Annotated in this window: 56 protein-coding genes and 3 pseudogenes (1 of these 59 cut by a window edge); 46 read left to right on the plus strand and 13 right to left on the minus strand. The window is 36.1% G+C overall.

Annotated features, from left to right (window positions below; genetic code table 11):
- The 39 genes and pseudogenes from ACHRWY_RS21785 to ACHRWY_RS21975 form a co-directional block, all read left to right on the plus strand.
- Positions 1–1,972 carry the 3' portion of a glycoside hydrolase family 2 TIM barrel-domain containing protein gene (locus tag ACHRWY_RS21785; protein ID WP_395357506.1) on the plus strand. Its footprint begins 1,163 nt before the window's first position, so the window shows 1,972 of its 3,135 coding nt (coding positions 1,164–3,135); its start codon lies off the left edge, out of view; the stop codon is at positions 1,970–1,972.
- A gap of 257 nt (positions 1,973–2,229) precedes the next feature.
- Positions 2,230–3,375 carry an acyltransferase family protein gene (locus tag ACHRWY_RS21790; RefSeq protein WP_395357507.1) on the plus strand — a complete coding sequence of 382 codons (1,146 nt, stop codon included), beginning with the start codon at positions 2,230–2,232 and terminating at the stop codon, positions 3,373–3,375.
- Between the two features lie 403 nt (positions 3,376–3,778).
- Positions 3,779–5,416, plus strand: coding sequence for a sodium/sugar symporter (locus ACHRWY_RS21795; RefSeq protein ID WP_395357508.1), 1,638 nt, complete (start codon positions 3,779–3,781; stop codon positions 5,414–5,416).
- A gap of 93 nt (positions 5,417–5,509) precedes the next feature.
- Positions 5,510–7,069, plus strand: coding sequence for a glycoside hydrolase family 28 protein (locus tag ACHRWY_RS21800; RefSeq protein WP_395357509.1), 1,560 nt, complete (start codon positions 5,510–5,512; stop codon positions 7,067–7,069).
- A 114-nt stretch (positions 7,070–7,183) separates the two neighbouring features.
- Positions 7,184–8,626 (plus strand): glycoside hydrolase family 28 protein, encoded by a 1,443-nt coding sequence (locus ACHRWY_RS21805; protein WP_395357510.1) that lies wholly within the window; start codon positions 7,184–7,186, stop codon positions 8,624–8,626.
- A gap of 196 nt (positions 8,627–8,822) precedes the next feature.
- The gene (locus ACHRWY_RS21810; protein WP_395357511.1) at positions 8,823–10,808 is read left to right on the plus strand and encodes an alpha-L-arabinofuranosidase C-terminal domain-containing protein; all 1,986 of its coding nucleotides are present in this window, start codon (positions 8,823–8,825) and stop codon (positions 10,806–10,808) included.
- Between the two features lie 220 nt (positions 10,809–11,028).
- Positions 11,029–12,969, plus strand: a complete 1,941-nt coding sequence (locus ACHRWY_RS21815; protein WP_395357512.1) for an oleate hydratase — start codon at positions 11,029–11,031, stop codon at positions 12,967–12,969.
- Between the two features lie 193 nt (positions 12,970–13,162).
- A complete protein-coding gene (locus ACHRWY_RS21820) occupies positions 13,163–14,038 on the plus strand; it encodes a helix-turn-helix domain-containing protein (protein WP_395357513.1) in 876 nt (291 codons plus the stop codon).
- Positions 14,039–14,196: 158 nt separating this feature from the next.
- Positions 14,197–16,299 (plus strand): glycoside hydrolase family 97 protein, encoded by a 2,103-nt coding sequence (locus ACHRWY_RS21825; protein WP_395357514.1) that lies wholly within the window; start codon positions 14,197–14,199, stop codon positions 16,297–16,299.
- A gap of 114 nt (positions 16,300–16,413) precedes the next feature.
- The gene (locus tag ACHRWY_RS21830; protein ID WP_395357515.1) at positions 16,414–17,382 is read left to right on the plus strand and encodes a type I phosphomannose isomerase catalytic subunit; all 969 of its coding nucleotides are present in this window, start codon (positions 16,414–16,416) and stop codon (positions 17,380–17,382) included.
- Positions 17,383–17,567: 185 nt separating this feature from the next.
- The gene (locus ACHRWY_RS21835) at positions 17,568–18,578 is read left to right on the plus strand and encodes a LacI family DNA-binding transcriptional regulator (RefSeq protein WP_395357516.1); all 1,011 of its coding nucleotides are present in this window, start codon (positions 17,568–17,570) and stop codon (positions 18,576–18,578) included.
- A gap of 306 nt (positions 18,579–18,884) precedes the next feature.
- Entirely contained in the window at positions 18,885–21,974 is a 3,090-nt protein-coding gene (locus tag ACHRWY_RS21840; protein WP_395357517.1) for a SusC/RagA family TonB-linked outer membrane protein, read from the plus strand.
- A 12-nt stretch (positions 21,975–21,986) separates the two neighbouring features.
- A complete protein-coding gene (locus tag ACHRWY_RS21845; RefSeq protein WP_395357518.1) occupies positions 21,987–23,504 on the plus strand; it encodes a SusD/RagB family nutrient-binding outer membrane lipoprotein in 1,518 nt (505 codons plus the stop codon).
- 413 nt (positions 23,505–23,917) lie between these two features.
- A complete protein-coding gene (locus ACHRWY_RS21850; protein ID WP_395357519.1) occupies positions 23,918–25,906 on the plus strand; it encodes a glycosyl hydrolase 2 galactose-binding domain-containing protein in 1,989 nt (662 codons plus the stop codon).
- A 218-nt stretch (positions 25,907–26,124) separates the two neighbouring features.
- The gene (locus tag ACHRWY_RS21855) at positions 26,125–28,386 is read left to right on the plus strand and encodes a GH92 family glycosyl hydrolase (RefSeq protein ID WP_395357520.1); all 2,262 of its coding nucleotides are present in this window, start codon (positions 26,125–26,127) and stop codon (positions 28,384–28,386) included.
- A 267-nt stretch (positions 28,387–28,653) separates the two neighbouring features.
- Complete coding sequence (locus ACHRWY_RS21860) at positions 28,654–30,939, plus strand: GH92 family glycosyl hydrolase (RefSeq protein ID WP_395357521.1); 2,286 nt, start codon at positions 28,654–28,656, stop codon at positions 30,937–30,939.
- A gap of 4 nt (positions 30,940–30,943) precedes the next feature.
- Entirely contained in the window at positions 30,944–32,404 is a 1,461-nt protein-coding gene (locus tag ACHRWY_RS21865; protein WP_395357522.1) for a glycoside hydrolase family 125 protein, read from the plus strand.
- 186 nt (positions 32,405–32,590) lie between these two features.
- Positions 32,591–33,493: an ROK family protein gene (locus ACHRWY_RS21870; RefSeq protein WP_395357523.1), complete on the plus strand. Its 903-nt coding sequence runs from the start codon at positions 32,591–32,593 to the stop codon at positions 33,491–33,493.
- 67 nt (positions 33,494–33,560) lie between these two features.
- The gene (locus tag ACHRWY_RS21875; RefSeq protein WP_395357524.1) at positions 33,561–34,565 is read left to right on the plus strand and encodes an isoaspartyl peptidase/L-asparaginase family protein; all 1,005 of its coding nucleotides are present in this window, start codon (positions 33,561–33,563) and stop codon (positions 34,563–34,565) included.
- Between the two features lie 617 nt (positions 34,566–35,182).
- Complete coding sequence (locus ACHRWY_RS21880) at positions 35,183–36,844, plus strand: T9SS type A sorting domain-containing protein (RefSeq protein ID WP_395357525.1); 1,662 nt, start codon at positions 35,183–35,185, stop codon at positions 36,842–36,844.
- A gap of 8 nt (positions 36,845–36,852) precedes the next feature.
- The gene (locus ACHRWY_RS21885) at positions 36,853–41,448 is read left to right on the plus strand and encodes a DUF5977 domain-containing protein (RefSeq protein WP_395357526.1); all 4,596 of its coding nucleotides are present in this window, start codon (positions 36,853–36,855) and stop codon (positions 41,446–41,448) included.
- A gap of 23 nt (positions 41,449–41,471) precedes the next feature.
- Positions 41,472–44,951 carry a DUF6443 domain-containing protein gene (locus ACHRWY_RS21890; protein WP_395357527.1) on the plus strand — a complete coding sequence of 1,160 codons (3,480 nt, stop codon included), beginning with the start codon at positions 41,472–41,474 and terminating at the stop codon, positions 44,949–44,951.
- 7 nt (positions 44,952–44,958) lie between these two features.
- Complete coding sequence (locus tag ACHRWY_RS21895; RefSeq protein ID WP_395357528.1) at positions 44,959–45,405, plus strand: hypothetical protein; 447 nt, start codon at positions 44,959–44,961, stop codon at positions 45,403–45,405.
- Positions 45,406–45,459: 54 nt separating this feature from the next.
- Positions 45,460–45,654 (plus strand): annotated as a pseudogene (locus tag ACHRWY_RS21900) (RHS repeat domain-containing protein); the annotation flags it as partial.
- A 602-nt stretch (positions 45,655–46,256) separates the two neighbouring features.
- Positions 46,257–47,042 (plus strand): hypothetical protein, encoded by a 786-nt coding sequence (locus tag ACHRWY_RS21905; protein ID WP_395357529.1) that lies wholly within the window; start codon positions 46,257–46,259, stop codon positions 47,040–47,042.
- 279 nt (positions 47,043–47,321) lie between these two features.
- Positions 47,322–47,570, plus strand: coding sequence for a hypothetical protein (locus ACHRWY_RS21910; protein ID WP_395357530.1), 249 nt, complete (start codon positions 47,322–47,324; stop codon positions 47,568–47,570).
- Position 47,571: 1 nt separating this feature from the next.
- Positions 47,572–48,282: a hypothetical protein gene (locus ACHRWY_RS21915; RefSeq protein ID WP_395357531.1), complete on the plus strand. Its 711-nt coding sequence runs from the start codon at positions 47,572–47,574 to the stop codon at positions 48,280–48,282.
- A gap of 164 nt (positions 48,283–48,446) precedes the next feature.
- On the plus strand, positions 48,447–49,301 hold the full coding sequence (locus tag ACHRWY_RS21920) for a hypothetical protein (protein WP_395357532.1): 855 nt from the start codon (positions 48,447–48,449) through the stop codon (positions 49,299–49,301).
- A 118-nt stretch (positions 49,302–49,419) separates the two neighbouring features.
- Positions 49,420–50,028, plus strand: a complete 609-nt coding sequence (locus ACHRWY_RS21925) for a DUF416 family protein (RefSeq protein WP_395357533.1) — start codon at positions 49,420–49,422, stop codon at positions 50,026–50,028.
- A 93-nt stretch (positions 50,029–50,121) separates the two neighbouring features.
- On the plus strand, positions 50,122–50,448 hold the full coding sequence (locus ACHRWY_RS21930; RefSeq protein WP_395357534.1) for a DUF6572 domain-containing protein: 327 nt from the start codon (positions 50,122–50,124) through the stop codon (positions 50,446–50,448).
- 36 nt (positions 50,449–50,484) lie between these two features.
- Positions 50,485–51,192: a DUF4262 domain-containing protein gene (locus ACHRWY_RS21935; protein ID WP_395357535.1), complete on the plus strand. Its 708-nt coding sequence runs from the start codon at positions 50,485–50,487 to the stop codon at positions 51,190–51,192.
- Positions 51,193–51,258: 66 nt separating this feature from the next.
- Entirely contained in the window at positions 51,259–51,696 is a 438-nt protein-coding gene (locus ACHRWY_RS21940) for a DUF4265 domain-containing protein (protein ID WP_395357536.1), read from the plus strand.
- A gap of 25 nt (positions 51,697–51,721) precedes the next feature.
- A complete protein-coding gene (locus tag ACHRWY_RS21945; protein WP_395357537.1) occupies positions 51,722–52,276 on the plus strand; it encodes a tetratricopeptide repeat protein in 555 nt (184 codons plus the stop codon).
- Between the two features lie 74 nt (positions 52,277–52,350).
- Positions 52,351–52,986: a hypothetical protein gene (locus tag ACHRWY_RS21950; protein ID WP_395357538.1), complete on the plus strand. Its 636-nt coding sequence runs from the start codon at positions 52,351–52,353 to the stop codon at positions 52,984–52,986.
- 267 nt (positions 52,987–53,253) lie between these two features.
- Positions 53,254–53,738: pseudogene (locus ACHRWY_RS21955) on the plus strand (IS1 family transposase).
- Between the two features lie 96 nt (positions 53,739–53,834).
- Positions 53,835–54,113: a DUF2380 domain-containing protein gene (locus tag ACHRWY_RS21960; RefSeq protein WP_395357539.1), complete on the plus strand. Its 279-nt coding sequence runs from the start codon at positions 53,835–53,837 to the stop codon at positions 54,111–54,113.
- Between the two features lie 13 nt (positions 54,114–54,126).
- Entirely contained in the window at positions 54,127–54,612 is a 486-nt protein-coding gene (locus ACHRWY_RS21965) for a hypothetical protein (protein WP_395357540.1), read from the plus strand.
- A gap of 183 nt (positions 54,613–54,795) precedes the next feature.
- Positions 54,796–55,119: a hypothetical protein gene (locus ACHRWY_RS21970; protein WP_395357541.1), complete on the plus strand. Its 324-nt coding sequence runs from the start codon at positions 54,796–54,798 to the stop codon at positions 55,117–55,119.
- A gap of 135 nt (positions 55,120–55,254) precedes the next feature.
- Positions 55,255–55,842 carry a suppressor of fused domain protein gene (locus tag ACHRWY_RS21975; protein WP_395357542.1) on the plus strand — a complete coding sequence of 196 codons (588 nt, stop codon included), beginning with the start codon at positions 55,255–55,257 and terminating at the stop codon, positions 55,840–55,842.
- A 45-nt stretch (positions 55,843–55,887) separates the two neighbouring features.
- Here ACHRWY_RS21975 and ACHRWY_RS21980 read toward each other — a convergent pair whose 3' ends face one another.
- From ACHRWY_RS21980 to ACHRWY_RS22035, 12 genes and pseudogenes are all read right to left on the minus strand, one after another.
- A complete protein-coding gene (locus tag ACHRWY_RS21980) occupies positions 55,888–56,115 on the minus strand; it encodes a hypothetical protein (protein ID WP_395357543.1) in 228 nt (75 codons plus the stop codon).
- 161 nt (positions 56,116–56,276) lie between these two features.
- A complete protein-coding gene (locus ACHRWY_RS21985) occupies positions 56,277–56,939 on the minus strand; it encodes a hypothetical protein (RefSeq protein ID WP_395357544.1) in 663 nt (220 codons plus the stop codon).
- A 300-nt stretch (positions 56,940–57,239) separates the two neighbouring features.
- Positions 57,240–57,686 (minus strand): annotated as a pseudogene (locus ACHRWY_RS21990) (transposase); the annotation flags it as partial.
- 127 nt (positions 57,687–57,813) lie between these two features.
- Positions 57,814–58,191 (minus strand): hypothetical protein, encoded by a 378-nt coding sequence (locus ACHRWY_RS21995; RefSeq protein WP_395357545.1) that lies wholly within the window; start codon positions 58,189–58,191, stop codon positions 57,814–57,816.
- Positions 58,192–58,460: 269 nt separating this feature from the next.
- Positions 58,461–59,732, minus strand: a complete 1,272-nt coding sequence (locus ACHRWY_RS22000; protein WP_395357546.1) for an acyltransferase family protein — start codon at positions 59,730–59,732, stop codon at positions 58,461–58,463.
- 51 nt (positions 59,733–59,783) lie between these two features.
- Positions 59,784–60,992 carry an anhydro-N-acetylmuramic acid kinase gene (locus ACHRWY_RS22005; protein ID WP_395357547.1) on the minus strand — a complete coding sequence of 403 codons (1,209 nt, stop codon included), beginning with the start codon at positions 60,990–60,992 and terminating at the stop codon, positions 59,784–59,786.
- A gap of 172 nt (positions 60,993–61,164) precedes the next feature.
- Positions 61,165–64,161 (minus strand): glycoside hydrolase family 3 N-terminal domain-containing protein, encoded by a 2,997-nt coding sequence (locus ACHRWY_RS22010; RefSeq protein WP_395357548.1) that lies wholly within the window; start codon positions 64,159–64,161, stop codon positions 61,165–61,167.
- A gap of 263 nt (positions 64,162–64,424) precedes the next feature.
- Positions 64,425–65,930, minus strand: coding sequence for a sodium:solute symporter (locus tag ACHRWY_RS22015; RefSeq protein ID WP_395357549.1), 1,506 nt, complete (start codon positions 65,928–65,930; stop codon positions 64,425–64,427).
- A 261-nt stretch (positions 65,931–66,191) separates the two neighbouring features.
- Positions 66,192–67,019, minus strand: a complete 828-nt coding sequence (gene murQ / locus ACHRWY_RS22020; protein ID WP_395357550.1) for an N-acetylmuramic acid 6-phosphate etherase — start codon at positions 67,017–67,019, stop codon at positions 66,192–66,194.
- A gap of 49 nt (positions 67,020–67,068) precedes the next feature.
- Positions 67,069–68,268 carry an exo-beta-N-acetylmuramidase NamZ domain-containing protein gene (locus ACHRWY_RS22025; protein WP_395357551.1) on the minus strand — a complete coding sequence of 400 codons (1,200 nt, stop codon included), beginning with the start codon at positions 68,266–68,268 and terminating at the stop codon, positions 67,069–67,071.
- Between the two features lie 260 nt (positions 68,269–68,528).
- On the minus strand, positions 68,529–70,262 hold the full coding sequence (locus ACHRWY_RS22030; protein WP_395357552.1) for a RagB/SusD family nutrient uptake outer membrane protein: 1,734 nt from the start codon (positions 70,260–70,262) through the stop codon (positions 68,529–68,531).
- A gap of 24 nt (positions 70,263–70,286) precedes the next feature.
- Complete coding sequence (locus tag ACHRWY_RS22035; RefSeq protein ID WP_395357553.1) at positions 70,287–73,574, minus strand: SusC/RagA family TonB-linked outer membrane protein; 3,288 nt, start codon at positions 73,572–73,574, stop codon at positions 70,287–70,289.
- A 244-nt stretch (positions 73,575–73,818) separates the two neighbouring features.
- On the opposite strand from ACHRWY_RS22035, the gene ACHRWY_RS22040 reads away from it, so the two are divergent.
- The 7 genes from ACHRWY_RS22040 (at position 73,819) to ACHRWY_RS22070 (ending at position 86,754) form a co-directional block, all read left to right on the plus strand.
- Complete coding sequence (locus ACHRWY_RS22040; RefSeq protein WP_395357554.1) at positions 73,819–74,568, plus strand: DeoR/GlpR family DNA-binding transcription regulator; 750 nt, start codon at positions 73,819–73,821, stop codon at positions 74,566–74,568.
- A gap of 138 nt (positions 74,569–74,706) precedes the next feature.
- Positions 74,707–76,635 carry a glucosamine-6-phosphate deaminase gene (gene nagB / locus ACHRWY_RS22045; RefSeq protein ID WP_395357555.1) on the plus strand — a complete coding sequence of 643 codons (1,929 nt, stop codon included), beginning with the start codon at positions 74,707–74,709 and terminating at the stop codon, positions 76,633–76,635.
- A gap of 65 nt (positions 76,636–76,700) precedes the next feature.
- Positions 76,701–79,616, plus strand: coding sequence for an FAD-binding and (Fe-S)-binding domain-containing protein (locus tag ACHRWY_RS22050; protein ID WP_395357556.1), 2,916 nt, complete (start codon positions 76,701–76,703; stop codon positions 79,614–79,616).
- Positions 79,617–79,749: 133 nt separating this feature from the next.
- Positions 79,750–80,571 (plus strand): alpha/beta hydrolase, encoded by an 822-nt coding sequence (locus ACHRWY_RS22055; RefSeq protein ID WP_395357557.1) that lies wholly within the window; start codon positions 79,750–79,752, stop codon positions 80,569–80,571.
- An 875-nt stretch (positions 80,572–81,446) separates the two neighbouring features.
- Positions 81,447–82,928 (plus strand): glycoside hydrolase family 10 protein, encoded by a 1,482-nt coding sequence (locus tag ACHRWY_RS22060; protein WP_395357558.1) that lies wholly within the window; start codon positions 81,447–81,449, stop codon positions 82,926–82,928.
- Between the two features lie 12 nt (positions 82,929–82,940).
- Positions 82,941–85,445: a beta-N-acetylhexosaminidase gene (locus tag ACHRWY_RS22065; RefSeq protein ID WP_395357559.1), complete on the plus strand. Its 2,505-nt coding sequence runs from the start codon at positions 82,941–82,943 to the stop codon at positions 85,443–85,445.
- A 4-nt stretch (positions 85,446–85,449) separates the two neighbouring features.
- Positions 85,450–86,754: a serine hydrolase domain-containing protein gene (locus ACHRWY_RS22070; RefSeq protein WP_395357560.1), complete on the plus strand. Its 1,305-nt coding sequence runs from the start codon at positions 85,450–85,452 to the stop codon at positions 86,752–86,754.
- A 341-nt stretch (positions 86,755–87,095) separates the two neighbouring features.
- On the opposite strand, the gene ACHRWY_RS22075 is transcribed toward ACHRWY_RS22070, so the two are convergent.
- A partial coding sequence (locus ACHRWY_RS22075; protein ID WP_395357561.1) for a type II secretion system F family protein occupies positions 87,096–87,303 on the minus strand: 208 nt, incomplete at its 5' end.

The raw sequence follows: 87,303 nt of genomic DNA on the forward strand, positions 1-87,303 counted from the left end.
AGCGACCATGCTGAAAGATATAAAACTGATGAAACAGCTGAACATCAATTCAGTACGATGCAGTCATTATCCGAACAATATCCGATGGGTAAAATTGTGTAATAAATACGGTTTGTTTCTTGTGGATGAAGCCAATATAGAAAGTCACGGAATGGGAGTAGAGGGACAGAGTTTTATGAATCCAAAAACGCATCCGGCTTATCTTCCGGAATGGAGAGAGGCACATCTGGACCGAATTTATAGTTTGGTAGAACGCGATAAAAACCAGCCCTCCGTAATACTTTGGTCATTGGGAAATGAATGTGCAAATGGTCCCGTTTTTCACGAAGCGTACAAATGGATTAAAAAAAGAGATACCACCCGACTGGTTCAATTTGAGCAGGCAAAAGAAAACGAAAATACAGATATTGTATGTCCGATGTATCCAACGATTGCTTACATGAAAGAATATGCGGCACGCAAAGAAGTCACGCGTCCGTATATTATGTGTGAGTACTCCCATGCAATGGGAAACAGCAGCGGTAATTTTCAGGAATATTGGGATATTATCCGCGGCAGTAAAAACATGCAGGGCGGTTTTATCTGGGATTGGGTAGATCAGGGCTTTGAAAGGACAGATGAAGCAGGACGAAAATATTGGGCTTATGGAGGTGATATGGGAAGTCAGAATTATTTAAACGATGAAAACTTTTGCCATAACGGATTAGTTTATGCAGACAGAACACCACATCCCGGAGCATTTGAAGTAAAAAAAGTCTATCAGGATATTTTGTTTTCAGAAGTTGACCTTAAAAACGGAATCTTCGAAATCACAAATGATTTTGGATTTACCAATCTGAACCAATACCATTTTAAATACCAGGTTTTAGAAAACGGAAAAGCGATCAAAGAAGGAACAATTGAGGTGGCTTTGAATCCGAAATCAACAAAACAATTCAAACTTGATTTACCAAAATTGCAATCAAAACCGGGCATAGAATATTTACTGAATGTTTCGGCACATACTAAAACAGGTTCAGCAATATTGCCGCAAAATTTTGAAATTGCCAAAGAACAATTTGTTCTGGAAAGCGATAACTATTTTGCAAAAACAACTGCTTCTTCTTCAAAAGTTCAGGATGAAAAAGAGGAATTTATTCTTAGCGCCGCAAATGTTGTAGTTAAAATCAGGAAATCCACGGGATTAATTTCCTATTACACTGTAAACGGAGCAGAATATTTTAAAGAATATCCGGAACCTAATTTTTGGAGAGCCCCAACCGACAATGATTTTGGAAATAAAATGCAGCTAAAATCGAATGTATGGCGAACAGCAGGTAAAAATACCACTTTAGAAAATATTCAGCTTACAGAAGAAAACGGCAAGCAATATGTAACAGCCCAATTGAAACTTAACGATGTTTCGTGTGATTACACCATAAAATACGCATTGAGTGAGGACGGGGCTTTGGAGATCCTTCCTTCTTTTAAAAAAGGAAATAATCCCGTACCGGAAATGCCTCGATTTGGAATGCTTTTCGTGCTAAAAAACAACTTTGAAAATCTGGATTACTACGGAAGAGGGCCTTTGGAAAACTATCCGGATCGAAATACATCTTCTTTCAAAGGAATTTATCAAAGCAAAGTTTCAGACCAGTATGTACCGTATACGCGCCCACAGGAAAATGGATACAAAACAGATGTTCGCTGGTTTACACTTTCAGACAATAGCGGAAACGGACTCAGTATAAAAGGGCTACAGCCTTTAGGAATAAGCACTTTAAATAATTATCCAGCCGATTTTGACGGAGGAATAGCAAAGAAAAACATACACTCAAGCGATGTCACGCCAAGAAAGGAAGTCGTCGTGTGTGTGGACTTGACCCAACGCGGATTAGGAGGTGACAATAGTTGGGGGGCCTTTCCGCATGATCAGTACAGGCTGACCCAAAATGAATACCACTACGGATTTGTGATAAAACCAATAGAATAATTATAGCCTTAAAAATTGAACCCATAGAAATATAGTTTTAGTAAGCTTAAAAAAGGACGTTTCACGCATTAAAATTTACATAGCGGCCAGCTGTTAAGAAACGTTTTACTTTTTTATTCTCTTTTATAAAAAAATGAAAACCGGGTTTTTATGTGTTAGGTAATTATGAACTCTAAAAATTTCGAATAAAAAATATTAATTATTGATACTCTTCCGGAGAAATCAATAGGGGGAATATGCTTTTAAATAAGTAAAATATGAGTAAAACAAGTACAAAGGATAGATTAATTTCTTTAGATGTTCTAAGAGGGTTTGTGATGTTCTGGATTATGAGCGGAGAACATATTATACATGCTTTGGCCAAGGCTGCACCCATTCCTGTTTTGATATGGATGTCGTCGCAACTGCATCATGCAGACTGGAATGGCATTACATTTTATGATATGATTTTTCCAGTATTTTTGTTTGTGGCCGGAGTTTCAATGCCGTATTCTTTTGAAAAAAAAATGAGTTTGGCGGGTGTAAAAACACCAAGGGAATTACCATCAAAAGAAAAACAAAAAATATACACCTCCATGCTCAGGAGAACCTGTATTTTATTGTTTTTAGGATTTGTGGTAAATGGATTATTGCGATTTGACGGTTTCGAACAAACCCGTTTTGCAAGTGTATTGGGCAGGATTGGGCTTGCCTGGTTTTTTGCCGGACTGATTTATTTAAATTTCGATTTAAAAAAACAATTGTTCTGGTTTTTGGGCATTTTAATTGGGTATTATTTGGCCATGAAATTTATACCGGTTCCTGAATTTGGAGCAGGGGTTTTAACCCGGGAAGGCTCCCTGGAAGCCTATATTGATCGTTTGTTTTTACCCGGAAGACTGCACAGTAAAGTCTATGATCCCGAAGGCTTGTTTTCGACCATTCCGGCTGTTGCTACCGCTTTGTTGGGCGTGTTTTTAGGAACATTTTTAAAAACAAAAAACAGCTTACCGGCAAATAAACAGCTTGTGATCCTAATCGTTTCAGGACTTGTTTTGATCGGGACAGGATTACTTTGGAATTATGATTTTCCTGTCAATAAACATTTATGGACAAGCTCTTTTGTATGTTTGGTAGGGGGTTTTAGCATTTTGTTTTTTACTTTTTTCTATTTCATCACTGATATTTTGGGATTCCGCAAATGGGCATTCCCTTTAATATTGATTGGTTCAAATTCGATTTTAATTTATATCGCTTCAGAAGGTTTGGTCAATTTTAAATCTACTGCCGATTTTGTATTTGGCGGCGCTATAAAATTTTTTCCGCTTATCTGGCAACCTGTTTTTACAGCTTTATCCGTAACGCTCGTACAGCTGCTTTTGCTTTATTTTCTCTATAAAAGAAAATGGTTTTTGAAAGTGTAAGAAGAGAATAGGGAAGTAGGAACGAAAGAGTTAAGAAGAAAGAGGAGAGAGCATAGAATAGAGAAGAGAGAACAAAGAGGAAAGAGGAAAGAGGAAAGAAGAGAGAACAAAGAAGAAAGAGGAAAGAATATAGAATATAGAGGAAAGAATAGAGAGGAAAGAAGAATATTCCTTTAGGTGCAATCATTTTAAACACAAGGAAACATGATTTATAATTCATTGGGAAGAATAGCATAAAGGACAGATTATTTACACATCGCTATGTGTTTTTAAAGTAAGTGAAACGCCTCTTTAAGCTATGATTCTATGTGTTAAATAAGATTTTTACAGATTACGATATAACGAGTAAAAAAATAAAATTTTAAAAATACTTTACTGACTAACCAAAAATAACCACACCATTATGAATGTTTTACAAACGGCAGATTACATTGTTTTTCTTTTCTACTTTGTTATTGTTATCACCTACGGGATGTACATTTATCGGACTAAGAAAAATGCAACAACGAGTTCTAACGATTATTTTTTAGCCGAAGGTTCGTTGACCTGGTGGGCGATTGGTGCGTCGTTGATCGCGTCTAATATTTCAGCAGAACACTTTATTGGCATGAGTGGTTCGGGTTTTGCCATTGGCCTGGCCATTGCTTCTTACGAATGGATGTCTGCGGCAACCTTAATTGTAGTGGCGATGTTTATTTTACCGGTCTATCTTAAAAACAAAATCTTTACCATGCCGCAATTTTTGGCAAAAAGATACAACAGCACCGTAAGTACCATAATGGCGATAATCTGGTTGTTGATTTATGTATTTGTCAATCTTACCTCTATTATTTATTTGGGGGCTCTGGCTATTTCGTCAATCGCACCTGTCAGTTTTCAGTTTTGTGTTATTGCGTTGAGTTTATTCTCTGTTATAGTGACTTTAGGAGGAATGAAGGTAATAGGATATACCGATATGTTTCAGGTTATTGTATTGATTCTGGGCGGTTTGGTGACCACTTATTTGTCACTGACTTTGTTATCAGAGCAGTTTGGATTTGGGAAAGACATCCTTAAAGGACTTTCCGTTTTAGCAAAACAGGCACCGGATCATTTACACATGATACTGGATAAGTCGAATCCGCATTATGCCGAACTACCGGGAATGTCAGTGCTTGTGGGGGGTATGCTTATTAATAACCTGGCGTATTGGGGCTGTAATCAATACATTGTGCAGAGAGCCCTGGGAGCCGATTTAAAAACAGCCCGCAAAGGGATTTTGTTCGCTGCTTTTTTAAAATTATTAGTGCCTATTATTGCCGTTTTACCGGGTATTGCGATGTATGTAATGCACCAAAACGGAATGTTTCAGCAGGAAATGGTCGATGCGTCAGGAGTCCTAAAACCAGATCATGCTTATCCAACTTTAATGAATTTATTGCCTGCGGGATTAAAAGGAGTGGCCTTGGCTGCTTTAACTGCGGCAATTGTAGCTTCTTTGGCCGGAAAAGCCAATAGTATTTCGACCATTTTTTCTTTAGACATCTATAAAAAATATTTTAACAGAGAAGCAACGGAACGTAAACTAGTCCGTACCGGAAGATGGGTCGTTGTCATCGCCATGTTTATTGCCGCACTGGTTGCTCCGGCATTAAAATCATTAGATCAGGCGTATCAGTTTATACAGGAATATGTTGGTTTCTTTTCGCCCGGAGTTTTGGCGATTTTCTTATTGGGAATGTTTTGGAAGAAAACAACAGCCTCGGCAGGACTTGCAGGGGCATTGCTGACAGTTCCAATTGCGGCAGTATTAAAATTTCTTCCTGTGTGGACAAATGGTGCTTTCCCCGATTATCCTTTTTTAGACAGAATGACCATTTCTTTCTTTATCATCGTATTTTTAATGGTAGCCATTAGTCTCTTACATCCGGAATCTAAAGAAGAACATGACGTTCATACCATAGAAGTCGATACATCAATGTTCAGGGTTTCTTCGGAGTTTATTATCGGTTCCTTTATAATCAGTGGGATTTTAGTGGCATTATATACCGTTTTTTGGTAGTTTTAAAATGAAGGAAGGATAAGTATCGTGGGCTCGCAAGAAGAATAAAATTTTATTTAGAGCCTGAATGCCCATTACTAAAAACAAATTATTATGATTAAAAACAAAAATATTTTCAGCAACGGTATCGTTTTACTTTTTCTTTTACAGCTTAGTTTTAATGTGCAAATATATGCCCAGAAAAATAAAGAGTATCTGGTTACCACTTATGGAGCTGTAGCTGATGGAAAAACGTTAAATACAAAAGCGATTCAAAAAGCGATTGATCTGGCTGATAAAAATAAAGGAGGAAGGGTAGTTTTTTCTAAAGGCAAATTTTTATCAGGGAGTATCATATTAAAAAGTGGCGTGGACTTATTTTTTGAAGATGGCGCTGTTTTATTGGGAAGTACCGACCCAAACGATTATCCAAAGTACGAAGAAATAAGAGCTTTGGTTATCGCTCACGGCTCAAAAAATATTTCGATATCCGGAAAAGGTATTATTGACGGACAAGGCAGAGCACTGGCACTCGCGGTTGATAGCTTACACCATACCGGAGTAAAAATTGATCCCAATTATAATTATCGAAGATTACGTCCGTCAGACGGAAGAGGAAAACTGGTTTCATTTGTGAAATGCGATGCAGTTAAAATGACAAATGTGACATTAAAAAACAGTCCGGGCTGGGTACAGTGTTTTGAGCAATGCACCAATATTGTACTTGATGCCATAAAAGTAGACAGCAGAGCGTATTGGAACAATGACGGAATTGACATTGACGGATGTGAAAACGTGAGAATAACAAATTGCGATGTCAACTCTGCTGATGATGGTATTTGTCTAAAATCAGATTCTCCGGGCCTGCAGAATAATAACATTTATATCGCAAATTGCAGTATCAGATCAAGTGCCAATGCCGTTAAGTTTGGAACAGGGTCCTACGGAAGTTTCAAAAATGTTACCATAGAAAATATTCAGGTTTTTGATACTTTCAGATCGGCAATTGCCATTGAATCTGTGGATGGCGCCGAAATTGAAAATATTAAAGTTTCGAATATTACGGCCGTAAATACAGGAAATGCAATACTTATTCGGTTAGGGCATAGAAATGGAGACAAGCCGGGATACATTAAAAACGTTTCCATTAAAAATGTAAAAGTCCGGGTTCCTTTTGGTCGTCCGGATATTGATTATGATTTGCGCGGCCCCGAAGTAGATTATTTCCATAACCCTTTTCCGGCTTCGATTGCCGGAATACCGGGATATTCGATTGAAAATGTAACCTTGGAAAATATCGAAATAACCTATCCGGGAAGAGCCTCAAAAGGAATGGCATACCTGCCTTTAAGCAGATTAAAAGACGTGCTCGAAAATATAAAAGGATATCCTGAATTTACCATGTTTGGAGAATTGCCTTCCTGGGGATTTTATGTGCGCCACGTAAACGGAATTGATCTGAAGAATATAAAACTGATTCTGGAAAAAGAAGATTTTCGTCCCGCTTTTGTTTTTGATGATGTGACAGGATTGGTTATGAAAGATATTAACCTTCCGTCTGATAAAACCAATCAAATCATTTTTAAGGATGTCATATCAGTCAATCTCGATACAGAAGCGTTAAAACAAAAAGACGAGCCCAGACAAAATACCTTCGTATTGCCTGTTAAGTAAAGTATATTTAAAGATCGGAATGCGAATTACCTGAGAGGTTTCTAAAACCTGTCAGGTCTCATAAGAAAACGAATAGCATACAATTTAAATGCAAAGATTAAAAAAGATAAACAAATGATACCAAAAGCTATAATTACCATAATCGTTTTTTGTTTTGCGCTGACGATTACAGCACAAAAAGTATACGACGTAAAAAATTACGGAGCCAAAGGAGATGGTAAAACCAATGATGCCGCTGCGATTCAAAAAGCAATAGACGCTTGTAGTAAAACTGGCGGACGGGTATTATTTTCAGCGCCTTTTACCTTCCTGTCCGGACCATTTAACGTAAAATCAGGAATTGATCTGCATGTCGAGGCCGGAGCAAAATTATTGGCAAGTCCGGATGAAAAACGCTACACCAAAAGTGCTTTCCGTACGAACCCCGGCGAAGGAACCATCTGGATTGGTGGCGAAAATATAGAGAACTTCAGCATTAGCGGCAGCGGAAAAATAGACGGAAATGGTATTTCTTTTATGGGAGAAGAATTAGAAGATTCTTATGTTTTGAAACCTTTTACAGGTCTGGACCCAAGGCCTCATGTATTAACAATTATTGGCGGAAAAAACATCAGAATACGCGATATTCATATCGGAAATTCGGCCTATTGGACCATTCATCTTGTAGGTTGCAATGATGTGGTCATTAGCGGAATTACATTACTGAATAGTTTAAAAGTACGCAACAGTGATGGTATCGATCTTGATCATTCAAAAAATGTACGCATTAGTGATTGTTATATCGAAAGTGGCGACGATTGCATCTGCCTGAAAAACCGAAGAGAATTTGAAGAATTTGGCGCCTGCGAAAACATAACAGTTACCAATTGCACCATGACCAGCAGCAGCTGTGCCATTAAAATTGGTTCAGAAAATATGGATGCCATCCGACAGGTTGTTTTTAATAATTGTATCATAAAAAACAGTAATCGCGCACTGGGAATTCAAAACAGGGACGAAGGAACAGTCAGCGATGTTTTATTTTCTAACATTATTATCGAAGGCAGATTGACTACAGATACCTGGTGGGGGAAAGCAGAACCTATATACATTACAGCTTACCGCAGGGCGAAGGGCAATCATAAAGATGCCAATTGGCGTTTTCCAAAAGGGGCTACAGAAGGAAAAGTAGGCGAAATCAAAAACATCTCTTTTACTAATATTCAGTGTACAGGTGAAAATGGAGTCTATGTAAGTGCCGAATCAAAAGACAAAATAAGCCATATCGTTTTTGATCATGTAAGTGTTTTTATAGACAAAACTACCAGCCATCAGGGAGGGATTTATGATCGTCGCCCTTCAGAACTCGAAGGTTTTGTAAAAGGAAGTACAGCCGGTTTTTACTTTGATACAGCAGAAAAAATAAAAATGCAAAACTGCTCTGTAGAATGGGGAAAAAACAAACCGGATTATTTTACTTATGCAGTTGAAAGTAAAAATGTAGATGCATTGATTATCAATAATCTGGAAGGGCAATCGGCATTTCCGGAGAAATTAGAAGCGGTGAAAAAACAATAGTGTGTCAAAAAAAACAATTGAGCACAGAAAAATAGACTTGAGGATAAAAAAACAATTTAAAAGAAGCAATAGATTTCTTTCACATAAGGCTTGTGCTTTAAAAAAAAGTGAAATGCCTGCTGGTCAGTTTGCAAAATCTAATGTTTCTATGTGTTAAAATTAAATATCCCTAACGGGTTAAATTCATTATATAAAAATGAAAAACAGTACCATTACCAGATTTGCCCTTTGCAGTTTACTGCTGTCAAGCATTTGTGCAAATGCCCAAAAGACCACTTTAGAAGTTGATATTGCTAAAACCGTTACCAAAATACAGCCCACAATGTTCGGTTTGTTTTTTGAAGATATCAATTTTGCTGCTGATGGAGGATTGTATGCCGAAATGATTAAAAACCGGTCGTTTGAGTTTGATAAACCCCTAATGGGATGGGAACAGCCTAATACAAAAAGAAGTTCTTTAAACATGCAGTCCGGTGCTGCCACTCCCATTAATGTTTCAGAAAATAAAACCAATCCTAATTTTTGCAGAATTCTCATTAATGATGACAAAGGTTATGCGATTGTCAATGAAGGGTTTAGAGGGATGGGCGTTAAAAAAGGGGCAAAATACAATCTTTCCTTAAAAGCAGCGAATCCCGATGGAAGCATCAAAAAAATAATCTTTCAATTGATAGACAAAGATCAAAAGGTTATGGGGGAGACTAGTATTATACCATCATCAAAAGAATGGAAAAATTATACTTCGCAATTTACTGCCGCGCAAACCGAGGCCAAAGCAAAACTAAAAATAACCTTTGAAGGAACCGGAACAATTGATTTGGATATGATTTCCCTTTTTCCGGAAGAGACCTGGAAAAACAGAAAAAATGGTTTACGCAAAGATCTGGTACAACTTTTATACGATATGAAACCCGGATTTTTGCGCTTTCCCGGAGGGTGTATTGTCGAAGGCAGAACTTTGTCAGACCGTTATCAATGGAAAAAATCAGTTGGGAATGTTGAAGACCGAAAAACGATGATCAACCGCTGGAATATGGAATTCAGCCACAAACAGACCCCGGATTATTTTCAAAGTTTTGGACTGGGATTTTATGAATACTTTCAGCTTTCAGAAGATATTGGCGCAACACCTTTACCCATTTTAAGTTGCGGAATGGCTTGCCAGTACAATACAGGAGAATTAGCGCCAATGGAGGAACTCGATCCTTACATACAGGATGCTTTGGACTTAATTGAATTTGCAAATGGCGATTTAAATACAAATTGGGGAAAATTACGTTCCGATATGGGACATCCAAAATCCTTTAATCTAAAATACATTGGCGTAGGAAACGAGCAATGGGGACCCGATTATATCGAAAGATATAAGGTTTTTGAAAAAGCCATAAAAGCAAAATATCCCAAAATAATTATCGTTTCAGGAAGCGGACCTTCGCCGGACGGAGAACATTTTGACTATGCGATGAAAGAACTTAAAAAGTTAGGTGCAGAACTTATTGACGAACATTATTATAAAAGCCCGCAGTGGTTTAGAGAAAATGCCGCGCGATATGATCTGTACGATCGAAAAGGCCCAAAAATATTTGCCGGAGAATATGCTGCCCAAAGCGTTTCAGGTGCAAATCCGAACAACAGAAACAACTGGGAATGTGCGTTTTCTGAAGCCGCTTTCATGACCGGATTAGAACGAAATGCCGAAGTGGTAAATCTAACGTCTTATGCCCCCTTAATGGCGCATGAAGACGCGTGGCAATGGACACCGGATATGATTTGGTTCAACAATTTAGAAGCGTACGGTTCTGCCAATTACCAAGTGCAAAAGTTGTTTTCGACCCATAAAGGAACTGATTTATTAAACATAACCAGAGACGGAAAACCGTTAACAGGGCAAAACAATTTATACGCATCTGCCGTGAAAGATGTAAATACCAAAAAAGTGATGATCAAACTAGTCAATACCGCCTCAACAAGCCGGGAAATCACAATAGGTTTAAAAGGCAGTAAAATAGAAACGAAAGGGAGCCTGACGACGCTTGCAAGTGCCGGTTTGCAAGACGAGAATACTTTTTCTGAACCTGAAAAAATAACACCAAAAGAAAGCGAATATCAATTGAAAGACGGGAAAGCGCAAATCAGTTTGCCTCCTTATTCCGTAAGTGTTTTAAAGCTAAAAATAAAATAGTGTTGTGGTAACTATTTCTTTTATTCTGAATTTGATGATGGATATGCAGAGCAGTGTGAAGCCCTTTTTCAATTTACAAAAAAATGCTTTGGAGTATTAAAAAAATAAAGGCATACAATGTTTAAGAAGTAAGAATTTGAGTATAGTAATACTGAATTTCGGGACGTACATTATGATACAGGTACTCTTAACTTTGAGTAAAATCAAAAATAGATTAGTTATGAGTTCTACCACTTCAAAATTCGATAAAATACTAAATGGTTCTCAGGAATATGGAAATGTGAACCACAAACCGGACTCAAGTAAAGAGGTCCAGATTAACACACCTGAAAAAACAATGCCTTTTTCAGACCAAATTGGAAACTACCAGCGAAACAGGGCAATTCCCGTAAAATCCTATAAAGACAGTAAAATTTATATCGTAGGAAGTGGTATTGCGGGTATGGCAGCAGCTTATTATTTTATTCGTGACGGCCATGTTCCGGGTGAGAATATTATTTTTCTGGATCAATTGCATGTAGATGGCGGATCGCTGGATGGTGCCGGAAATACCACAGACGGCTACATTATTCGCGGTGGACGTGAGATGGATATGACCTATGAAAACCTTTGGGACATCTTTCAGGATATTCCGGCTTTAGAGTTACCCGATCCTTATAGTGTATTAGACGAATACCGTCTGGTAAACGACAATGACCCTAATTACTCCAAAGCAAGACTGATTCACAACAAGGGACAAATTAAGGATTTCAGCAAATTTGGACTGGATAAAAAAGATCAGCTTGCGATTATAAAGCTGCTATTAAAAAAGAAAGAAGACCTGGACGATATCACCATTGAGGACTATTTCAGCAAATCTTTTTTAAAAAGTAATTTTTGGTTTTTCTGGCGTACCATGTTTGCTTTTGAAAACTGGCATAGTCTGTTAGAATGCAAATTATACATGCACCGTTTCCTGCATGCGATAGATGGCATGAAAGATCTTTCGTGTCTCGTCTTCCCTAAGTACAACCAATATGATACTTTTATTACACCGCTTCGAAAATTTCTTCAGGGCAAAGGCGTGCAAATAGACCTTAATACACTCGTTAAAGATTTAGATATTCAAAGCAACACAGAAGGCAAAGTAGTCGAAGCGATTATTATCGAAAGAAAGGGCAAAGAAGAAAGAATTCCTGTAGGCAAAGAGAATTATGTAATTGCCACAACAGGCTCAATGACAGAAGATACCTATTACGGCGACAACAAAACAGCACCGGTTATCACTGTAGACAGCAGCAGCAGCGGACAAAGTGCCGGATGGAAATTGTGGAAAAACCTGGCAGCCAAATCACCTGTTTTTGGGAAACCTGAAAAATTCTGCGGTAATATCGAAAAATCTTCGTGGGAATCGGCTACACTTACCTGCAGACCATCTGCTTTTACAGAAAAAGTAAAAGAATTATGTGTAAACGACCCCTATTCCGGTAAAACAGCAACAGGAGGAATTGTTACTATTAGTGATTCAAACTGGTTAATGAGTTTTACCTGTAACAGGCAACCCCACTTTCCGGACCAGCCGGATGATATTTTAGTAATTTGGGTGTACGCCCTTTTTATGGACAAAGAAGGCGATTATGTCAAAAAAACAATGCCACAATGTACAGGTGATGAAATTCTCGCAGAATTAGCCTATCACTTAGGAATCATTGATCAATTAGGCAATATCGTAGAAAACACGATTGTCAGAAGTTCTTTTATGCCTTACATCACCTCTATGTTTATGCCAAGAGCAAAAGGCGACCGTCCGCAGGTTGTGCCGGAAGGTTGTACCAATTTAGGATTAGTGGGACAATTTGTAGAAACCAATAATGATATTGTATTTACCATGGAAAGCTCAGTACGAACTGCCAGAATAGCTGTTTACGAATTATTGAACCTGAACAAACAAGTACCGGACATTAATCCGTTGCAATACGATATTCGTCATTTGCTAAAAGCAGCACAATCTTTAAACGATTATGAGCCAATAGTAGGCGAGGGGCTTTTAAGAAAATTTCTTAAAGGAACTTACTATGAACATCTTCTCGTTGAAAATGCCGACGACGGACAAGATCATGAATCGTTTTTTACGGAACAGTTAAATAAAGTAAAACACTGGATAGGAGGAATCAGGGATTAAAAGTATAAAAAAGCAATACAGTTTATAATTCAGAAAATGGCGTTAAGGCTTTGGCTTTAGCGCCATTTTTATAATATTTAAGTTTTATTTATTCTTAAATCAGCAAATGTTATAGGCATTTGTAGCCTAAAATTGCGTATTTTTATGTTTACTTGCTTTTTAAAAACAATCGTTTAACCCCTATTGATGCAGAATGGACCAGCCTTACAATAAAATAAGAGATACATTGGCCTATTTTGAGGTTGAGAACAGTTTACCTTATTATGTTTCTTCCGGAAAAAAACAAATAGATTATCCTCAGCAACCTTTTAGGATGGATTATTATTCGTTGTGTATTTGTACCGCGGGCACTATTGTTATGGCAATAGACGGTCAGCAGCATTATATCAAACCATTTACCTTATTAGTAGCAAGGCCTGCCACCATTATTGCGTTCCATACTATTAGTGACGAATTTAGAGTGAAACTGCTTTTTTTTGAAAAAGAGTTTCTGCTCAAAAACATATCAGATCCTTTTATTATTGAGAAATTAGCATTTTTCAAAGACCGCTCGTTTGAATTACTACAACTCAGGGAACAGGAAGCTAAAAAACTAATTAAGCTCATGAAATACCTTGAAAGTAAAATTGAAGCAGACCTGAAATTTAAAGACGAAATTGTCAGGACTATAATATTTAATTTGCTTCTGGAAACAGCTGAGCTTTTACCACAGGAAACACCGGAAACCGTTTTGATACTAAACAATCCCAAAGACATTTATTTTCAGTTTCTTAATCTGGTTATGGATAATATCACGCAGCATAAAGGAGTACATTATTACGCTGAGAAACTACATATTTCAAACAAATACCTGATTCAGATTGTCAAAAAAGCTGCAGATAAAACACCTCATGAAATTATCGATGCCCATTTACTAAAAGAAGCCGTAGTACTGTTAGGAAATCCGGCGATCAATATAAGCGACATTGCTTATCGGTTGCGATTTAATTCCGTTTCAGCTTTTGGGCGTTTTTTTAAAAAGCATTCTTCTGTTTCTCCCAGTGATTATCGCCGGTTGCAGCATCTTTAATTTAGGGTATGGGCAACCCATTCACATCAGGGTTTCAAACTAAAAAAATCCCGGAATTTCATTATTACACATTTTTTTTAATTACCAATATTTCTGTTTCATTTATTTTATTATGTTTGCTAAATCGATTTAGCAACTTTACTGCCTCAAACCATTTTATGAAAAATATACTTTTTAGCTGCTTTTTTATCCTGCTTTCAACAGGATTTACAAATGCTCAGGAACTCAGATCTCCCAATGGAAATTTAGTCATGACTTTTCATTTGGATAAAACCGGAACTCCCGTTTATAACTTAAATTTTAAACAAAAAACCGTAATTCAGGAAAGCAAAATGGGCTTTATTATAAAGTCGGATATACTGTTGAATAAAGGTTTTAAGATGACGGATACAAAGACTAAATCTGAAAATTCGACATGGAAACCCGTTTTAGGAGAACAAAAAGAAATCCAAAATCAATACAATGAATTGAAAGTAGCCTTGGTACAGGAAAAAAGCCAGCGAAAGGTCGACATCTGTTTTCGTTTGTTTAATGACGGACTGGGTTTTCGATATGAATTTCCTGTACAGGAAAATTTACGTCATTTTATAATTCAGGAAGAAACGACTGAATTTAATCTGACAGGAGATCATAAATTGTTCTGGATTCCGGGGGATTATGATACCAACGAATACAGTTATACGACTTCGAAAATATCAGAAATGCAGGGATTGGTTTATAACGCTACACATGTGCCGCTTGCTGCACAGGCAACCATTAAAAATCTGGCAACACAAACGCCTTTGATGATAAAGACAACGGATAATTTATACATCAACATTCACGAAGCCGCTTTAAAGAATTATCCCGCCATGTGCCTGAATGTGAATGATAAAACTTTTTCGTTGAGCTCGCATCTTGTGCCTGATGCAGTGGGAAACAAAGGATATATTCAAACCGGAAGTGTTACACCGTGGCGCACTATCGTAGTAAGTGATGATGCCAGAAATATTCTGGCTTCAAAAATGATTTTAAACCTGAATGAACCCTGCACATTTGAAGATGTTTCCTGGATTAAACCCGTAAAATATATAGGGGTCTGGTGGGAGTACTTTACCGGCGGAGGTTCAACCTGGGCATATTCAGACAATCAGGATGTTGTCATTGGCAAAACCGATTTTTCACAATTAAAACCCAATACGACACACGGAGCCAACACAAAACATGTCAAAGAATATATCGATTTTGCTTCATCAAATGGTTTTGATGCCGTTTTGGTAGAAGGATGGAATGAAGGCTGGGAAGACAATACGGCTTTCAAAAAAGAACACATCTATAGTTTTACAAAAGCCTATCCTGATTTTAACGTCAAAGAACTAAGCGACTACGCTGCAAAGAAAAACGTAAAAATCATCATGCACCATGAAACTACATCCTCAACAGCTGAATACGAAAGACAGCTAAAAGAGGCCTTGAATTTTATGGACGATAATAAGTACAACGCTGTAAAAACAGGATATGTAGGCCCAATTATCCCGAGAGGAGAACATCATGACGGGCAGCAAATGGTCAATCATTACACCTATGTGGCCACAGAAGCGGCGAAACATAAAATCATGGTAGACTCTCACGAAGCCGTTCGCCCAACAGGTTTACACCGTACTTATCCCAACTGGTTTGCACAGGAATCGGCTAGAGGAACAGAGTTTGAATCCATGGAAGGAATTCATCCCGATCATACCACAATATTACCATTTACCCGTTTAATGGGTGGTCCTATGGACTATACACCCGGAATTTTTCAGGGCGATTTATCGGTTTACGGATCTAAAAAGAATACGTTAAGCACCACGCTGGTAAAACAATTGGCATTGTATGTTACAATGTACAGTCCGCTACAAATGGCAGCTGATTTACCGGAGAATTATATAAAATTCAATGACGCTTTTCAGTTTATAAAAGACGTTGCTTTAGATTGGGACGAAACTTATATCCTTGAAGCAGAACCCGGTGATTATATTACCATCGCCAGAAAAACCAAAGGCAAAGAAGAATGGTTTGTAGGCGGAATCACCGATGAAAATCAACGTACAGCAACGATTGATTTTAGCTTTCTGCCTGCCGGAAAATCTTTTACAGCCACAATTTACGAAGATGGAAAAACAGCAGATTACAAAACCAATCCCCAGTCGTATAACATCCGAAAAATGAAGGTAAACAGCAAAACAAAAATAAAACAAAAACTGGCTTCTAGCGGGGGTGTGGCAATCTCAGTAAAATAAATAGGGTCTGAAAATAACATCTGCTCAATCTGCGGGAGAAAAAGCTGGACCACTCCCGACAGCTATCGGGAGCGGCAAAAAACAGAAAGTTGATAATAAAGTAAAAATATAAACATGAGCACAAAAATTTACCCTTTACAATTTGAACCCATTTTAAAAGAAAGAATCTGGGGAGGAGAGAAACTCAAAACAGTTCTGAACAAACCCATCACTTCTAAAATTACAGGCGAAAGCTGGGAATTATCTACCGTAGAAGGAGATGTAAGTGTGGTGGCGAATGGCGAATTAAAAGGAAAATCATTAACGGAACTGATCAATGATTTGCCGGACGAAATTTTAGGAACAGCAGTTTATAAACGCTTCGGGAAACAGTTTCCTTTGTTATTTAAATATTTAGATGCCAGAGAAGACCTTTCGATTCAGGTACATCCAAATGATGAACTGGCAAAAGAAAGACACAACTCTTTTGGTAAAACCGAAATGTGGTACATCATGCAGGCCGATCAGGATGCAAGGATTATTGTAGGTTTTAAAGAAGATTCCGGTAAAGAAGAATATCTGCAAAACCTGAATAACAAATCACTGACTTCTATTTTAGATGATATAAAAGCCCAAGCCGGAGACGTATTCTTTTTAGAAACAGGAACCGTTCACGCGATAGGGGCAGGGCTGGTTGTGGCAGAAATTCAGCAAACTTCGGACATTACCTATCGTTTGTATGATTTTGACCGAAAAGATGCTCAGGGAAACACACGCGAATTGCATGTTGATTTAGCATTAGATGCTATAAATTATAATAAGGTTGATACGTATAAAAAGTATGATAAGGCTGAAAATGAATCAAATGTAATAGTAGACTGCCCTTATTTTACCACAAATTTTATTCCGTTAAACGGAGAAAAAAAAGTCGGTAAAAACGGAGAATCCTTTACCGTTTTGATGTGTATCGAAGGAGATTTTGAAATTACAATTGAAAATGAAACGTATCCATACCAAAAAGGAGATACCGTTTTGATTCCGGCAGCCATACAAAAGTATTCCCTAAAAGGAACGGCTTCAATTTTAGAAGTATTTATCGCATAAAAATAAAAAGGGTAAAATAAATCTAATTCTCGCATAATAGCTGTAATTATTGATGATTGTGTGGTTTATTAACCTTAAAAAAATGATTCGTATAAAAAAAAGATTTACAAAATCGTTTTAGTAACTATTTTTATATATATTTGTGATATAATTAATAACAGCTTAATAAAAATTTAACGCTATAAATGAAAAAGATAACTATAAAAGATATTGCCACAGAAGCAGAAGTGTCGATATCAACAGTGTCTTTTGTCATTAACGGAAAAGGGGAGAAAATGGGAATTAGTGCTTCTGTCATCAAAAAAGTGCAGAATGTAGCAGAGAAACTCAATTACAGGCCCAGTATGATTGCGACCAGTTTAAGAACCGGTAAAACAAGATCAATCGGGCTTATTGTAGAGGATATTTCCAATCAGTTCTTCTCAGATTTGGCCAGAGTGATTGAAGACGAAGCGAAGAATATTGATTACAGGGTTTTTTATTGCAGTACAGGAGATGATGATGAACGTTCTGACGAGTTAATACATAGTCTTTTACAGGCAAATGTAGACGGCTTTATTATTACGCCGACTAAAAAGCTTGAAGAGAAAATAGACCTTCTTTTAAAATTGAAAAAACCGGTTGTATTAATCGATCGTTATTTTCCGGGACAAAGAGTGAGCCATGTGGTCATGGACAATTATGAAGCATCCAACACAGCCACTAAATATCTGATCTCAAAAGGGTTCAAAAATATAGCGGTGGTCAATAATACCTCTGAAATGATTCAGATGAAATTAAGGGAAGACGGTTATAGAGATGCCTTAAAAGAAGCAGGATTATACAAAGAGTCGCTTGTGCTTCATATGGAATATCACAGTAATGAAGAAGCAAGAATTGCATCGACCGTCAAATTTTTTAAGAAAAATGCCGAAATTGATGCTGTTTTATTCCTGACCAATTACATGGGGCTTATAGGTCTTTTGGCTTTTAAGAACATGGGAGTAAAAATACCGGAAGACATTGCTGTAATCAGTTTTGATGATCACGACAGTTTTAAATTGCATACGCCAACGATTACGGTTATTGCGCAGCCAATTGAAGAAATTGCCATAAAATCAATACAATTGCTGATGAGCCAGATGACGGATATGGAAACATTTGATGTAGAAAAAAGCCTTAAAAAAGGCAAGTTGATTATAAGAGAATCGGTTTGATAAAAAAAACCGGTTTTAAAAATAAAAAAGAACGTTTCGTTTTTTTTTACTCATTTTACTAAATCGTTTTAGTAAATTTTAGATTGATCCCGCTGATTTTCAGTTCGTTTTTTCAATCTGTTTACGATATCGATTTCTTAAAATTCAGGAAAGTGCATAACTATTAAAACCATAGTATTCAGGAGCTGGAGAACTGCTGAATACCATATTGAAAGTGAGTTCAAATTTTTTACTAATTATTAAAAACAAACGGGTTAAAAAAACAATCAAAACAAAATTCAAAACTAATAACCAAAAAAAATGCTTATGAAACGATTATTAGCAGTGTTAGGAATGGTGTTGTTCAGCAGTTTAAGTACTGTAGCGCAAAACCGATTAATAACAGGCATAGTGACTGATGCAGAAAACAAGGGAATTGTTGCTGCATCGATTGAAGTTCAGGGAAAACCATTTAGCGCGATTACAGACGCCGAAGGCAGATTTAAGATGAATGTTCCACAAGGTAAGGTTACCTTAAATTTATCATCTATCGGGTTTATATCAAAATCAGTGGTACTTCAGGAAAATGAAAATAAAATTTCGGTGGTATTAGCAGAAAATGCACAGGAATTAAAAGATGTTGTAGTAACTTCATTTGGAGTTAAAAAACAAAAGAAAAGTTTAGGTTATGCCGTTGGGGAACTAAAAGGGGAAGACATAACAAAAAACAAAGAAATCAACTTAGGAAATGCCCTTCAGGGAAAAATTGCCGGAGTTAACGTTTCTGCACCGGTTACAGGACCATCAGGTTCCAGCCGTGTTGTAATTCGTGGAGCTACTTCAGCTTCTGGTTTAAACCAGCCCTTATATGTGGTAGACGGAATTCCTATTGACAACAGCCAGCAAGGAAACGCCGGAATGTACGGAGGAGCTGATAAAGGTGATGGTATGTCATCTTTCAATCCGGACGATATCGCTTCGATGTCTGTCTTAAAAGGTAGTGCCGCTTCTGCACTTTACGGGTACAGAGGGTCAAATGGTGTTATTTTGATTACCACTAAAAAAGGTAAAAACGGAACAGGGATAGGCGTAGATTTTAGTACAAATTCTACCTTTAATACACCAGTAAGCCTTTTACACTGGCAGGATCAATACGGAGCCGGAGCACCTGTAAACGGTGTGGCAACAAGATTTACAGATCTTCAGGAACTTAGGGATTCTTATTATTTTGCATGGGGAGATAAATACGACGGAACACCTTCTCTTGCCTTAGACGGAAGCACTAAACCTTACAGAGCATACGGAAAAGACAATGTTGAAAATTTCTACAGAACCGGATATTCTTTTAGCAATACCTTAGCGATTTCTGGCGGAAACGAATCAACGAACTTCAGATTATCTTTCGGAAATACCAAAGATGAGTCTATAATGCCGGGAACTAATTTTGGCAGAAATAACATTGCTTTGAGTTTAAACTCGGCAGTAAACAAAAAAATAAGTATCGAGACCAATGCTCAGTATGTTACAGAGAAAAGTCATAACAGGCCTTATTTGAATGATTCTCCAAGAAATGCTTCTTTCCCAACTACTTTCATGACTCCGGGAACAGACATTAGATCCATAAGCAATGCGTATGACGCAAATGGAGGTGAAGCAGATTATTTTGGTGCCAATACTTACCAGACAAATCCGTACTTCGCAACACAAGAAGACCTTAACGATGACCTTAGAAAGCGTTTTATTGGTTCTGCAAAAGTAAATTACAACATTACCGATAAAATTTACGCAAAAGGGGTACTGGGTATTGATGATATCAATTATGAATATACTGAAATTGAACCAACCGGAATCAATTATAATCCTGGTGGATCTTACGAAAACAGAGTAGAAAGCCGTTCAGAATATAATGCTTCAGGGTATTTAGGATACAAAGGCGATATCGCAAAAAATCTTTCATTGGATGCTTTTGTTGGGGCTAACCGTCAACACAACAGATACAGCGGTATTAAAATGAGAGGAAACAACTTTATTGTTCCATTCAAATATTTCTATGGAAACACACAACCGGACAAATCAGAGAAATTATTCTCAGAAAGTGAAGTAAACTCTCTTTTCTATTCTGCCGATTTAGGATACAAAGATTTCTTATATGTAAGTTTAACAGGTCGTGAAGATTGGTTCTCTACTTTAGATCCGTCAAACAACAGTACCTTTTATCCTTCTGTGAGTTCAAGTTTTATTTATTCTGAAGTAATCAAATTACCGGAATGGATGTCTTACGGTAAGTTCAGAGCAGGTTGGGGTAACGTAGGAGGTGCATTGCCTGACGCTTATGCTTTGGCATTGACTTATACAGCACCAGACGGACAAACAGATTCTTTGGGGCAGCCAATTTTGGGTGTTAACGGAGAAACAGTTCCAAACAAAACCTTAAAACCTTATAATGTAAGTACCATCGAATTTGGTTTTGAAAATACTTTCTTCAACAACAGAGTGAGTACAGATTTAACATTCTATCAAAAGAAAACCACAAACGATATTACAGATGCAGATATTTCTCAGGCTTCCGGTTACCGAACTACAAAAATCAACGTAGGGGAAATCATGAACAAAGGGGTTGAATTTGCTGTAAACGTAAAAGCGGTTAAAACACAAAATTTCTCCTGGAATATTGCGTATAACTTTGCTTACAATGACAGTAAAGTATTAAATCTTTCAGACAAAATTACAACCAAATCATTAGAAGGAAACAGAGATGCAAGAGCTTCTGTGGTTTTAGAAAAAGGACAGCCTTTTGGAGTAATCAAAGCCTATGATTATTTAAGAGATGCACAAGGAAATATCGTATTGGATACAAACGGTAAATTCATGAGAGGAAATCTAATCATAGCAGGACAAGGTGTTGCGCCAACTGCAATGGGACTTTCAAATGACTTCTCTTATAAAAACTTTACATTGTCAGTATTTGTAGATGCTAAATTTGGAGGAGAAATCTATTCTGCTACCAATCAATTAGGAACTCGTTACGGATTATCAGAGCAGACGCTTCCGGGTCGTGAAGGCGGAGTAGTAGTATCAGGTAAAGACATTAACGGAAATGCTGTAAACACAACTGTTTCTGCATACGATTACTGGAGAAGTTATAGTGATGTAACCTCAAACTTTGTATACGATGCTGATTTCGTGAAATTAAGAGCAATTTCATTTAGCTACAATTTCCCAAAAACATATCTTTCAAAAACGCCATTTCAGGCAATTAGTTTAGCATTCTCTGCTCACAATTTATGGACAATCTATGATAAAGTGCCAAACATTGATCCGGAGTCCAACTATTCTAACAGTAATGCGCAGGGTCTTGAAAGAGCTTCTATGCCTTTGACAAGAAATTATGGTGTAACGCTGAATGTCAAATTCTAATATTATAAAAAGATGAAAAATAAATATATAAAAATATTTTGTGTCGCAATAGTAAGTGCAATGACATTGACTTCATGCGATAAAGGATTTGAAGAAATGAATACAAATCCAAATGCACTGACAGATCCTGCTGTAAAATCAATGTTTACACTGGCTGAGATCTACTTAGATGGTCAGGATTTTTCGAATACCAGAGGAAATAATTATTACGCAGCACAAATCGTACAGCAATTTTCTTCATTAGGAGGACCGGGTTCAAAATATACCTATTCTTCTGAATATTCAGGTTCGCTTTTTGGAGAATCTTACGGAAAAGGATTAAACCAGATTTTTCAATTAACTTCTGTTTTAAAAGATACACCGGAAAATTCTAATACCATTCAGGCACTAAGGATCATGAAAGTATTCATGTTTCAAAAATTGACGGATACCTACGGTGAAGTTCCTTATTTCGAAGCCGGAAAAGGATACAACGGAAATGTTTTTGCCCCAAAATATGACACACAGGAAGCGATCTACAATGACCTTTTAAAAGAATTAGACGAAGCGGGAGATGCTCTGGATGCAAATAAAGCCTTTGTTGGTGCAGCCGATTTGTATTACCAAAGCGATGTTGCCAAATGGAAAAAACTGGCAAATTCCCTAATGTTGAGAGTGGCAATGCGTTTGTCTAAAGTAAACCCTGCAAAAGCGAAACAATACGTAGAAAAAGCGGTTGCTAAAGGAGTTTTTACTTCAAACGATGATAGTTTGGTTTTAAAACACGATTCAGGCCCTGCCGGAGTTAAAACAAACCCAATCACTTCTTCATGGTTTCGAAACGACCTGAATGGTGGTGACGGGAATGTAAAATTCAGCAAAACGTATATCGATTTCCTGAAAAACAACAACGATCCGCGTTTGAGAATCTATGCAAAACTAGAAGCTACAGGAGACAATTCTCCGGCAAGCCAGCAAGGTCTTGCTAATGATGCAAAAGAATTTCCGGGCGGAGACAAAAAATTGTTCTCAGATCCTAATACATCAACGGTATTGCGTTTAGACGCACCAACCTTAATCATGTCTTATGCCGAAGTACAATTTATACTGGCAGAAGCAGCGGTAAAAGGATGGAACGTGGGTGGAACTGCACAAAAGTTCTACGAAGACGGAGTAAAAGCAGCCATGAATATTCTGACCATTTTTGGAGACAAAGTACCGGCAGTTTCAACCGCTGAATACAACACTTATATTTTGGCTCATCCGTTTAATGCTACCGGAACTGACGCACAGAAAATTGAACAAATTATCACTCAGAAATGGGTTGTATTATTGTTTAATGGTTTTGAAGCATTCTCAGAATACAGACGAACAGGATATCCTGCTATAGTTCCCGTTAATGACCCAACCGGAGAAACAAAAGGAACAGTTCCAAGAAGATTAATTTACGATCAGTCAGAGTTAATTACAAACGCTGCCAATTATAAAGAAGCGATCTCACGTCAGGGACTGGATTTAATGACAACCAGAATTTGGTGGGACAAACAATAGTTTAAGTTTGGTTAGAGTTAGTTGAATTAAGCCGGGTAGGAATACCTGTACCGCCCGGCTTATTTTATATTTTGATTTTTATTTATTAAAAAAGTTTTATCACCCATTCGTTCGCTGGTTTTTAAAACCTTTTTTTTCGCAAGTACTAAATGTACCGGCTGAAAAAGAAGAGATTATCTTCAAATGAACCTAAAATGAAAGATTGATTTTTTTAAGGACTATAAAAATCTAAAATCAGCAATCTAAAATTAATAAAACCGGCAGCTGTAAAAAGGAAATGATTTCTGGATATTTTGTTAGTTACCTTGTATTCTGATACAAACCTACAGAGAAGGATAATGGATTACCAATTGTCCTTCTCAAACTGCCAAAAATTAAACTGCCCACACATAATAATTAAGCATACAATAAAAATGGAGTCTAAAAAAAGCTTCTATTGGATTTTAGGTATTTGTCTGGCAAATTTTTCATTTGCCGTAAATGCCCAAAATATAGATTTGAAATCCGGATGGCAATATCGGGAAGTAAAAACAGCAAAGTGGAATCCCGCCACTGTTCCCGGAGAAATCCATACAGACTTGCTGAACAATAAATTAATACCGGATCCATTTTACAGAGACAACGAAAAAAAACTGGAATGGATCGAAAAGAAAGACTGGGAATATAAAACCACTTTTCAGGTTAGTCCGGCGCTATTAAAAAAGAAGAATGCCGAATTGGTTTTTGACGGTTTAGATACTTATGCTACTGTTTACCTTAACAATAAAGAAATTCTAAAAGCCGATAATATGTTTCGCCAATGGCGTGTTGATGTTAAAAAACTAATTAAATCCGGTCATAATGATTTGGTGGTCGTTTTTAAATCGGCACAAAATGTGGTGGATTCATTGGCCAAAAAAGATTTTCCGTTTGTAATCCCGGATAATCCAAGAGCGTATGTACGTAAAGCACAATATCATTTTGGATGGGACTGGGGACCAAAATTCACTACTTGCGGAATCTGGAAAACGCCACGCTTAGAAGTATACGACGAAAAAACTCCGGAGAAACCGTATGTGCCGGACCGCAAAATCGAATTGGTGCAGGAACCGGATAATCTGGGTAAAACATTCTACTTTAAAATTGATGGAAAGCCCGTTTATATGAAAGGGGCTAACTATATTCCGTCAGATGCTTTTCTGTCGCGCGTAACCAAAAAAGAATACGAAAAAGTAGTAGGGATGGCCAAAGACGCCAACATGAACATGCTTCGTGTCTGGGGCGGCGGAATCTATGAAGACGATTATTTCTACGACTTATGTGATAAAAACGGAATCTATATCTGGCAGGATTTTATGTTTGCCGGAACAATGGTACCGGGAGATGATGCTTTTTTTGATAATGTAAAAAAAGAAGTGCAGTATCAGGTAAAACGTTTACGCCATCATAAAAGTATTGTTTTGTGGTGCGGCAATAATGAAATCGACGAAGCCTTTAAAGACTGGGGTTGGCAAAAGACCATGAAAATGTCTAAGCAGGATTCAACCCGTTTATGGAAAGATTACGTTCGCCTGTTTCAGGACAGCATCCCAAAATGGGTAAAAGAAGTCGATACCAAACGTCCTTATATCAGTTCATCACCAATGTTTCACTGGTCAAGAAGCACCAGTCTTACTGAAGGTGACAGCCATTATTGGGGAACCTGGTGGGGATTAGAAGATGTCGAAGCCGTACAGAAAAAAACAGGCCGCTTTGTGAGCGAATACGGAATGCAGGCCATGCCAACCTATTCCTCGATCGAAAAATTTACCTTGCCGGAAGACCGCTATTTATATTCGGATATCTTGCAGGCGCATCAAAAAGCCGGCAAAGGATTCCTGAAATTAGATTCGTATCTGAATCGGTATTTTATTGATTCGGTCAAAATAAAGAAAATGAATGTCGAGGATTATTCCTATCTCACACAGTGTTTACAATATTATTCGCTAAAAAATATTATTGGCATTCACCGTTCAAAAGCACCTTACAATATGGGAACTTTAGTCTGGCAACTCAACGATTGCTGGCCGGTAGCAAGCTGGAGTGTAACCGATTATTACGATCGTCAGCCCAAAGCAGCCTGGTACGCCATGAAAGAAGCCTATCGTGACGACAAAACCCCCGAAATAGATTTGACACGTCCGATAAATTTAAAACTGGAAGAACCAAAAATAACGTGGGAATTAAAAGGAAATAAAGTAATTTTAAAAGCTTCCAAATTTGCCAAATACGTAAACGTTTCCATAAAAGGATATACCGGAAAATGGAGCGACAATTATTTCGATTTAAAGCCCGGAGAAGAAAAAATAATCACGTTTGAAGGGAAAGTAATAAAGCCGGTTTTGAAAATTTACTCTCTTTATGATGTTTTGAAGAGGTACTAAGGTTCTTAGGTTTTTAGGGACAGAGGTTCAAAGGAACAAAGCGACAAAGGTTTTTGTAGAGGCGCACAGTAATACGTCTCCTTTGCGAGCCTTGCGTAAATTATTGCGCACTTTGCGGTTAATTTTTTTATGTTCAAAGATTAAAAAAAATCTGTATAAACCCGTTTAATCCACGTCATCCGTGTGCCATCAAACAAGTAAAATAAAAAATGAATAACATGATTACAAAATATAAACACATTGTTTTCGCCATAATTATGCTAATTAATTTCCCTGTAATCTCACAGGAAAAGAAAGCAAAACAAAACAATATAGATTACACCCAATATGTAAATCCATTGATAGGTTCTGCCGGGCACGGACATGTATTTGTGGGGGCTAATGTTCCGTTTGGAGCAGTACAATTAGGCCCTGTTAATATATTTGAAGGCTGGGACTGGTGCAGCGGGTACAACTATGCCAGTAATACAATATTAGGATTCACGCATACGCATTTAAGCGGAACCGGAATTGGCGATTTAAATGATATTCTCTTGCTTCCCGTTTCCGGAAAAGTGCCTTTGTTTAAAGGAACAAAAGAAGATATGGCAAACGGTTACGGCTCTTATTTTTCACATGGAAATGAAGTGAGTAAACCAGGATACTACAGCGTTTTATTGGATAAATATAAAATTAAAGCCGAATTGACTGCCAGTGAAAGAGTGGGTTTTCATAAATACACGTTTAATAGTACGCAGGATAATCATATTTTAGTAGACCTTGCAGATGGTATTGGCTGGGATAAACCCGTCAAAACATTTATCAAAAAAATAAACGAAACGACACTTGTAGGCTATCGTTTTTCAGCAGGCTGGGCAGCAGATCAGCGTGTTTATTTTGCAATCGAATTTTCGGAACCAATTTCAAATATAGCATTATACGATGATAAGACCAAAGTAAATGGAAATGAAGGCGAAGGATTAAAAATGAAAGCCATTCTGGATTTTGCCACAAAAAACAAGCAGGTTTTAGTAAAAGCAGGTATTTCTCCGGTAAGCTATGAAAATGCTGTTTTAAACATAAAAGCAGAAATTCCGAATTGGGATTTTGATCAGACGGTAAAAACTGCCACATCAAAATGGAACAGGGAATTAAAGAAAATTCAGATCAAAGGAGATGATAAAACGATGAAAGTTTTTTATACGGCCTTATACCATACCATGTTTGCCCCTTCGATTTTCAATGATGCCAATGGCGATTACAGAGGAACAGACAAAAAAGTATACGAAAAAGCAAATTTTACAAATTATACCACTTTTTCACTTTGGGACACCTATCGTGGTTTACATCCGTTGTATACCATTACACAAGAAGATAAGATCAATGACATTGTAAAATCATTTTTGGCGATTTACGAGCAACAGGGCCGATTACCGGTTTGGCATTTAATGGGCAATGAAACCAATACCATGAACGGAAATCACTCGATTGCCGTTATTGCAGATGCCTATCTAAAAGGCTATAGAGGTTATGATACCGCATTGGCGTATGAAGCCATCAAAAAAACAGCCATGCAAACGCGGGACGGAATGGATTATGTTCAAAAACTGGAATATATCCCTGCCGATAAAATGTTAGAATCTGTTGGTAATGCTCTAGAATATGCCATTGATGATTATTGTGTGGCGCAAATGGCAAAATCTTTAGGCAAAACGGAAGATTATAATTATTTCTCGAAAAGAGCGAATTTGTACAAATTGTATTTCGATAAAGAAACCACTTTCATGAGAGGAAAATTAACAGATGGAAAGTGGAGAACACCCTTTAATCCGCTTTCATCGGCACATCGTAAAGACGATTATGTTGAAGGAAATGCGTGGCAATATACCTGGTTAGTCCCTCAGGACCCTTACGGTTTAATTGAACTGTTTGGAAGCGAAGATAAATTTTTAGCCAAATTAGATTCTCTTTTCCTGATCACAGACAAAGTAGAAGGAGAGGAAATTTCTCCGGACATTAGCGGATTAATTGGTCAATATGCACAAGGAAACGAACCCAATCATCATATTCCATATTTGTATGCTTATGCGGGACAACCCTGGAAAACAGCAAAGCTAATCCGTGAAATTGATGATAAATTCTACTCAACAAAACCGGATGGCTTATGTGGTAACGAAGATTTGGGGCAAATGTCGGCCTGGTACGTTTTCTCTTCAATGGGATTCTATTCGGTTAATCCGGCAAACGGAATTTACGTTTTGGGAAGTCCGTTAGTTAATACAGCTACAGTTCATTATAAAGAAGGAATTTCGTTTACACTCAATGCAGTAAACAATAGTAAAACCAATATCTATATCCAAAAAGCAGATTATAACGGAAAACCGTATACAAAATCATACATCACGCACGATATGATTGTAAAAGGAGGAGAGCTGAAATTGTATATGGGAAATAAACCATCGACAACTTTTGGAGTGAAGAAAGAAGACAGACCGCTTTAAATTTAAGATTTTAGAATATAGATTTGAGATGTAAGAAGTTAAAGATTTCATTCACATTTTTTCCTAACAGGTTTTTAAAACCTGTTAGGTATAGTTTAAAAGCTGTTTAAGTATAGTTTTAAACGGGGTATAGTTTTAGGTTTAGGATAGCTTTATCAAAGGCTCAGACTTTTACAAAACTTTGCAAGTGGAGAATGCACATTTCATAAAAAACACACATAATACCTAACAGGTTTTTAAAACCTGTTAGGATAATAAAAAAAGGATATGAAAATAAAGAGTTTAATTTTTTTAGGATTAATGCAATGTTGCGTTTTTGTAAATGCACAAGTTAAAACGTTAGATCCGGTAGAATATGTAAATCCTTTAATGGGAACACAATCATTGCATAGTCTTTCAAACGGAAATACCTATCCTGCGATTTGCAGACCCTGGGGAATGAATTTCTGGACACCGCAAACCGGAAAAATGGGCGACGGATGGGCGTATATTTATACTTCCGAAAAAATCAGGGGATTCAAACAAACCCACCAGCCATCACCTTGGATGAACGATTACGGACAGTTTTCGATCATGCCGGTAACCGGAAAATTAGCTTTTACAGAAGAAGAAAGAGCAAGCTGGTTCAGCCATAAAGCTGAGGTTTCAAAACCCTATTATTACAGTGTATATCTTGCCGATTATGATGTAACGACAGAAATCACCGCTACCGAAAGGGCTGCACATTTTCAGATTACTTTTCCGGAGAATGCACAATCTTCTATTGTAATTGATGCATTTGATAAAGGGTCGTACATCAAAATAATTCCATCCGAAAATAAAATTATCGGTTACACAACCCGCAATAGTGGCGGAGTACAGGAGAATTTCAAAAATTATTTCGTCTTGCAGTTTGATAAGCCATTTGTAACCCACTCTACCTGGCACGATAAAGTTTTAGAAAAAGACAAACTGGAATTAAAAGACAATCATACAGGAGCAGTGGTTGGCTTTAAAACCAGAAAAGGAGAAATCGTAAACGTAAAAGTTTCCTCTTCATTTATCAGTCCGGAACAAGCGGAGTTAAATTTAAAAAATGAATTAGGAACAGCCTCATTTAATGAAACCGTAGCGCAATCCAAACAGGAATGGAATAAAGTTTTAGGAAAATTAACAGCCGAAGGCGGAAGCGAAGAACAATTAAAAACATTTTACTCTTGTTTATACCGTACCGCTTGTTTTCCGCAAAAACAATATGAGATAAATGCAAAAGGAGAAATTGTGCATTACAGCCCTTACAATGGTAAAACTTTACCGGGTTACAGGTTTGCCGGAACAGGTTTTTGGGATACTTTCCGTGCGTTATATCCTTTACTGAATTTAGTTTATCCTTCTATAAACAAAGAAATGCAGGAAGGATTAATCAACGATTACAAAGAAGGCGGTTTCCTGCCGGAATGGTCCAGCCCGGGATTCAGAAACGTAATGGTCGGGAATAATTCGGCATCTGTAGTTGCGGATGCTTATATTAAAGGATTACGAGGATATGACATTAACAAATTGTACGAAGCATTAGTGCACGGAGCCAATAACGAAGGGCCGCTGGATGCTGTGGGACGAAAGGGAGTGGAGTATTACAACACTTTAGGATATGTGCCTTATGATGTGAAAATTAATGAAAATGCAGCCCGGACATTAGAATATGCTTATGATGATTTTACGATCTGGAAACTGGCAAAAGCCTTAAACCGTCCGAAAAAAGAAATCATTTTATACGAAAAACGAATGATGAATTATAAGAATCTTTATAATCCTGAAATTGGTTTGATGAGCGGTAGAAATAAAGACGGAAGTTTTCCAAAAAATTTCAATCCGTTTAAATGGGGAGATGCTTTTACCGAAGGAAATGCCTGGCATTACAGCTGGAGTGTTTTTCATGACGTACAGGGTTTGATCGATTTAATGGGCGGAGAGAAAAATTTCACAGCAAAATTAGACGCTGTATTTACAACGCCGCCGGTTTTTGATGATAGTTATTACGGATCGGTAATTCACGAAATCCGCGAAATGCAAATTATGAATATGGGACAATATGCACACGGAAACCAGCCAATTCAGCACATGATTTACTTATACAATTATGCAGGTGAACCCTGGAAAACACAATACTGGTCCCGCGAAGTCATGAACCGTTTGTACAAACCCGCTCCGGACGGATATTGCGGAGATGAGGATAACGGACAAACCTCAGCCTGGTACGTTTTCTCTGCAATGGGATTCTATCCGGTTTGCCCGGGAACAGAAGAATATGTTTTGGGAGCACCATTATTTAAAAAACTGACACTACAATTAGAAAACGGAAAACAACTGGTGATCAAGGCACCAAACAATTCTGAAACCAACAAATATGTTCAGGATTTAAAATGGGATACGACCACTTATGCCAAAAATTTCATCAACCATTTTGAAGTATTAAAAGGTGGTGAATTAAACTTTGACATGAGCAGCACACCTAATTTACAAAGAGGAACTTCGGCAAGTGCCTATCCATATTCTTATTCAACTTCAAAATAATACTATGCAGTCACGTAGAAAATTTATAAAAAACACAGGAATTTTTTCAGCAGGATTATTGGCACTTCAAACCGATGTTTTCGGGATGCAGTCGGATGCTTTCAATTTTGCCTTAAAAGATTTTATTACCAAAAGGCCACCGTTAGCCGAAAGAAAATTTACGAGTAAAGCAGTCGAAGCTGCAATCGTAAGGATCAAAAAACAAATCGCAAATCCGGAACTGGCATGGTTGTTCGAAAACTGTTTTCCAAACACCTTAGACACTACAGTCGATTTTGAAATCATCGACGGAAAACCGGATACGTATGTCATTACAGGAGATATCGATGCCATGTGGCTGCGTGACAGTACAGCACAAATCTGGCCGTATATTCCGTTTGTAAAAGAAGACAAAAAACTGGCAGAACTGGTAAAAGGTGTCATCAACCGCCAGACAAAATGTATTTTGTTAGATCCTTATGCGAATGCTTTTTATAAAGATTTCAATCAGGTAAGCGAATGGAAAAATGACATGACGAAGATGCAGCCGGGCATTCACGAACGCAAATGGGAAATTGACAGTTTGTGTTACCCCATACGATTGGCACATGGCTATTGGAAGGAAACCGGAGATATCAGTTTGTTCGACAGCAAGTGGAAAGAAGCCATGCTTTTGGTTCTGCAAACCTTTAAAGAGCAACAACGCTGGACGGATAAAGGGCCATACAATTTTCAGCGCGTTACAGCCTGGGCTACAGATGGTGTACCTTTAAGCGGTTACGGCTATCCGGTAAAACCATGCGGATTGATTGTTTCGACTTTCAGGCCAAGTGATGACAGTACCTTGTTTGGCTATTTGATTCCGAGTAATATGTTTGCGATTGAAGTATTGGGATACCTTCAGGAAATTTTCTCTTTGCCGGCATTAAAAGACGATAATTTAGTAGCTAAAGCAAAAGAATTACAAGGACAAGTTCAGAAAGGATTAGAAGAAAACGGTATCATCGAGCATCCAAAATTCGGAAAAATCATTGCTTTTGAAGTAAACGGATACGGAAGTTTCCATATGATGGATGATGCCAATGTTCCGTCATTATTGTCATTGCCGTATTTAGGCGCAATTGAACCGGACAATCAATTGTATCTCAATACCCGTAAAGTAGTACTTTCAGAAAATAACCCGTTTTTTTATAAAGGAAAAGCAGGCGAAGGCGTTGGAGGCCCACATACAGGAACAGATACCATCTGGCCTATGAGTATTGTTTTAAGAGCCATTACCAGTGTCGATGAAAAAGAGATCAAAGCGTGTATTAGCAATCTGATCAAAACCAATGCTGATACAGGTTTTATGCACGAGTCCTTTCATAAAGACGATGTAACCAGGTTTACAAGAAAATGGTTTGCCTGGGCCAATACGCTATTTGGAGAAATGATTGTGCATACAAGCCTTCATTATCCTCAGATTTTAAAAGACAAAAACATATAAAAAAAGAAATATTTACCATTAAGAGAGTAGTAAAATAAAGCTTTTAAAAAGTAGAGACAGAAAAAATACTTACCAGTAGGAAAGATGAAGCCGTTAGACGTAATCAACTTAATTCCTTAATGGTGAAAAAAGAATCAAAACTAAATTTTCTAACGCTCTTAATGGTTCAATTCAAAAAAATAAAGAATGAATAAAGAATATGCCGTAGGAATTGATATTGGAGGAACACATATTACCACAGCTATTATAGATGTTAAAAATATGCAATTGCTTGCTCTTTCGCTGCACAAAGAATCTTTTGACTCTAATTTGCCGGTAGATCAGGTAATGTCTATCTGGGAAAAAGGCATTCAGACTTCGATTAAAAATTCGAAAGTAGAGAATATAATGGGATTATCCGTTTGTATGCCGGGGCCGTTTGACTATGAAAATGGAATTTGCTGGATCAAAGACCAGTCTAAATATGAACATTTTTACGGACTCAATGTTCGTTATTTATTTCAGGGAACGCTTAATCTTACAAGTGATTTTCCAATTCTTTTTGAAAACGATGCCGTTTGTTTTGGGAAAGGCGAAGTCTACAAAGACGCCCGTAACCTGTCCAAGAAAGTAATGGCAATCACACTTGGTACCGGACTTGGCGCTTGTTTTATCGATAAAGGAGTTTCGGTTGCTGCGGGAGAATCTGTACCAGCAGACGGAGAAATTTACAATCTGGCTTTTAAAGAAAGCATTGCCGAAGATTATGTTTCGGCACGAGGACTAATAAAACGTTATAAAGCTTTAACAGGCAACGCTGTTACAAACGGATTAGAGCTTTTTAATCTGGCTAAAGACGGTGATAATAATGCCATAAAAGCATTTAATGAAATGGGAGAAAATTTAGCCGATATTGTGATTCCGTGGTTAAAAAAATTCAATGCCGATAGTTTTATTATTGGAGGAAAAATTGCCAATGCAAGCGAATTTTTTCTGGAAGATTTCAGTAAAAAAATTAAAGAAGCAGGAATTGAAATCAATATTTCCATTTCAAAAGATAATGAAGCCGCTGCTTTAATTGGAGCAGTAAGTCTGCTTTATACAGCGTAATTTTTTCTAAATTTACGGCACTTGGTTTAAAATTTTTAATGTTACATGGTTTAAATTTTATTTTAATATGGCAAACTCAAATCGCAGGAATTTCATAAAGACCGCAGCAATAGCTTCAGTAGCTGTCGCGTTACAATCTTTTGATACAAAATCAGGAGAAGAAAAAGGATTAGTCTCCAAAAAAGGAAAGAAACCCATTGTACTTTCAACCTGGCGATTTGGAATCCCGGCAAACGAAGCAGCCTGGGAAGTTTTAAAAAATAAAGGAACAGCGCTGGATGCTGTCGAAGCAGGAGTTAAAATTCCCGAAGGCGATCCCAAAGAAAGAAGCGTGGGTTATGGCGGACGCCCGGACAGAGATGGCCGTGTAACGTTAGACGCCTGTATCATGGATGAAAATGCCAATATCGGTTCCGTAGCCTGTTTAGAATATATAAAACACCCTATATCAGTTGCCAGAGCGGTAATGGAAAAAACACCCCACGTGATGCTGGTAGGCGATGGAGCCTTGCAATTCGCCGTCTCTCAGGGGTTTAAAAAAGAAAACCTTTTAACGGAAGAATCTGAAAAAGAATGGAAAGAATGGCTCAAAGACAGTAAATACAAACCCATCGCCAATATCGAAAACCACGATACGATTGGAATGATTGCCCTGGATGCCCACGGAAACCTTTCGGGCGCCTGTACCACAAGCGGAATGGCATTTAAAATGCACGGACGTGTTGGAGATTCGCCCATTATTGGAGCCGGTTTGTATGTAGATAACGAAATTGGAGCCGCAACAGCCACAGGTCATGGCGAAGAAGTAATCCGTATTTCAGGTTGTCATTTGGTAGTCGAATTAATGCGACAAGGCAAATCGCCTCAAAAAGCCTGCGAAGAAGCCGTTGCCAGAATTGTAAAACTAACCCAAAACAGAAAGAAGGAGTTAAAAGACATTCAGGTAGGTTTTATAGCGCTGAACAAAGCCGGAGAATATGGTTCGTATTGTGTACAGGGCGGTTTTAACTACGCTGTTTATGACGATACCGGAAATAAACTAATCGATGCCGAATACTTTTTGAAAATATAGTAATTGATTCCGCCAGGAGTTAATTGTTTTTATCATGCGTAAAGATCTTTTTGATCTTTACGCATTTTTTTTTCAGTTACTCGTCATGACAAATGCGAAAGTCCTGAAATTCCGTACGTTAAAAACAAAAGCTTCGAACCGCTGTCAAACTTTATCCGGCTACTCCCTAACCATGCGGATTTCTGAACTATTCTTACCATTAACCTGCTGCATTTAGATCGAGTAAGCATCCCTGATTTTGGTTACTAAAATATTTTTAAAAATACCCGATTTCCGGTATTGCAAGTACCGGAAAATATTTCTAAAATTGTATTTATTTAAGTTTTTATTTACATTTTATATAATTATTGTAATAAATTATTTTAAATAAATATGTTAACCTTCTACTGTTTCCTGTATTTATGTATCCGGAGAATATGGGCGCAGAGCAATTTTTTTTGTTTTGATTTTTTTTGTCTAATTATTGTTAAAGTGCCTTGTTTGTTGCTATTATTCATAGTGTTTTGTTTTAAATGATGAAAAATATACTGAAAATAAGGAAAGCCGTAAAGTTATAATTCCTTGGTGATTTAGATTTACACATTGAAATCCATGTCTCCTGTTAACCAAATTTGATTATGAAAAAGATTTATCTACTCTTGCCTTTTGTTATGCCATTATTCACTTATTCTCAGGATATCCTTTGGGAAAAATCGTATGGCGGAACTCATGCCGATCACCTCTTTGATGCGCAGCCCACAGCTGATTATGGTTTTATTCTGGCAGGCAGTTCTTTGTCCAATAAAACCGGAAATAAGACGGACGATAATCAGGGTGATTTAGATTACTGGATCTGGAAAATGAACGAAAAAGGCGATCTCGTCTGGCAGAAAAGTATGGGAGGAAATGGTCTTGACTTGCTTCAAAGTGTTAAAAATACCAGAGATGGCGGTTTTATTCTGGCGGGCACTTCAGCTTCAGGAAAGGGGTTTCAAAAAAATGAAAACTGTAAAGGCATTACAGATTTCTGGGTCATAAAATTAGATGCCTCAGGAGCAGAACAATGGCAAAGAACCATAGGGGGTGAAGGCCAGGACGAACTGCTCTGTGCCTTTCAGACCAAAGATGGCGGTTATATGTTAGGAGGTTCTTCGGGTTCCGGCCCATCGGCTGTTTCCATTGTTAAACCCGATGCAAAATCAACAACTACTACAGCCGATTTGTTCAGTAAATCAGAAAAAAGCCGTGGCAATATGGATTACTGGATTGTCAAACTCGACAAGCAGGGCCATATAGAATGGCAGAAAACATACGGTGGGCAATATGCTGATGTGCTGCGAAGCATGGAGCAAACCACAGACAATGGGTATATTCTGGCCGGATACTCCACTTCACCGGTTTCAGGCGATAAAACAGCAAACAATAAGGGTGTTGGAGATTTTTGGATTATTAAAATAAACGATACCGGCGAAATCCAGTGGCAGGATACTTATGGGGCAGAAGGCGACGATCAGCCTTATGTCATTCATCAGACCAGCGATGGCGGTTATATCGTGGGCGGAAACTCCAACAGCAAAAATGCTTTAACCACTTTAGGCGGTATTGTAGGCAACGGCACAGATTACTGGCTACTAAAACTGGATCAGGACGGCGCCGTAGTATGGAGTAAAACCTATGATTTTGGCAAAGTCGATATCCTGACTTCTTTGGTCGAAAACAAAGATCAGAGTTATTTAATTGGCGGCTATGCACAAAGCGAAAGCAAACGCCCGCGAGAAGGGATTATGGGCAAAGTAAGTGGTTTGGTCAGTAAGGAAAAAGACGGTATCAACGATTATATCGCCTTAAAAGTTAATGATAAAGGCGAGGAAATCTGGAGTAAAACCGTAGGCAGTGCCGGAGAAGACATCCTTAGAAAGTTAGTCGAAACCCGCGATGGCGGTTACTTAATGGCCGGTACGTCTAACTCAAGTGCTTCAAAAGACAGAAATGGCAGTATTGGCGGTAATGACTTTTGGGTGGTTAAACTAAAAGATAAAGCAAAAGTAGAAAAAGTCAAATCGAGTATCGAGGCAATCCCCAACCCGGCAACCAGCTATACCAATGTCATTATTGGTTATGATTTTAAGGAAGGTACCGCAACGCTGGTCGATATTATGGGACGCACTTTACAGGAGTTTGCCATTACAAACAGAACGGTTCCGGTGAATTTAAGTAAGTATTCCGAAGGAATTTACATCATCAAAATCAAAACAGATGTAAAAACCGAGTCTGTAAAAGTGATTAAATCTGTTAAATAATGAAGAAGATGAAAAAAATAGTATTATTCTTTACATACCTTTTTTTAGGGACAATTTATTGTATTGCACAAGATATCCCTAATATAATGCCTCCATCACCAAATGCAGCTTCTCTTGGGAAATATGGACAAGTACCAGTAGGTCTGTTTACAGGAACACCGCAAGTCGATATTCCATTATATAGTTTTGCAACTGGAAAAATTGTGGTTCCTATTTCGTTAAATTATAGTTCAAATGGAATAAGAGTAGATGAAATGGCATCTGATGTAGGATTAAGTTGGGCTTTAATTGCAGGCGGAGCTATTACCAGAACAATTATGGACGATGCTGATGAAAACCAAACGGCTGCAGTTCCAAATTTTTCTGATTATACTGCCGAAACACTTACTTATTTACAAAATGCAACAAATGGAGAAGATGGTTATGATACTGCAAATGATATGTATTCTTTTAATTTTAATGGCTTTTCAGGAAAATTCTATTTGAATGAAAATAAAATTCCAGTATTAATAAATCCATCACCATTAAAAATAGAGAGAACTCCTCTAGGGCCATATGCTTTTAAAATTACTGACCCTAGTGGTATTATATATTGGTTTGGAAGCTCGGCCTCTACTGAAAAGATAATGTACAGAACTAAATTATCTGGGCACAACACTTGGACTGGTGAAGAACCCAGCAGTTGGTATATAAGTAAGATTGAAAATCCAAATTCGGGAGATACAGTAACATTTAATTATAGTGTGTCGAATTATTCCTATGATGCTGGTTTATCACAGAGTGTTGCCCGAAGCAAGAGTTCGAGCGGTTCTTATTCCGGGCAAAATTTAGTAATTAGTGAATCACGAGTTTTAGGAGTAATACTTAATTCAATAACATCTGATTCTGGTAAAGTCACTTTTGTATATGCTGCGAGGGATGTGGTATCTAATACAAAAAAAATCGAAAGTATTGAGATTGAAGATATTCACCAAAAAAGTATTAAAAAATTTATATTAGGTTATGATTTAGTTACATCGTCATTGGAAACAGAATATCGTAATCCGCATATTACTTACGAGCCACAATATGGTAAAAGATTATTTTTGACCAGTATTACGGAAATTAACGATGGAATTTCTAAACCAGCCTATCAATTGGCCTATTATGATTATGATAAAATTCCTCCCAGATTTTCTTATGCACAAGATTATTGGGGATACTTTAATGGAGAACAATCTAATGCTTATTTGGTAAGTGATGATGACTATTATTATTCAGGGAGTAAATTTTCTCCGTCAACACTAAAAAATATTTTTGGTAATGTTGGAGGAAATAAAAAGCCTAACGGACTTTATAGTAAAAATGGATTATTAAAAACGATAACCTATCCAACAGGAGGATTCAATGAATTGTTTTACGAACCCCATTCTTATTTTGGTAAAAAACAGATCTATCCAAGTAAAAAACAAGTTGCTATCAATATTTCAAATACAGCAGATCAATTTTCACAAAGCCAAACTGTAATATCAGAAATAATTCCTTTTTCTCAGGAAAAAGTTCCGCTTTATTTCAGTGCAGGAACAGTTAGATGTTGGGAAAGCAGCTGGCCATCACATCATATAAAAGCAACATTAACTGTTGAAGTTGCTGAAAACGGATCTGATGTTTTTACTACTCCTGCTAATGGTACGGGAATCTATGTTGTGATCCCAAATGGAGACAAGGTTTATGATATTAGCAGTTCTGTAGTGGCAGCTCCAACTATTGTGCAACATTATATTGATTTAGTAGAAGGAAATAAATATCGATTTAAAGTAAGTGTTCCGTTTGAGTGTATAAGAGGAGATTTTAGTACATCATTTTATGACTCAGCCTATACTTCGATTGATGCTAATATCGAGGTCGGAGGACAAAGATTATCTAAAATGATAACCACTGATAATGAAAATAAAAAAGAAATAAAAGAATATTATTATGGTAATCTTTCCTGTTTAAGTTGCTCAAGTGGTGTTATAGAACCTCCTGTTCCATCTATCACATTAAAAACTTATCACGACTGGACAGGTAGTACCTGGTCCGGAGATCCATCTTACGCACTTACAGCAACAGATATCCTTACCCTCTCATCAAGCACTTTATGTCCTCTATACACCAAACAAAATAGTCATATAGGATATACGTCAGTTGTGGAGAGTATTGGTGAGAATTTTTCAGCTGGAGGTATAATGCATAAATTCATGAATACGCCTGTTGAGATTGCTCAGCCATTACGAGGACTTTATGTTCCGGGAACCGCATTTAACACCACATTTGGAACCGGAAATGAAATCGAAACACAATATTTTTCTAAAAATAGGAATAGCTACATCACAACAAAAAAAATAGTAAACAGTTATGAATTAAATCCTGTTTTAAATAAAGAACGTTTTGGTTATAGTATTAACCAACGCGATCTTTATTCAGGAGGCTCTTGGTCAATAATTGATAAGATCAAAGGTTATGACATTACAAGGTATATAATTCGATCTCAATGGCATTATATAAAAGAAAGCACGGAGGAGATTTATGATTTAAATGGATTAAATCCAATAAAGACAAAAACCAATTTTAGTTATCATAATCCGGCTCATCTGCAATTAACATCACAAACCACAATAAACTCAAGTCAGGAAACTCTTGAAACGAAATACTATTATGCGCCAGATTTAGAAATGGCAAGTCAACCCTATATAACAGATTTAAAGACATCAAATATCATTATTCCTGCTTTAAAAATACAAGCTTTTAAGGGAGGTGCTAAAATATCAGATCAGTTAATAATCTATGATAAAAGTCAAGAAACTAGTAATTTGTTGCTTCCAAAAGAAGTATTTGTTAATAAAGGTATTGAGGAGATAAATTTAAGTCTTGATAAAAAAATCACCTACAATCAATACGATGATAGAGGTAATATTTTACAATATACAATTGAAGGAGGTACACCGGTTGCTATAATATGGGGCTATAATAAAACCCAGCCTATTGCTAAAATTGAAAATATGAGCTATGCTTCTATTCCCTCTGGTACCATAACAAGTTTGCAGTCACGCTCAGATGCCGATAATGATAATTGCATGTCAGACAGCTGTACGGAGCAATTGCTGCGAAATGAGCTAAATGCGCTTCGAAATTCATTTCCCAATACATCTGTTTCAACTTATACCTATAATCCTTTGGTTGGGGTAACCAGTGTAACAGATCCTAAAGGCATTTCTTCTTATTACGAATATGATTCTTTTGAAAGATTAAAATTTGTAAGGGATCAGGATTTAAATGTGCTTCAAAAATATTGTTACAATTATAAAGGACAGCAAGTCGATTGTACTGATAATAGTTCGACAGGTGTGTTTATTTATAAAAGTGCTGCCAGAAGTGGTTCTTTTACAAAAAGCAATTGTCCTGCAGGAGGGTTTGGGACAAGTGTTCCGTTTAGTCAGATCGCCGGAGTAAGTACATCGAACACTTCACAGGCAGAAGCCGATGCGCTGGCGCTGGCTATATTTAATACAAATGGAAAGGCTAATGCCAATGCCAATGGAAATTGTACTTTTTACAATATAGCTATGAACGCCACATTTACCAAAAATAATTGTGATGCCGGAGGATTCGGTTCAAATGTAAGATTCGGACTGATAGCAGGAATTACCTCTTCCAATATTTCACAGGCAGACGCAGATGCACAGGCTTTAGCTATATTAAATACAAACGGTCAGGTGAATGCCAATGCAAAAGGAAATTGTACTTTTTATAGTGCTGCGCAAAGTGGTTACTTTACTAAAAATAATTGTGCTGCCGGAGGTTCTGGCTCAGCAGTTCTTTATAATCAGGGAGCCGGAGTTGTTTCTTCAAATAGTTCTCAGGCCGATGCCGATGCATTGGGAATGACAAAATTCAATACCGATGGCCAGGCTTATGCCAATGCAAAAGGAATTTGTACTTTTTATAGTGCAGCACAAAGCGGGTCATTTACAAAAAATAATTGTGCAGTTGGAGGTGTGCCGGAAACAGTGACATACAATGTTCCGACAGGACTATACAGTTCAACGGATTCCCAGGCAGCAGCAGATTCTAAAGCCCAATTAGAAATTAACAATAAAGGACAAGCTTATGCTAATGCCAATGGTATATGTACTTTCTATAGTGTGGCCAGAAGCGGATCTTTTATAAAAGATAATTGTACTTCAGGCGGATTGGGTTCTCCTGTAAATTATACTCAGACAGCCGGTTTATACACTTCGACTGTTTCTCAGGCTGATGTAGATTTGGCAGGCCTTGTTGCCTTTAATAGAGATGGGCAGCATTACGCCAATACAAATGGAACATGCACAACAGTTACTTACAATGCTGTCATTAATGATTACGAGCCTCAATTAAGAAAGGCCTGGATAGTACTTAGTGCTTCTGCGGCAAATCATGCCACTACTAGTATTACGGTTAAGATTAAATATGATTATCCCAAAATTAATTCTTGGGCGACTAAAACTGTAGTAATTCCTTTCGAAGCAGGTCAGGCTAGTAAAATATATGAATTACAACTAAACTTTATCAGTACAGTTGAAGTGCAATCATTTACTGTAAATTAATATAATTTTTAAAAATAAACGGTATGAAAAAATACATTATCCTATTTATTCTGTCATTATTTGCACCTTTAAGTTTAACCGCCCAAACTTTCAGCGATGATAACTTTATTTACACTGCCACACCCAAAAAAGCGGTAAAATCAGCCAATTTCCATACACTCACCAAAGACGAGCTCATCCAAAATGTAACTTACTTTGACGGTTTAGGCCGTCCCGTACAAACCATTGCTATTGGTCAGGGAGCAAATGGCAAGGATATCATAACCCCTGTAGAATATGATGGTTTTGGCAGGCAGGTCAAAGAACATTTGCCTTATGCATCGCCAAATGGCGGCAACAGTTATCCCAGAATTGATCCCGCTGCGGCCCTAAATGCGGCCCTAAATTTTTATAAGGCTGACCAGTATCAGAATACCGGCAATCCGTTCTCAGAGAAACAACTCGAGGCTTCGCCATTAAGCAGGGTTTTAAAACAAGCCGCTCCGGGAACTTCCTGGAAAATGGGCAACGGCCACGAAATCAAAATGGATTATCAGACAAACCATGACACCGATGCAGTAAGGTTATACACAGCCACGGCAACCTGGCAGGCGGGTCTGGGCTTGTACGATATTAGTTTTTCAGACGACGGTACTTATGACCCAAATGAATTATACAAAACCATAACCTACGATGAGAACTCGGCTGCAATCCCGGACGAATCTGCGGGTTCTACAATAGAATTTAAAAATTTAGAAGGACAGATAATTTTAAAACGTACTTACGAAGCAGGGGTGAGACACGATACTTACTATGTATATGATATTTACGGAAACCTGACTTACGTACTGCCGCCAAAAGCAACCGGTACAATCGATAGCGGGGTTCTGGACGGTTTATGTTATCAATACAAATACGATTACCGCAATCGCCTGGTCGAAAAAAAACTGCCCGGAAAACAATGGGAATTTATTGTTTACGATAAACTCGACAGGCCTGTTGCCAAAGGCCCTGCTTTTTCGCCTTTTAAAAATGACAACACACAAGGCTGGCTTATTACCAAATACGATGTCTTTAGCCATCCGGTTTATACCGGTTGGATGAACCAATCATCTGGCGCGATCACCAGAAAAGCATTGCAGGATGCCCAGAACACCGCAACGACTTTGTTTGAGACCAGACAAACATCAGGAACTATAGATGGTATTGCCGTAAATTACAGCAATGCCATTGCCCCAACCAATTTTAAGCTTTTAACGGTAAATTATTACGATGATTATGCTTATCCCAATGCCCCCTCAATGCCCCCTACTATTGAAGGGCAGGATATTTTGGCGAACAACAAAGGGCTGGTTACCGGAAACTGGACAAGGGTAATAACCACACCCGATGCCACAGCAGGAGAAACAACGGCCACGTTTTATGATAGAAAGGCACGGCCAATAGCCACACAGCTGCAAAATCATTTAGGCGGATACACCATTACCAACAGCAAACTTGATTTTACAGGAAAAGCAGAGTATACCATCACCAGGCACAAACGCACCCCGGGAGATAATGAAATTACGACAAGAGAAGAGTTTACCTATTCCCCGCAGGACCGCTTGCTTACCCATACCCATCAGATCAACAAAGGTGCCGTACAGCTTTTAGCCGACAACACCTATGATGATTTAGGGCAGTTGATTATAAAAAATGTGGGTAATACAACTGCAAACCCATTGCAAAAAGTACATTTCAGCTATAATGTAAGGGGCTGGCTTATGGGGATCAATAATACAGATAACCTACAACACGATTCAGACCCCATAGATTTGTTTGCCTTTAAGATCAATTACGACAATCAACCCGGAAATTCACAAGTTCAGGCTTTGTACAATGGCAATATTGCCGAAACTTTCTGGAGAACCGCGGCCGATAATGCAGAGCGGGCTTACAGTTATCAATATGACGATCTAAACCGATTAAAAAATGCCATTTATGAGAAAAACGGTCTTATTACCAATGCATATGATGAAAATTTAAGCTACGACAAAAACGGCAATATCATGTCCCTTGTTAGAAATGGGGACCTGGACCCCCAGATAGGAATTTTGGAGATCGATAATCTGGGGTATACCTATCCCCCCAATTCAAACCAGTTGAGTAAAGTAACGGACCATTCTAATAATACAAGTGGTTTTAATGATTTTAATAAAACAGGAGACGATTACCGTTATGATGTTAATGGCAACATGATCACGGATAAAAACAAAAACATTACCCAAATAACATACAACCAACTCAACTTGCCCAAGAAAATTACATTTGGAACAACTGCAACGATTGAGTATATTTACAATGCAGCAGGGCAAAAGCTACAGAAAATCGTAACCGAAAATAGCGTTGCAACGACAACGGATTATCTGGGAGGTTTTCAGTACAAGAATAATGTGTTGGAGTTTTTCCCCACAGCAGAAGGGTATGTAAAAAATGAGAATGGCGCTTTGTCGTATGTTTTTCAGTACAAAGATCATTTAGGCAATGTTCGGATAAGTTATGCCAGAAACCCAGAAACACAAGTTCCTGAAATTATTGATGAGAATAATTATTATCCTTTTGGGTTAAAACATAAAGGATACAATGCTGTCGTAACTTCTACAAATCAAGCTAGTAAATATAAGTATAATGGCAAAGAGCTCCAAGACGAGCTATCACTGAACTTGTACGATTATGGCGCACGTAATTATGACCCAACACTTGGTAGGTGGATGAATATAGATGCGATGGGAGAACTTGCATACCCTATGTCTCCTTATAACTATGCTATGAATAATCCAATATATTTTATTGACCCAGATGGTAACTTTATTGATATTTATTATGGAGAAGATAGTAAAAGAAAAAGTAGATATAATTATCAAAAAGATAGAGATTATTCAAAAGTCGAAGGTGGAGTTGATGGCTTTTTAGCTGATGCTTATAGGGCTCTGGATGCACTGTATGTTGCTTCAAATATTGAAATAGACGGTGAGACAGTCAATGTTATGCAAACATTAATGGATGATAAAAGAGAGTTGTCTTTTGTTGAGGGAGGAGCAGAATTAGGTTCACATTTTGCAAAAGGAAGAGATTTTGAGAGTAAGGGAAAATGGAAAGATGGCTCTAACAATGTTATTGGTACAATACATTTTAATAGAGGTGAAGGTGTTATGTACAATGATAAAATAGATGCTAAAAATTTTAAAGATTTGTATAATGGAACTAAGTTAAGCAGTGATACTAGGATAAATTCACCAACTTCTGTAGTAGGACATGAAATAATGCATGCTTATGGTTGGAATAAAGATAAGAATGCTTATAACTCAAGAACAGACGATATCTCTACAAGAAATGAAACACCATACTTTAAAAATGCAGAAGAAAAAAGAGCAACAACCTTGTCTTCTCAAATTAATATTAAGCTACAAGAGTATCCAAGGAAAAATTATTATGCTGCTCCAGTAATTACGAATGGTGTTTTGTCAAACAAGCCTAAAAAATAATTAAAATATGAAAATAAAAGTATTAATTCTTTTAATAATCTTAGCTAGCTCATGCAGTAATGTTAGAAAAAAAACATTTAATAATAATGGTAAGATTTATTATGAAGAGATTTTAGCAATTAAATTTATGGGAACAATTACTACTCAGCCTTATGCTGTAATGGAAAAATCCTTTTGGTCTTTTCCCGACGAACATGTATATCTAAGAATTAGAAACAATGATTTTATTAAAGAAGTTAAAAATCTAAAAGACAATAGTTTTGATAAATTCAATGAATACAACTATGCTTTTATAGTTAAAGATGATGAATCTGTTGACACGTTATATAGTGATAATACATTGAAAAGTTGGATTTATAAAAAAAATAAAAAAGAATACTACTACTATGATGAGGAAGGAAAAATAGCTGAAAATTTAAGAAGTACATATTCATTTTTTAAGGATTGTTGGTAATATGCAACTCGCTCTTGGAAGAGTTTTACTGGCAGCTGTGTAAATGTTTCGTAATATAAGTATAAGTACAACGGAAAAGAGCTCCAGGACGAGCTAGCGCTTAATGTGTACGACTATCGTGCAAGGAATTATGACCCTGCACTTGGGCGTTGGATGAGCATTGATCCTTTGGCTGAACAAATGAGAAGATACTCGCCTTATAATTATGCGTTTGATAATCCTATTTATTTTATTGACCCAGACGGAATGGCACCTAATGATTGGTACAAAAATTTACTTACAGGAAATGTTTCTTGGAAAGATGGTCATAGTTCTCGACTAGGTTATGAAAATTTAGGCCATACATGGGGAAGCACTGATGTAAACGGAAATAGATTTTTAATGGATGGAGACACAAAACAAATAAGTTATAATGGAAAAGTTCTCCAAGACTTTAATAATGATAAATCTGCTTTTGATATTACAAATGGTTTTACTATTTGGGGTAGTGATAGATCAGGCGATACATCAGGATTAAAAGGTACTGCAACAGATTCTTTTGAAGCATCACACATTCCAGCCATTGGGGGAAGTGCACCAGGTTTAGGTCAAGTATCAGCTTTAGGTAATTTAGCTACTTTAATTAAAAATTTTTTAAATGGTCTTAGTGCTACTGGTGTTACTGCTGGCGTTAAAGGGAGAGTAGATACAATAAACACAGTAACTAATTCTACAGAAGAAGGAAACAAACAAGAATCTAAACCTAACTCAACCAGTGGAACAGAATTTGTAGAAACTGCTCACGATCAAAAAACAGGAAATAGCACTTGGGTAAGAAAAGATATTTATGATGCCCAGCAAAAAAAGAAAGAATGAAAAAGAAATCAAACTATAAAGTAATATTTTTAATCTTATCAGTTTTATTATTGGTATTTATATTTGTTTTGTACTATTTTAAAGACGAGAAAGTGTATATTTTAAAAGAATATGATAGTAATAAAAGATTAATAGGAACAAATGAATATGTTGTTAGAAATGGCGACACCATTTTAAATGGTAAATTTATAAATTATAACGAGAAAGGGGTTAAAATATCTGAAGGCCAATTTGTTAATGGTGAAATTAATGGAAAATGCTCGTATTATTATGATAATGGTAAAATAGAGGAAGTTCATTTTCGAAAAAATAAAGACGTAACTTTAGAGAGCATTTTTTATAATCCAAATGGTTTACTCGAAAAATATGTAGTGTATGATGATTTAGGAAAATCTTCTTTTATTATTCATTTTGATGAAAAAGGAGCAACAAAATATGATGGTCATTTTCAAATAGAAACCTATCAATATAAATACACTCATAATAAGCAATTTAGCATTAAAAAAGAACAGCATTTAAAAGTCGGGGATAAATTAAAATATAGTTATATCGTAGCTAATATTCCTAATGCAAAACGTAGTTTTAAAGTAGAGAATTTAGGAATTGATAATTCTAAAGTTAAGCGAACTCAAAAACACATTCTTCCTACTCAAATTGATGTAGAAGAAGTCTTAACTAAAAAAGGTAAAAATACAATAAGAAGTATCGTCCGTTATGAATTTAACGACAAAGTAACACCTGTTTTTACTGATACCCTTTCTTTTGAAGTTAATGTAAATTAAAAAAAAAACGAACGTTCTAGATATGTCGACAACGTTAGCGCAGAAATTTTGGTAGTGTTACAGATTAGGTGTTTTTACATATTAGCAATGTAACTGGTAATTTATCAGATGTGTTGGTGGTTAATTAAGGCATCTAACATTTACAGAAAACAGTTACACTGATAATGGAGGTTATGTACCGGATGATCCGGGAGATACAACCCACCTATTGATGGTTATGATCCTGTTCCTAATCCGCCAGTTGAGGCAAGTCGTAATGGGGTGATTAATCAACAGGTTTTGTCAGCAAATACAACATCTGGCTCTGGGTTACAATTTTTCCCAACGTCAGAAGGGTATTTTGATACTATTAATCAAAAATATGTATTTCAGTACAAAGATCATTTAGGAAATGTTCGTGTCAGTACTACAAAAGTGGGATCAAGAGTAAATTCTCCAATCCAAAGCAATATAAAAAGTAAAGAAGCCTTTTGGGCTAGAGTTTCGGCTTTAGAAGCAATAAATGTTTGGGTAAAAAGCTTTTTTTAAAATGAAAAAAAAAATAATTTCGAGTATAATCTCTATTTTTTATATGGTTAATATGGAAGGTCAAACAAAGAATAGCGGTATAAATAATAAATGGATTGTTTATAATACTGTAAATAGTGCATTAACTGGTTGGCACTCATTTATGGATAGCTACATTTTAGATTTTACAGACAATAAAAATTTAAAAATTAAAACACTTGGGGACAATGAAATTGTTGATGTACCTTACACTTTCAATACAGATAACGGGCTAATTTATGAAGATACTGGGGAAATACTTTATGGTGTCCTAAAACTAGATTCTAATAAATTATCTCTTAAAATGGGTGAAAAGAGTACAACTACTGTAAGTCTCATTAAGTTGGAAGATAACAGTACACCCCTCGTAATAACTGAGACTCTTGAATTTTTGAAGAAAGGGAAATGGATAAAAGATTTTAATAGTATCCAATTTACTGATGAACCTTATAAAGTTTTAAATCAAATCGAAACTAAATTTAGGGTTTTCATTGAAAGGGATGAGAAAACGAAAAAGGAATATAAAGGAGCTTGGATGCTAGATTCTTATGATGGTGTAATGTTTTTGGAATTATTTTCTGAAAGATTTAATCATAAAGCTATTTATCAAATTAGTAGTATAAATGACGAATTCTTAAAAGCAGTTTCTACAAGTGATAAAGGAGAATCCTTGCCATTAGAATTTACTAAATAAAAAAGACTAAAAAACCGGTAATGTATCAGATGTGTTGGTGGTTAATTAATGCATCTAACAGTTACAGAACACAGTTACACTGATAACGGAGGTTATGTACCGGTTTAGGTTGTGGTGCTTTAGTTACTCCTTAAATAAATAATAAAATATTAAAAAATATAGGTATGTCCATTATTAAGGTTGATGGTTTTAAAGTTTATCAAAATATAGATGGAACTAGATCAATAATTATTGATTCAGAGAAAATAAAGCAATGTATGGATTGTTACTATAAAAATAATCTTGATGGAGTTGCTATTAATGAGTCACATGGCTACTATCTCAATGATATCAATTTTCTTTCAAACTATTCTGAGATCAAAAAGATTTCGATTTCTGAGGGAATAAAAGATATCAAAGGGATTCACCATCTTAAAAATTTAGAAATATTAATTCTCTCGGGTAAAAACCGAGAGATTGATTTTCAATCATTTCCTAAACTATTTAAGCTAACGCTTGATTGGAGTTTAAAGCAAAAAAATTTAGAAAGCTGCAAATCGCTCCAAAGTCTAGCTATATATAGTGGCTATAATCCCAAGAGCAAAAATTTAAAGGATATCGGAAATATTTATTGGCTAAAAAGTATAGAAATAAATAATTCGACAATAACGACACTTGAAGGCTCGGACAGATTCGATAGATTGGAAATTTTGGAATTTAATTACTGTACAAAACTGGAAGATATTTGTGGTTTTGACAAAAGTAGAAAAACGCTTAAATCACTATTGTTTAATCATTGTAAATCTATCAAAAATCACGAGTGTGTGAGAGATTTTAATAAACTACAAATACTAGCATTCAATAATTCAGGTGTTATAAAATCACTTGAATTTATAAAGAAAATGATTTCTTTAAAATCATTTCGATTTATGGGTACTGATGTTACAGATGGGGATATATCACCTTGCATAGGATTGGATTATGTAAGTTTTACTAATAAAAAGCACTTTACCCATAAAATGGAACAATTGAAAAAGTAACATTTTGCATAAGAAAAAAAATGTTATGATATTTAGGTAAAACTATTTTCTTGGTGTAATATATTAATCGCAGAAACTTCTTGATAACTTAAAAAAAAATAAAAAGAAATAGATGTAAATGGATAAATACAGAATTAAGATTAGTGAAAAGCTAGCTGGTTTAGATGATGAAAAAAAGATCACTTTTTCGTTATTGATATGTGAAAGACTATTACCAAATTATGTTTATTTTTCAAAAAAATATGGTTATGGAGATCCATCACAATTAGAGGAGATTATTTCAACTCTCTTTAAGGATTTAATTGAGAAGAATAAATCCCAGAATATCGATAATTATATTAATGTTGTTGAGAATTTAACTCCAGATACTGAGGATTACAGTACAATATTAGCTTCTTTTGCCCTAAATGCATGCACATCAATATTGAGTACATTATTCTTTTTAAAGGATGATGATTTTGAAAATTTAGCTGATGTTGCAACATATGCTAGAGACACAGTTGACATGTTTATTCAGGAACGAGATGATCTGGACATGAATGATAGTCAAATGGAAATATTGATTGAGAAAGATCCTTTTATGCAGAAAGAATTAAAAAGACAATTTGAAGTTGTAGATTATTTAAATAATTCAAAGTCAGACTCATTATCAGTAATTGATTTAGTTTCACTTAGAGAATTGGCAAAGAACGATATTATCGACATATCGTTATTGAATAACATCTAAAAAAAATGCGATAAAATTGAAGTAAAAATAAAGGGTATTTTTGCACCCTTATTTTTTTGATTAATGTAGAACTAAATTTTAAAACCCAAAAAGATGTCTGTTGAGGATAAAAACATAATTGATATTATTACCATAGACAAACAGGGAGTATTGGTTCTGACGATATCTGATCATTTAGAGTGGAATGATGAGAACGAACATTTATTACTGTTACAAGAGAAGATAAATAGTTATCTGGATTTTATTGAAAACGGTCAGCTGGCTGAAAGATATCCTGATAAAGCTGATAAAAAAATTATGATACAAGTAGTATTCAAGTACTATCCTAATAAAACAGCTGAAGAGTTTTTAGCGATCGTAAAAAGATTTCTAAGTGAAAAAGGCAATGCCTTTGATTTTTATAAACTTGAGGATAAATAATATTAGATTTGAGTTATTTAGCGTTAAGACAAAGTGATGAATAGAGAAGAGTTTTTAAAAATTATCAAGATTAACATTGATAAAAATGATTACCACCTTACATTAGTCAATGGAGGACAGCATCCTGAATTTTCCTATTCAATAGGTTTAACAGAAAAGCTTGGATTTGAATTAATAATAGCAGGAGGATATATTTCCATAGAAAATAATGAACTAATCTTTAGGTATATTTACAATGAATTAGTGTCTGGTAAGACAGTAGATTCTGAATTTTATCTCTCAAAAAATGATGGCTTTTATCTCGGTAATGTTGATACTTCATGGAGTAAAGAACTGATGCTTGGAGTTTACGATTATTATAATGAAGATATAATTAAGGCGTATCAAATTATTCCAAAAGAAAGAACGCTGGATATTCCATTAATGTCAGAAATAAAGAAAGCGGACAATCCTATCTGGAAGTGGTTAGATATGGATTGGAATTTAAACGTTTCTAAAAATTCTTATGCAATAACGGATATTGATTCTTTGAAAGGGAAAACAATAACGGAATTAACCAGATGGGAAGATAATGTATGGGAAATGTTTTCAGGTCCTGGTCCAGATTTCCAAGAAGAAGAGATAAGAATAGTTTCTCTCGGAACAATACTGGCGATAGATCCTTCACTATGTAAAATTCTTAAATTAAAAATCGGCGAAGGGTTATGGCGTGAAAATAGAAATTTCGATTGGCAGGAGTGGTAGCTAGAAAGAGAGTATTTTTAAATTTATATTAATGGCGTATTTAATGGTATAATTTGAAATTTTATTATGATAAATGAAATAAACGATAAGATAACTTTAGTATACTATGACTTGGATGGTAACATAGCCATGGAAAGTGTATGGGCTTCCAACGAAGGAACAGGCTATAGAATTAAAAATATACCTTTTTTTGCTCCCAATCTAGCTTATGATGATTTAATCAGTGTTGAAGATGATAATGGTGAGTTATTTTTTGACGACATATTAGAGGAGTCGGGAAATAGTACTATTCAGCTAATAATCTATAATGAAAAGGATATTGAAGATATCACAAAAAAGATTGAAAGTTTTGAATGTGGTTGGGAAGGCAGTCATCTAAAAGGGCATATTTCTGTAAATGTTCCCAGAGAAATCTGCTATAAGGCAGTTAAGATTTTTCTAAATAATGAATTCGTAGATAAAAAACTGGATTATAAAGAGGCATGTCTTAGTCATGAAAAATAAGATTAAAAAGTAAGAAAATTAAAAAATGAGAAAAGTTATACTATTTGTAACAGTGCTTATTGCATTTAATAGTTTCAGCCAGAGCATACAGGACTCTGATATTAGGTCTTTTGAAAATAAAATTTCTAAAATAAAAAATACAGAACTTCTTTCTATGTCAGATAAGCTATATGAATCGCAAACAGAAAGTGCAAAGACTATTATTGCACTTAAAGAGTGTGTAAAAAGAAATCTTGACAAAGGCAATAGCTTATACAGACTCGGAGTGAGTTATATCGAGAATGGTGAAACTGAAAATGGAATAAAGGAACTCGAAAAAGCTATTAAAATTGAGCCTGAAAATTTTAAAGCCTATTTCAATATAGGGGCTGTATGTTATGATATTAAGCAATATGAGAAATCAGTAGAGTATTATCAGAAAGCATTAGAAATTGAACCAAAAAATGATGCCTGCTACTACGGAATAGCTTTATCAGAATATATTTTAAATAAAAAAAAGAGTAGTAAACAAAACTGTGAAAAGGCTTTGAAGTTAAATCCCAATAATATAAATGCTAAACTGCTTTTAGAAAAGTATTAGCAAGCTTGACAGTTTTTCTAAGAATTTGAGATTTATATAGAAGTATTATTAAAGGTGAAATTTCGTTTTAGTTGATGGAAGAAAAAAGATTTTTTATAAAAAGAGGTTATTTTGATAATGCTATAAGGGAATTAGTTTTTAGCCATAACTTCTTAAAATTTGAAGATAAGGATTTATCTCATGAACTAAATACAATTTTTCAAAAAGAAGAAATAAAAGACTTCAGATACGGAATTCGATGGATTAAATTTGAAATCACTTACGGCAGAGAATATCAAATCTTTATCCGAAATAAGCAGGACAAGACTCTGAAAATCACTTTTAAGTCTTACTTTGGGCATAAAAAAGAGATTCTTCATAAACAGTATTCCCAGATTGTAGATAACTTATGGGATTATTACTTTGCTGATATAATTAATGACTTTATAAATATCTATAATGATGGTCGTGAATTTACAATTGGTGATGTGCATTTTTCAAAAGAAGGAATATCATTAAATGTTAGTGGAATCTTTAATGAGAAAAGAATTTACATTCTCTGGGAGAATGTCAGGACGAAAAACTATCATACCTACTTTTCTATTTACTCAGCAGAGAATCCCCAAAATATAAATAGGGGGTATAATTACCATCAGGATTGGAATGTTAGCGTTTTATATAGTGTAATTAGAACAATTTTACGCAATAAGGGAATTGAAAATTACAACTAAATTATAAATACACTAGCAAAAAGTATAGGATATTGTAATGTTTTTTGGGACTTATAAACCTTTGTCTTATTACTTTTATTTAAAAAAGATCGGTAGTGTTTCAGATTAGGTGTTTTTACAAAATAGCAATGTAACTAACTGAAAGATAATGTTGATTTATAATTTTTGAATAGTAAATGAGACGACCAGCTAGTCGTCTCTTCTTTTTCTAATACTTTAAAAAGCCTTAAAATGCTTTTGTTGTACCTTAGTGTATCAAATTAGGTCATGAAAATAAAATGTAATTTTTGCAATGGTAAATGCATAAAAAATGGATTTCAATCTAACGGTAATCAGCGTTATAAATGTTGTGTTTGTCAAAAAAGACAACAGATTGAGTATAGGTATAATGCTTACAAAAGGGATATCAATCAGGAGATAGTGTTGTTCACAAAAGAAGGATTAGGAATAAGAAGCACAGCAAGAATACTGAAAATATCAACTACAACATTATTGAAAAGAATTGTATCAATTGCTAGAGGTATTTCCAAACCAATTATCAGCAGAGGTAAAACTTATGAAGTTGATGAGCTTTGCACTTACATCAGACACAAGAAAAATTACATTCTGTTAAACGTTTCGGGACAAACCATATTGAAAGGAAGAATTTGACACTCAGAATTCATCTAAAAAGACTCAACCGCAGAACAATCTGTTTTAGTAAAAGCTTAGTGATTTTTACGGCGGTTTTGGAGATTTACTTTTGGATTTGAACAATATAATAGTAAGTTTATCCTTTAAAATCATGTTCTTAAAAATTTTGCATTTAACAGGTAAAACCATCAACGTCTGTAAGGGCATTAAGTGGTTTGCTTAAAGCAGGAAAGCTTCATCAAAATCATGTACTTTCTCAACAATTTAGAAAATGGTCTGCAAGTCGTGGAATTAAAAACATAGATGATTATACAATTCAAATAAGTGCAAAAAACCACTTAAAATCTATTCATGGTCAAGGAAAATGGAATCAGCAATGGGCGGATTTTATAAAGGCTAATCCAAATGTTTTACCTTCTCAAATATTTTATCAAGTAGAATCAATGTTACAAAAACACGGATTAGAGCATTCTCGTTATGTTCCGTATAAATAAAAAATGTTAAAAAATGAAAAACTTATCTAATAATAATGAACCTTTAGAATTGAGTATTGGTAAGCAATATTATATTATTGATGCTCTATATTTAACTGAGATAAAAAGTGAATTCTTAAAAGCTAATATTTTGCCTAAAGATATTAGAAACGAAGTTTTCCCTTACACAGACACACCTTTTGCACTATATAAACCAGATGAGAGTATTTTTTATGTAAATCAGATTATAAAAGTAGACTATGATGAAGTTGTTTTAACAGATTTCTCTTTTTTTTCGACGGATACAGGATTAATAGTCTTTATTTCGGAAGATATATTAGTAGAATTTTTAAAATATTTTAATTATGAAGATTTAGTTGATTCAGAAAATGAATTAATAAATGAAAAATATTGGAAACAAATAGTTTCAAATTTTAAGTTAACAGATATTGGATTAGTCTTAGCAGATTCAGATTCACAAAATGACTTTGACGGAAGTGGAACTTACAAAATCATTTAACCCGATGACCTGATTTTTTTCATGCTCATTCAGATAGATATTTAAAAGGTTATGGTTGAAGAAGGTTATTAAATCTCCATGAATTGTTTCAGTAATTTTTTTGAGAGACTATGTGGGCACGAATTGCAATCTGAGCCATCGGATGAAATGTCAATATCGAACAAACTATAAATAATTATAGATATGAAAATAATTGAACTGGTAAGATATTTAAAAAATGTACAGGAAGCCGAGAAATTTATAGATATAGAATTTCCTGATCTGGAATATGATTTAGTTGATATTTATATGATTAACAAGATAGATCCTCACTCTGATATTGTTTTTTTTGATGCTGAAAAAATACCTAACAAACTTATTATAGATATTGAAGGCGTAACTTATGAAAATCTATTTCCATTAAATATGGTACAAGATATGGTCGAAGAATTGGTGAATAATAATAAAAAAATAAGTGATCTTGAAATTGCTGATTTTTTGTTGAGTTATAGAAAAAAAGATGCTTAATGCTCTTGTGAATTTTTCCTTTGCTACATGGAAGTTTGACATTTCCCAGCTGCGGGAGCAGTTGCTATTGGTTCCTAAGATGGACAAGGAGCCAAAGCGGCAAATTATTCAAAAAGTCAAAAAAAAAGAAATAATATGGATTATAATTTAGAAAATAAAATAACTGATCATTATAAGATTAATTGGAAAAACTTGCCGAAAATTGAAGTTTGGGATAACGAGAAAACTAATAAAAAAATCAATGGATTTAAAGTATTAGAATTTAGTCCTACTATTGAAAGAAATATGTGGACATATGCTACATGTGGAATGTCAACTTTAGAAGAAGAGAACCCAATAGAACTTCATATTTTTTCTCAAATACAGGATAAAAAATTGGTAGAGTTGCTAACCGTAGTAGCTTATTATCATCGAGAAAATAATTTAGACTTATTTCATACTGTGAATTTTGGTATACCTTGGCAAAAAAGTTCAAAATGTAGTTATGGTTTGATTTCTTTGCCTTATTTGGATGGACCAAGTTTAGAGAATTTATATTTAAACTCTATTGATGAAAACTTGAAGTTTTATTGGCTCATACCAATACATGAGGATGAAGTAGAATATAAAATGAAATATGGAGTAGAAGAATTAGAAAACAAGTTTGATGAAAAAGAATTTAATTATTTAGATCCTAATAGAGATAGTGTTATTAAACCCCCGCTCCCCAAAGAGTTCTCATAGAATGCGTAACTTTTTACAATTGAACACTTAGTGGACGAGGTTATTTTATAGGTTTACGGGCTCAAATTCTTTGGTAAGTCCTGAAAAAGTTTTATTGGTAGTGATGTCAATACCGTAAAGAAAATTGTAATTTGGTATTCTTTTGCTATTTTGCCCGTCAATAGACCTGTGCAGGCTTGGAACCAGTTGCGTTTCATAACGTTCTAATTTTATTACTACACCGGAACGATGTTTTAAATAACGGCCGATGGTATAAGGGGCTTCTTTATGCATTATTTTTTAGTTTTAAATTTTGGATATAATTATTAATCAGGTCAAGGGAATGACTTCTTGTTTATTATCCAGACTTTGAATAGCAGAACACGATAAAGTACTTCTTTTTAAGTCTTTGCTGATATTCATAAGCAGGAATTATCTGTATGGACAATTTTATTTTAACAGCAATATATAATATCAACTACTTTTTTAAGTTTTTTTGAATAACCAATAAATGTAATATCTTCTTCAGCAAGTGAAATACAAAATAAGGGTCTTTTATCTTTTTGACATTCTATAAATACTTTATAATTTTCAAAACGGTCTTCCGGCTGGTTTAAAATCCCGTCTTTTTCTATTATTTCGTCTTTATCCGTTATGTCAGTAAACGAATCTATGGCCAGTTTTTCTTTAGCTCTGGACAAAATGTATTTTTCGAGTTCTTTGTCACTTTTAATATCTTCTAAATCGTAGCCGTATATTAATTCACTGGTCTGAAATGATTTTTCATAGATCAATTCATCAGCATTATTAAAAATTTTAAATACAGATTTAGTATCATTTATATTTCCTTCAGGAACATACAAGGTAAACTTATCATCTGTTGATAAATCTGAAAATTTTGTAAAAAGGGAATCCCTGAATTCTTCCTTAAGTACCGTATTCTTATAATCAAAATAAACCACTGAATAGGTTAGTACTTTTAAAGTATCTTGTTTCGGTTTTACATTTTCTGAACTGTCTTTTACAGCTACTGTCGTTTTGTTTTGCTGTTTTTCAACTCGATTACAGGCATAAAAAGATAAAATGATGATACAGTAAATTATGGTATTTTTAAACATAGTTGGTTATTAGGTTTAGTAAAAGTAGCAATTGACTCTCAAATATACAGAAGTATTCCATAAGTAACAGAAGAAAAAACGTGTAAAACCAGTTTTTTCATCATCGGGAAAACGGACAATCAGAGTACCAATAAATCTTAAAAAAAACCGCACCCTAAGGAGTTCTCATAAAAAACTGTACGGCTGTCTGTAGACTACGCTCAAAAGTTTAGACGAATTTATAATTTAGAAAGCTTATCCAGTTTTTGCAATTCATTTCAAAGAATGTAAAAATGAAATGTATTATTGGTGTTTCTGTAGCTTCATTTTGGTTATAGTGAGTGTTTCAATTTTTTGAAGAAACTCGGCATCAAATTCAGAATAGGCCCTTAGTCTGTATTTTTCATCTCTGTGGTGCATGACCAGGCGAATTTTTTGTACCATTAACCAAATGGGTTCGTAGCGTTTGTGCCCCAAAAGGTATTGCATTTGCAGTATCGAGAATCTTCTTTTGGAGAGTGTCATGAGTTCTATGCAAATCATCCAGTACTTAATTGGTAAATTTGAATTTTCCATGACGGTACCAGATCTCAGGCTAAGTCTGTTTTTACATTTCTTACATTGAAATTTTAAATCGACTCTTCTAAAAGTATGTACCGTGTGTGTACATTTCCTGCAAACTAAACCATTTTGAAGGCGTTTGTTTTTTAATTCTTCAATACAGGTCTCTTCATCCGGATATCTCTCGAAGTACTCCCGTAATTCCATTTGTTAAAATTTGCTTTTAGGGAATAAATATAAACCAATCTGTGTTTAGAAAAAATTAGATTCAACAAAAAAAGAGAATATTCAAATTTGAATATTCTCTTTTTATTATTATAAAATACAATTACAATTATAGTTTTTCTACTATTTCTTTTTTATATTTATTAAGGATAGATTTTGTCATACCCAGATTAGCCCTGGTAGAATCTACTGCTAAATAAATAAAATATTCTCCATTGTCAGAAACATCAACAATATGAATTTGAGAAGTCAGTGTAATCATAACATTGTCAATAGCCTGACCTGTCAGGTTTAGTGCTTTTATAGCATTCATTTTTGCTTTAACCACTTCAAGATTAAATGCAGAGGCTAATTCCGGATCGAAATCACTTACAACAGATTGTGAATAATATGACATTCCGCTTTTGATTTCTGCTACAGAAACTGCGATAAAACCAGGAACATTTTTTTTGAGATCTTCTCCAAATTGTTTTAAAAAATCAGACATAGTATTTAGTTTAATTAGGTTTTTGGAAATCCTTTCTTGTGGATTTGCGCAAAATTATAGATATGATTCTATTTAATTATCCGCAATACGTACCTAAAATTATTTTTTTACGGTTTATAAGTCCGGCTGCTCCGATATGTTTACTAATAGCACGAAAATTCTTTCCTTAGAAACAACAGGCATTGTTAAAAACAATAAAACCACTCCAAAAAGAGTGGTTTTGTATGTGGTTATACCAGTATTCGTCATGGATGCGAATGATCATTTTTTTAAACTTTAAAGATCAACTTCCTTTTATATAAAATCCACAATATAAACGACCAAAAAACGGCGTAGGACAGGGCATAAGCCAATGATGCATTCAAAGGGTTTTCAAAGCAGGGTGCGATTCCGTATTTATAAATTAATGTTTGAAGATTGGTTTCCTCTCCGCCAATTTCCGGGCTTTGCATTTTAACCGAACTCATAACTCTTGGAATGATGCCTGAAAAGTAAAACACAATCATGGGGTTTACTCCCCATATTAGAAAGAGTTTAGTCCATTTTTTATAATTTGCAACATCTATAATATAATACAAGAGGGTTAAACAGATGGTAGCGATACCGGCTGTATATAAAACATAAGAACTGGTCCAGAGCGATTTGTTGATTGGGAAAAATGTATTCCAGAGCAAACCTGAAATCAACAGTACAACTCCCGAAATTGCTAATTTCTTTATAATTTCAGTTTTCGCAATAGGCAGGTTTAGTATTTGCCCTATAAACATTCCCACAATTCCTGTGCCTATAGCCGGTAAAGTGCTCAGAATCCCTTCCGGATCCCAGGTTTTAGAAACACTCCATAAATGTCCGTTTAAAACAGAATTGTCTAACCAGGCAGCGAGATTCGTTCCTTTTTCAACATTGGCAGGACCAAATCCTGGAACGGGAATAAAAGCCATTATAAGCCAGTAAGCCACTAAAATTGAAGCTGCAACGAGAAGCTGTGTTTTTAAATTGGTCTTTAAATACAAAAGAGAAGTGAAAAAATAGACGATACCTATTCGTTGCAGAACCCCCGGAATTCTTACGTCTGCAAAAGCTTCTATTTTGCTGTAGGCCAGGGATAGTAATACAGCAAAGATTCCAAAAACGAGGTATGTTTTAACTTTTAAAGTAAAATTGCCTAAAAGTGCGTAAGCAATGGCAAAAGTAATCAGCAGCCTCAGCACTAATAAAGGTATTCCCTCTAAACCAAACAATTCGATTCTGCTGAAATAGTTTAAAGATAATCCCAGACAGAAAATTCGTAAAGAACGAACCAGAATTTTATTAAAAACAGTGGCATCAAAATGTTTTACAGGCATTGCAAAGGGTATTGCGGTTCCCATTATAAAAACAAAGAAAGGAAAAACTAAATCAGTAGGCGTACAGCCGTGCCATTCGGCATGTTCTAGCGGAGGGTATATAGAGGCCCAACTTCCGGGATTGTTGACAATAGTCATTAATAAAATAGTAAATCCTCTAAATACATCGAGCGAGGTTAAACGTTCTTTTGTCATGGGTTTGGTTTTTTGGTTTCATTACTTATTTAAAAGAAAAACTTAATGCGATTAATTGGGAAAAGAAATTTTACCCATCGATACGGATGGAATTCTCTTGCGTGGTCCAAAATCCGAAGTACCGCCGGAAACAGTTTCATTGGCTAAAATGGCAAATAGTATAGCTTCTTTTGCATCTCCGGAAATTCCTAAAGAATCAGTATTGGCAAAAGTACAGCTCAATAATTCTCTCAGCCAGCCCACTAATAATGGATTGTGTGCACCTCCGCCTGACATATAAATCGTAAAGCTGTCAACAGTATCGGTAGTGTTGTTTATGGTGGCGTGTATGGCTTCGGCAATGGTCTCTGCACTAAATCGGGTTAAAGTGGCTAATAAATCTTCAACAGAGATATTTTGGGTCTGGCTTTCGGTTTGCGCTTGTCTGACATATTCAAGACTAAAAAGTTCGGGGCCCGTTGTTTTTGGAAATGGTTTCTGAAAGAATTCATCTGCTTTTAAAGCTTTCAAAAGCGATCCATTTACGGTACCTTGTTTTGAAATTTCGGCATCTTTATCATAGGCTTTATCAGGGAACGAAAGTCTGGTAAAAGCATCAATTAAGGTGTTTCCTGTTCCTGTATCGGTTACAAAAACTTCTTCGGGATTATGGTTCGCAGGCAAATAGGTAAAATTAGCAATACCACCCATATTGAGCATGATACGGTTTTCGCCTTTTTTGCTAAAGATAAAATAATCTCCGTATACGGCCAGCGGTGCTCCTTCGCCACCGGCGGCAAGATGTTTTTGCCTGAAGTCAGAAACCGTGATAATTCCGGTTTTTACGGCAATATGGTCACCGTCGCCAATTTGCAAAGTGGCATTTGGAAATTTCTCCTGTTGGTGCAAAATCTTCGGGGCATGAAAAACAGTTTGTCCGTGCGAAGCCACTAAATCGACTTTGCTCGTTGGGATTTTCCAGCGGTTCAGGCAATCCAGAATGATATTGGCATGTAAAACACCAATCCATTCATTTAAGAGAACCAGTTTCTGAAAATCAATAGTCTGCTTTGCAAAAACCGTCCTGATTTCGGATTTAATATCTTCTGAATAGTCAACAGTATCAAATTGTACTAATTGAACTTCTGTATTTTCGCCCGAACCTGAGATTTCGCATAAAGCTACATCGAGACCATCTAAAGAAGTACCGGACATTAATCCGATAATAGTTCGTGATGGTTTTTGGGCAATTTTATAAAGTGATTCCAGATTTGCGTTCATGATTTTGTTTTTAGTAAATAAAATATTATTTAATTTATTAAGCGTAATTATATTAAACACATAGCAACATAGCTTTTAGCAATTGGGAAAAGTTGTTTCACTTTGGCTATATTCAGATAGCTGTTTCTATGTATTACATAAAAGATGATGAATTTTACCCCACATCTCCCCCTTACTTTATAATAGCTTCCTGAATGATTTTTTGAATATCCTCACGGATTTTTCCTTTCGATAATTTATTCTCATTATTCATTACTTCAGGATATGTCCTATTGGATAAAAATACATAAACAATTTCTGTTTCAGGATCTACCCAGGCTATGTTTCCGGTAAATCCGGTATGACCAAAACTGGATTCAGAAACACAGCCACAGGTGGGGCCGTCTTTCCCGGTTCTTTTATCAAAACCCAGACCTCTCTGAACGCCTTTGTCTTTGTAATAGCAAGTATTAAAGGCATCAAATGTTTGTTCAGAAAAATAGTGTTTGTTGCCGTAATTTCCTTTTTGTAAAAACAACTGCATCATTTTGGCTACGTCCATAGCATTCGAGAAAATCCCCGCATGACCTGCAATTCCGCCTTCCATAGCTGCTGCCATATCGTGTACATACCCCTGAATAACCTGATGTCTGAAATAAGTATCAACTTCAGTAGGAGCAATGCTGTTTTTATCAAATCGGTCTAACGGATTGTAAAGGGTGTTATTCATGCCTAATGTGCTGTAAAAATTTTCCTGGCTCAGTTCTTCCAGTTTTTTATTGGTTTTTCGCTCTAAGTATTCTTTCAGGATGATAAACGTAAAATCACTGTATTTGTATCCTATTTTAGGAGATAGGGGACTGTTGGCAATAATTTTCATGATCGTGTCATGATAGTCATTTCTAATATACAGATTGTCTGCTACTTTTGTGGTAAAATTGTTTTCGGCTAATTTGCGATAATATTTTGAGGAAGGTTTTCCGTCATTGTCAAGCGTTGCTTTGTAAAACGGGATCCAGGCCTGAAGTCCTGCATAATGCGTCAGTAAATCCCTGAAGCTGATGTTTTCTTTATTGGTTTTTGCAAAAAGCGGTACCATGTCTTTTAATTTCGTATCCAGATTCACTTTGTTTTTATCGTACAACTGCATCACATTGGGCAGTGTCGAAATCATTTTTGAAACGGAGGCGACATCGTATAAATCTGAATTGGTTACTTTTCTAACATTATCATAGGTTTGATAGCCATAAGATTTCTGAAAAATAACATTCCCTTTTCGGGCCACCAAAACCTGCATTCCGGGAGTCATTTTACCGTCAATAGCTTTTTGGGCGATGGCATCAATTTTTGATAAAACAGCCGTATTCATCCCTACATTTTCCGGGCTTGTAAATCCCAGACGGTTGATTTTTTCAGTAGATAAACCATCATTTACTTTGAAAGATGCGTTGATGGATACAGGCAGTTTTCCTTTTGCCTGAACTGCTCCAAAAATTACTTCTGCTGAAACTACCTGACTGATATTTGAGTTTTGATAGGAAACTACTAAACCTTCAATATCGTCAAAATTGGTAATAGGCAGTAACGAATAAGGTTTCGCAAAAACATCCAGAATGACTTTATTGTGCCTGGCAATTTCCTGTAGCCAAAGCAATTCTGTTTCCGTGAAATTTTGTTTGTCCCAGGGTTTGTTTACTTTGTGAAAGCCAATAATAACCGTATCATAGTTTTTTAAGTCGTTGTTCAGGCTTTCAAGACTGGTGTTGGATACTTCGGTTACTTCGGTATATTTTTTTAATGTCGTTACAAAAGTACTGTTGACATCATCCCCCAGTTTTACATAGGCAATCTTCTGATCTAAATTTTGGATGGGCAGTATTTCCTTTTCATTTTTTAAAACGGTAATCGCATTTTCATACAGTTTATAATGCAAAGCATCATTTTGCGACGGATTAAGATCGTTATAGATATTGCTCATATCTATTGGTTTATATTGGTTTAATCCTGCTTTAAACTTATAATGCAATATTTTTTTTACGGAATGGGCTAAACGTTCCTCGGTAATAACGTTTTCATTATAAGCAGTTTCTAGTTTTTGAGCTGCAACAGGCACATTGTCCGGACAAAGCAAAATATCATTTCCGGCAAGAATTACTTCTATTTCTAAATCTCCCGGGGCTTTAAAATTACTGGCCCCTTTCATTCCTAAACCATCAGTAAAAATTAAACCTTCAAAACCCAGTTCTTTTTGAAGCAGACCGGTTACAACATTATAAGAAGCTGAAGAAGGATAATCTGGTCGTGGCTCTAAGCTGGGAATACTAAGGTGGGCTACCATGACAGAGACCAGACCTTCGTCGAAGATTTGTTTGTACGGATACAATTCGGTCATCTCCAGGCGTTCTTTCGAAAAATCGATCAGGGGCAAGGCTTTATGGGAATCTGTTGCCGTATCGCCATGTCCGGGGAAGTGTTTTCCGGTACTAAAAACGCCCTGGCTTTGTACCCCTTTCATTAAGGCAATGGCTTTGTTGCTGACATTGACTTTGTCTTCGCCAAAAGACCGGTTGCCAATAATAGGGTTTTTAGGATTGGTATTGATGTCAAGTACAGGGGCAAAGTTGAAATGAACGCCAATTCTTTTGTTTTCGCGGGCCATATTTTCTCCAACATTTTCGATTAAGTTTACGTCCTGAATGGCACCTAAAGTCATATTCCACGGATAAATATAGGTCGAATCTAAACGCATTCCCAATCCCCATTCGGCGTCAATACCAACAAACAATGGAACTTTTGCTTTTGATTGATAGAGGTTGGTTAATTTTGCCTGACGAACCGGACCGCCCTGAAAAAAGATGACACCGCCTACTTTATAGTCCTGAACCAATTTATTGATCTCTTTGGTATGTAAGGAATCTTTATTAGAATAGGCTGAAACCATAAACAGCTGGCCAATTTTTTCCTGAACCGTCATCTTATTATAAATGCTGTCAACCCATGCCGTTTCTCTGTCAGAATCTTTAAAAAAGGTTTTTTTGGCTGATTTTTCTTTGGGAACATACACCACTGTATCTTTTAAAAGAGGATCTTTTTTTACATCATGAACAGTATTGTTTTTTTTAGTGGCACAATTGGTAATCAAAAGCAGGAGTGTGGCGTATAGGCTTATTTTTATGAAGTAATGTTTCATAGTGTGATTTTTTGGAGGAAATAGATTTTTGCTCATTATAAATCTTTGAGCGTCATAAATTGAAACACATAGAAAGATAGATTTTGCACGCTCAAAAAAGACGTTTCGCTACTTTAAATACAACATATTATGCGGTGTTAAAAAATATGATTTTCAAGACTCTCTTTCGATTTAATTTTAGTCTGTGTTTCTATGGGTTAAAATAATAATAATCAATGGTTTGTGCTGTTATTTACAGCGAATTCTTTTTTGCTTTTACTGGTTTAAAAAGAGATTTGCTTGCTGCTGCGGGAACTTGTAAGGAATAATCCTAAATAGGTAATTAACCCGTTCAGGACGATTAATTCGTTATCAAAAACATAACCTGAAAATAAGATCTTGGAATTTTCATTGATCAGATAGGTAAAAAATGGCGACAGCAGACAAATTAGCGGAACGAACTTATCATGTACATGTCTTGATTTCTGGAACAGGCCAAATGCATATAATCCTAACAGAGGACCGTAGGTATAGGAGGCAACTTTAAAAATCATACCCACCACAGAACTATCGTTGATCGAATTAAAAATAAGAATAACAAAGAAAATCAATGCCGAAAAACTAATATGCACGATGTGTCTTGTCCGCACCGTATTTTTCTTGCTGTTTTCTGCTTTGTCCATACCTAAAAAATCCACACAAAAAGAGGTTGTTAAAGCTGTTAAAGCCGAATCTGTTGTGGCAAAAGTGGCAGCAATAATACCTAATAAAAACACAATTGCCGGAATTGTCGCTAAATGGTTCAGGGCAATTTCAGGAAAAAGTAAATCGGTTCTGGGTTTGCCTGTAATCAAATCGGTTGGAATCGCAATTCCGTTTTTATTGGCATAAATATACAGCAGTGCACCCACACTTAAAAAGAAGATGTTAATGATCACAAAAATCCCTGTAAAAGTAAACATGTTCTTTTGTGCTTCGCCTATGTTTTTACAGCTCAGGTTTTTTTGCATTAAATCCTGGTCCAGTCCGGTCATGGCAATGGTAACAAACATGCCGCCCAGAATTTGTTTTACAAAATGGAATTTACTTCCGGGAAAATCATCAAAGAAAAATATCTTGGAATAGTTGCTGTTTTTTACTTCTTCAAAAGCGCCAATAGCACTTAAATCCATACGGTCGCAAATAAAATAAATAGTAAGAAAAACCGATGTTACCAGAAAAAATGTTTGTAAAGTATCGGTTATAATAATGGTTTTTAGCCCGCCCCTGTAGGTATACGAAAAGATAAGGATCAGCGAAATCAATACTGTAAACGCAAAAGGAATATGATAAAAGTCAAATACAAAACGCTGTAATACAATGACCACCAGATAAAGCCTGAAAGCAGAGCTTACCGTTCTGCTGATCAGGAAAATAGTAGCTGCCGTTTTATAGCTGTAAAGTCCCATTCGTTGTTCTATATAGCCATAAATAGACGTTAAATTCATTCGATAATAGAGCGGTAATAGTAATTTTGTAATGACTATAAACCCAAGGGCATTACCCAATACAAACTGAAAATATTTGAATTGTTCTCCACTTGGGGCACCAACTTCTCCCGGAACGGATATAAAAGTTACTCCTGAAAGGGCCGTTCCTATCATCCCAAAAGCAACTAAATACCATTTGGAATTTTTATTGGCTGTAAAAAAAGCATCATTTCCGTCATCTTTTCGGCTCACTCTGTGCGAGATATAAAACAAGGTTCCGAAATAAACGATAATAAGAAGAAGTATTGTACTTGGTGTCATTTTATAGCTTTAATGGTTTGGTTGTTATAAATGTAACCTTTTAGGTTGTAATTAATTTTGACACATAGAAACATAATCCTGCAAGCTTAAAAAAAAGCGTTTGACTTTTTTTAAAATACAGCGATCGCTATGTGAAAGAAATATAGTTTTTTTGGCATTCTTTTTTCGACATAAAATTTATGTTGCTATAGGTTACATCAAAAAAAAAGGAATTGTGTCAAACAGGTATAAATCTATAAAAGATTTTAGATAGTTTGGTTATTAGATTTCCAGATTTTTATTTTCGGCCAGTAAAACAGCTCTTACGCTTTTATGTTTTTTTAGGAGTTCAGAGGCTAATTTCTCTTCAATCTGAAGCTCTTCTACAATCATTTCAACCCCTCTTTGCACTAATTTTTTATTAGACAATTGCATGTCGATCATTTTGTTGCCATAGATTCTTCCCAGTTTGATCATGACCGATGTTGAGATCATGTTTAAGGCTAATTTCTGAGAGGTTCCGGCTTTCATTCTGGTACTTCCGGTAAGAAATTCAGGGCCAACAATTAACTCAATCGGATAATCGGCTTCTTTTGAAATCAGGCTTTCGCTATTGCACGAAATACTTCCGGTTGTGATGTTGTTTTCTCTTGCTTTTTTTAATCCGCCAATCACATACGGAGTGTTTCCTGAAGCCGCAATTCCTATCACAACATCCAAACTCGTAATTTCATAGGCTGATAAGTCTCTCCAGGCCTGATCGATATCGTCTTCGGCATTTTCTACTGCTTTTCTAATGGCAGAATCCCCACCGGCGATGATACCAATAATCCAATTGTCAGGAACCCCAAAAGTAGGCGGGCATTCTGAAGCGTCGAGAATCCCGATTCTCCCGGATGTTCCGGCTCCAATATAAAAAAGCCTTCCGCCAAGTTTCATTTTTGAAACAATACTGTCGACTAATTTTTCAATATTTGGAATTTGTCCTTCCACGATATCGGCTATTTTTTTGTCTTCATTATTGATACTTGAGAGTAACTCATTGGTACTCATTTTATCTAAATTAGAATAAAGTGATTCGCGTTCTGTATCTGGATTTACTTTTGACATTTTTTGATTTTTTTAATTTTTAATTTTTTTGTGTACCGATTTAAGATTTTTAATAAATGAGGTATTTCAGTCGCATTTTTTTAAAGGTTTCTAAATCCTTCTGCCAGCTCTTTCTAATCTGATCTTCCGGAACGCCGCTTTCAATTTGTTGCTGCAGCTTTTTTGTTCCGGCCAGTTTGGTGAAAAAAGCGTTGAAGAATTTCGTTTTATCGCTGGTATTCTGATAGGCTTTAATAAGCCATTTTAATTCTAATTGGTTTAGTTTAGGGTAATTGGTCAAATCTTCACCAAAACATTCTTTTCCGTTATAAAGCGGGTCTTTGGCACCAAAATTAGGTTTAGGCGTAAAGCTGAAATTTGTTTTTGTCAGGTAAGGCGAACCATAAATTTGGAATTGTTTCTCCGTTCCGCGTCCCATGCTTACGTTAGTTCCTTCAAAAAGGCACAAACTGGCGTAGAGGTTGATGGATTGGTCATTGGGCAAATTTGGAGATGGTTTTGCCAATAAACTGTAATCCATTTTTCGGTTATAATCAACACAGGGAATAACGGTTAACTTGCATTGTACGGCATCTTTCAGCCATTTTTCGCCATTGATCATTTTTGCATATTCTCCGATTGTCATACCATGCAGCAGCGGAATAGGGTGCATGCCCACAAAACTGCTAAACTCTTTTTCTAAAAGTGGCCCGTCTACAATACGGCCATTTGGATTTGGACGGTCGAAAATAATCAGCGGAACATTGTTTTCTGCGCAGGCTTCCATCACATAATGTAAAGAAGAAATATAAGTATAGAATCTTGCACCAACATCCTGTAAATCAAAAATCATCACATCGATTCCGGCTAATTGAGCTGCTTTTGGTTTTTTATTGTCTCCATACAGCGAAATTATGGGTAATCCGGTTTTAGGATCTTTACCGTCGACTACGTGTTCACCGGCATCGGCAGTTCCTCTAAATCCGTGTTCCGGGGCAAAAATGGTTTGTACTGCCACTTTTTTCTCCAATAGAAAATCGACCACATGGGTTTTGTTGGTCAAAATTCCGGTTTGATTGGTCACAATGCCCACTTTTTTATCTTTTAAAAGCGGTAAGTATTTCTCGTAATTATCAGCTCCGGTTTTAATAACAGGATTCGTAATTGCTGTAGTATTGCTTTTTGCAAGGGTTTGAATGCAACCGGAATAAGATGGTGCACAGCATAAGGAAATTGCAATAAAAATACTTTTGGTTATAAATTTTATCATTTTAAATACAGTTAATAGTTAGGAGACAAGAATTGACTAAATAAAAATAGATTATTATTTGATTACTATTTGATGTTTTTTGATTGTTGATGAAGTAGTAGAGAAGTTTTATCTGGTTTTTTGAGATGATGCTTTTATTTTGTCGGGTTTTCCGGTGTCTTTTTTAGCGTAAGTAAAAGAATAGTTTAAAATACTACCTCCGGATTTTGATTTCCGGAGATAGTTTTATTGTTTTTAGGGGAATTAAATTTTAAAATAAATTACCAGCCTGGGTTTTGTTTTAGTTCTACACCCTGAGCTTTGTATAAATCAATATCATTTGTCGGGATATTCATTAAATAATGCTTAGATTCAAAATTCCGGGCACTTGCAGGGTAAATTTTTACATAACCGTTCCCGTCTACCTGCGTTTGTGTTCCAACAGGGGTTCCGATTCTGGCACCAAGATTGACATCCGGATTTTTTGAAGTATCTAAGTAATCTCCTTTTTTCCAACGGTAAATATCGGCTTGTCTTAAAGTAGTCCAGCTCATAAATTCAATCTGACGCTCACGACGTACTTCCCAGATTAAAGGATTTACCACGCCTGAAATTTGTTCTAAAGAAGAAGTTCTTCTTGGATCGTTAATTGGCACACCACCTGCAGAAGCATTGGTTCCGTCAGTAGTCAGAGGTGCAATTCCGGCACGGGCACGTACTTTATTGATCGACATATCAAGGTCATTATTGGTTGCGGTACCCAATTCGGCACAAGCTTCGGCATAATTTAAATATACTTCACTTAGTGTAAATAAAGGAGCATCTGTATAATTACGTCCTCCTGTTGTAACATCAGGACCTGTTGTTGCAGGATTGTTGTACAATTCAAATACATATCCAGACATCGAAACCAATGATGCGGTACCAAACGGTTTTCCTTTGTAACCGTAGTTGGTGGTATTTACCGTTTGACCAAAACGCGGATCTCTGTTCGCAAAATTTTTGGTAATGTTGTCATCTCCTGTATACTGGCTGTTTCCGGCTTGTTGTATTGGTAATCCGTTTTTGGTTACATAACTGTCAGCAGCCCATTTGGTTAAACCGTACTGAATAGTTGAAGAGTTGGTGTAGTTTTGTAGTGAATGCATCAATACGTTGGTTAAATAACGTTTTGCCAATATCACCTCTGAATTACCAAGCAATTCAACTGAATTGTAAAGTGATTTCCACTCTGTGTTTAATTTATAAGCCGGATTGTTCATTATGGCTAACGAAGCTGTTTTTGCTTTATTAAGAAAAGCACTTCCGTCCTGAGCTAAATGATATTTTCTGTACGTTCCTTCATAAATACAAGCATTACTTAGAGCCGCATAAGCGGTGTATTTATTGACAGTAACATTTTTATCATCGGCAACAAGCATTAAATTCGCTGCTTCTTCTAAATCTGCAATAACTTTATCCATAATTTGGGCCCTTGGCATAGCAGGAGCGTAAACTGCGGCATCACTTTGTGCTAAATATTTATCCGTATAAGGTACATCTCCAAATTTTTGTACTAAACGAAAATAAGTATAAGCCCTGAAAAATTTAGCTACTCCAATATAATGGTTCTTTTTTTCCTGTGGCATGTTAACGGTTGGTACTTTGTCCAGCATCAAATTACAACGACGAATCAAGGTATAATACTCATTCCAGGAATAAATATTAGTAGTAGCTGCCGTAATTGGCATCTGATAAAAAGTGTAAGCCGATAAATTATCATCGACCCTGTAATCACTACCATGAAAGTAGAAAAAAGAAAGCCCGATTGTGGTCCCGTTTCCATATCCGTAAAAGGTATCGTAATTAGTCCATGAAAACGTTTTTACATTATCTTCTGATTGCCAGAAGTTATCGTTTGTAAATTTATCTGCAGGGTCATCTGTCAGGTAGTCTGAACAACTAACAGCGCTCATTGCTACTAAAACGGTAGCAAACATCAGTAGAAATTTAGATTTTATATTTGAATTTTTCATTTTAAAAGTTTTGAATTGTTAGTATTAGAAAGACAGCTCAACACCAAAAGACCATGTTTTGGTATAAGGATAAGCCCTTCCCCAGAAAACTTCTGTTTCGTCAATTTCAGGATCTACAGGAAGGCGTTTGTCAGCCCAGGTCAATAAGTTTTCACCTGAAGTATAAAGTCTTACTTTTTCTAATCCGGCTTTTTTAACAATGCTTACCGGCAAAGAATATCCAAGACTAAAGTTTTTCAGACGGAAGTAAGACATGTCTAACAAATATCTTGTCGATGTAACAAAGTTATTCTGGCCTGTAGTACCTGAACCAAAAGTATTGGCTTCGTTGCCATAATAAGGATTTGGCCAATAAGCACCTGTATTTTCCGGTGTCCAGTAGTCTGCCTGGTTTTCATACATTTGCTGAGGTGCACGATAGAAAGGTAACACCGCATCAGAAGAAGCCCAATAGTCACGTTTTCCAACGCCCTGGAAGAAAACAGAAACATCAAAACCACGATACTTTCCTCCTAATGTTATGCCGTATTTGTAACGCGGGGTTGTGTTACCAATTTTGCTTAAATCTCCATGATCGTCTGCTGTTCCTGCGCCACGTGATATAACACCATCTCCGTTTGTATCTACATAATGTACATCTCCGGCACCGTATTTAAAGTTACCGCCCATTGTTTTAGAGTAATCAACACCATTTACCGTTTTACCATTATTCGTAATTACGTCATCAGCCTGAAGAAGTCTGTCACTGGTTAAACCCCAAATCTGACCAATTTCGTAACCATCATAATAAGGATAGGTAGTAGGTGTAACTACAGCCAGTAATTTAGAGCTATTGTTCCACTTTGTAATTACAGACTTATAATCAGATAAAGCAAGATCAACAAATACCGAAGCATTTTCACTTAAGTTTTTATTAAAGTTCAAAGACAATTCCCATCCTCTTGTTCTCATATTTCCTGAGTTGGTTTGAGCAGCATTCTGGCCAAATGAACCCGGAAGTGTTATACCCGGGGCCAGCATTCCTTTTGTATCACGCTGGTACCAGTCAAACGAAGCACCCAGCATATCAAATATTTTAATATCGATACCCACATCTTTAGTGTAAACTTTTTCCCATGTCAATGAAGGATCGACGTTGGTAGGTAAAGACATAGAGGGAGGTAATGTAGCACCACTATTTATCCAGGAAGGATTTGTTGAATTTAATACCGATAAGAAAGCATTGTTTCCTACGTTTTGATTTCCGATTGATCCGATAGAAGCACGTAATTTAAGGTCGTTTAACCAGGTACGGGTGCTTTCCATAAATTTTTCATTCACAATTTTATATCCTGCAGAAGCAGAAGGAAAGAATCCCCATTGTTCTGTTGTAGGAAATTTTGATGAGCCATCATAACGGGCGTTTAATTCTAACAAATAAATTCCGTTATAGTCATAGTTAACACGTCCAAAGAAACCAGCAATCGAATAAGTAGTTTCTGCCGGATTTAAAGAAGTATTGGCTGATCCGGAAACAAATTGTTCGCCCACAGCCAGATTAAATTCCGGTTTTGATTTGTCTAACAGCGTATTTCTTCTCGCATAATTACGGGAGAAATTCTGCCACTCTGAATTGAAACCTCCTAAGAATTTGAAGTTATGTTTGTTAAATTGCTTTTTATAGTTACCATAAATATTCACCACATTTGTAGTCGACTCAGACTTAGATTGTGCGACATAGTCATTTCCTGCTTCAAGTGTTGCGGGAGTAGCAGTCTGAATTGTTGTGGCATCATAAGGCATGGCAGACCAGCTATCCCAGGCCAGGAATTTACCACCATTTTGTTTTCTGTTATACGATTCAGTTACATTACTTACCTCAGCTATAATGTTGAAATCTTTCGTAATATCGGCTGTAAATTTAGCACTTAGCCTGTTATTGCGCTTAATGTTTTCATTTCTCGAGGCATTGGATAAATATCCTCCCGCGGTACGGAAATTATAACCTCTGTAGGTTCCGAAATTAGGGAAATACTGCCCCCAACGAAGCGCATAACCAAAATAACCCCCATAGCTCGTATCATCAGTACCGGAGCCTCCGTAATAATTAAAGGGCTGATCGTAAGAAGTGTTAATCGTCATTACTTTAAAATCACCTGTAAGCCAATCGGCTAATTTTGTGGTAAATCCTAAGTTAACATTTGTTCTTTGTCTTTGTTCCTGATTGACTCTCAGCATGCCATCCTGATTGGTAAGGGCAAACGAAGCAAAGAATGAACTTTTTTCGCCCAGATTACCCTGAGCCGAAAGATTGTGAGTAGTTTGCAGCGCATTGCTGGCATATAATTCTTTGTTAGCATCCCAAACTCTGTAGAAATAAGGTGTACCATTTTTAATCTCCCAATCTTCACCATAAACCATTTCATTGCTGGTGCGGTTATTGGCATATTTTTCTTTCCAGTTCTTAATTCCGGCCAGTAAAGTGTTGTAGTTAGCACCAAAAATCTCAGGTACAGCACCGTCAGTACGTGTTCCTGCGGCGACCAAACCCGGAATTTCTACTGTTGGATCTAAGAATTTTAAGGTAGAAATAGGATTTGTAAAAGCAGTGTTGGCACTATAAGAGAACCTTACTTTTCCTTCTCCTGTTTTTCCTCCTTTGGTAGTAATAAGAACGACACCAAATGCGGCACGGGCTCCATAAATAGAAGCAGAAGCGGCATCTTTAAGTACAGACATCGTGGCAATATCGTTTGGATTGATCAGCGATAAATCAGTAGGAACTCCGTCAACCAGTATTAAAGGAGCATCTGACCCATTAATAGTACCGGCTCCACGTATATTAATAGTAGCTGCACGGTTTATGTTTCCTGAATTAAAGCTAACATTTACGCCTGGTGTTGTGCCTTGTAAGGCTTTACTAACATCTGTTAGAGGCCGGCTGCCAATGGTTTTAGCTACATCAATTGAAGCAACAGCACCGGTTAAGTTTGTTTTTTTCTGAGAAGAGAATCCTACGATTACAACTTCGTCTAGTTTTGAGGTGCTTTCTGCAAGATCAACATTGAGTTTCTGCTGACCTTCAAATTTTACGGTTTTAGTTTCAAAACCCATATAACTAAAGCTAAGGCTTTGTCCTGATGAGACCGGGAGACTGTAGTTTCCGTCAAAATCAGTCGTTGTGCCATTTGAAGTTCCCTGAATAAGGACACTAACTCCAGGTATAGGAAACCCGTCTGCTTTGTTTTTTACGGTTCCGGTAATTGTTTTTGTTTGCCCAAATGTTGCCTGAATGAACAAAACCAACAATGAAATAAGGAATAATTTTTTCATGATTATTTGGTTTTTTTTAATGGTTGTTGGGCAAATATATTTATTTATTGCATATAAATGCATTATTTTGTATTTATTTTCTAAAATTAACCAAAATAACGCAAAATAACGCATGTTTTGTATGCGTAATTCTTCTGATTCATGTTTTATTTTTTAAAAATGCAAACTATTGCAGTTTCCTACAAAACCTCCCTTATCATTGAAATATTTGATATATTTGCCTTGAATTTTAACTTTTTAAAAAATGCTGAAAGCCGAAAGACATAAATACATCATGACTAAGCTTATTGAAGAACAGAAAGTTGTCACAATAGATTTAGCTTTGGCTCTGGATTTGTCAGAAGATACTATTAGGAGGGATTTAAACGAATTGGACAGTAAGAAGCTGCTCGAGAAGGTCTATGGCGGAGCGATCCAGGTTACAGAGAAATCTGTTGATGTTTTTAATATTACAATAGCTGCTGAAGAAGAAAAGAAAGAAATTGTCACCAAGGCATTGTCTTTATTGCATGACGGACAGGTTATTATCATGAGCGGCGGAAGCACTAATTTAGTCTTTGCAAAGTTAATTCCGTCTGATTTAAAAGCGACAATCTATACGTATAGCTTGCCAATCGCCATGCAATTATCCCAGCATCCTAATATTGATTTGATATTCATTGGTGGAAAAATGCAGAAAAATGCAATGGTAACGATTGGTATGGATGTGATTCAGGTAGTGTCTAAAATTAAGGCAGATATTTGTTTTATAGGAGCCAGCAGTATCAATATAAAACAAGGACTGACAGAGATTGGATATGAGATCTCAATTGTGAAAAAAGCAATGATAGAGGCTTCTGACAGGGTTGTGTCGATGTTTTCTGCTAATAAACTAAATACTAAAATGCCACATGTGGTTTGCGATCTGAATCAACTCGATACTATTGTGACCAATTTAGATCCGGAAGACGCAAGACTGGAAGAATATAGAAAATCAGGTGTTTTTATATTATAATTGAAGATTTAAATAATCTGTTCTGCATTATTTTGCGTTATTTTTATTTTATTTTGTTAAATAACGCAAAATACTGTATCTGTTTTGTTTTTTGTATCTATATTTGTTAAAACTAAACTTTAACCATATAGATATATTATGAAAACGAATACTTCTTTGGCGTACGACATACCCGGAAAATTTGAAGAAACCCGATTTGAAAAAAATCATAATGTGATTTTTGAGAATTCTGTACAAGCTTCAAAAAATGTCGCTCAGGAAATAGCGGAATTAATACGTTTCAAACAAACCAATAACGAATCTTGTGTACTGGGTCTTGCCACAGGTTCTTCACCCATAAAAGTTTACGAAGAGCTGGTTCGCATGCATAAAGAAGAAAGACTTAGTTTTGGCAATGTGATCACTTTTAACCTGGATGAATATTATCCAATGACAAAAGAGAGCCGTCAAAGCTATTATTATTTCATGCATCAGCATCTTTTTAATCATATTGATATTAAGCCGGAAAACATAAATATTCCAGACGGAACAGTTGCCTTAGAACAATTGAATCAATACTGCATTGATTACGAAATGAAAATAAAAAGTGCCGGCGGACTTGATTTTCAGTTGTTGGGAATTGGCCGTACGGGGCACGTGGGTTTCAACGAACCGGGATCTCATATCAATTCAGGCACCCGAATCATTACTTTGGACCATATTACAAGAGTAGACGCTTCATCAGATTTTAATGGTATAGACAACGTTCCGAAAAGAGCTATTACCATGGGAGTTTCTACCATTATGCGATCTAAAAGAATTGTACTAATGGCGTGGGGACAAAATAAAGCTGACATCATCAAGAGAACCATTCAGGGTGATGTAAGTTCTGAAGTTCCCGCTACCTTTTTACAAAATCATCCCAATGCGACTTTTGTTTTAGATCAGTCTGCAGCATCCGAATTAACCCGTTTTAAAACACCGTGGTTAGTTGGAGAATGCATCTGGACACCAGAATTAAAAAGCAAAGCAATCGTTTGGTTGTGCCAGAAAACAAATCAGTCTGTTTTAAAACTCACAGACCGTGATTATAACAATAACGGAATGTCTGATCTTTTGGCGCAGGAAGGTTCTGCGTACGATTTGAATATTAACATGTTCAATATCCTGCAGCATACCATTACGGGATGGCCCGGAGGAAAACCCAATACAGATGATTCACATCGTCCGGAAAGAGCCAATCCGGCCAAAAAACGAGTGATTCTTTTTAGTCCGCATCCGGATGATGATGTGATTTCTATGGGAGGAACTTTTTCAAAACTGATCAAACAAGGGCACGATGTACATGTGGTCTATCAAACCTCCGGAAATATTGCGGTTACTGATGATGAAGCTTTAAAATTTGCTGAGGTATGTAATGATTTCGTTGGCGGAGATTTGCCAAAAGACATCAATTTCAAATCGGTAATTGAGTTTTTAAATAATAAATCAGAAAACCAGATTGATTCCCTGGAAGTTCGAAAATTAAAAGGGCTGATCAGACGTAGAGAATCTTATGCAGCCACAAGATACATCGGACTAAAAGATGAAAATACACACTTTTTGGATCTTCCGTTTTATGAAACCGGACAGGTAAAAAAGAATCCGTTAGGTCCTGAAGACATTGCGATTGTAAAAGAAATTATTGCCAGGATAAAACCCCATCAGGTATTTGCAGCAGGAGATCTGGCAGATCCGCACGGAACGCATGAAGTATGCTTAAATGCCATCTTTGCCGCCATGAAACAGTTAAAACCGGAAAAGTATATGGATGACTGCTGGTTATGGCTGTACAGAGGTGCCTGGCACGAATGGGACATTCATGAAATTGACATGGCCGTTCCGCTTTCCCCATCAGAAGTATTGTTGAAACGCCATGCTATTTTATACCACCAGTCTCAAAAAGACAGAGTGATGTTTCAGGGGAATGATTCCAGGGAATTCTGGGTAAGGGCCGAAGACCGAAATAAAAACACAGCCATTTTATACGATAAATTAGGATTAGCAGAATACGAAGCCATTGAAGCTTTTAAACGTTTTGATTATTAGTAATTCAATTCAGGCCTGACAGGTTTTTATATAACAGATTAACCAAACAACCAATTACCAAATAAATGCCCGATTCTCTCAAATTACAACAACTATCCGATTCCTTAGAAGGAACTCTTTTTTATGATGAGCTTCATAAAAAACTGTACGCTACAGATGCTTCCGCATACAGAATTATGCCGGAAGCCGTTGCCATTCCTAAAACCGAAGACGATATTGTAAAAATCATCCGCTTTGCTTCAGAAAATAAGATTTCAATAACGCCCAGAACTGCAGGAACTTCTCTGGCAGGTCAGACTGTGGGGAACGGAATTATTGTAGACGTTTCGAAACATTTTACCAAAATTGTTGCTTTTGATGCCCAAAAGAAAACCATAACAGTACAGCCGGGAGTAATTCGCGATGAACTCAATTTGTATTTAAAGCCGCATGGATTATTTTTCAGCCCAACCACTTCAACCACTAATAGGTGTATGATTGGCGGTATGGTAGGGAATAATTCATCCGGAACAACTTCGATTCGTTATGGCGTTACCCGGGATAAAATTGTGGAGATAAAAGCCGTTTTGAGTGACGGAAGTATGGTGGTGTTTAAAGACATGTCTTCGGATGAATTTATTGAGAAAACAAAAGGCGATTCACTCGAAAATAAAATCTACAAAACCATTTACGAGGAGCTTTCGAATAAAGAAAATCAGGAAGAAATCAAGAGGGAATTTCCAAAACCTGAAATTCACAGACGAAATACAGGTTATGCGGTTGATGTATTATTAAAATCAGAATTATTTTCGGGCACAGAAAATACAATCAACTTAGGAAAACTACTTTGCGGAAGCGAAGGGACACTGGCATTTACAACAGAAATTACCCTGAAAGTAGATGATCTGCCGCCAACCAACAATATTATGGTGGTGGCGCATTTTCATACCATTCAGGAAAGTCTGGAGGCAGTAGTTACGGCAATGAAACATCATTTGTACACCTGTGAAATGATGGATGATACAATTTTAGATTGTACCAAAACCAATAGGGAACAGGCCAAAAACAGATTTTTTATCGTGGGAGAACCCAAGGCCGTTATTATGCTTGAAGTAGGATCACATATCAGTATGGAAGACGCTGAACGACAAGCCGATGCCTTGATTAAAGATCTCCGGGAAAATAATTATGGTTATGCTTTGCCGAAAATTTACGGGGCAGATATTGATAAAATAAATGATTTACGAAAAGCAGGTCTGGGACTTTTAGGAAGTATTGTGGGCGACGATAAAGCCGCTGATTCTATTGAAGATACAGCCGTTGAATTGAGCGACCTTCCCAATTACATTGCCGATTTTGCTGCCATGATGAAAAGACATGGCCAAAGTGCCATTTATTATGCACATGCCGGAGCCGGAGAATTGCACCTGCGTCCGGTTATCAATTTAAAAACAAAAGAAGGATTACATCAGTTTAGAAATATATCCACGGAAGTGGCCCATTTGGTCAAAAAATACCAAGGTTCACTAAGCGGTGAACATGGCGATGGAATTTTACGAGGAGAGTTTCTGCCTTTTATGATTGGGGATCACAATTATGAACTGCTGAAACGAATAAAAAAAGCTTTTGATCCCAATACCATTTTGAACGTTGGGAAAATTGTAAATGCTTCTAAAATGGATGAAAATCTTCGTTTCGAAGCAGGAAGGATAGAACCGGACATTCAAACTATTCAGGATTTCTCTGATAGTATGGGAATTTTGCGTGCCGCCGAGAAATGCAACGGTTCCGGTGATTGCCGCAAAATGCCATCGGCGGGAGGAACTTTATGTCCGAGTTATCGTGCTACCCGAAACGAAAAAGATACGACCCGTGCCAGAGCCAATGCATTAAGAGAATATCTTACCCATTCTGAAAAAGACAACAAATTCGATCACGAAGAATTATATAAAGTATTTGAGTTGTGCGTAAGCTGTAAAGCCTGTGCCAGCGAATGCCCAAGTAATGTGGATATTGCGACTTTAAAAGCAGAATTTCTATACCAATATCAAAAAGCAAACGGGTTTTCAGTGCGTAATAAAATATTTGCTTTCAATTCGAAATTGAATAAGTTTGGAAGCATTGCACCATCGATGACCAATTTTATTGCCAACTTATCTTTGGTTAAAAAAAGTATGGGAATTGCCCCAAAAAGACAAGTACCGCTTTTAGCCCCAAAGACCTTTAAAAAATGGTACGAAAAAAATAAGAAACCGGCAGAAACCAATTCATTTAAAAACGGAAAAGTATATCTCTTTTGTGATGAATTTACCAATTATTACGATGTTTCAGTGGGTATCGATGCGTATGAACTACTGACTGCATTAGGGTACGAAGTCCTTATTACAGATCACGAAGAAAGCGGAAGAGCTTTCTTGTCAAAAGGTTTTCTGGAAGAAGCACAAAGTATAGCCAATAAAAACGTCAATATTTTTAAAGATTTAATTTCAGAAGGCAGGCCTTTAATCGGAATTGAACCATCGGCAATATTGACCTTTCGAGATGAATATATACGATTGGCAAAAGACAAAGAAAGCGCCGAAAAACTGTCCAAAAATACGTTTACTATCGAAGAGTTTTTTAAGGCAGAAATCGCAAAAGGAAAAATTCATTCCGGACAATTTTCTGATGTACAGAAAACAATAAAAATTCACGGACATTGCCATCAAAAGGCATTAAGCACGGTAGAAGCTTCTTTTGCAATGCTGAATGTGCCAAAAAACAGCACCGTTACCATTTACAATTCAGGCTGTTGCGGAATGGCAGGTTCCTTTGGTTATGAAAAAGAACATTACGAAATTAGTATGCAGATGGGAGAAGATACCTTGTTTCCGAAAATTCGGGCAACCGAATCGACAACGGCAATTGCCGCTGCAGGAACAAGCTGCCGCCACCAGATTTTTGACGGAACGAACAGAAAAGCCATGCATCCGGTAACTATTTTAAGGGATTGTTTGAAATAAATTTCCGAATTTTAGATGAAACTTAATTTTCTTTTACCATTAAGGGATTAAGTAATTTAAGTTTTATGAACTTAATCCCTTAATGGTAAAAAAGAAGGAACTTATTTTGACCTAATTACTAAAACAAGATTTTATGAAAAAAGCAATCTGTACGTTACTTCTGATCTTCGTATTCTTTTCTGCAAAAGCAGCTAAAATTGATACAATTCAGGTCTTTAGTGCTTCGATGAATAAGAATATAAAAATCGGTGTAATTGTTCCCGATACATATAAAAAAAGCAAGAAGAGATTTCCGGTGGTGTATCTGCTTCATGGATACAGTGGAAATTATGCAACCTGGATAAAAAGTTTTAAAGAAGTTGGGAAACAGGTTGATCAGTATGGTTTTATAGCTATTGGTGTTGACGGGAATTATTCCAGCTGGTATTTCGATAGTCCGATAGATCCTTCTTTTAAATATGAAACTTACATAATCAACGAATTAGTTCCCTTTGTAGATAAAAAGTACAAAACAATTCCAACCTGTGAAGGCAGGGCTATAACAGGTCTGAGCATGGGCGGACATGGGGCTTTGTATTTATCATTCAAACATCAGGATGTATTTGGTGCGGCGGGAAGTATGAGTGGCGGAGTTGATTTTCGTCCGTTTCCTGAAAAGTGGGATATTAAAAAGCGACTGGGTTCGATAACAGAATTTCCTGAAAATTGGGATAAAAATACCGTCACCAACATGCTTGATTTAGTAAAAGACAATAAGTTGAAATTGATTATAGATTGCGGAGTTGATGATTTTTTTATTGAAGTAAATCGAGCACTTCATCAAAAGATGTTAGCATTAAAAATAAATCACGATTATATCGAACGTCCCGGGCAACATAATATAGAGTATTGGGAAAACTCCTTGAAATTTCAATTATTATTTTTTAATAATTTTTTCAAAGAGAACATAAAATAATTTATTGTGTGTAGCATTTGTAAAAAAAATGGCTGTGCATAAATTTTGTTTGGTTATCCTAACAGGTTTTCAAAACCTGTTAGGTATTTTTTAGCACAGACATAAAAAATAATAATTTATTATGTGTAGTATTTGTGAAAAAAAATAGCTGCGTATAAATTTGGTTTGATTATCCTGACAGGTTTTCAAAACCTGTTAGGTATTCTTTAGCACAGACATAAAAGATTGAAATAATAATTTATTATGTGTAGCATTTGTAAAAAAAATGGCTGCGCATAAATTTTGTTTGGTTATCCTAACAGGTTTTCAAAACCTGTTAGGTATTTTTTAGCACAGACAGAAAAGATTGGAATAATAATTTATTGTGTAGCATTTGTGAAAAAAAATAGCTGCGTATAAATTTGGTTTGATTATCCTGACAGGTTTTCAAAACCTGTTAGGTATTCTTTAGCACAGACATAAAGATTGGAATAATAATTTATTGTGTAGCATTTGTGAAAAAAAATAGCTGCGTATAAATTTGGTTTGATTATCCTAACAGGTTTTCAAAACCTGTTAGGTATTCTTTAGCACAGATAGAAAAGATTGAAATGATTTTTCGACACAACCCGGGCAAAAGCCAACAGGCAAAGGAATTGCACAAATTATGGCGAATTAAATCTGCCAGATCTGCGTGAGAAAAATAAATATTATAGCGAGTAAAACGTTGCCTGGCTGCTGGAAGATTATTTTTTTAATATTAAAAATTGCTTGCAAAGTCGTAAAGCTTTAAAAAGCAAAAACTTTGCGAACAGTGCGTAAACCATTGCGCTCTTTGCGGTTAAATTTTTCAGTCACCAATAGAAAACGATATTAACGAACCAAAAATAGTACCTATGAAAAGCCTAAAAATTTTAATGCTGATATTGCTGTTTCAAACGAAACTTTTCAGTCAGGAATCACCAAAAAGAGAAATGCGTGCTGCCTGGATTTCGACAGTAGATAATATCGACTGGCCCTCCAGACCGGGATTATCAGACAAGCAGATGAAATCTGAAATGATTACCATTCTGGATAACTTACGATCTAATAATCTGAATACGGTCATTTTTCAAATACGCCCAACTGCCGATGCGTATTACAAATCGACAAAAGAGCCGGCGTCGCACTGGATAACCGGAACTCAGGGTGTTGCTCCCGGATTCGATCCGTTGCAAATGATGATTGATGAAGCCGGAAAAAGAGGAATGAACGTTCACGTTTGGTTAAATCCGTATCGCGTACAAAAAGATACTACTAAAGAAGTACTGGCCAAAACACATTTGTATTTTAAGAAACCGGAATTATTTCTGACGTATGGAAAGTCCAGATATTTTAATCCGGGTTACAAAGAAACCAGGGATTTTGTTGCTTCTGTAGTAGGCGAAATAGTTCGAAATTATGATATTCAGGCGGTACACATGGACGATTATTTTTATCCTTATAAAATCACCGGACAGGAATTTCCGGACGAAAAAGCATTTGCCAGAGAACCGCGTCAGTTTAAAGACAAAGACGATTGGCGAAGAGACAATGTCGATTTAATCATCAAACAAATACGAGATACCATCATTGCCAACAAGCCGGAAGTCGAATTCGGAATTTCGCCTTTTGGGGTTTGGCGCAATATTGCCAAAGATTCAGAAGGTTCAAATACCGTGGCCGGAGCGACCAACTACGATGATTTGTATGCCAATATTTTAAAATGGCAAAAAGAAAACTGGATCGATTATGTAACGCCTCAATTGTATTGGCACATAGGTTTTGACAGGGCTAATTTTGAAGTTTTGGCAAAATGGTGGGCAGCACACAAATACGGAGCGAATGTGTATATAGGCCACGGTGATTATAAGATTTCGAATACCGCCAAAGAACCGGAATGGAGAAGCCCCGATCAAATTGTCAAACAGATAGAAATGATTCGAACAATGCCTTTAATAGACGGTTCGATGCATTTTACAGCTTCAACTTTTCTTAAAAAAGGAGATACACTGCGAAATCCTCTTATTCAAAAACAATACAAGTATATCGCCTTAACACCGGAAGCAAACAGAATTACAAGAATAAAACCACAACCGCCAACAAATGCTTTGATTGTCAAAAAAGGAAACAATGCATTGCTGACATGGAAGGCAGGAATTAACGATAAGAAATATGTGATTTACAGATTTCAAAAAGGAAAAATAACGGATTTCTCTAATTCGGCAAATATTTACTACGTAACAACAGCCACAAAAACAGAAGTTCCAAATGCTGATTCGGAGCATTATATCTATGCTATATCCGCTTTAAGTCAAACCCAGACAGAAAGCATTCCAATAGAATTTTCAACAAAATAAAAAGATAAAATAATGAGAAAAAGTATTTTGCTAATTGCCATTTTTCTAAGTTCTTTAAGTACCATACAAGCACAGAAATTAGATATAATTCCAAAACCGGTAAAAGTTGAACAGAAAGAAGGAGTGTTTGTTATTCCGTCATTGGTGCACATTGTGGTAGATAAAAAAGCAGAAAAAAGTGCTGATTACATAAAAGCTTCTTTTTTGACATACACCGGAATTAATCCTGTTGTTTCTATCGGAAATAAACATAAAAAAAACACCATTGCTTTTTTGGTCGATGAGAAAATGGATTTTCCCAATGATGGTTATAAATTGAGTATCACTAAAAAAGGAATTCTGGTAAAAGGAAAATCTTCCAATGGGGTTTTAAACGGTCTTCAGACTTTATTACAGATTTGCTCTGCAAGAGACGTTAAAAAAGGAACTATTCCGTTTGCGAAAATAGAAGATTATCCCCGTTTTGAATGGCGTGGCATGATGCTCGATTGTTCCAGGCAGTTTTTTGATAAACAAACCGTTAAAAATTATATTGACTGGCTCGCGGCACATAAAATGAATATTTTTCACTGGCACTTAACTGATGATAACGGTTGGAGGGCCGAAATTAAATCGATGCCCGATCTGACTTTAAAAGGCGCATGGAGAGGACCCGGAGAAGTTTTACTTCCATCATACGGATCTGGGGACAAACGTTATGGAGGCTTTTATACACAGGCGGATATGAAAGAAGTGGTGGCATATGCATCGGCTCGCGGAATTTCTGTCATGCCAGAAATTGAAATTCCGGGACACTCTCGTGCAGTAACAGCTTCTTATCCGGAAGTTGGATGTGTTACTACTCAGGAAACCAAAAGTGTTCAGGGGGAAGTAAAAAATGTTTGGTGCGTGGGACGTGAAGAAAACTACCAAATTCTGGATTCGATTATCAGGGAATTTTCAGAAATGTTTCCTTTTGAATACATTCATGTTGCCGGAGATGAGGTAAACAGGGCCAATTGGGAACACTGCCCAAAATGCAGGGCTTTAATGGAAAAAGAAGGCTATACCGATACTTTTCAGCTTCAGAATTATTTCTTTAGACGTGTTGAAAAAATCGTAGAAAAGTACAATAGAAAAACCGCTGGCTGGAATGAAATTCTAAAAGGCGGAGAAATAAATCCAAATACCTTAATTAGTGCATGGCAGGGAATTAGTTACGGAATTGAATCGGTAAAAAAAGGACATGAAACGATTATGATGCCGGGACAATATACTTATTTTGACATGGCACAATCTGAAAATGAACGGGGTCATCGCTGGGCGGCTATTACCGATACAAAAAGAGCCTATTCGTTCGAGCCAATTCCGAATGATGATTTGACACCAGAACAGCAGAAAAATATAAAAGGAGTTCAGGGGGCTTTGTGGAGCGAATATTTAGATCGCCCGGCACGAATTATGGAATATCAAAGTTATCCCAGAATCAGTGCTTTGTCTGAAATTGGATGGTCTCAAAAAGAAGATAAAAACTGGGATGATTTTTACGGAAGATTAACAAACAGTCATTTACAGCGTCTGGCCAATATGGGAATTGCTTTTAGGGATTTCCCGCCAAAGGCAATTTATCAAAACGGAACGATTACCGTAACTCCCCCTTATGAAGGCGCCGTGGTGCGTTATGATACGCAGGGAAATGAGCCTGTAACACAATCGGATTTATATACAAAACCAATTCAGACAAAGGATTACGAACAATACAGGTTCCGTACTTTCTTTAATGAAGATATAGCAAGTCCTGCGGTTAAAGTAGAAAAACTGCCTGTTGCCAATTGGAATACTTCAAAAGTTGAAGTTCTCAATATTTCAGAGAATATTTCGGAACATGTTGATAAAAAGGGGATTTGGTATTTAACTTTTACTCCGGCTAAAGATGAGGCTGGAAATGGAGTGATCAGATCGGTTTCACTTTTTGAAAATGATAAATTGATACAAACTTTTTCGGAAGAAAAAACGTTGAAATCAAAACCCCGCCTGCGATTTTTCATTGAGAATTACAATGAAAAAAACAGGTATCGCTTAGATTTTACTGTTGAAAATAAAGAAGCAAAGGAATCTTCTGCAAAAGTAAATTTCGATTGTTCACCTTATTTAGAGCCGGAAGTAAAAGTGACATCTTCAATGGCTGAAAATCCTAAATTTCCGATTTCGAATTTAGAAGATTATAATGTTGAAACTTACCTGCGTACAGATATTCCGTGTGCCAGTGGTGACTGGATTTTATATACCTTTATAAATTCGGTTGTTTCTTCTAAAATTGATGTACTGACAGGAATTCCGCATCACCCAAGATTTATTGTTAATAATGGGTATGTAGAATACTCCTATAATGGAATCGATTTTATAAAAGGAGATGCTTTTGATTACGGTAATGCATCAATCTATCCAAAACAGCCCGTAAAAGCAGTGAAGATTGTCATTACTGGAACCAACAACGAACCTCTTATGGCAGGACAGGACTTAAGAATTAATCCGTAGAGATATGAAAAACATGGGTGCCGGAATTATACTTGTTTCTTTGATTTTTTTAGGAATGAATGGGTATTCCCAGAAAAATTCGAAGAAGTCTTTTGATATCAAACGAAATGAAGTTTATATTGATTCGATGATGACGCATGCGCTTGAAAAAGGATTTTTCCCGGGGGCTCAGCTTATAGTAGGAAGTAAAGATGCTGTTATGATAGCGAAAAATTACGGCTTTCATGATTACTCAAAAAAACAGCCTGTAAAAACAGATGATGTTTACGATCTGGCTTCTATGTCTAAAGTTCTGGGAGCAACTCTCGTGACCATGCGTTTGGTTGGCGAAGATAAAATAAAGCTTACTGACCGATTGGGAGATGTGGTATCCATCTACAAAAACACCCCAATTGCCGATTTAACTCTTTTTGAATTGTTAACGCATACTTCAGGATTGAAAGCCAGTATTACTTTTTATAAAAGTCTGCTTTCAACGCCAGATGGAGCACCTTTGTTAAGCAGTCAAAAATCGGCAGAATATCCTGAATTGTTTGATAATCTGTATGTAAACAAGAATATTGTTTATGATACTCATTATCTTTCTTTTAAACCGAAAGAAAATTGGATTCAGATTTATAAAAACATGTGGTTAAATCCGGAATTTTATAAAATGGTTGATGCGCAAATTGCTGTTGCAAATGTCAATCCGCGTGGCAACTATTTGTACAGCGACCTGAATTTGATTTTGGTGCAGCAAATGACTGAAGTAAAAACGGGAATGAAATTAGATCAGTTGGCAAAACAAATTTATACGGAATTAGGCATTTCAAAAATAGGATACAATCCCTTAAAATGGACTTCTTTAGAAAATGTGATGCCAACAGAACTTGATAATCTTTTCAGAAAAGATACGATTAAAGGATATGTTCACGATGAGTCTGCTGCAATTTTTGGAGGTGTTTCCGGGAATGCAGGTTTATTTGCCAATGCACAGTCAATTTCGGTAATCTGTCAGATGCTGTTGAATAATGGAAAGTTTCAGGAAAAACAGATTTTGAAAGCAGAGGTTGTCAAAGAATTTACGGCATCGCCACTTACCAAAGAAGGAATTTACCGCGGACTTGGTTTTGACAAACGAAAACCGGATGAATTTTTTAAAGCGGATGATTTTGGACATACCGGTTTTACAGGAACTTTTTTCTTTTTGAATCCGGATACGAACAGATTTCTTATTATCCTGACCAATCGCGTCAATCCAACCCGAACAAACAGATTAATGTACAAAGATGATTTTAGTGCTAAAATTTGGAGGCAAATCAATAATTAATAATTAGAGACACGATGCGAGCTATAATTTCTGATGCAGAAAAAAATATTCAATTGTAGTTTTTACAAGTAATGCATAAAATAGCAACGGGTTCTTTGTTCGTAATCAAAAGGGTTAAAATACCGCATTAAAATGGCATTAAATAAGATCAGGAACAAAACGTTGGAAAGAAATATCAAAATAAAATTAGAAGTTTTAAGATCTAACAGTTAGAGACGACTTTATAAGATTTTTTAAAATTTGTGATTACAGTTTTTTTAGCAGATCAACTCGAAGTAGTTTCTATTACTAACACAGAGTGAAATTTAGTGAGATGGAAGTAATTGATCTTTTAAAAGCAACTATTTATTTATAATTTTACTAAGATCAAACATTGGGGCGTACATTGAGACCATAATTACGCCTACAATGGCTCCAATTACGATAATAATCATAGGTTCTAAAATGACACCAATCATCTTGGTCTGGTGGCTTATCTCTTCATTATATTGTTCTGTTAATCTTTCGAACATGGTTTCCAGTTGGTTAACTTGTTCAGCGACTTCTACC

Origin of the sequence: Flavobacterium sp. FlaQc-48 (assembly GCF_044007335.1) — a bacterium.
Classification (GTDB): Bacteria; Bacteroidota; Bacteroidia; order Flavobacteriales; family Flavobacteriaceae; genus Flavobacterium.

Bases quoted from the DNA above. Each gene is read 5' to 3' on its own strand.
- ACHRWY_RS21845 (WP_395357518.1), top strand. From the start codon at position 21,987: ATGAAAAATAAATATATAAAAATATTTTGTGTCGCAATAGTAAGTGCA.
- ACHRWY_RS21805 (WP_395357510.1), top strand. From the start codon at position 7,184: ATGATACCAAAAGCTATAATTACCATAATCGTTTTTTGTTTTGCGCTG.
- murQ (WP_395357550.1), bottom strand. From the start codon at position 67,019: ATGTCAAAAGTAAATCCAGATACAGAACGCGAATCACTTTATTCTAAT.
- ACHRWY_RS21975 (WP_395357542.1), top strand. From the start codon at position 55,255: ATGGATTATAATTTAGAAAATAAAATAACTGATCATTATAAGATTAAT.
- ACHRWY_RS21935 (WP_395357535.1), top strand. From the start codon at position 50,485: ATGAATAGAGAAGAGTTTTTAAAAATTATCAAGATTAACATTGATAAA.
- ACHRWY_RS21940 (WP_395357536.1), top strand. From the start codon at position 51,259: ATGATAAATGAAATAAACGATAAGATAACTTTAGTATACTATGACTTG.
- ACHRWY_RS22030 (WP_395357552.1), bottom strand. From the start codon at position 70,262: ATGAAAAATTCAAATATAAAATCTAAATTTCTACTGATGTTTGCTACC.
- ACHRWY_RS22025 (WP_395357551.1), bottom strand. From the start codon at position 68,268: ATGATAAAATTTATAACCAAAAGTATTTTTATTGCAATTTCCTTATGC.
- ACHRWY_RS21840 (WP_395357517.1), top strand. From the start codon at position 18,885: ATGAAACGATTATTAGCAGTGTTAGGAATGGTGTTGTTCAGCAGTTTA.
- ACHRWY_RS21995 (WP_395357545.1), bottom strand. From the start codon at position 58,191: ATGTCTGATTTTTTAAAACAATTTGGAGAAGATCTCAAAAAAAATGTT.
- ACHRWY_RS21905 (WP_395357529.1), top strand. From the start codon at position 46,257: ATGAAAAAGAAATCAAACTATAAAGTAATATTTTTAATCTTATCAGTT.
- ACHRWY_RS21930 (WP_395357534.1), top strand. From the start codon at position 50,122: ATGTCTGTTGAGGATAAAAACATAATTGATATTATTACCATAGACAAA.
- ACHRWY_RS22040 (WP_395357554.1), top strand. From the start codon at position 73,819: ATGCTGAAAGCCGAAAGACATAAATACATCATGACTAAGCTTATTGAA.
- ACHRWY_RS21870 (WP_395357523.1), top strand. From the start codon at position 32,591: ATGAATAAAGAATATGCCGTAGGAATTGATATTGGAGGAACACATATT.
- ACHRWY_RS22015 (WP_395357549.1), bottom strand. From the start codon at position 65,930: ATGACACCAAGTACAATACTTCTTCTTATTATCGTTTATTTCGGAACC.
- ACHRWY_RS21860 (WP_395357521.1), top strand. From the start codon at position 28,654: ATGAAAATAAAGAGTTTAATTTTTTTAGGATTAATGCAATGTTGCGTT.
- ACHRWY_RS22070 (WP_395357560.1), top strand. From the start codon at position 85,450: ATGAAAAACATGGGTGCCGGAATTATACTTGTTTCTTTGATTTTTTTA.
- ACHRWY_RS21825 (WP_395357514.1), top strand. From the start codon at position 14,197: ATGAAAAATATACTTTTTAGCTGCTTTTTTATCCTGCTTTCAACAGGA.
- ACHRWY_RS21855 (WP_395357520.1), top strand. From the start codon at position 26,125: ATGATTACAAAATATAAACACATTGTTTTCGCCATAATTATGCTAATT.
- ACHRWY_RS22000 (WP_395357546.1), bottom strand. From the start codon at position 59,732: ATGACAAAAGAACGTTTAACCTCGCTCGATGTATTTAGAGGATTTACT.
- ACHRWY_RS22055 (WP_395357557.1), top strand. From the start codon at position 79,750: ATGAAAAAAGCAATCTGTACGTTACTTCTGATCTTCGTATTCTTTTCT.
- ACHRWY_RS22005 (WP_395357547.1), bottom strand. From the start codon at position 60,992: ATGAACGCAAATCTGGAATCACTTTATAAAATTGCCCAAAAACCATCA.
- ACHRWY_RS21820 (WP_395357513.1), top strand. From the start codon at position 13,163: ATGGACCAGCCTTACAATAAAATAAGAGATACATTGGCCTATTTTGAG.
- ACHRWY_RS21810 (WP_395357511.1), top strand. From the start codon at position 8,823: ATGAAAAACAGTACCATTACCAGATTTGCCCTTTGCAGTTTACTGCTG.
- ACHRWY_RS21965 (WP_395357540.1), top strand. From the start codon at position 54,127: ATGAAAAACTTATCTAATAATAATGAACCTTTAGAATTGAGTATTGGT.
- ACHRWY_RS21800 (WP_395357509.1), top strand. From the start codon at position 5,510: ATGATTAAAAACAAAAATATTTTCAGCAACGGTATCGTTTTACTTTTT.
- ACHRWY_RS21815 (WP_395357512.1), top strand. From the start codon at position 11,029: ATGAGTTCTACCACTTCAAAATTCGATAAAATACTAAATGGTTCTCAG.
- ACHRWY_RS21865 (WP_395357522.1), top strand. From the start codon at position 30,944: ATGCAGTCACGTAGAAAATTTATAAAAAACACAGGAATTTTTTCAGCA.
- ACHRWY_RS21920 (WP_395357532.1), top strand. From the start codon at position 48,447: ATGTCCATTATTAAGGTTGATGGTTTTAAAGTTTATCAAAATATAGAT.
- ACHRWY_RS22010 (WP_395357548.1), bottom strand. From the start codon at position 64,161: ATGAAACATTACTTCATAAAAATAAGCCTATACGCCACACTCCTGCTT.
- ACHRWY_RS21895 (WP_395357528.1), top strand. From the start codon at position 44,959: ATGAAAATAAAAGTATTAATTCTTTTAATAATCTTAGCTAGCTCATGC.
- ACHRWY_RS21985 (WP_395357544.1), bottom strand. From the start codon at position 56,939: ATGTTTAAAAATACCATAATTTACTGTATCATCATTTTATCTTTTTAT.
- ACHRWY_RS21790 (WP_395357507.1), top strand. From the start codon at position 2,230: ATGAGTAAAACAAGTACAAAGGATAGATTAATTTCTTTAGATGTTCTA.
- ACHRWY_RS21945 (WP_395357537.1), top strand. From the start codon at position 51,722: ATGAGAAAAGTTATACTATTTGTAACAGTGCTTATTGCATTTAATAGT.
- ACHRWY_RS21970 (WP_395357541.1), top strand. From the start codon at position 54,796: ATGAAAATAATTGAACTGGTAAGATATTTAAAAAATGTACAGGAAGCC.
- ACHRWY_RS21915 (WP_395357531.1), top strand. From the start codon at position 47,572: ATGAAAAAAAAAATAATTTCGAGTATAATCTCTATTTTTTATATGGTT.
- ACHRWY_RS22035 (WP_395357553.1), bottom strand. From the start codon at position 73,574: ATGAAAAAATTATTCCTTATTTCATTGTTGGTTTTGTTCATTCAGGCA.
- ACHRWY_RS21925 (WP_395357533.1), top strand. From the start codon at position 49,420: ATGGATAAATACAGAATTAAGATTAGTGAAAAGCTAGCTGGTTTAGAT.
- ACHRWY_RS21885 (WP_395357526.1), top strand. From the start codon at position 36,853: ATGAAAAAAATAGTATTATTCTTTACATACCTTTTTTTAGGGACAATT.
- ACHRWY_RS21795 (WP_395357508.1), top strand. From the start codon at position 3,779: ATGAATGTTTTACAAACGGCAGATTACATTGTTTTTCTTTTCTACTTT.
- ACHRWY_RS21950 (WP_395357538.1), top strand. From the start codon at position 52,351: ATGGAAGAAAAAAGATTTTTTATAAAAAGAGGTTATTTTGATAATGCT.
- ACHRWY_RS21980 (WP_395357543.1), bottom strand. From the start codon at position 56,115: ATGCATAAAGAAGCCCCTTATACCATCGGCCGTTATTTAAAACATCGT.
- ACHRWY_RS22065 (WP_395357559.1), top strand. From the start codon at position 82,941: ATGAGAAAAAGTATTTTGCTAATTGCCATTTTTCTAAGTTCTTTAAGT.
- ACHRWY_RS21875 (WP_395357524.1), top strand. From the start codon at position 33,561: ATGGCAAACTCAAATCGCAGGAATTTCATAAAGACCGCAGCAATAGCT.
- ACHRWY_RS22060 (WP_395357558.1), top strand. From the start codon at position 81,447: ATGAAAAGCCTAAAAATTTTAATGCTGATATTGCTGTTTCAAACGAAA.
- ACHRWY_RS21850 (WP_395357519.1), top strand. From the start codon at position 23,918: ATGGAGTCTAAAAAAAGCTTCTATTGGATTTTAGGTATTTGTCTGGCA.
- ACHRWY_RS21890 (WP_395357527.1), top strand. From the start codon at position 41,472: ATGAAAAAATACATTATCCTATTTATTCTGTCATTATTTGCACCTTTA.
- ACHRWY_RS21830 (WP_395357515.1), top strand. From the start codon at position 16,414: ATGAGCACAAAAATTTACCCTTTACAATTTGAACCCATTTTAAAAGAA.
- nagB (WP_395357555.1), top strand. From the start codon at position 74,707: ATGAAAACGAATACTTCTTTGGCGTACGACATACCCGGAAAATTTGAA.
- ACHRWY_RS22050 (WP_395357556.1), top strand. From the start codon at position 76,701: ATGCCCGATTCTCTCAAATTACAACAACTATCCGATTCCTTAGAAGGA.
- ACHRWY_RS21880 (WP_395357525.1), top strand. From the start codon at position 35,183: ATGAAAAAGATTTATCTACTCTTGCCTTTTGTTATGCCATTATTCACT.
- ACHRWY_RS21835 (WP_395357516.1), top strand. From the start codon at position 17,568: ATGAAAAAGATAACTATAAAAGATATTGCCACAGAAGCAGAAGTGTCG.